Raw genomic sequence first — 115,343 nt, forward strand, 5'->3', positions numbered from 1 at the left:
GCCGTATCCAAAAGGGCATGGTCGCCGATATCGTGGTGTTTGACCCTGAACTGTTCAGGGACAATTCAACCTACGAAAATGGCGCCATCCCTTCAACGGGCATGAAAGCCGTGATCGTCAACGGTCAGGTTACCGTGCGTGACGACAAACTTCTTCCAGTTTTCGCCGGTCAGCCAATCCGGTTTGAACCCGAAGCCAAGCCGCGCTTCGTGCCGATATCAGTAGAGGGGTGGGATGCCGAATTCTCGACCGGGATGCCAGATACCTTCACGGGCGCCTTCCCTAAGGGCGGTGAAAATTGATCGTGATCGCATTCAAGCAAGGAGGCGGGATCATGTGTTTTCTTTGATCTCCGTCTTTTTGGCGGCGCACGCGGCAGTGCTGGGCACCGCCGCCTTCCCACTGCTTTGACAACCCGAAGCAGACACTGAAAACGTTTAGAGAGGATACAGTATGACTGAAAAAACACTTGAAGAAGTAAAAAGTGAACTTGCCCATATCGCGGCGATGCCCGGCAATACGGTAACCGAAAGAACGACTCCCATTTCCAAGACCAAGCAGTCGTTAAGCGCGGAAGAATACTATGCAATCACAAAGCGCTTTAGCTATTGGGGTGTGCAAATGGGCGGTGATGACTCCATTTATTACAACGGCCATATGTCTCAATATATGCACACGCAAATGGTTATGCCAGATGGCCCCGTGGCCGAACTGGAACGTGCCATTGATTCCCGTCTGAAGGATTTGACTTTTAAGAAAAAAGACGGGACATCCACCGAAAAGCTTGGTGATTTTCTGGTTGGTCCGGCGCGCAAACAGGCGATGATGATGGCGCACAAGGGCAAGGTGGTCTTCGAGGATTATCCCGGGATGAAGCCGAACGATTCTCATCTCTGGATGTCAACCGGAAAGACGACCTCCGGGCTGCTTCTCGCTCAGCTCGTGGCCGAAGGCAAGGTGAACCTGGACGACATGACCAGCAAATACGTCCCCGGCCTGCAAGGCTCCGCCTGGGACGAAATCCCGGTCTGGGCCACGGCCACCATGTCGCCCTGTCTCGATGTCGAGGAAACAATGGTTTCTATTATTGCTCCCGGATCGTGGATCAACAATTTCCACCACACCTTCCTTGGTGAATACGACACTCCCTATATCGAGCAGTTGCGGACAGTAAAGCGGCATCCCAGCGGCGAGAAACCAGGTGATCCGAAGTCTTACCGGTATTCCTCGGCGAACCCGCTGGTGCTGCAAATGATCTGCGAAGCCGTCGAAAAGAAACCCTTTGGCACCCTGCTGCAGGAGCGCGTCTGGGAAAAGACGGGGTTCCGCAACCCGATGCAACTCCACCTGGCGCCAGACGGCATGGGTGTTGGCTACGGAATGATGAGCACCACGGCCGAGGATATGCTGCGTTTCGCGATGCTGCACACGCCGAGTTGGAACAAGGTGGCCTCCGAAAGGATCGTCACGGACGAAATGGACAAGATCTATCGCTCTACCGCGAGGGTCCAGACCTATGAGGGTTCGGTTGAGCAGGGCTATAACCTGGACTGGTTCGGTCATGCGCCGAAGTCTCAAGGCGTCATGTGGGACTGTGTCTTCGAGGATGGCGCCATGTTTAAGCACGGCAACCTGGGACAGGGCATCTACGTCGATCCCAAGCGTGACTTCTGCGCCATGGGGTTCGGCATAGCGGACAACAATGCTGGCATCGACTACGCGCCGGGCTTCATGCGGGCAGCCGCGAAGCACTGCGCCGGTGAATAGTCAAATGAGAAAGAATTCAATGAAAAGGAGTCAGAAATGAAGACAGCAGAAGAAAAGCGTGAAGCCTACTACAAGACACCGCAGAGGTTACATAAATATGAGTCCTCGGATAAGGCGAAGGAGATTGTCCAAAAATCAATCGCGATCGACACCTTATTTTCAGGCGTTGTACCTATTCAGTGGAGCTCGCCACAGGTACCCGAGTTCCATGACGAAATGGACAAAGTCAAGGCCGCAGGTTTTACGGCAATCGCAGCATGTACGACTGCAGATGCCCTTGGTGCAAGTTTTGTAGAAACCATGAAAGCCCTCGAGCTCTATTTGGCGAAGTTCCATGAGCGTCCGGACAAATACCAATTGGTGAGAACTGCCGCCGATATCGACAAGGCCATCGCTGAAGATAAGTTGGGCATCTTTTTTACGCATCAAGGTACCGACATCATGGAAGGAGACCCGCAAAGAGTCAGTGTTTTACGACAGTTGGGTTATGGGTATTGCCTGTTGGCTTATAACGCTCGAAACCCGGTTGGTGACGGAGCCTTCGAACCGGATAATGGACATTTGACCATCTATGGTAAATCATTGATTGATGCGTATAACAAATATGGGATGGTGGTAGACGTAAGTCATACGGGTATCAATACATCACTCGGAGCGATTGAACGCAGCACGGACCCTGTCATATCATCCCATTCCGGTTCTCAAGCCATCAATAATTATCCCAGATGTCATACTGACGAAGTCACCAAGGCCTTAGCTCAGAGTGGTGGCGTACATTGTATCAACACGGTGGGTGGTTTTATGGATCCAACCAATCCTGATATCGTGACCACCGACATCATTTTCAAGCATATTGACCATATCGTTAATCTCGTTGGTATCGATCATGTGGGGTATGCGTCTGATTTTATCCCTGATGTCTACGTTACGGCTGAATCGGGGCAGACCCCCTTGGCTGATGCCATATTCCCTGATCCCCGGGGCGGGCATATGTTCCAGGATATGTGTAAAAAGGGAGTGCCTACTCCTGCACCGTATCAGTTCATCGCGGCCCTGGTCGATAAGATGCTCGAGAATGGTTACTCGGAAGAAGACTGCGGCAAGGTCATAGGCGGCAACGTCTATCGGGTGTTCAAGCAGGTCTGGAAGTAGATTTCCGTCGGACGAAATGGACAAGATCTATCGTTCTACCGCCAGAATCCAGACATACGAGGGGTCGGTCGAGCAGGGCTATAACCTGGACTGGTTCGGTCATGCACCGAAGTCTCAGGGCGTCATGTGGGACAGTGTCTTCGAGGATGGCGCCATGTTCAAGCACGGCAACCTGGGACAGGGCATCTACGTCGATCCCAAGCGTGACTTCTGCGCCATGGGGTTCGGCATAGCGGACAACAACGCGGGCATCGACTACGCGCCGGGCTTCATGCGGGCAGCCGCGAAGCACTGCGCCGGCGAATAGTCAAATGAGAAAAAAATTCAATACAGGAGCACAAATCCATGAGCAACAACAAGATCATCGACGACGCGCTGAAAGTGGACGGCGCGAGAGTCACACTACCCGTTAGTGCCGCAATCACCAAAGAGGCTTTTACACCTGAGTATGTCTCCAAGGCACGTAAAAGCTGGAACAATTTTCACTTTCAGATGGGCGGCGATCACGCCCTTTATTACGCCATGCACTTGCAGGAGTTCATGTATTCCTCTGAATCCGCACCCAGCATGGAATACAAATCTCTTGAGCGAAATATCAAACCGGAAATTCGGAATGTAAGGCAGCAAACGAGCAAGGGTGATATTACTCTCGAAGAGTATATGAACGATCCATTGTATCGAGCCCAGGGCATGATGATGGTGCACAAGGGCAAAGTGGTTTATGAAAGCTACCCTGGTATGCGCCCAAGCGACCGTCACTTGACTTCATCGACGGGAAAAATCACATGCGGGCTTGTCGTGGCCCAATTGATCAAGGAAGGCAAGGTCGACGAAACGAAAAACATCGTTGATTACATTCCTGAGTTGAAAGACACGGCCTGGGATGGCGTGACCGTGTACAGCGTGGCGAACATGTGTACCGCACTGGACAACGAAGAAACCATCGAACACATCCTGCAGCCTGACTCGGCGGTTACCCGGTTTCTGGCAGCCTGCGCGGGCAGCCCAAGAGCCACGACTGGAGAAGTGGAAGACTGGATCGACGTGGCGCGAGATCAAACCAAGCTGCCCGGAGATGAAAAGCAGGGAGAGGTGATGCGTTACGCATCCATTAACACGGCGATCCTCACCAAGATGGCGGAGAACGTTGAAAAGAAGCCATGGGGTCTGATTTTTGAAGATCGTGTGTGGTCCAAAGTGCACGCGAGAAGATCCATATTGTTCCCTTTGAGCCCCACAGGATTCGCGCTTCCGCTCGGTTTTGTCGCGGTCACGCTGGAAGACTACACAAGGTTCGGAACGATGTTCACACCAAGTTGGAATGCCGTCTCCTCCGAGCGCATTGTGGATGAGGATCTATTGAAGGTCTTCTACGATAATATCGACAAGGAGCGCTACCTGAAGGGAGCCAAAATTGAAACTTCTAAAGCAGATTTCAATGAGGCCGCCATGGGGAATGCGATCCAGTGGGACTACATTTGGGAAGACGGTGCCATGGCAAAGAGTGGCAACCTCTGCCAGATGATTTACGTCGATCCCAAACGGGATTTTGCCAGCGTATTCTTCTCCACCACCCCATTTGTCGACGGATACGGCGAGTTCAAGGCCGGCGCCTTCCAACGTGCTGCCGCCAAGATGCTGGCCGGGGAATAACGAAGCACCAAACAAACAACATACCTTGGAGAAAATGATGAAGACTCCACCGGGATGCCGGATCCGGATGTCACGGGTGCTTTTCCTGCGAAGGGCGAAAAGTATTCATGACACTTTCAGAAACGGAGGCGTGATATGAGGTTTTGGGTATTCGTTTTTGTGGTGGCGGCCATGCTGGCCGCCACCCAGGCGTCTGCTAAACCTGAAGAGATCGGTTTTTCAGACCTTGCGGACCCTTTAGCCGTCGTTTTCGACGACCCCTACCGAGACATGGGGTTCCGTTTGCTGAATGAGTTGAAGCTTCTGATCGAGTTGGATCAGAAGCTCTCGCAAAATGATCTTTCTGAAGACGACCGGGCCAGGCTCACTGCCCGACGCAGCGCGGCGAAGGACATGCTTGAGATCAACGGTCAAAATGTCGATGCGCTTTTAGCCCAGCGCTGGGACGTCGCCAGAAAGCGGCAGACCGCGCGCATGGCCACGAACCCCGCTCTGGACAAGGTCGAGGTCACGCTGTCGGGCTATCTGATCCCCGCGCCGCAGGCCGCCGATGGCACGTACTTCGGCTATCTGGTCCCCCAGGTGGGAATGTGCAGTCATCTTCCAGCCCCTCCGACGAACCAGCTCGTTCGGGTGAGGTTGATGGACGACCCGCAGGGCCAGTCTCTTTATGTGCCGGTTCAGGTGTCCGGCAAGCTGCGAGTTGAAGCCAGCGATGCCACCATATACATCCTCGATGGAGAGGCGCGCATGCTCAGCGGCTGGACTTTATACGCCAACACTGTCGATCAACGGGAAGATTTGGGCGGGAATGGCGTTGGTGGTGTATCGGAGAAAACTGTCACCAACGGTGCCGAGCGCTGACATATCGGCCGCGTACATGCAAAAAGATGGGCCTATACTGAGAAAAACCTGTAAATGATGGGTTTTCTCAAACTGACTGCAGCTATTGTCACAAAAGGAGCTTACGCAGTGTCATTCAGAATATCCAAAAGAAGCATTTATTGCAGATGGCTGGCGCTATACGCTCTGGCTTCGCTACCCTTTCTCGTCGGCCTCGCCGGCATCGCCTTGGCTGCACCCACTGAAAAGGTGCAGCTAATCACCTGGAAAAATCTTATCCCGCACGTTGAGATATATAACGACCCCTTTCTTAAGCTGACCCCTGATCAGAAGCTCGACCTGGTGGTGGTCTCCAGAACAAGACAGCTACAGTCGGAAGGCGTGGACATTACACCAGAGCAAGCGGAAAGGCTCACTAACGCATTAACGCGGCTTGAAAAGGACCATATTGATATTGATGGTTTGCTCGCTTTGCGCGGAGAGATTGCCGCCAAGCGAAAGCACGCGATGGAAGCGGTCAACGAAACCCTGAACGAACAGCAGGTCCGACTCGCCGGCTATGTCCTGCCACTCGAGATGGATGGACTGAAGATAACGGAATTCCTGCTCGTTCCATACGTCGGTGCCTGCATTCATGAGCCGGTACCTCCAGCCAATCAAATCGTACTGGTGAAATTTGCCCAAGGGATTGAGGTTAATGGGCAATTTACGCCAGTATGGGTACAGGGAAAAATGATTACACAGGATGGCACAACGAAACTTTATTTGATTGATGGCAGCGCAGATATTCCGCGCAGCTACACGCTTGAAGCCGACGCTATTGAACTTTATAAAAAATAGTATGGAGATAGTTTGATGTACGAACAGGCTCAAACCGCACCTGAGCAGGATCTTGAAGGTTCGTCCGCACCACAGACTACGAAGGTCGAAGTTGCACCCCTGTCTGAGTTGCGATTGTCGCCTGTTCTTGCGGTGAAAAATTTGAGTTTTGCCTGGCCATCATCTTCGTTCCAGATCGGAATCACAGATTTGAATGTCAAATCAGATGAGCATTGGCTGCTCGAAGGACCAAGCGGTTCAGGCAAGAGCACCTTGCTGCAATTGCTGGGAGGGGTGCTGCTACCGCAGCGGGGGGAAATCCAAATCCTCGGTCAGAGCTGGGCGGCGCTGACAGCAGCTCAGCGCGATCTGCGCAGGGCTGACCATGTGGGTTTTATTTTTCAGCAGTTCAACCTTGTCCCCTACCTGAGTGCCCTTGAGAACGTCCTTTTGCCGTGTCGATTCTCCAAGTCACGTCGTCAGGCGGCCGAAAGCGGCGGTGGACTCAAGGATGAAGCGCGGCGCCTGCTCGCCGCCCTCGGGCTCGGAGCCAAGGAAATCCAGTCGCGTCGCGCGGCGCGTTTGAGCGTCGGCCAGCAACAGCGGGTTGCCGCCGCGCGGGCGCTGATCGGAAACCCTTCGCTGGTGCTCGCTGATGAACCGACCTCGGCCCTTGATGCCGACAATCGCGCCGCCTTTCTGGAGTTGCTTTTCTCGGAGGCGTGCAGCGCCAAGACCGCGATCGTACTCGTCAGCCACGATACCAGTCTGCGTCCGCATTTCGAACAACACCTGGCGCTGGAGGGGGGCCTATGTTGATGCGCTCTCTGCTAACCCTGGCCTGGAGCAGTCTTGGTTCGCGGCGCTTCGTTGCGTTGTTGACGGTTGCCTGTATAGGTCTGGGCTCTGCCGTGCTGATCGTCGTCGAACAGATCCGGACAGAGGCCCGCGAGGCTTTCACGCGCAGCGTCTCCGGGGTTGACCTGGTTGTGGGACCTCGCGGCGGCTCGGTTGAGTTGCTGATGGGGGTGGTCTTTCGTACTGGCACGCCAGGGCGCGGGATGACTTTCGAGTCCTACCGCCAGATCGCGGCACTTCCCGGGGTGACCTGGGCACTGCCGGTCAGTTTCGGGGATTCGCACCATGGCTACCCGGTGATGGGCACCGAGGCAGACTATTTCAAGCATTTCCGTTATGGACGGTCGCAGCCGCTGGCCTTTGCTGCAGGAAATCCTTTTGCTGATGTTTTCGACGCCGTGATCGGCGCCGAGGTCGCCGAACGGCTCGGCTACCGGCTGAACCAGCAGATCGCTCTTGAGCATGGCCTGGAAGCCGCGATGGATGAGAAGCACAGCCATCAGGACAAACCGTTCCGCATTGTCGGCATCCTGCAGCGCACTGGTACGGCGGTTGATCGTACGATCCATGTCAGCCTGGCTGGCATCGAAGCGATGCACGCCGACTGGGTGGATGGGCGACCCCCTGATGCATTTGACAAACTCAGTGCCGAAGAAGCCCGCCTGTTGGTTAAGGCTCCGGAGCGGATCTCGGCGATGCTGGTAGCCCTCGATCAGCGTGGGGCCGCATTGTTTATGCAGGCACATCTCCAAAAATGGCCAGCGGAGCCGCTCAGCGCTGTCATGCCCGGCCCGGCGCTGCTGGAGCTGTGGGAGATTGTCGGCGTGGCCGAGAAGGTACTGCGTGGCATGTCATGGTGTGTGATCACTGTCGTGCTGGTGGGAATGCTGACCGTTCTCTGGAGTGGACTGGAAGAGCGCCGTCACGAAATGGCCGTGTTGCGCGCTGTCGGCGCGAGGCCCCGGCACATATTTCTGCTGATCATCGGTGAAGCCTTTCTGCTCACCCTCGGCGGCGTGATGGTGGGGATATTTTTTGCGGCGTTAACCTTGTCGGCACTGGAGAGCACGCTGGTCCAGCAGTATGGATTGAGTCTGTCCGCTGCATTCTCCGGGAGCACCATCGTGCCACTGTTTTCGGGGCTGCTCGCGGCTGGTCTGCTGGCTGGACTGTTGCCAGCGATGCGTTGCTACCGTCGTTCACTCTCTGACGGGCTCAGTCCCGAGATGGGAAGTTGATTCAAGACAAGAAATTTTTTGGCGTTACAAAGGGTAACGTTCAAGGGATTCAAATGGCCAGGAAGCTCGACGTGAAGACTACCTTTGGAACAGACCTGATTTTCAACCCTGTTGCTGCAAAAAAACATGGTGACAGCTGCCAATGCAAAATTAGTGAAAATATGCGACTCGCGTCATACGTATCCCGGTACGTCGATCCCAAGCGTGACTTCTGCGCCATGGGGTTCGGCATAGCTGACAACACTGCGGGCATCGACTGCGCGCTGGGCTTCATGCGGGCTGCCGCGAAGCACTGCGCTGGCGAATAGTCAAATGAGAAAAAAATTCAATACAGGAGCACAAAACCATGAGCAACAACAAGATCATCGAAGACGCGCTGAAAGTGGACGGCGCGAGAGTCACACTACCCGTTAGTGCCGCAATTACCAAAGAGGCTTTTACACCTGAGTATGTCTCCAAGGCACGTAAAAGCTGGAACAATTTTCACTTTCAGATGGGCGGCGATCACGCCCTTTATTACGCCATGCACTTGCAGGAGTTCATGTATTCCTCTGAATCCGCACCCAGCATGGAATACAAATCTCTTGAGCGAAATATCAAACCGGAAATTCGGAATGTAAGGCAGCAAACGAGCAAGGGTGATATTACTCTCGAAGAGTATATGAACGATCCATTGTATCGAGCCCAGGGCATGATGATGGTGCACAAGGGCAAAGTGGTTTATGAAAGCTACCCTGGTATGCGCCCAAGCGACCGTCACTTGACTTCATCGACGGGAAAAATCACATGCGGGCTTGTCGTGGCCCAGTTGATCAAGGAAGGCAAGGTCGACGAAACGAAAAACATCGTTGATTACATTCCTGAGTTAAAAGACACGGCCTGGGATGGCGTGACCGTGTACAGCGTGGCGAACATGTGTACCGCACTGGACAACGAAGAAACCATCGAACACATCCTGCAGCCTGACTCGGCGGTTACCCGATTTCTAGCAGCCTGCGCGGGCAGCCCAAGAGCCACGACTGGAGAGGTGGAAGACTGGATCGACGTGGCGCGAGATCAAACCAAGCTGCCCGGAGATGAAAAGCAGGGAGCGGTGATGCGTTACGCATCTATTAACACGGCGATCCTCACCAAGATGGCGGAGAACGTTGAAAAGAAGCCATGGGGTCTGATTTTTGAAGATCGTGTGTGGTCCAAAGTGCACGCGAGAAGATCCATATTGTTCCCTTTGAGCCCCACGGGATTCGCGCTTCCGCTCGGCTTTGTCGCGGTCACCTTGGAAGACTACACAAGGTTCGGAACGATGTTCACACCAAGTTGGAATGCCGTCTCCTCCGAGCGCATTGTGGATGAGGATCTATTGAAGGTCTTCTACGATAATATCGACAAGGAGCGCTACCTGAAGGGAGCCAAAATTGAAACTTCTAAAGCAGATTTCAATGAGGCCGCCATGGGGAATGCGATCCAGTGGGACTACATTTGGGAAGACGGTGCCATGGCAAAGAGTGGCAACCTCTGCCAGATGATTTACGTCGATCCCAAACGGGATTTTGCCAGCGTATTCTTCTCCACCACCCCATTTGTCGACGGATACGGCGAGTTCAAGGCCGGCGCCTTCCAACGTGCTGCCGCTAAAATGCTTCATGGAGAATAGAGAGAGGATTCAAAAGGAGATACTGTTCGTAATGTTTCGAACCCTGTAAGTCTAAGGAGGAATGGAAAGCCTGACAAAAAGATAGTCAGACACTCAAATTAGATAAGTACAGCACTCAAAGAAGAAGGTACATGGAACATAATTTTCAAGATATTTCTGAAAAGCTTGAGAAGCTTTCGCAGGGACTGGTTGGCCGCATCGGTGTGGTTGCACAGGAAATTGGCTCAGGGGAGCGCATCACAGTAAACGGTGATGAAACGTTTGTAATGGCAAGTAAAATCTACAAGAACACGGTTAACTAAGCTGGTCGAGAGCCTTGCTAATGGTTCTCTTCACTAAAAAGGAGAATACAAATGAAATTTAAAAAACTCTTAATCGCTTTACTGGCTGTCATTCTATGTATGCCAGGTTTCGCACAGGCAGCAGAGCCCTCTGCACCGAAACTGACGCTCATCAGCAACGTCAATATCTTCGACGGTAAAACCGAAAAACTTCATCAGAACATGCATGTGCTGGTCAAGGACAATCTGATCGAGACGATATCCAGCGAACCTTTGGCCGTCATTCAGACCGACAATGTAACCATGATCGATGGAGGCGGGCGGACGTTGATGCCTGGTCTGATCGACGTGCATTGGCACACCTACTACGCGAATATTCCGGTAAGCACACTTACGACCGGTGACATGAGCGAAGTAGCCATTAAGGGGTTTGTCGGTGCCGAGAAAACCCTCATGCGAGGTTTTACCACAGTGCGCGACATCGGAGGAAACCCATTTGCCGTTAAAAAACTCACGGATACTGGCGAATATCCTGGACCGCGTATGTATATATCAGGTCCTCCAATGTGCCAGACAGGCGGCCACTTTGATTTCAATGGGAAGAATGATGTTCCTTCAAATTCGGCGGACGCCTTGCCATACTGGGAACGTGTTGGGCTTGTTGCGCTGGCGGATGGTGTTCCTGAAGTGACCAAAGGTGCCCGGGAAATCCTGCGCATGGGCGCCACCCAGATCAAGATTGCTGGCGGTGGCGGCGTTACCTCTCTTTATGACCCCGTGGATGTTCAAGAATATACCTTCGAAGAAATGAAAGCAGTTGTTGATGTGGCGAAAACCTGGAACACCTATGTCGCTGCACACATTTTTACCGATGCGGCCATTCAGACCGCGGTTAAGGCTGGGATCAAATCGATCGAACACGGTAATTTGATTAAAGAAAAAAAGACCTTGCAGATGATGAAGGATAATGGCGTCTGGTTAAGCGCTCAGCCGCTGTTGAACGACGAGGACGCGCTGAAGTTCGATAACCCAATCAGCACGGCAAAATTCATCGAAGTAACCGATGGAACGTCTAGGAATTACAAGATGGCCAAAGAAATGGGTGTAAAAATTGCTTTCGGCACCGATTGTTTATTCGATCCCTCTTCAGCTGCATTACAGGGAAAGTTGTTAGCAAAAATGAAGCTGTGGTTTACTCCGTATGAAGTCCTCAAAATGGCTACTTCCGACAATGCTGAACTGCTGATGCTAAGCGGTCCTCGCAACCCATACCAACAAGGGCCGCTCGGCGTGATTGAAAAAGGTGCCTATGCGGATCTGATATTAATTGATGGTAATCCTCTGGAAAATATCGACCTCGTTGCCGATGCTGAGAAGAACTTTGTCATGATTATGAAGGACGGCAAAATCTACAAGAACACGGTTAAGTAAGCTGTTCGAGAGCCTTGCTGATGGTTCTCTCCACTAAAAAGGGGATTATGATGAAGAATATAGAAGGTATCGATTTGACCCAATATCCAGAGAACTTTCGGAGTATCCACGACGAGATGATCGCAATTGATGCAACTGGTCCGCTCCTTGGCTTCCCTCCACCGGGAAAACTCCTGGTCGATCCTTGGGAGCTCTATAAGAAGGGAGGCGCTGACATTGTTTTTACTACTATAAGCAGCCGCTCGTTAGAAGAAACAATGAACTATCTAACTTATGTCGCCAAGCATATGGCTAAAGATCCCGACACCATGCTGATCAAGAAGGTCGCGGATATCCATGAGGCCAAGAAGACAGGCAAGCTGGGCGTGGTCTACCAAATTCAACCACCCAATCCGTTGTACGGCAATATAGAGTGGGCCTGGTTTTTCAAGCAGGCTGGCATAGGAATCTGCCAAATGACCTACAACCAGAAGAGTGAGTTCGGGTACGGCAGTGGGGAAAAGGAGGACAAAGGATTAACCCAGAAAGGTCGTGAACTGATCAAAGTTCTGGACGAGGCGAAGATCATCGTGGATGTGGCGCACAGCGGCGTAAAAACCGCGCTGGACACGATCGATGCAGGGTCTGGTATCGTAGTCAGCTCCCACGGTAATGCGCGCGCGGTGATCCCGAGCGACCGTAACTTTCCCGATGAGGTGCTTAAAGCCGTCGCTCAAAAAGGCGGCATCTGTGGCGTTGCGGGCTGGCCACCGTTCATTTCCACCAACAAGGATAACCGTCCGAGTATGGAGGATATGATTCGCATGATCGACTATATGGTCGAGCTCATTGGAATTGACCATGTCGGAATCGGTATGGACTACATGCTGGGACAGGCTGGGACAATCCCGAACGAAGATGCCAAGGCCCTCTATAAGTATTTAGTCGATAAAGGGGACTGGAGTCCAGACACCTACCCGCCACCACCTTGGCATTACCCCGAGGGAATCGATCTTCCAGACACGATGTATAACCTGACTGGGGCCCTGCTTGCCCGAGGCTACAAGAAAGAGGATATCTCCAAGATTTGGGGAGGAAATTGGCTGCGGATCCTGGGTCAGGTCTGGGGTTGAGTTAAAGAGACGAGAGGCCGACATTTGGGTAGGCCTCATTCGCCAGACTGGAACACCGTTGAGTAAACATACTCAACTGAACAAAGACTAAGTTTTCGGCCATACTTCATTAATGGAAAATATGCAAAGTTCTGAATCTAAAGCTTCGACAGGTAATTCACCAAAGAGCTTGCTGGGACGCGGAAATGGTCCGGCAGAATTCTCTGAAGGTTCAAAGGTTCCCTTCGAGGAAGCCTGGCAATTCATCGTCAAGGTCGGACTCGCGGCCCATCGATATGGATCCACTGCGGGCAGGCTGGAAACCTTCCTTGTCGACCTTTCGAAGAAGTTTGGCTACCAGGGAGTATTCAGGTCGACCCCGTCAGACATCATGTTTGCTTTACGGAAAAGCCCCGATTCACCACAGCGCGTCGAGTTTATAGCGACACCTGCTCCGGGTGTCGATCTCGACAAATTAGCCCGCCTGGGTGACCTGTTGCAGGAGTTGCAAGCCGGCACGCTGACGCTCGCTGAATCGGTTGCCCGGCTCGACGCCATTGACAAGGCGCCGCCTCCGTGGGGCAGGTTTGCGAGCATGCTGGGTTACGCCTTTACCGGCATGGGGCTGGCACCGCTTCTTGGTGGCGGATGGGCTGACACGCTTTTTGCCACGCTGTTCAGTATCCTTGTTTACGGACTGGTCCTGCTTTCATCACGTCTCGGGCCTGCCGCTTCAGACTGGCTGCCGTTCTCGTCCGCCTTCATCGTCGGCGTTCTGTCAACTGTGGTCAAATTCTGGGTGCCGGAGCTCAATTTGGTTCTCGTAATTCTCTCGGCCGTGGCGATCATCCTTCCAGGGTACACAATCAGCCTCGGTATCGGAGAACTGGTGGCGCAGCACATCGTATCAGGCACCGCAAACCTGATGAGTGGCCTGATCTGCCTGTTCAAGCAGGTCGCGGGCGGATGGCTTGGCGTCATCGCCGCAGGTTTTGTCATCCCATTGGCAGCAATGGGGTCTGCGAATCCGGTTGAGCCGGTTTGGATGTGGCTGCTTGTTCCCACCATCATTGTAGGGTTGTGCCTGGCGTTCCAAACCTCGCACCGGGATCTTCTATGGGCCGCTCTGGTTTGCGGTATTGCTTACCTCGGGATTTTGGCCGGGAGTGCACTCCTCGACAGCAACCTGGGCAATCTGGTCGGCACCATCATTGCGGTGGTCGTCGCCAATCTCTGGGCCAGGAAGACCGGACGACCGAGCTCGATTGTGCTCATTCCCGCCATCGTCCTGCTGGTAAGCGGCAGCATCGGATTTCGTGGCCTGGCCTCCATGGCTGGAGGGGATTTGCTGCTCGGTGCACAGCAGTTTTTGCAGATGTTCGTGGTGGCCATGACCATTTTTGTTGGAATACTGGTCGGTCACACCATTGTTCGTTCGGAGCCTGGCCTATGACCTCGAAGGAGCATCCAGTAGGGATTATAAGAGAAATGTTAATTTTTAAATATCGTTAAGACCATAAGGAGAATGAAAATGAATAAACAAGACAGAATTAACGACATGCTCAATATGGAGACACGCATGTCAAAGTGGAAACAACCGCAATCACTCGACTTTGTATATGGTGCAACCAGTCGTTACAGCTTTGTGAACTGGCAAACGGGTAATGATGATTCGATTTATTACAACTTAAATCTTCCAGCATTTTTCAAAACACAGGTAGTCATGCCACCGGCTGAAACAAGCATACTGGAACGGGACTTACATCCTGAGCTATTGGACATCAGCTTTAATAATCTGGATGGGAGTAAAAACCCAACTCTTGAGGAATATATTAAAGGGCCAAAACAGGTTCAGGCCATGATTATGGCCCATAAAGGAAAAGTAGTATTTGAAACCTCTCCCGGAATGAGAGAAGGCGCTCCCCATGTATGGATGTCAGCCTCCAAAACAACGGTGAGTTTAACAGCTACCATGTTATGGGAAGAAGGTAAATTAGATGTTGAAAAGCCTATCACTGACTATGTTCCGGATCTTAAAGGAACAGCGTGGGATACGGTTTCTGTAAAGAATGCCATGAATATGTCATCCGGGCTCGACGTTGAGGAAACGTTCGAGAGTCTCATCAACCCCAAATCATTTATTGCCGGTTTTATGACAAGATCCTTCGAGAGTGGTCATTCAAGCTGGCGTGAATGGGCCAAATCGGCTCAACCATTACCCAATGAAAAACCGGGTGATAAATTCCGGTATTCCACGTGTATCACGTTGATTTTAGTGGTCATGGTGGAGAACATCACGCAAATGCCCTGGCACGAATACTGGGGTCAACGCGTATGGTCTAAAATAGGGGCAAGATCTCCATTTAGCGTTGCGCTTGCCCCGGATGGTACACCAGGTGCTGCTGGGCTGAATATAACTACAATAGAAGATATGCTTCGCTATGCCCTGTTATATACTCCAAGCTGGAATAAAGTTGCTAAAGAAAAGGTTATTTCTGATAAAATGCTGAAATTCATACAGGATTTTGGCAACCCAGCGGCGTATGTAGGTTCTGGAGAAGAAGCTTACGGACAGCGTTGGTTTGGTGAAACGCCGTATACCAATACCGCCCAGTGGGATCATTCGTTTAAAGATGGTGCCATGTTCAAACACGGGAATATGGGCCAAGGCATCTATGTGGATCCGGCTCGTGATTTCTGTGGATGTTATTTCGGATTGGCAACGAACGATGAATCGATATCCGGCGCTGACCACTCTCCCGGATACCTGCGAACTGCCGCGAAGCTTTTAGCCGGAGAATAAAACAATTTCAGTTGCTCAACACGATGATTGTTTTTTATGTCAAGACTAAATGATAATTACAGTCGCATCTAGCTTGAGTTTTAAAGGTTCACGGGCCTTAAGGTTTCTTCATTTTTCCGGAACCGTCACCCTTTTATTATCCCCCCGCAAAGCCGGGGGACAACAAGAGAAATTATTATTTTTAAGGAGACTGAATGAAATATCCTGAAAAATTTAAGGTTCTTAGTGCGAGTACCATGAGGTGCGTGATGGTGCTTTCTCTCGTCCTGCTTCCGGGATACGCCAGCGCGGAAGATGACATCGTGGCACTCCGTACGCAGCTCGAGGAGCAGCGGGCGTTGAATCAGACCCAGCAACTGCAGTTAAACAAGCAGGCTGAGATGCTCGAGCAAATGAGCAGGCGTCTTGACGAAATGATCGCCCGAAAAGTCGGTTCAGCTCCGGCGCTGGCTGCTGCGCCGCAACCAGCTGAGGTCGCAACCTCCGGGAAAAGCACTCTTCCTGAGGGGTACATCACACGTGACCATGTCGGTGATCTGAACAGAGCGGCGATGGAAGCCGGCGATTTTCCGGGTGCTATTAAAATCCCCGGTAGTAAAGATATATCTCTGGCCATCGGCGGATCAATCAAGGCAGTTGCAATTGCCGATTCAGACGCCGAAGCAATGGGAGCAGACTTTACACCGGCATCCCTTGGAACCAAAAGGAGCGACGAGGATGGAGCCTTCAATATCGACTCAACCCTCGCAAGGATTTTTCTCGATGGCAGGGCTCCCACCGCAAACGACGGCCAGTTGCGCGGCTATATCGAGTGGGATCTGAACGGCGCCAACGATGGAAATCTCTCAGTAAAAATGCGACATGCCTACGGAAGCTGGCAGAACAGCTACGGAACATTACTGGCAGGCCATACCTGGTCAACCATGATGGACTTGAAGATCCTGCCTGAGGGCTTGACGGAGCCAACGGTCAGCGGTCCAATCTTCGTGCGCCAGCCGATCGTCCGCTGGTCTCAATCGCTTGGCTCGGAGTTTATGGTGCATGCCGCTATCGAAGATCCCAGCAGTACCGATGTCTTTGACGACAGTAGTAATCCGGATTTGAACAGGACCTGGATTCCTGACGGTATCCTGGGCCTGGAGTATGAAAAAAGAGGAGCCGGCCATCTTCGTCTTAACGGAATCCTGCGAGATATCGATATCAATCTGCCTTCCGGCGGAAATGACAACGATGTTGCCTGGGGGCTTGCTCTGACCGGTCACCTGGAGGTTTTTGAGCGTGACCGATGGGTGTTCAGCGGGGTTTACGGTCAGGGGCTGGGCCGCTACCTGCTCGGTATCCAGTCAACGGCCGGGGCCATTATTGACCCGCTGAAAGAAGAACTGTACCTACGTGATAACTGGGGGCTGATGACCGCTTACCAGCACCACTGGACAGATTCTCTCCGATCCAATGCAATGGCGGGATATGCCAAGGCCGATCCTCTCAGCTGGCAGGAGGGCGACGTGTTTGAGAGCTCCACCTATGCTGCGGCAAATCTCATGTGGCAGGTTCTCCCCTACATGACCGTAGGGTTTGAGTATGCATATGGACTCAGGGAAAACAACGATGGTTCGAATATTGACAATCATCGGGTGGCTGTCGGGTTTCAATTTTATTGATTGGAGGTTTGGCCTGTGTCCATCAGATCTGGGACGGCTCAGGTGGTATTGGCGGAGAGATAAAACAATCTCGACCTGATTGCCGAGGGTGACCTCAACTTTTGGGTGACAATGTGCTTTATCAAGGGGCCGTCCAAACAAGGGAGCCAAGATGAGTAACTATTTATGCATGGGCCTTGCCTGCCTGTTCATGCTCGTAGTCCTCTGGGGGGGGGGCGGCGCCAATGGCCCAGTCGTCTGAAACAAAAACAAGGGCGGATGCGACCGAAGCGCTGGAAAAGGGTAATGTTTCCATACTGGCAGGCCCGAGCAGTGTAGGCGGGCAGATGGACAAAGACCGGGAAGCCAAGGGTGCTTCCGACCCTGTGCCGCGTCTTTCAGGAAGATATTTTAGTTTCAAGAACCGGCTCGAAGAAGAATACGGATTCAGCTTCGGATTCGACTATAACACACTTTTTCAGACTGCCAGCGATAGCTTGCAAGAAGACAAGGCGACCGGCGGTGTTTTCCGGGCGTACAGTCAATGGACCCTTATGGGAAAAGATACGGAAAATACAGGAACAGTCGTATCAAAGGTGGAAAATCGTCACCGACTGGGAGCAGACATTGCGCCCAAAGAACTGGGAAGCGAGATCGGATACGCTGGGCTGACGGCTGTGACGTTTTCCAACATCGACTGGGCCTTAACAAATCTCTACTGGAACCAGCATCTTTTTGACAATCGCCTGGCCTTTATCGGTGGCATCGTCGATGTCACCGACTACCTGGATGTGTATGGTCTGGTGAATCCATGGACCGATTTTAACAACTATGCGTTTACCACCAACCCGACTATCCCTGCACCCGATCAGGGTCTGGGCGCGGCCGTGCGTTTTTCGACCGTGGAAAACTTCTATATCGTCGTTGGCATTGCTGATGCCAATGGCGACCCCACCAACCCCGAAGACAGCATCAATTCTTTCTTCAGCGAGGGCGAGTTTTTCACCCACGTCGAGGTCGGCTGGGCCAACTCATGGGATAAACGATTTTCCGACAATATACACTTGACCATCTGGCACGCTGATGAACGTCAACAGGCAGAGGTGCCCGATGGTTGGGGTACAGCATTTTCATTCAGTCGCCTGTTTGCAGATACGTGGGAGCCGTTTTTTCGCGCTGGATATGCAGAAGACGGCGGTGCCTTGTGGGAACGTTCGATCAGTGCTGGTTTTGGCTATTATCCCGGCAACAAAAGCAGTGTCTTGGGTGTTGGGTTCAACTGGAGCCGCCCTGCAGAGGACGTCTTCGGACCTGGGATTGACAACCAGTACACGGCTGAAATCTATTACCAGTTCCAGGTGATGAAGGTTTTGACAGTCACCCCGGACGTGCAGCTCATCTTCGACCCGGCCCTCAACCCCTCGGAAAGTTCAATCTGGGTCTTTGGCTTGCGAGCAAGACTGGCCCTTTAAATCAATAGGAAGCTAACTAAGAAATGAAAACAAAGGAGTTACACACAATGAAAAAGAACAAAAAATCAGTAGGGACATTCTTAATGGGTTTGATAATCCTAACTCTGACCCTCGGATCTTCAATTTCAATGGCCGGCAATTCAAGGTTGATTTGTTCTTCAGCTGAAGCTGTTTCATGCACCAAAGATGGGGAATGTCTTCGAGGACCTGTGGATAAGGTGAATCTCCCACTTTTTTTTCAGGTCGACCTAACCGACAAGAAAGTAGTCAGCCTAACGGAGGCAGGGGAATTACGTACCTCTATAATAACAGGGACACAGAGTATGGGGGGATATACCACCGTTCTCGGCAGTGACGTTGACACCGGTTGGAGTATGATAATTAATGAAAAAACCAGATTAATGACATTAACGGTCGCTACTATTGATACTGGCTACACCGTTTTTGGCGCTTGTATTGATGAACCTAAGTAATTAGTCCTGTGAGTGATTGTCCCGATACAACATGAGAATCACGTTCAGAGTATCGGGCTTTTTTGTATTACAAAACACGAGGAGGAAAATTCGTGAAAAAGTTATACTTATTTGATTCGAGAGCTTATCTCGTTATTGCTGTTATGTTGTCCTTTGTTGTATCACAACCCGTCTATGCCAATGAACCTGTGTTGGACAACGCACTTCGTGGTGCTGCCAAAGGGGCAATTATCGGTGGCATTGCAGGTGATGCAGGAAAAGGTGCTGCTGCTGGAGCCATTGGTGGTACGCTCTTTGGCAATATGACAAGAAGGCCAGGCCCGCGAACGACCACCGGTGGAGACCTGTTGACCGGTGCCGCGAAGGGCGCTGTCATCGGCGGTATTGCAGGCAATGCAGGAAAGGGTGCTGCTGCTGGAGCCATCGGCAGTGTCTTGTTCGGAGGTATGCGGCGCCATAACAGATAGAGACAGTTTCGGCCAGATCTTTAATGGTGGTTCTGGGCGGCCCGGCATTGTGTTAATGGTATTACAGAAAAATCATTTAGATGTACGGGCCGTTATCTAGATTGAAAGGATTCATCGCAATTGACGAAGAGATCATATGAGATTTAAACTAAAACGCACATATTTTGTGATCATTGTCTTCGTGGTTGTTTTTTACCTGATTGTACCTGCGCGTAGTCAAACCAGTGGATCTCAGCAACAGAAGGTTTGGGCTCCATCTGAATCGGCGCTCCCATCCATCGCTGCAATTATCCCACTTGTTGGCGAATTGTCAAACGACTTTGCAGTACTTCAGTTTAATCTGGCTAATCAGTCGAATTATTCTGATCTTACAACGACATCTTCAGTCTTGAAGCAGGGGCTTAAGGATGCTGTGCAACAGCTTGAAAGCGTTGAGGGGGAGGAAACTCTCACATGGCGTACCGCCCGGCAGTTGAATTTAAATCTACGTGAAGAACAAAGTCGTTTAAATGAATATACCAAGCCATTGAACAAAGAGATTGATCGCTACTCTCAATGGAAAAAAGAGTGGCGGCATGAAAAACAAAAGTGGAATGGATGGGAGCAACTGCTCACGGAGCATGAGCCACGTCAAATTCAGAAGGCATTCGAAAAGGCCCAGCTAACCATTAGTAAGGCTCTTCGCCTGATTGATTTGCAGCTTGAAAAATTGCTTGAAATCCAGGATATGAGTGTGGAAATCGATCAAAAAATCAACATGCTTAAGTGGCAGACAGCTCCAACCATATCGTCAATACGCCAGAAAAGAATAGTGACAACACTCCCGTCGATGTTCACCACTGCCTATTTTGCTCAGTTTAATCAAAATATGCTGCCGTCTGTATTTCGCGAGTTGCGCAACATAACATTGCCGGACATACGATATCTCAAAGATCATGTCTGGGACTTTTTAGCGCAGCTTATGGTTACAGTAGTTACTCTCATAATAATTTTTTTAAACCGTGGGGAACTGGGAGGTTTAAAGCATTGGAACTTCCTTGCTGCACGACCTGTCTCTGTGGGTGTACTTATGGGTGTATTATTACCTATGACTGTTCCCGGCTATGGCATTGCATTGCCATTCGTGGTATTGATCAACAGTATTATCGGGGGGATTTCATTTTTACGTATAATAGCTAAAATGCTCGATAAATCCAGGTTGAAACAAGCAGTTTCCTGTGTGGTCATCCTGTTTATTTTAACCTTGGTATTTTCTAAGATAAATATTTCATTTCCGTTATATCGTGTCTATGTGCTGTTTGCTTCATTGGTTCTTTTGTATCTATTCTGGAGTTGGTTGAGACTGGGGTTAGAAGCAAAGGGAAAGCTTATCTATCGAGTCCTGTTGCTCAGTGGTATGTTTTTTTTCGGTCTGATTGCACTCTTTCAACTGAGTGGCAAAGCAGATATTGCTAACTATTTGTATGGATCAGCAATATATTCTTTGACAATCATAAGCGCCTTTGGACTGGTTATCTATATCATGCGTGGCCTGCTTGACTGGTTTTTTAGTTTACCGCCGATCTGGAACATAAAGTTGCTCAGAAGTGAGACGACAAGGCTTATACGCTGGTTTTCTTTTTTACTCGAGTTTACCATTCTTGTTTTTATCCTTATACCGCTCAATCTGAAAATCTGGGGATTATTTGATACCCAGGCTGAAGCAATACAACAATTTCTTTTCCTTGGGATCACTCTCGGAAGTGTACGATTTGATATCAAAATGATGGTAATTGTTTTTGCTGTCTTGTATGGTTCTTCTCTACTCTCCTGGCTGCTACCAAAAGTTTTTTTGGACGAATTGTTTTTTGGTAAACAACTTGAGAGGGGGGCTCGGATTGCCATAAGTAAGCTGATAAAATATGTTATAATCCTCTGCGGGACACTTTTTCTTTTTTCAGTTCTTGGACTTGATCTGACCAAACTTACAATTATCCTCAGTGCCCTTGGTGTTGGTGTTGGTCTTGGCCTCCAGGGTATTGTTAATGATTTTTTAAGTGGTCTGATTTTGCTTTTCGAGCAACCCGTAAGGGTCGGTGATACGGTTGAACTTGATGGCCATTGGTGCGAAATTAGACAAATCGGTTTGCGTTCTGTAAGTGTGTTGACTGCAGAGCAGGCCAATATTATTGTTCCCAATTCCGATCTTATAAAAAACCACATCACAAACTGGACCTTGGGTAACCATAAGGTTCGCATTTCGGTCCAGGTTGGTGTCGCCTATGGCTCTGATGTTTCTGTGGTAATGAGTACTTTGATAGAGAGTGCCAAGGTACATGAACAGGTTTTAAGTAAACCGGTTCCTGAAGTTATATTTTCCGATTTTGGAGAGAGCACATTGGACTTTGAACTCCGGGTCTGGACAATGGAGGCAAACTCACGGCTGAGAATTGCGAGTGAGCTTCGCCTGGAAATTAATACAAGATTCCAAGAAGCAAATATTGAAATTGCCTTCCCGCAACGAGACATCCACATTCGCAATCCGGAGGGTGGGCAACTACAGAAGGTTGAACTTGAGAGAGCAGGAGCCGGTGCTGATAGCCCTGGGAGCTAATGGATACCCAAGGAGCAAAACTTCTGAAAAATAATGCCTGAGAAATAGATTTTAATACAGAAAGTCCATCGTAAATATAACTTAACTGAGCATTATAAATGGTAGCAACCGCCGAAATACTTGTTAAAAACTCTTCTGACAATATTTTAAAGTTGGTCCTTTCTGGTCAATGGAATTTGGGTCAGAACTTACCTTCTACAGAAGAAGTGCTGCATCATCTGGAATCTTCTGCGGTAGAGAGAATTATATTTGAATCCCAGGATATAGCAGAGTGGGACTCTGGTTTACTGGCCTTCGTTAAACGATTACGCAAGCAGATAGAAAAAAAAGCAATAGTACTCGATATCAGCGGCCTACCTCAGGGAGCCCAACAACTCCTGGCTCTGGCTGCAGCCGTTCCTGAGAAAAAAGATGCCCGTACTGCTGAAAAACGTCGTCCATTTTTGACCATTTTAGGTGAAGAGACCATCGAGCTCTATCGGTCTACCGCTAAATTACTTGAGTTTGTTGGTGCCTCTTCACTGGCTTTAATGCGGTTTATACGCGGAAAGGCTACGTTTCGTTCCACAGACCTCTGGCTGATGTTGGAAACGTGTGGAGGGCAGGCCCTGCCGATTGTGTCCCTGATCAGTTTTCTGGTCGGCCTGATTCTGGCTTTTGTCGGCGCCATTCAACTCCAGTTATTCGGGGCTGAGCTGTATGTAGCTGATTTAGTCGGGATCGCAATGGTACGACTAATGGCGGCTATTATGACCGGTATTGTTATGGCTGGTCGTACAGGCGGAGCCTTTGCTGCGCAGTTGGGTACCATGCAGGTGAACCAGGAAATTGATGCCCTGAAGACCATGGGCATTTCTCCCATGGAATTTCTCGTATTGCCGCGGATGCTGGCATTGATGATCATGATGCCACTGCTGTGCCTCTACGCCAACATCATGGGAATATTCGGTGGAATGGTGGTCGGCGTTTATATGCTTGATATCGGGTTTATACAGTACTTCACTGAAACAGTAACAGCAGTGAGATTTTGGGATCTTGGCATAGGACTTTTTAGCGGATTCCTTTTTGGAGTCATTGTTGCGTTGGCTGGTTGTATGCGAGGAATGGAATGCGGACGAAGTGCCTCTGCAGTAGGCGATGCCGCTACCTCCGCTGTTGTGACAGCTATAGTCGGGATTATCGTCACAACCGCTATGATTACAGTTATCTGCAATATCTTGGGGATTTGAGGTTTTGATTTCACTATACAGTTTGTTAATCAATTGAAGACGAAAAACATGTCTGAACGTAAGAAACACATATCAGTCCAGGATCTGACTATGGGGTATGGTGATTTTGTCCTGATGCGGGATTTAAATTTCACTATATATCATGGGGATATCTTCATTATCATGGGTGGCAGCGGTTGCGGTAAAAGTACCATGATGACGATCCTCATCGGGCTGAAGAGTCCTGCCACAGGTCGAATTCTTTATGAAGAAACAGATTTCTGGGCAGCGGACCAGCAGTTACGTGACCAGATCATTCGCCGGGGTGGAGTCATGTATCAGAGTGGAGCTTTATGGAGTTCCATGACACTCGGAGAAAATATCGCATTGCCCCTGGAAATATACACAAATTTGAGCGCTGCAGAGGTGGGTGAAGTTGTTGAGCTAAAATTGGAGTTGGTTGGTCTTGCAGGTTTTAAAGATTTTTACCCATCAGAGATAAGCGGCGGCATGCAGAAGCGAGCAGGCATTGCCCGGGCAATGGCTTTGGATCCTGAAATTCTATTCTTTGACGAACCTTCGGCGGGGCTTGATCCGGTAAGTGCACGTCGGCTGGACGATATGATAATTGAGTTGAGCGAAAGCATGGGTACTACCATGGTGGTGGTTACACATGAACTTGCAAGTATCTTTGCGATTGGTACCAATTCAGTATTTCTGGATGTTTCCAAACGAACCATGACAGCAACGGGAAACCCAAAAAAACTATTAGCTGAGAGTCATGATCCAAGCCTGCATATGTTTTTGACTCGCGGCGAAAAGTTGGAGAAGTCATAAGGAGACAGGATGGCAAAACAGGCGAATACAACAATGATCGGCGGTTTTGTGGTCATTGCATTTTTTATACTTGCAGCGAGTGTAGTGATTTTGGGTTCGGGTAAGCTCTTTCAGCGAACCGAAAGCTTTGTCCTCTACTTTGATACTTCCATTAAAGGTTTAAATGTTGGCGCCCCTGTGTTGCTTCAGGGTGTGCAGATTGGCTCAGTTACGGACATTCTCATACGGGCGAATCGTCAAGACCTGACCATGAGTATTCCGGTTTTTATAGAAATAAGACAGGACAAGTTTGAAGTAGACGAAACTATAAGTCCACAGGGAAATTCGAAGAAAACAATAGCACAACTTGCCGATCGTGGGCTGCGTGCGGTATTGAGTACTCAGAGTATGATTACCGGACAGCTGATGATTGAACTCGATTATTTTCCTGGTTCGCCTGTAAACTTAAAGAGCCTCGACCCCGAACTCACCGAAATTCCTACCATTCCATCAACTACTGAGAGGTTGTTCCAGAAATTGCAGAAAATCGATCTCAGCCATATTGAAAATATCATGGCTGGTGTTGATCGCCTTGTAAATAATCCTGACCTATCTGAGGGCATAAAATCTCTGAGGCTAGCTGCCGACGATATGCAGTTGATCATCGGTAAACTCGATAGTTACATTGGTGATGTGACCGATAGCATCGATAACACGCTCAGCGACACCCGTACTCTGGTTAACAATGTCAACACTCAGGTTCAACCGCTTGCAGACCACGTGAGACAGCTGTTAGAGGATTTTGATGCGGTGGCATTAAACATTAATAAACAATTAGATGTTGTGGCTGCCAGCTTGGATGAAAGTTTGGTTGGGGTCAGAGGAGTCGTGTCTGAAGATGCTCCATTGGTTATTCAGTTGGAGGAGACATTGGGAAATGTATCCAGTATGACCGATTCTATAAGGCAACTGGCTGACTATCTGGAACAACATCCTGAAGCCCTTATTCGGGGAAAAGACAATTACTGAGACAACAATTATGGAAAATAAAAAATCTTTTGTTTGTATCGTGATGAATGTGCTCCTTGCTCTACTGATCAGCGGTTGCATGATGAAAAGCCAGCCAACACGATTCTATATGCTTTCACCGACTGTAGAAGGTCCAAATTTTCTGGAAGAGGGCAGCGCCTCAAACAACTTGTCCATAGGTATCGGGCCAATAAAAATGGCGGACTACCTGTCGAAGTCAAGGATTGTCACCCGAATTGACGATAATATGACTGGTCAAGCTGAATTTGATCAGTGGTCCGGCTCGCTTAAAAACAATATAATCAATGTATTGGCCGATAATATCGGCTCTTTGTTGAACACTGAGAAGATTTTTGTCCATCCATGGCGCTCATTTGTTCCTATCGATTACCAGGTAATTGTCGAGATTACCCGTTTTGATGGTGAACTTGGTAAGCAGGTCAACCTTGAGGCACGTTGGAATGTCCTGAAAAGCAATGAAAAATCGTTTATCGATAATAAATGGAGCAGGATCCAGGTAACAACCGATGCTCCTGGTTATACTGGACTGGTTGCTGCGGAAAGCAGAGCATTGGGTAAGCTGAGCAGAGAAGTAGCCGAGTCGATAAACGCTGATTTATAGGCACATATAGTAGGGGGAAGTAACAACTTGCCCTTTTTATTTAACACCATCTGTGAAGGAAACTCTTTCTATGAATAGCAAAAACTCTCGATTGAACAAAATGGACATTGAAATGGTCGTTGGCTCATTGGCGGCAATGATTATGCTGGCTTTTACGCCAGTTAAAATAGATGCAGCCGAATACGTAACAATCGAAGACTGCTATCAGGAAATGTTTCAGGAAGCTTCTCCTGGTACAACAATTGGTGAAATTCGAACGGCCTGTCAAACCAAAATGTCAGGACAACATCAGGTGGCAGTTAAGGAGAAAGCAGATGGCATTGTTGAAGAACGCCTGCATATGGATGACGAAAATGTCCTTAAACCGTTTACAATCATGTCGCATAAACAGAACTACCTTCTTTTGGCAGCGCATAATTTTAATGGCTATGATGCTCGAAATTTTGAAGAATTCTATGACGTTAATGATATCGAATTAGATGATACTGAGGCGCAGTTTCAGCTGAGTATAAAAACACCCTTGGGGATTGATTTGTTCGATTCTGGAGTCGATTTATATGCTGCCTACACGGTGCGCTCGTTTTGGCAGGTTTATAACAGTGACATTTCTGCACCTTTCAGGGAGACCAATCATGAACCAGAGGTATGGCTTCAGATCAAGCCGGATTTTGAACTGTTTGGTTTCCGAAATAGTATTGCTGAACTTGGTGTTGTTCACCAGTCAAATGGCCAGAGTGGCTCACTTTCCAGAAGTTGGAACAGAGTATTTGCATCGTTAGTTTTTGAGCGCGGTAATTTGGCTTTGGCCGTTAAACCGTGGGTTCGTTTTGAAGAAGACAGTGACGATGACGACAATCCCGATATCACCGATTACCTCGGTCATGGTGAGATGTACATGGCATATAAATACAAAGAAAACACCTTCAGCCTCATGAGCCGGAATAATCTGGAATCCGGGTTTTCAAAAGGGGCTGTGCAGCTGGGATGGAGTTTTCCTCTGTTTAATTTTCCATATCTTAAAGGATATGTTCAATATTTTTCGGGATATGGTGAAAGTCTCATAGACTATGATCAGTATGCCAACCGATTAGGTGTTGGTATTTTATTAACAGATTTGCTCTAGAAAACTCGTGTTGGGGGGACATTTTGCCAGCCAATGGGGATGCAGGAGAACAATTGCCCCATGACTGGAAAAGGTTTTTGAAATCTTTCTGGAGAAGCAACGACACTCAACATAATGATTTATAATGAGAGAAAAGAATACCTATCTGAAGCAAAAAGCTGAGAAAAAACTGATTATACGACATCATGTATTCCAGGGATTGATTGCGCTTATGTTTGCCATTGTTTTGTATGATTCATTCATACATCTGACACCTTTTTATTACGTCTGTTTTTTATTTTTGGGTCTGTTCATCGGGAGAATTTTATCCCTTACAGATCGGGTGAAACACTCCAGTGAATCTGAAGCGTTTACCTTGTCCTCAAGCCCCTTTGGTATAGTCATCTCACTGTTACTGCTATCCATTCGTTTTATTTGGGGTAGAACCATATTACAGTTTGCGGATGTATTTTGGACGACTGATGCCTTGTATCTTTTTTTTATTGGAATTTACTGGGCAAAATTAAAAAGCGTGGTGACTCAAATGGATGAATTAATATACGGATGGTTGGGGCGCAATAAAAGGTCTTCGCACTCCGATTAAGTTTTCAAGTTATAATCTATCCTCTCATGCAGGCATTCGTGCTTTCGAAGGAAGAACTTCTCTTGGTACGACTGCATCTAAATTACTTTTTAGTAGTGAATGGAGCATGCAAAAAAATCAAAAACCTCGGCAGAAATATAATCTTTTGGGAGAGGAATTTATACTTGCAAAGAGATGCTTCCTCTTTGTCTGTATATGTATCATCACTATTCTTCTATCAGGTTGCCAGCCAAAGGTTTATCTCATGCCATCACCCGTTGGGATAGTCCCTGATGGTAATTTATTTAAACTCAGTCAGCAGTCGGAATACGACAACCTGCTCACCACTCTCTATGCAACGAACCGACAGCCCTTTGACTTGTCAAACCGAACTGATCGCTACACTATTTTTCCTTATAATACCTTGAGATTCGGTATTGTGGTGGATCGTGTTGGTGAAGAGGATATGACCTGGGAGGAGATGTATCAGGAGTCTCTTCAGCAAAAGCGGAGTAACAAATTGCTCATTTCACGTCAGTGGGTCAGAGAAGTTGCCTCGTACGAATTGGGAGATCATCTGACCAATAATTCCTCCGAAGCAGATGGTTATTTTGATCAAGTTAACAAATTGTTAGACAAGAGTGCCGATGAGGATATCATTGTCTACGTACATGGCGCGAACAGCAATTTCCACCGAGCCACAGCACAGGGAGCACAATTATTTCATTTTACCGGTCATAACTCTGTTATTCTAACATTTTCTTGGCCATCTGCAGAAAGCCTCTTAAAGTATAAAACTGATGTTCTCCATGCGAAAAAGACAATTCCAGCTTTTGCACGACTTATCGAGTTACTCGCCGCAAACACAACGGCAAAAAATATCCATATCCTCGCCTACAGCGCTGGCGCGCGTGTAGTGACGCCTGGTCTCGTTTACTTAATAGATCAGTATCCAGATCTTTCTAAACTACAATTAAAAGAGAAGCTACGAATTGGAGAAGTCTATTTTGCATCACCAGACACAGCCTTTAAACCTTTTGCCGAACGTTATTTGAAATTTAAAGATATCGTTAGGCGAACCACAGTAAACGTAAATAAGAACGATTTGGTTCTTACGCTTTCTTCAATGCAAATGGTATTTCCCGACTCGGCAAGCCTGATGGAAGTGAACTGACTGAGCGAGAGCGAAAAACGCTTATTGCAGAGAGCAAAACAGCACAACTCAATGTCATCGATGTCAGTGGGTCTGAGGACCTCCATATTGGTCGTGCCCACGATTCATGGTACAGTCATCCTTGGGTGAGTAATGATGTCTTGTCGTTATTTCTCTTCAATGCCGACCCCTTAGACCGGGGTCTACAGGCATACTTGTATGAGGGTGGTGCACTGACCTATCGGTTTCCAGAAGATTATGAAAGTCGATTTAGAGCGATTATTGATAAGCACCGGGACGAGTGGCCGGAGAGATTGAAATCAGGGAGCGGTTTATAATGGTTGACTGTGTGTAGTTCAAATGGCGATCTATTACAGACTACTTTGATACGCATGACTGATGATGGGACACTGAGCATTGGGTGTAGCTTCATGATAACGGGGCGGAGTGGTTCAGGAGGTCTTAAATTATTCAGGGATAATACTGTTCGGCGAAGTCGTTTAATGAAGATATTTCCCAAGGAAAGGCTATTTTGTATAATCTAAAAAAAACTACCATTAGTGACACTAAGAGGCCGTGGAGAAGAAGACTCATCCGGGTCACTTTGGCGCTTGTGGTCATTTGTACAGTCAGCCTTGTGAGCTTAGGGGGCATGCTGGTCCGTGGAGTGAATATTCAACAACTGTCTTTTGGAACCGTTTCCATAACAAATTGTTCCCTCATGTGGCAAGATAAACTCAACATAGATGTTGACAATCTAGTGTTAGGAGAGGGACAGCAGGGGGAGAAAAACAAGAAAAAAGAGTTACGACCTGCAGCTATATCAAAAACGGTTCAGCTGTTGTCATATTTTCTGGGAAACGTAAATATACAAAATGTAAAAATTGGTACATGGCAAGGGGTTGTTAGCATAAGCCAGAATGAAGATGGTCGTTACCGCGTAAACCTTGAAAGCGAAGAACTTGAATTACAAGCAAGCCTTGAACTGCAGGGGAAAACCTTCGTAATAGATATCGTAAATTGTAGCAGTAAAAAATATAGATCAACTCTTGCGGGACATATAAACGTCGATCTTGAAAATATGGTGGCTACTGGCAAATTTTCCACCATTATTAATAAAAGTTTTCCGGTGGATCTGAAGTTTAGTGCAGATGACAAAAAACTCTCGTTTGAGGGTAAGGAAGGAGGAGAAATTCGCTCAATTTCTCCTCTGGTGGATCTTTTTGGTCTGGACCATTCCATACAGCGTTGGATTACCGATTATCTTTCGGGCAGTAGATATCATTTGCAATCCTTCAAAGGATCGCTGCCCTGGAACGATCCCAAAGAAATCCTTAATACACTGGAAGCTGAGGTCCGTGTTGATGATACGGAATACACCTTTGCTCCAGGTCTTGAAGCAATTAAGGCCAGGTATACCGATGTTTTTTTTACAAAAGGGGTCCTGATTATACAACCCCATGAAGCGACCTTCTACGGTCAGAGCTGCGGTGAAAGTTGGCTTGATATTAACTTCAACGATCCGAAAAGCATTCTGCTTACCGCCTATATAAAGACTCGTGCGGTTGCCAATGATGATATCCTCACACTCCTGAAGTATTACAACATAACACTGCCATTTAAACAGCTTGGTGGCACAACTAAAACTGATCTTCGCCTGGCCATAGTCCTGAACAAAATTAACGTTCAGGCTGAGGGGATTTTCGAAATTGATGAAGGCACCATTGAGTGGGATGGAAAAAACTATACAGCTGAGGATGCTCGCATTACATTGGTCGATTCTGATGTGACAATAGACCGGTTGAAAATCAGTTATGGAGACTTGCTTACGGCTCAGGTTTCTGGACATATCCAGGCGAAACAGAGATCGGGAGATCTTGATATTAGCCTTCTGAAACTGGACCTTAAGCTTGGAGAGTCTCAGCTGGATGTTGATAGCTCGCGTCCCATGCGTGCAAAGTACCACTTTGATCCTGGCAACCATTACCTTGATGTGAGACCTTCCTCATGGATGCTCGATTCGTTGAAGTTGGAGCTTGAGGCTTTCCGTGCACCTGTTATTCTAGACGATCTTGCCATTGAAATGCCCCCTGTGCAATTAGGTGTGCCGCCTGGGATATTGCTTGAAGTTTCAGGGAAGTTTTCCATTAAGAAAAAGCATGCAGATTTCATCTGCGCTCTCCAGAAGTATCATGTCAATGATCTGGAACTCATGAGTCCACATGTTGCTGTTGACATAGTGTATGATCAAGGCTTTGTTCTTAAGACGACAGAATCAGCCCTGTGGGAATTAAACAAAATGCGTATTGAAGTCTATCCTTCAGATTTCAAATATGGAGATGATATTTTTTCCGTTAAAAAGAGCAGGATACGTTACGGTGACTTTTTTGATAGTTATCTGGCCGGGTACTTCAATACGAAAACCAAGATGGGGTACTATTCTCTCAATAAGAGAGAAGTGATGAGTAAGGACCTTGAAGAAAGACTGAAACTCGGCAAAAATGTTGATATAGAGGTCAGCGGAGCAGGAGGAAAATACCTTGTCTCTTTTCCTCATTTTGATTTAAGGATAACTACAGACGAAGAAAAAAACTGGTCTGCAAATTTTGGTGACCTCTCCAAAATGTACAGTCGCTCAAAAATCCTGCAGAAATATCAGATCAAAGAAGGCAACCTGGCTCTCTCTTCAGTGAACGGCAAGAAGCCTTACAAAATCTCCGCTGACATAATAGTTCCATATCCATTATTGGTTGTAGATGATGTCCCCGTCAATGCACTGCATATAACCGGAATGATAGAAGACAGGGGTGTGCTTGCAACGATTAATAGGGATCTTGACCTGGAGTATATCGATAACACCATCAGTATCAGTTCCAACAAAATCGGCTATAACATTTCCGCCATCCGACAGTTAGCAAAAGACCACTTTCAAAGTGTTTCAAAAACAGATGAGGAACCTGTTAAAAAGTCGGATGCTGGAAAGAGTTTCGTCTTCAATGTAAATGCTAATCAAAGTCAAATATATATAGCTCCTCAAAGTAGGATTCTGGCAGACACCATCAACCTTGAACTTCACGGTGGTAAACTTCAGATGAGGTTGCGTCACGGTTCTGGAAAAATCCTGCTGCACCAGGAAGAAGGTCATTTTATGGTTGATGGCAATGATTTGAATGATGAATTCATGGGAGCACTGATCCAAAACTCCAGATTTCATGGTGGCCGGATGTCAATGGCTGCAGTAGGAACATTTGATGGAGTGACCGCTATTCTTGATATAAAAAACACTGTTTTAAAGAAACTTGCAATTATGAACAATCTGATGGCTTTTATAGATACGGTTCCTGCACTCGCCACTTTTTCCCTGCCTCAATATCACACGAGTGGATTACCAATCGATTCAGCGGCTGTCGGGGTAAAATATAAGAATAATGTGGCCAGTTTTGAGTCAATAGAAGTCATGTCTCCTGAATTCCATGCTAAGGGGAAGGGGGAAATTGATTTTTTAAAAAATCAGATAGATATGAATATTCAGCTGAAAACCCAGGCCAGTAAAAACGTAGGGAAGATTCCTGTCGTCGGTTACATGCTCACGGGAAAGGATGACGACGAATCATTGACCGTAAAACTTGAAGGAAGACTTGATGATCCAGAAGTGAATTACTCTCTGATCAAGGAGATCGTCACCTATCCGGTTGATATTCTCCGACGCACTTTTAAGTTGCCGCTTAATCTTGTGGAAAAAATGGGTCTACAATCTACTAAAACAGCTATTCCAGCTCCAGCACAGTGATGCTCGCATCAGAGAGTCAATTTATAAAAGTATAAGGGGCTTGTATGACAGTTAAGGTAAAAAAACTGAGATTACTCGTTAAAGTTACGGTTGTCCTGGTGCTGATTCTCGCATGGTTATGGGGGGGGACAGCCCTTTGGCTGGCTGGTCCGGGCCCTCATTGGATACAGATTCTGATCGCATTGGCTTTTGGAGCATTTTTACCTGCGGCCTTTTTGTTTACAAATTCCTTTGCTAAGGGATGCATCGTCAGTCTCTGTCTTTTTGTTTTACTGCTTTTCTGGTGGCAAACATTGACACCAACAAATGAGAAAGATTGGGCTCCTGATGTGGCAAAAATCTCACATGGAGAGATCCAGGGAAATATCCTCACGATGTATAACGTGAGACATTTCGACTATAAAAGTGAAACACTCTTTTACCAGCATTGGGAAACAAGAAAATTTAATCTTGAAAATCTCCAGGGGATTGACATCTTCCTCTCCTATTGGGGATCAGAGCATATTGCCCACACAATTCTTAGCTGGGATTTTGGTGAAGATGGTCATCTGCCCATATCCATTGAAACCAGAAAAGATGAAACACAAGAATATTCAACTGTTAAGGGCTTTTTTAAGCAGTTCGAAATTTGTTATATCGCCGCAGACGAAAGAGATATTATCAGGCTGAGGACGAATTATAGAAAAGAGCGGGTGTATCTGTATCGGCTTCAGGCAACGCAGGAGACGGCACAGGCACTTTTAGAAGAGTATCTTGCTAAGATGAATAGTCTTGTTGATAAACCGGAGTTTTATGATGCTCTTTCGCGCAATTGCACGACAACTATTCAGCTCCATGCAAATGCGATCCGGACTGACGCGCCACCTCCGCTTGATTGGCGGCTTATTGCCAGTGGCCATGTTGATGAACTTCTCTATGATCGGGGAGCGATCTCATCTGAAATTCCATTTGCGCAGCTCCGTGAAGCGAGTCGCGTTGATCTGAGGATGCAAAAAGAGGACAAAGATAATTTTTCCACAATAATGCGGCAATATACCAACAAGGGCATCGGTCACAATTGAGTTCTGAAAATATCTTTTTATAGGTTATTGAATTTAGGAGAAGAAATGAGATTTTTACTGTATGCGATTCCCCTGCTTGTGCTGTTCTTAAATGGTTGTGCAACCCTGCCTCCGCAGACACCAGCCTACAGCTTTGAGCCACCGATCAAACAGCTTAAATATCTTGCCGATGTGGAACCGGTACTGGTGAAGAGGTGTGTTGTATGTCATTCCTGCTACAACTCTCCTTGTCAGCTTAAGCTCAGCTCCTGGGATGGGCTAGAGAGGGGGGCAAGTAAAGAAAAGATATATAATGGCGGTCGCCTGAAGACTATGGATCCAAGCCGTCTCTTGATTGATGCACATTCTGTGGATGAGTGGCGGAAAAAGGATTTTTATAGTGTTACAGAGGGGAGCAGTAGCGACAAGTTTGATGACTCGATTATGTATATGTTGCTTGATCATAAACGTACCTCCCCGGCGGTGAAGGGGGAGTATTTTTCAGAGGCCAGTGACCTTACCTGTAGTGAAAACAGTGTAGAGGTAAAAAAATACCTCAAAGAACATCCCAATAATGGTATGCCGTTTGGCTTTCCTCCTCTCTTACAGGATGAATTCAATACAATCGTTGGTTGGTTGAGTCAGGGGGCCCCTGGTCCCACCAAGGAACAACAGGCAGCATTGGTTGCCATCCCAGCTGTTGATCAGAAGATGATAGAGAAGTGGGAGCTGTTTCTCAACAATGATGACCCCAAGCACAGGATGACAGCGCGGTATCTGTACGAGCACCTCTTTCTTGCCCATATCACCTTTAAGACCGGAAGCAATGAGTTTTATGAGTTGGTGAGATCAAAAACTGCGGGTGGAGAGGAGATCGATATTATACCAACGGTTCGACCCTACGATGATCCTGAGGCTGAGCAATTCTTTTATCGTTTTCGAAAAATATACTCCACCATAGTCCATAAAACCCATATGGTTTTTCCGATGGACCAAAAACAGTTAGATAGGGTGGGGGAGTTGTTTATTGACTCAAAATGGTCTGAAAAGCCGCACCTTATGACCTACAATACGAAAGTCAGTGCAAACCCATTTATAACATTTGCGCAGATTCCGGCTAAAACCCGCTATCAATGGTTACTCGACAATAACCACTATATCATCATGACCTTTATACGCGGGCCAGTCTGTAAAGGTCAGGTAGCTCTGAATGTTATCAATGATCAATTCTGGCTGATGTTTGTCGATCCTGATTACGATTTAACAGTAAAGTATCCAGGATTTTTGAAACTTCATTATGATAACCTGAGAATGCCTGGAGAAAAGGGCAGCGATTACAAACTTTTTAAATCACTTTTCAAAAACGAACATTATAGCCTGGCAAACAACTACTATAAAGCGCGACAGCAATTTTACAGTGCCCATTATCCAGAGGGGATGGGACTCAACTCTATCTGGGCTGGCAATAGAACTGACGATAGCCCAATGTTAACGGTCTTTCGACATTTTGACAGTGCCACAGTACTCCGCGGAGTTCACGGGAAGTTACCAAAAACCGCATGGGTTGTAGATTATCCCCTGTTAGAACGTATTTATTATGCTCTGGTTGCGGGGTTTGATATTTATGGAGCAGCCGGGCACCAGCTCGCCACGCGGCTCTATATGGATGCACTTCGAATTGAAGGCGAGAGTTACTTTCTCGACTTCATGCCTGCCGAAAAGAGAAAATCGATGATGGCGGAATGGTATCTCGGTTCCGGAGCCAAAGATCTTACATATTATCCAGCTTCAATTCCTGCAAAAATGAATTTTACGACATCGGAGCCCAAGAGAGAATTATTGGAAGAAGTGGTACAAAATCATCTCAAGGTAGAGGGTATTGCCTTTGACCCAAATTACCTGCCGGCGGGCAACAAATACCCAGAGCTGCCAACTTCATACGATACCATTGATGATATAATGAACGGGTTTATTTCTGTGTCTGCTCCTGGAGTGTCATTTTTCAGGCATGTGGCTGATCATAGTGCGAACGTCGCCTGGGTCAGAATCACCAATATTCCCAAGAAGGAAGATGTGGTTGTTTCAGTGGTGGTAAACAGATGGCATGATAATGTCCGGTTCCTGTTTTTGGAATCATCGTTTCTCGATCCAAGTAAAGATAGTGCTGATTTTGTAGAAGGGTTTGTTGGCTCCTATCCGAATTATTTCTTTGTTGTTAATTATACAGATCTTCCAGATTTCTTTACTATTCTGAACAATTATGACGGTAGTGAGGAATATGTTCTCCGGCTTGAAAAATACGGTATTAATAGAGCGGAAAAAGATTTTTGGGGACACTACGACTGGTTTCAGGCAGCCTTTAATAGGGAGCAGGGACAGAACGGTGGGATAGTAGATTTAAACAGGTATTATTATCGTGCAATTGAGAAATGAGTAACAGCTTTACTCATTGCTTAGGAATTTTATACACTTGTGTAATAGGTAAAGTAATCAGCTCGGTGATGTCCTCGTTTTGAGCCCGTATGCCAGTCGTTTGAGCTGGTTCAACATGTATATTTTCTTATAAGAATTCAAAACCTTAAATTCAACACACTGATTTTTAATGATTCCGATTGAATTTTCATTAGTCCTGCTTCAAACCAATGAGGAAAGTTATGTTCAACCGCAACCCAAAAAAACATTGTATTGTGGCATTATTTATTTTGCTGGCTGGATGTTCTAGTTTGCCCGAGAACACTAAGAAACTGGCTTCTCGAGTAATGCCAAATACCGATACAACATATTTGGGTAAGTTAGTCGATAAACAAATGACAGGCCAAGCGGGCAAAACGGGTGCTATTCTGCTTGCTGACGGGCTTGATGCCTTCGTAGGAAGAGTAGTACTGGCCGAGAAAGCGGAAAAAAGTATTGATGTCCAATATTACATGTTTCACCAGGATACTGCTGGTCAGCTGTTGATTCACCGACTCATAAAGGCGGCCGATCGTGGGGTTCGAGTTCGCCTTTTAATCGACGACATGTATGGTGAGGAGGCCGATGAGGTGTGGACAGCACTGGACTCCCATCCTCATATGGAGGTGCGGCTCTTCAATCCATTTGTGAGGGGAAGCTCAAAAACTCTTCAATTCATCACACGTCTATCTGATGTCAATTACCGGATGCACAGCAAATCATTCACCGTTGACAATCACGTGACCATTATCGGCGGTCGCAATATTGGTGACGAATATTTTGATGATGATAAGGATTTGGCGTTCGCCGATTTGGATATGCTGGCAATGGGGCTCGCTGTACCCGTTGTCTCGGACGCATTCGATCAATACTGGAACAGTGATCACGCTTATCCAGCCTCGACTCTTGCTGGAAAGGCTTTAACGGAGGCATTACCCGCTCTGAAAAAGCGACTCGCCGAGTTTGAAAACAATACGGCTGCAAAACGTTATATTGCCGCCCTGCATAACTCGGAACTTGCCAACGGTCTACTGCATTCTGGCTCGATTCGCCTCAACTGGGGAGAGGCGCACGTTATACATGACTCTTCAGAGAAAAAAGAGCGGAAAGAAAATTGGCGGGAAGACCTGCTTATCTCCCAACTCTGGCCTTACGTGGAGAGTTTGAAAGAGGAGTTGCTCATCATCTCACCCTATTTCGTTCCTGGCCCAAGAGGCGCCGACGCTTTATGCAGGCTCAGCGAAAAAGGCGTGCGGGTACGCATTCTCACCAACTCGCTCGCCTCAAATGATGTGTCAGCCGTCCATGCAGGTTACTCACGCTACCGAAAACAGCTGCTTCGTGCCGGTGTTGAACTTTATGAGCTTGACGAAGAGATCACAAAGTATGTGTTGAAAAGGCTCAGTTGGCTACCGGGACTGAGCAAATCAAGTCTTCACGCCAAGGCAATGGTCCTTGACCGGAAGTCAATGTTTGTCGGATCAATGAACCTTGATCAGCGGTCACTCAACATCAACAATGAAATCGGAATACTTTTTTTCAATAAAGAGATGGCAGACGATAGCGCACGAACATTCATAGAAAACATTGATAAAGTTGCGTTCCGGGTTACGCTTGACAGTAGCGGCTCTCTCCAGTGGAAAGTTAATCGTAATGGAAAAGAGATAGTCTTTGAAGATGAACCTTATGCTGGTTTCTGGACTAATCTGTCAGTATGGTTCGTGCATCTGCTACCCGTTGAGTCGCTCCTGTAAAGCCGTTTTTTTAACCTGGCCGGGATGGAAGCCGTTCATCCTTCAGGTAGTATGAATTAAGAAGGAGCAGTCCATGAAAGTTTTAACAAGTTGGGTCAAATCCACAGTCACAGTATTTCTTTTGGCTCTTAGTGGTTGTGGTGGGAATGGACCGTATTCTGTCAATATGATGCCTTCACCCGAAGTTTATTCAACAGGCATAGTTAATCCCTTTTCTGATGATAATCCTGTTGCGTCGGCCCCTTGGAACGGCCTGCTATACGTTACCAACAGGTTGCCGAGCAGAGAAGGAGACACTAATCTGTTTTATTCTGAGATTCCTTCATCTCTACTCAGGCTTGGAGTGAGCCATATTAAGATATCAGGGAATAGTGATATCAGTTGGGAAGAGTTGCGCAAATTATCGCTTTTAAAGAGCAGAAAAAAAGAATATCCCCTGGTAGTTGACTCAATAGAAGAGTATGGGGTGCTCGACCGGAGTTATTATCGCTTTATGGACCCAGCTGCGGTTGCTGTTGAACCGGAGAAAGTGGGCAGAAAATTCGCCGGGAATATCAATGATAAACTCGCCATCTCAAAACAAAAAGATATTTACATTTATGTTCATGGTTACAACACTAACTTTGAAGATCCGATCCTCGTATCTGCTGAACTCTGGCACTATCTGAATTATGACGGAGTCTTTATTGCCTATTCCTGGCCCGCAACAAATAAAGGCACCGCTTATTTCGGTGACACTGAGAAAGCAAATTGGAGTGGCAGGCACTTACGGATGCTGCTCCAATATCTTTCAGACACTACAGATGCCGAAAATATTCATATTGTAGGGTATAGTATGGGCACCAGGGTCGCGACCCAGGCCCTCCACGACCTGAGCATGATGTATTTCGGTCAGAGCAATGATGTAGTCCGACAGCGTCTTCGGCTTGGTAATGTCATTTTGATCAGTGGTGATTTATCTACTCACCTGATTGGTAATTACTATCTTGATGGAATACTCGATATTGTAAAGAGCCTGTCGATCTATTCATCGGAGAAGGATTCTGTTCTTGGAGCTTCGAACTGGATATTTGATCATAAACGGTTAGGCCAGATGACAATAGAATTCATGAAACAATCACCGGTCATTGGTGAAGCTTTGATTACCGAGGATCGACTGAGACTTGTTGACGCCAGCAGGGCTGTTGGAGTGGATGCAGGAAAAGGACACCAGTATTTCAGAAGTAGTCCCTGGGTGTCAAGTGATGTCCTGATGACTCTTATGTACGACCTGCCACCAGGGAAACGTGGGCTCGTCAGAAATGATGGACCGGTCTGGGGGTTTCCAGAGGATTATATATCCCGTCTTCAGTTCTCATTTCAACAGGCTGAACAGGATATAGCAATCGAAACCTCGCAACCGTAACCGGCAGCTCGAATCCTATTGCTGCCTGGGGTGCTGGTCAGGTTTGTGCGTAAGTATACGCTAAAGGATTTACTGCCTGGATTCTCATATAATACAAAGCTATTCGTCAATTCTTCCGATTAAAGTTTTTCTTTCTAGAGCGATTTTTAGCAGGAATTGCGCGAAAATTGAGCATCTTTAAAATAGAGATAACCAAAGAACGTAATTTCAAAAACTTGTCATTGAAGAAACATTGCCAAATCGAAGGTGAACCGTTCTGTCTTTCCCTTCAGCTTAAGGTGTTTCCAGTTTCTAGAAAATACTAGTGCCCCAAAAGCCTAAGAATTAAAATACAATCTCGCATCATAATCCATGATGAGGTTGCAGGGGCACATGTGTCACGACGAAAGAGCCTCGTTTTGGCAATGTTAACCATTTAAATTTTGCGATTCTTTAGATTTAATCAGTCCTTGTTGTTTCAAATGGGTGAGGACACGTCCCCACCCATTCGAATAAGTTCAGCCATAAAGCGTTTCGATCCAACGTATTGCCTCTGTGTCATTCACTTTCCCAAGGTAGCGTTGAGTCGTTGATAGATTCGCATGCCGCAAAATAACTTTGCTGACAATTTCTATGGGAGTTCCAGACCTTGAGGCATAAGTTGCTGCGTGGCGGCGAAGATCGTGCGGTCTAAGTTTTATGTTAACTATTTTCCCTGACTTCCTCACCATCGACCATGCTGCAACATATGAAATAGGAAAAATCCGCTCATTATCATGGCAATCATGGGCTTTCACGTATTCGTTTAACCTTACCAGGATTTTGCGTGGAACATAAACTGTCTCCTCCGATCTGCCACTTTTCGGATTCTGGATTTTCAGAAAACTCTCCTGTATATCATCTGGAGTGAGGTTTAAAACTTCGCCGATACGCATCGCACCTCTCGCCATTAGCTCCAGCATTAACCTGTTCCTGGTATTTGTAGTTCTGAAAATAATCTCATCGACATTTTCCTTGTCGACAATTTGCCATTGAATAGCTTGTGGCCGCTTGAAGATTTTCTTGGTCACTGGTGCATTGCAGGGATTAGTCAAGGTAGGCAATGTTGTGTTTATGCTGAAATTGTAGAAAGATGAAAGGACGGAGTATCTATTTCTTTTAGTAGCCTGTTTATTATCCTTGGTTAAGGACATCAGAAATTCCAGCACCTCCTCTTGGGATATGCTGGCTAGATTCCGCCTGTAAAAGCGTGATGAAAATTTGGAGAGTACGTACTCACAGGTTTTGATGGTATTTTTTTTTGGAGTTCGCTCTGTGGTACTGAAGATGGAAATCAACCGCCTGAGTAACTTTCATGGTGCACCTCCTGTCGTTGGATTAATGGGAAAATGCTACCCTTGAAGTATACACCAAGAAGAAAAAACCGTAATTATTAGGTTGATAAGGTCTTTGGTAAGCTAATCTTTACTGGAACTCCATTTCAAAGTAATTCCAGTGCGGAGGTACTCCTGTCTCTCAGGTCAATCGATCTCTGTACTATCTTGTGGCTTTGTGGCTCGGCTTTTTCGGATAAGCTGGAATTTGTATCCATGCATAATCAAGTGGATAAGGCGCCATCTTCATTTTCGTGACAGCCAGAGTGAGACCGTCACGAGCTTAAAGCAAATATGTAAATACGGGAAACAAGCGTTTACATTTTCAGTTTATCAATTTTTCCGCCAATAACCACATGGCTGTCTTTGTTTGAAACCACTCCATCAATACGGAGAGATTTAGTATTAGCTACTAATGTAACAGTGTATCCAGAAGCTTCGTGCCAGGTGATCATCTGACGATTATCGTCTAAATCAACATATGCAACCTTCTTTTCAACTGCAAAAGCGCCTTTCTCCTCGCCAGCTAGGCCTTCCCAACGAATAGAATTGTCTTGCAGATCAAGCTTGTATCTTGCACCAGCATAATCCCCTTCGTTCCATGTATATTCTACTGATTTAAAAGGGGCATCTTGTGCCGTTGCTGAAAGAGGGATGGTTAACGCTGCGACTGTAATTGCTAAAGTAATAGATTTTTTCACACTAGTGATCATATTTTTTCCTTTCGTTTTGGTTAACATATTCAGAGAAGATGCAAACACATCTGCACAAATGGTAAGCCTATCCCTTCATAGCATGCTCATGTATCTATTGAGCTGTTGTAGGAAAATAAACGATCGACACTCAAAGTGTATTGAACAAATCGGACAAAGTGAAGGTAGCCCGAATTTATTTGAATTGATTATTGCGTGGGAAGTAGTTGGATGGGGATTTGTGGGTAAAGATTTTGAAGTCACGACAAAAGTGCGCTTGGTCGGCATATCCGCCACCATGAGTTGCATCCTGAAAAGAACCGCCGCTTTTTAAAATGGTAATCGCTTTCTGGAATCGGATGGTTTTCAAAAGCGTTTTAGGTGGGACACCAAATAACTTCAGGGATTTTCTCTGGAGAGTTCGTGCAGTTAAGTTTGCTTCATAAGCCCATTCATGAACAGTAGGTAATTGACCTGAAAAGTTGAATATTGGCAGAATAATCCGTTGGATTTCCTCATCTTTACGTCCAGAAAATGAAGTTAAGATATGCTCGCAGAACTTCTGGCAGAGTATACTTGGCCTTTCCCACCATTGTTCCATGACACTAAAACCGAGTATTTCAATATCAATCACAGAAGAATTGATGAATTCGTTTACGGGTACACCTGTGAGTTTTTCCAGATATCCGGGATACAAACAAAAGCCGAGCATGTTAAGCCGAAAAGGTCGAAAATAAAATGGTTGGTCTGATGGGCCAAATATTATGGTGTTTTTCCCTGACAGTTCAAAAACAATATCTGTGGCACCTTCTGGTACTGCAACAGTGGTCAGGTCTTCTGTATTATCGTATCTCCAGATATATTGAACAATATGTCGAATGGCCTCTGGCGGTCTTATTTGTTGAAATCCGTCCGGTAGACTTATTTGGGTCGACAGATAGTTTATTTGATTCTTTGCTTGCATTCCTTAATTTGCACATAATCTATCTTTGATACATAGTCTGTTCAAATAAATGAGGGCGACCTTTACTTGAATCAATTTCTCAATAGATTTACCGTAATGACGGAGGGCTTAAGTTGTCAAGTGTGGAAAACAAACAAGTTAACTTACCCACCTTCCTGTTCCCTTAGAAAATAAGACCACCAACACCTAACAATAAAAAGTCACTTTCAAATTTAACCTTCTCCATGAAAACTTCGCTGTAAATGGAGCAATATCTGGGATATGAGAGGATCGAAAAGATTCTTTGGTTAGCTATACACTGGAGTACTCCATATATGAGCAATTTCGGAAGAATAGCCAGGTCTACCTTCATAGCCAGGTCTACCTTTACAGCCAGGTCTACCTTTACAGCCAAGTTTAATTGTGAAATTAGTAAAACAACAGTACCCCCGATGTGGTAATATTAACCACACAGCTTGAACAGGAGTCTGTGGCCGTTAGAGGTATCATATAGATGAGAAATGAAAGCAAAGTTCTGTTTTCGCAACTTCAGCCCTACCACATTGTAAGTCGGTTGTAATTGTTTCAAATATGGTTTTCATTTCTAAGACGCATTTTTTTAAGACGTTTGCTCAAGGCAGGTTGAGAAATGCCCAGCAACTTTGAAGCAATTGACTGATTGCCTTCAGTTCGAGCCAAGGCTTCTTCAACCAAAGCCTGTTCTATCATATTCAAGGGAGGAAGAGGCGTGTGAGGATTGAACGGGCTTACTGTTTCTTCGTCGATAGAATTTGTTGCTTGACTGCATCCGGGCAACTGGCTGAAGTCCATGTTTTTTTTGAAGACATCCATAGACAAAATTTTGGTCTGATGCACACCGACAGCATCATAAACCATCGATTTCAGTTCTCTTACGTTACCGGGGAAATGATAACTACCAAGGAGGGTTGACAACTGCTTCGGGGCTGTGGGTTTGTTCTTATTGAAATCTTTTGCCGCTTCTTCAAGAAAATAATCCAAAAGAAAGGGGATGTCGTCCTTACGTTCTCTAAGTGGCGGGATATGAATCAGATGGGCCCTTAGCCGATAATATAAATCTTTTCTGAACTCACCCGACAGCTGTTTCGCCTTGAGATCATGGTTGGTTGCCACAATGATCCGGGCGTTGGTACGTAATGATCGGTCACTTCCCAGAGGGTAATATTCATTTTCCTGTAAAAGACGCAACAGTTTAATCTGCGATGCATGGCTCAGATCACCAATTTCATCGAGAAAAAGTGTCCCGTCTTGTGCACGTTCAACTAAACCTTTTCTATTATCCTCTGCTCCTGTAAATGCCCCTTTTATATGCCCGAAAAGTGTGTCGGCAAAGACATTGTCATCGAGGCCTGCCGCATTGACTGTTACCAACTCCCCGGTGACGCCGGTAGCCTGGTGGAATGCCTTGGCAAATACTTCTTTTCCGACACCACTCTCGCCTGTAATAAGCACAGGCCTGCTTCCCTTTGCTATTGCTTCAATATATTGAAAGATTGAACGCATTATTTTGTTCTGCGTTATAATTTTTTCAAAATGTCCTGGAAACTCAAGTGTATTTGAAAGAAAGCGATTCTTGATTTCCAGATTCTCTCTTTGAAGTTCCAGCATGGTGATGGCATTGCGAAGCCCTTTCACCAACCTTTGTTCATCCACAGTTTTCACAAAAAAATAGAAAGCTCCGGCATCCATGCAGCTAACAGCCGTTTCAACCTGATTCATTCCACTGATTATAACGACAGCCACATCAGGGTACTGTTCAATAATCTGTGGAAGAAGTTTCTCTCCGGAGATGTAGGGCATATTTAAATCGAGAAGGACCAGACCGATATCTTCGCGCCCAAGGATTTCCATTACCTTCCTGCTGTCCTGACAGCGAATGATATTATTGATCCCCCCTGACATTGCGAGGGTGACTTCCATACTGCGCAACCAGGCATCCTCATCATCGACAATGAGAATTTTGAAAGACGGAAAAGGTTTATCGTTCATTTAATTTAACCTCCTGAAACAGGCAAAGAGAGAGTTGCTCGAGTTCCTTTTGAAGGCGATGATTCGAAAACGAGCTGACCGTTATGATCTTTTACAATACCAGCGGAAACGGATAATCCTAGGCCGGTACCACCTTCATTTCTTTTTGTGGTGAAAAATGGATCAAGGATATGGGAAATATGAGCGTCATCAATACCAATTCCCTGATCATCGACAATGACAAGAATCTCTTTACTGCTTGCATCATACTTGGTGGTAACACTGACTCTTTTGTCTCTGTCAGAAAGGGCCTGACAGCCATTCATTATCAGGTTGACAAGGACCTGCTCAAGGCGCTGGACATTTCCACTCGCTAAGGGCAAGTCCGGAGCACAATTCAGAGAAAAGTTATCGGTGAATTTTTTAATAGTGCTGTTTAACAATCTTGTAGAGGTTTCAACCACCCTGTTAATATCTACCTGTTCATTAATATGAGATGTTTCCATCCTGGCAAAATCTTTCAGGTCTGCCACAATACGCTTAATTCTATTGGCACTATCCTGCATTTCATCTAGCATTCTGGGGAGTTGTTTTTTTAGCACAGAATACTTCATACCACCGATCATAAAATCCCCCGATGTTGAGTACTGTTCATCTAAGGAATCCTGAACCACCTGAAATACCTTATTCAGAATGGGAATATTAAGGAGAATAAGTCCAGTTGGATTATTGATTTCGTGGGCTACACCGGAAACAAGAACCCCAAGGGTAGCCATCTTATCAGCCTGAATAAGTTGCTGCTGCTTCGCCTCTGATTCACTGGCAGCCCTCTTGCGCTCGACGATTTCCTTTTGCAGATCTGCCGTTGCAAGAGCTATTTTTTTCTGAAGAACCTTATTCCAGAGAGAAACACCAACTACAATTAACAACAGTGGAATAAAGACCATTGCCCCCAGTTTGAGGATTTTTTTCAGCGGCATTCTGGCAGGTTCTAGAGGGCTCAACCACTTATTTTTAATCTTTTGATAACGCCCGGTATTTTTTAAAACAGCAAGTCCTTCACTGAAAAGTGCGAGAAGTTCTGCATTGCCTTTTTTTACTGCGTAGCCATAAGGCCCTGCCATGGTCGGTTCTGCAACACGAACCAGATTGGATAATTCTAATTCCTGACTAAGATACAAGCCAGGCAAATTGGCAACCACCGCATAGTCGTGTTTCCCAGATGCCAGAAGGCGAAGCGCTTCTGCATGGGTCTCTTTTTCTATCAACACATAGTGGTTACCAAGACTATTGAGATAATCGTGCATAATGCCATTCTTCTGAACGATGAGTTCTTTTCCCTCAAGATCAGAGAGTGAACGCATACCAGGGGAGTCTTTACGGGCAAAAACAGATTGATGTATAACAGAGTGAGGAGGTGAAAAATCAAAATTCTTTGATCTTTCCTCCGAGAAGACCATTCCTTGTAAAGCATCAATATCCCCATTCTCTAGGGCCGTGCGCATCTCACTCCAAGCCCCGAGTTTAATCTCAACGCGGATCCCCATCAGTTCAGCGATAGCCTCAGTTAACTCGACATTAAAACCCGTCGGTTCACCGTCTTTATCCAGGAATTCATAGGGAGGGTAATAGTGATCTCCACCGACAGTGATATGGGTTTTATTTTGAGAAACCTTCGCATTGGCATCAGTTGTCCAGACGAACAAAAAACAGATGAGGATAGTACTGAAAATGTGTATGAAATTGAGGATAGGACGGGTGAGAAAATGCATGAAAATGATCCTCATCAGATTCTTATTAAGGGGATGGTTTGCTGTAAAACGAATCAACCTTATTGCATTGTAAACATTTTACTCACCACTCTGCAAGAGACAGCCGGGTGGAGGATACCCAAGAGCCACACCCGGCTAAATGAGATACTTTAGTTTGCGATACTCAACTGATCTGAATAACTGAAGGCAACGACCGCTTTGGCCAAGATGAGTGTTGGGTCAAAAAACGGAACAGGTGGGGTAATGCTTTTTAGTAAAAGTGGAAACTCAGTACAACCTGCAATCATTGCCTCTGCACCACAATCGGCAATTTTTTCCACCAGCATCTGGAACTTTCCCACCTGATCTTGGATATTTCCGGCCTTTACCCCGTAAATGACCTCCATCATCATCTGTTGATCTTCTTTACTGATGTCGATCAGTTCGATCCCTCCTTTTTCAAATACCCTGTGATATATGCGGGTTCCTATCGTCCCTTCAGTGGCAAATAAGCCGATCTTCTTTACAGTCGGCATCTCATGGGTAATTGCCAGATAGGTCGATTCTATGATCGAGATAAAGGGAACGAGAATTTCTTTTTCGAGGTCTTCCAGAAAATAGTGCGCAGTATTACAAGGCATACAGATTGCTTCCACGCCACCTGCCTGTAATTTCTTAGCAGACGCTACTAATTGTGGAAGAGGATCGGCACCCCCATTTATGAGAAACGCTGTCCGGTCAGGGATCTGAGGATTATTATCTATCAGGATAGGAAGATGTTCCTGATCGTTGTGGGCCGGGGAGTTTGTAATAATTTTCTGGAACAGGTCCAGAGTTGCCTCTGGACCCATTCCACCTATGATGCCAATCCTTCGCATCTTATTTCTCAGCCGCTACTGTTGAAAATGATGGTTCTACAGTCTTTGTAGAATCCCAATAGGACTCATCGAACTGTCCTTCTGATTTTGCGACGACACAGGTCGCAGCGAGATCACCAGTTACATTGAGAGAGGTACGTCCCATATCAAGCAAAGCATCAATGCCTAAGATCATGGCATAAGCCCCAGCCACCGCACTTCCAGGCTCAACTTTCAGCCCAACAGAATCAAGAACCATCAGCAACATTATTGCACCGGCACCAGGAACACCCGCCGTACCAATTGAAGCAAGTACCGCTGTGGTGATAACTGTTAACTGCTGACCAAGTGTCAATGGCAGGCCAATAGCCAGACCAACAAAAATGGCACAAACCCCCTGGTAAATCGCCGTACCATCCATGTTTATGGTGGCACCTAGAGGAAGCGTGAATGAATATACACCTTTGGAGACACCCATTTTTTCCTTGGCAACGTTCATGGTAACCGGCAGTGTGCCACCGCTGGAACGTGTTACAAAGGCAGTGATCATGCTATCTTTTGCTTTAGCAATAAATTGAAAAACATTGATCCTGTTGAAGGCGAGGATCCCCCCGTAAACAACGAATAAGTGGACTAAAAGGGCGCAATAAACAGCAAGAGTAACTATACCAAGAGGCCCGAATGCAGTTGCACCCTGCTTACCAAAAACCACAGCGATGAGAGCAAATACACCAATTGGCGCATATTCAAGTACCCAACGAACCACCATATACATAATCTCAGCACCGCCTTCGAACAGACGAAAGACAGTCTCACCAGCATCTTTAATTCTCTGTTCTTCGCTCTGACGGATATAGGCAAGGCCGATACCAAACAACAGTGAGGCGAAGATAGTGGGAAGAATGTTACCGCCTGAAATGGCTGCAAAGGGGTTTTTAGGAACGATGTTGACAAAAGTTTCTATAAGACTGGGGGTTTTAAGCTCTTTGCCAACTGCTGCGGCATTTGACGCCAATTCCATGCCTGCACCGGGACTAAAGAGATTGCCCATCAGCAAGCCAAGTCCCACTGCAAATGCAGAGGTTGCCATATAGAAGATAAGCGCTTTAACACCGATTTTTCCAAGTTTAGAGGGGTGAATACTTGCCGCTCCGACAACAAGAGTGGAGATGACCACAGGCATTACAATCATTTTAAGTAATCGGACAAAGATATCTCCCAAAGGGCTAACCCAAGCGATAGCAGGGCCAACCACCAGACCTGCACATGCACCGAGAACAAGGCCTGCCAGTATACGTACCAACAGGTTGGTTTGAAAATACCATCCAAATATGCCGCTTTTCTTTTTCATTTTTCTCCTCTTTTGCGTGTGGAATTAATAGTTACGTTATGACGAAACGTTGGTAAATTTCGTGCCCATTTTATTGGGCGATATACTTAGGTCTCATCATGTTTTCAGGAGAGAGAATCTCATCGAGTTTCTCCTTCGCGAGCAACTTATGTTCAAGCACCAAGTCATAGACGGATTTATTGGACTCCAGTGCTTCTCTTGCAATCATTGATGTGTTTTCGTAGCCGATACATGGGTTCAGGGCAGTAACGATGCTAATGCTGTTATCGACAAGCTCCCTGCATCTTTCTTTGTTGGCGGTTATTCCTGCGACACATTTCCGAGCGAGCGTGGTGCATCCCTTGCCGAGCAGGTGAATAGAATTGAAAAGGTTGTACGCTATTACAGGTTCCATGACGTTTAACTGAAGCTGCCCTGCCTCAGATGCCATGGTAATGGTCAAATCAGAACCAATAACCTGATAGGCGATCTGATTCACCACCTCCGGTATTACGGGATTGACCTTACCGGGCATAATTGACGATCCAGGCTGCATCTTTGGCAGGTTAATCTCATTAAATCCGGCCCGGGGACCTGATGACAACAGTCTGAGATCGTTACATATCTTTGAAAGTTTTATTGCAGTTCTTTTTAAAACCCCAGCAATTTGAACATAGGCACCAGTGTCCCACGTTGCCTCTATAAGATTTGGAGAAGTTACCAGATGGATCCCCGTCTGCTTGCGCAGGTATTCGGTGACTATTCTGGTATATTCCGGGGGGGCATTTATTCCTGTACCGATTGCGGTGGCTCCAAGATTTATCTCTGTAATCAGGTTAAACAATTCTTTAACTCTCTGAATATCTTCACCAATGGTTGTGGCGTAGGCGGTGAACTCCTGTCCAAGCGACATAGGTACCGCATCTTGTAGCTGTGTCCGCCCCATTTTCATCACATCTGAAAACTCCTCTCCTTTTTTTGAAAATTCCTGCTGTAAAACAGTCATCCGTCGAATGAGTTTACTGAGCAGAAAATGCAGTGCGATACGAAAGGCTGTTGGATAAACGTCGTTGGTTGATTGAGAGCAATTGACATGATTATTAGGATGACAAAATTGATACTCTCCTTTTTCATGTCCCATTATTTCGAGGGCACGGTTGGCAATAACCTCATTGGCATTCATATTGGTTGAGGTACCTGCCCCACCCTGGAAAACATCAACGATGAACTGATCATGCAATTTACCGACTGCTATTTCATCACAGGCCTGGCAAATGGCTTTATTGATTTTTGCCGGCAAAATGCCAAGTTCCATATTGGCCATTGCCGCAGATTTTTTAACATGTGCCAAAGCCTTTATCATGGAAGGCGTTCCTGAAATTGGAATGCCGGTAATTACAAAGTTTTCTTTTGCTCGAAGTGTCTGAATCCCGTAGTAACACGAATCCGATAATACCTTTTCACCAAGCAGATCATGCTCAACCCTATCCATTACAAAACCTCTTTGCGTAGTGAAACTGATTTTCTTGCTTAACGAATGCTCAAAAGCTTACAGGAGAAAATTGACTTCATTCTGTAGACTTACGTGATAATAAGCAAACAATGTGCCACCGTTTAAAATGTTTACTAATATACTGAAATAAAGGAAAAACAGAGACATGCCATGATAGCAGGGCAATGATAAAGGGGTATAACCTTTCAGAGGACGGAATTGGGTTGAAATTCTAATTAACTACATATTTTCAGACACATAGACTGTTATGGCGAAAGGTTATAACCAAAGCAAAGGTTATAGGGGTATAGAGGCTGGTAGATTCACGAAATATCTTGAAATCCAAAGATCTCCTAAAGATCCTCAATCCGGCAATATTGCAGCAGGTAGAAGTGTCTATTGGCAAGCTTCGGTTAACAGTAGAGCCTGGCGATTAACCTTAGCCTGAGTCCAGAAAAATAAGCTTTCGTCAAAACCTAACAATAGAATTTTTGTGTGGTATTAGAGCTTATCCATGATAATCTTAATCTGGTGGAACTTCGTTTAGATGTAGAATGTCCACTGAACCAGAACCACGACAATTCGATTGGTAACCGGTAATAGGACCCTTTACGTTTTTGGAGTGTGGAAAAGAGGGTCAAATTTACCTAAAAGGGGAGGGGAATGTATTGTTTTCATATCGATCGGTGAATAATTAGAGGACCCCTACGGCTGAAAGGGATCTCAAAACCTTATTATTTATCTAATATAATACAGGGGGAATCGTTTTTTTGTGACTTTCCCTTGAAAGGGGTCCTGAAAAGCTTGTTGCTTCAAGTAATGTGTTGAAAATATATTGCTTTTGTAGCTGATCAGCTGTGAACGATTGTGTGTCAGTCATTACCTGTTTCCCGATTCGTTAATGCAAAATTTCTATTTCGCTCAACTAAATTTCTCAACTTTAATACTCAGGTATCACAAGGTCTGGTTTCCAATATATTGGTCACATGCCGATCGTGAGCCTACAGATCGTTCCCAATAAATATATTCAGGAAGGTAAATTTTCTACCCGCTTATTAAAGTTGTAAACTTTTGTCTCTTCTCCCTCCTCCCACCAGCAAGTTACTTACAGTCCAAGCCGCTTTAGACTTCAGCTCGACGGCATTCTCAAGGATTTTTGACGCATAGTTCTTAGATATTAACTGTGAGGATTTCACGGAGATCTCCCTGGAAGAGTTGATAAATACTCAGAATCTTCCTGGTATATTTCACGATGAGTCTTGGTGCAGATCAGGGTCGTTCATGGCTGTAAACTGCGGAGTCCTCCCTGACAGTCTACTGGAATCTGAACTGTTTGGTTATGAAAAGGGTGCCTTTACAGGAGAAAAGTCTGCAGCGACTTGGTGGCAATTCAGAAATAAATGTCGATTTTCGAGTCATTGGTGCAACAAACACTGACCCAATTGAGATATTGAATACCGGCCGGCTTCGTTCAGATATCTACTACCGGATTTCCGTTTTCCAAGTCCATATTCCCCCGATCAGGGATCGCAATAAGATGAAAATACATGGCCTGAAAAAAGAGCACTTTCACAAATCGGAATAATAGCAGAATATCGGAATTTTTCTACAAACCCTGACTATTTCGTTGTAGCAAATATCCATTGAATAATCCATTGAATATAAAATCAGAATAAATCGGAAATTTCCGGGCGTTTCCAACCCTGCCACACCATACTCCTTTTTTGTTAAATACAACGCAATAACAACCATATGATCTGGTGATGTGTTTTCTGTTCTTCATGGCATATAAATTGGATTAATTCCGTCGAATACCCCTTGGATTATAAACAAGTTGTGGTCCCAAAAACGGGAGCACTCATCTCTATTATTAATGTAGTGTGAGGAAAATATCATGAAAAACAGACTAATTTCTGCTTTGGCTATGGCCTTTATTGTTGCAAGTAGCGTTACCCCGGTTTGGGCATCGACATCAAACGCAGAACTTGAAGAAGAGTGCCAATTAATGGCGTTTGAGCAAAATATTCCGGAAGAAGATATTGAACAATTCATTGCAGATTGCCTGATGTCTGTACCTGTGGTTGAGGATAACGAAAATGGTCAGGAAGAGGTCGAACAAATTGTTACTCTTGATGAGGAGTGCCGGAGTTGGGGGCTTGAGCTGCAAATTCCAGACGATGAGATTGAGCAATTTGTTAAAGATTGTGTAGAAGCTGAAATTGAAGCTCAAGAGCAGGAACCGGAAACAGAGCAACCTGTACAGGAATAACATTGGACTTCGGTGGTCCCCGATATGCATCGGGGATCGATGAAGGAGAAGATTTCCTGACTATCTACGAGCCATCAGCCCAGGTGGGTTCTGAGAAAGAAATCACCTATTCTGTAAATTTCAACCCCTGGGGGCAGAATTGGCCGCACTGCTTGAGATGACCTTTCTCCACCCTATTTTCGCTCCTTAACTATGCTGTCCTGTAATCTTTGACAGATGGGGCGCTGGGCATACGTAAGTAGGAGAAACAGAGACCGTCTTCTGCCATCTTCTGCAATTTTGGCAGGTGATGTAAAGCCTGGAAGTTTCTGTACTCATGGTGATGGTGTAAAGCGGTGTGAATACGTCCCGTTCAATGACAATGTTCATTCTTTTGGAGATGGTAACCTTGGTAAACGGATTGCGATAACTTGCTGACAACCGATAGAGACGCTTTCGACCAGTTCCTGCAACATGTCCTCGCGCTTTTGCTTGCCTCAAATAATGCTTTCTTATCTGGGAAGAAAAGCTGTTCGTACTGATCGCCATATTCCTGCCTGCTACTACTTACAGACGTGTTTTTTTGTTGTTATGACAAAACCATAGTGAATTAACCAGAAAAGGTATCACAAAGGAACGTATTCCGTTTTTCGGGGTTAGTACCTTAGAAATTAATTTTGTGAAGGTGCCTGTCCCACCCCCTTGCAGGGTGTTTGTTAACCTTCTAATCTTTTTTTTCATTCTCCTCGTCTATGGCATTTTCCTTTTTCTCAAATGACCCAAGTCGAATTTTTGCAAGTTTCTCATTACGGGGTTCATTTCCCAAGCCGTCCCAATTTGCAGGTGAATTCTTTGGTTTATTAGTTAGTTGTTCGATGTTGTGCATATCTCCAGCCTCCTTTTTCCGTTTCTTTGTAGTATTTCTGGTTGATGGCATTTGCTCATCAGGTATCAATCTTAATCTCTCCATTTGTGTCACCTGTATGATTGTTGTGTTTACTCATGGTTTTCTCCTGATGGTGAGATTAACTAGAATGATACATGACTAATCAATTAGTATGCCATTTTCGATGCTCCTGATTGTTTTCTGTAATCTGTTGAAAATATGAGTTTTAGCGTTTCTTTTGGCAGGATTAAAAAAGATATTGGAATAGTACAAAAAATTCCGATTATTGAGTGGTTATGAAGACAAGAGCAATTAGAGGGTCTGAGAAAATCGGGCTTCGCATGACTTCTTCCGAATTGATAGGAAAATTCCGATTTTCAGACGATCATAAAAGCATTCAGGTTACAATGAGATGGATAGTTTTCTTATAACAATTGGAAGCTGAGCCTCCTGCTCATTGGGGCGGTTTTAACAACAGGCTCTTTCACAAATCGGAAAAATAGAAGCACATCGGAAATTTTCAAGGTATTTCCCATTCTGCAATATCAACCTCTCTGTCTTGTAAACATCATGGAATAACAGTTACATGTGTGCCTTGTGATGTTTTCTATACTGTATGGCACAAAAATTGGTGATATTTCGATGATAGCCCACACAAAAATAACATAGGAAGATGACATGGCTAAATTTAATAAACACCAGAGTGACAGAGAGCGATTAGGCAAATGTGAAATCTGCCTTGAGTATATTTCTGTGGAATACTACCTCAGTGAAGGTGATCAGATCGCCTGTTATGAGTGCGGCACTGAATATACTTTACTTAGCAAGAGTCCAGTCAAACTGGTAATGATGGATGACTATGGTACAGAGGATTATTTCGGTGAAATGCTTTTTGACGATTAAACAAGGAACATCCTATTTTTGAAGGTCTTGAAAGAAATGAAGTAAACCTGGTTAATAAAATACTCAATGTCGCATAGGTACGATATTTTTCCGACACCCTGCTCGTCGGCAGGCTTTGTACATTCGCGAGAGGGCGACAGTAAAATGGTGAAACCTTGCTTGAGAAGCTGGTCAATGCCAACACCCATGTCCGTAATCTTGAGAGTGCAAACAAATGGATAGAGATTATCAAGGGCAGCTTGCCACTTGGCTTCACCAACCAGGTCAACGAGAAGTGAGCAAGGTCCCAAACACATTCTTCTTAAGACAGTATTCTGGTACCTACGGTATAGCCTGGACTTTCGTGCATCGAAGAACACATGAAAGAGGAGTTGAATCAAGCTATATAGCAAGTTTGCGCCAGATCCATTTGTTGACATAAAGGCAGCAATGGTTGACTTTATAATGAATATTATTTAAATGGCGTTTCTTTTTTTACAGAACCTAAGTGGCCAAGTTAGTAGCCACAGTTGAAAGACGAACATGGCAGCTATGAGGTGGACTTGATGTCACAAGAAATTTCTCGGCAAGAAAAATGGAGTAGTGAGCAGGCTACAGAGTATTACGGCATTGATAAATGGGGTGCTGGTTATTTTTCTATAAACGAGGATGGTGATGTCGTGGTGACGCCCGAAGGATCTGACATTGGCCCTTGCATCAGCCTCAGAAAAGTTGCACAGGAAGTTGAGGCGCGGGGGCTATCAATGCCTGTGCTGCTACGGATAGAAAATATTCTTGGTTCACAAATCAAACTGCTGCATGACACGTTTCGTAAGGTCATTCAGGAAAATGACTATCGGGGAGTATACAAAGGTGTTTTTCCCATAAAAGTGAACCAGCAGGAACAGGTCATTGAGGCTATCAGCGAGTTTGGTCGAGAGTATAATCATGGTCTGGAGGCTGGAAGTAAGTCAGAGTTGATAGCTGCCATCTCCATGTTGCACAACCGTAATGCCTGTCTGATATGCAACGGCTACAAAGATGAAGAATTTATCGACCTTGGACTCCATGCAATCAGGATGGGTTTCAAAGTGTTTTTTGTGATCGAAGTTCCTGGCGAGCTTGATCTCATTATTGAGCGTGCCAAATTTCATGGAGTCGATCCATCATTAGGTTTTAGAATAAAACTATCCACCCAGGCAGAAGGACAGTGGGCTGAATCTGGTGGTGACGCCTCGGTTTTTGGCCTCAGTATGAGTCACATAATCGATGCAATTGATCGATTAAAAGCTGAAAATATGCTCGATTGTTTACAGCTGCTTCACTACCATATTGGTTCGCAAATCCCCAACATTAGTGACATCCGTGCCGGTGCCATGGAAGCCTGTCGCCTCTATGAAGAACTGGTGAAAGAGGGGGCTCCCATGGGTTATCTCGATCTCGGAGGTGGTCTTGCTGTTGACTACGATGGTTCAAATACCAATTCGCACTCTAGCCGGAACTATACAATTGAGGAATATTGTTCAGACATTATCGAGTCCGTCATCACTGTTCTCGATAAAAATGACATTCCTCATCCGACAATTATTACCGAATCCGGTCGTGCCATTGTTGCTTACTATTCGGTGCTGATTTTCAATGTCCTTGATATCAGTTCCTTTGAGCCACCTCCGATTCCAAGTAGTTTACCAGTTGTGGATAATGACCTGCTTGAGAACCTAATGGCCACCTATAACATGGTCTCAGTAAAGAATATCCAGGAGTGTTGCAATGATGCCCTCTATTATCGTAGCCAGGCTCGCCAATTGTTTAAACATGGTCACATTACCATTCGAGAAAGGGCTCTGGCTGAAAATCTGGTTCAGCACACCTTGATGGAGATTTCCAGGATCTCTAAAGAACTAAGCCACATCCCAAAAGATGTCGAGAAAATCAATAAATTGATCTACGACGTTTATTACTGCAACTTCAGCCTGTTTCAGTCGCTTCCTGATGTGTGGGCGATTGATCAGATTTTGCCGATTATGCCAATTCACAGGCTCAGTGAAGAACCCACAAGGCCTGCGATAATTTCTGATATTACCTGTGACTGCGATGGTAAGATCGATAACTTTCCGGATATATCCGAAGAACGGAAAACATTATTGCTGCATCCTTTGAAGAACGGTTCTGAGTATTACCTTGGCGTCTTTCTCGTCGGTGCATATCAGGAAACACTTGGGGACTTGCATAATCTCTTTGGTGACACCAATGTAGTTTCAATCCATGTGAATGAGGACGGTAGTTACAAATTCCTCCGTGAACTGGAAGGGGATTCGGTTGCTGATGTGCTTTCTTACGTGGAATATGATCTTCGCGCAACAAAAACCAGGCTGAAAAACATAGCCGAAGATTCTATAGATAACGGGTATATTACTGCCGGTGAGCGTAAAACGATCCTTGCGAGTTTTGACGAAGGGCTGCGAGGGTATACATACTTTGAAAAAGAATAAAGGACATTGGTCCGCTATAGCAGGAAAGGAGAAAAAATGTCACGCGTACTCATAATAGGAGCCGGCGGGGTCGGCAATGTTGTGGCAAAGAAATGTGCTCAACATAAGGATTTGTTCACAGATCTCTGGCTGGCCAGTCGCACAGTTGCAAAATGTGAGGCAGTAGCCCATGAAGTTAAAAACCTCTACGGTGTTGAGATACAAACTGCAAGTGTTGATGCGGATGATGTACCTGCACTTATAGAGCTTTTTAAGAAAATTCAACCACAGCTGGTGATTAATGTTGCTTTACCGTACCAGGACCTGACCATCATGGATGCCTGTCTGGAATGCGGTGTGCATTATCTCGATACCGCAAACTACGAGCCGGAAGATACTGCTCATTTTGAATATAGCTGGCAGTGGGCTTACCAGAATAAATTCAAGGCCAAAGGTTTGATGGCGGTGTTGGGCTGTGGTTTTGATCCGGGAGTGACCAATATCTTCTGCGCCTATGCTCAAAAACATCATTTTGATTCAATCGAGACTATCGACATTCTCGATTGTAACGCCGGAGACCATGGTCATCCTTTTGCCACCAACTTTAACCCTGAAATTAATATCCGGGAGGTGACCCAGACCGTTCGCCACTGGAAAGAAGGTGAATGGATTGAGACTCCCGCTATCCTGAGTGATGACTGTATACATTTCACCTTTGACTATCCTGTGGCCGGGCCCCGCGAGAGTTACATGCTTTACCATGAAGAGATGGAGTCACTGGTCAAACATATCAAAGGACTGAAAAGAATTCGTTTCTGGATGACCTTTGGTCAGCCCTATATAACCCATCTCAAAGTGCTCGAGAACGTTGGTATGACACGTATTGACGAAGTCGAGTATGAGGGACAGAAAATTGTGCCGATTCGTTTTTTAAAGGCATTGCTCCCAGATCCGGGTTCGCTTGGCAGCAACTATACTGGGAAAACCGTTATCGGTTGTGTGATAAACGGTTATAAAGACGGTAAAGAACAACAGAAGTATATCTATAATGTCTGCGATCATGCAGAGGCATACGATGAAGTGCAGTCCCAGGCGGTTTCTTACACAACCGGTGTACCAGCAATGATTGGTGCAATGATGATGTTGAAAGGCATTTGGAAGGGTGAGGGTGTTTTCAACGTGGAGCAACTTGATCCCGATGTCTTTATGAATGAATTGAACCAGAACGGGCTACCCTGGCAGATTGTTGATTTTGACGGCAAACTTCCTGAGTAAACATTTTATATCCAAGATATGAATCAGATCGATACACAGACCCTGGCTGATTTTCCACCCGATATTATCAGCCAGGTTGAAACGCCTTGCTACCTGATAAGTGAAACCGTAATACGACGTAACTGCCAGGTGCTGGCAAAGGTGCAGGAGCAAACGGGTGTTAAAATTCTGCTGGCTCTGAAGGCCTTTGCCTTACCTGCTCTATTTCCTGTTATTCGCGAGTATTTACAAGGCGTTTGCGCCAGTGGTCCCATTGAGGCGCAGCTTGGTCGTGAAGAGTTCTGCAGGGAAGTGCACACCTATGCACCAGCATATACGACGAGGCAGATGGCTAGAGTGGTGAGCTATTCTGATCATATCCTCTTCAACTCCATAGGCCAGTGGCATTTTCACCAAGATGCCGTAAAAAGAGCTGAGCGAAAGATTGAGATTGGGTTACGGGTGAACCCAGGATATGCAGAAGTTGATTTAGATCTTTATAATCCATGCTTACCGGGGTCGCGGTTTGGTTTAAACCCAGAAGATTTGGATGGTGTTGACCTTACCGGCATTTCAGGACTTCACTTTCATGCTTTATGTGAGCAAAATGCAGATGTGCTTGTACGCGTGCTCGAAGAATTCGAAAAACGATTTGGTCGCTATATTGGTCAGATGCAATGGGTCAATTTCGGTGGAGGACATCACATAACCCGCGATGATTATGACCTCGAACTGCTGTGCAGGACGATTAATGATTTTCGTCACCGCTATAACAACATACCGGTCTATCTTGAACCTGGCGAGGCTGTCGTCCTCAACGCTGGCGTCTTTGTAACACGTGTGATTGATACAATTCACAATGGTATGGATATCGCAATTCTCGACTCGTCAGCTGAAACGCATATGCCTGATGTTCTGGCGATGCCGTACCGGCCACACATTGTTGGTAGTAACAAAGCTGAAAAGTGCCCTTACACCTACAGGCTTGGAGGCATTTCCTGTCTGGCCGGAGATGTGGTTGGAGATTATTCCTTTGACAGACCGCTTACACATGGAAAAAGACTGGTATTGACTGATATGGCTCTCTATTCTTTTGTGAAAAATAACACCTTCAATGGTGTTGAGTTACCCTCGATTTATACCTGCTCCCAACAAGATGAGAAGCCGACATTGATACGAAGTTTTGATTACAAAGATTATAGGAACAGAATTGTATGAGCAGTGAATTATATTTGAACTTTCATGGAGAAGACGTCGCGCCATCTTTACCTGAAAAGTCTCTCTTTCACGTCATCCCCGTGCCGTATGAAGAATCAGTTTCTTATGGTGCGGGTACAATTGAAGGTCCTGGTGCAATTCTTCAAGCGTCAACCCAATTAGAACTCTTAACAACGGGGCATATTCCAGCTGAACATGGCATCTATACTGTTCCACCCGTGGATTGCACCGGCTCTTGCGAAGAGGTGCTGGGGCGAATTACAGATGTGGTCGATACCGTTCTTGAGTTACAAAAAATACCTGTACTTCTTGGTGGAGAACACACTATCACCTGTGGTGTCATTCCAGCACTAAAAAAACAGTTTGACTCCTTTGGGGTTATTCAGTTTGACGCTCATGCTGACCTGCGTGATAGTTACCAGGGCTCACGCTACAGCCATGCCTGCGTTATGCGAAGGATTCATGAGCAAGGTATTCCTATCTATCAATTAGGAACACGCAGCTACTCTTTAGATGAACATGAATATCGAATATCGAACAATATACCTTCCAGGGACAGTGAAAGCATCTGGCGAGACGGTCATGCATTGCAGTTACCTCCTGATTTTCCCGAAAAGGTGTTCATTACCTTTGACGTCGATGCACTTGACAGTGCTGTAATGCCAGCCACTGGCACACCTGTTCCTGGTGGACTTAACTGGTATCAGACCATGTGGCTGCTTGAAGAAATAACGAAGAATCGTATCTGTATCGGCTTTGATGTGGTCGAGCTGGCACCCATTGAATATTTGCATGGTCCGTCTTTTGCCGCGGCTCAACTCGTTTATAATATTATGGGATACATTACGAAAAACGCTCAAAACAGAAGATATCATCACATTGGCAATGAACTCACCCCTAACCAGTAGTGACCTTTGAATTTTACGTTCATATGATCAGTCAAAATTCGCACGTCTAAGGTAATTTTACCATGCTAAAATTGCCAATTCTCAGATGTTGGACTCCTCAACCGCCTGTTATCCTATGAGGGATATACCCCTTCTATGCGTGGTATCTTCTCCAGTAATTTACTTCGTGCAGAGTTGCTCAAAGCAATAAAATATCCCGAAATCAGTTATCGCAAACTCTGCACAGAAGAATAATTCGGTCTTGATCGAAAGCAAAATCGAGTTTTTACCGGCTTGTCTCTCAGGAAAAAAAGATGGTCGATCGTACCCAGTTGATCCAGTTCAGAAAATCACTTACCTTTGAGCAGTTTTTTTCAAATTGATGGCTTTTTATATAAGGTGAATGTGGCACAGCGTGGCACTGCAGCGGCTTGATGTTGTTTTTAAACCATGACAAGATTGTAAGAATTATTATTGGGGCGGGGGATCAGATTGTTTAGGTTCTCTAAAATAGTTTTTTTCATAAATGGAGATATTATGAAGAAGAATTTCATTGGTATGGGGTTACTTGCGGCTCTTGGTTTTGCCATGGTTCTGGGAAGTGCCGCTACTTCTGTTAGTGGTGACAAGGTCATAAGCCGCAACGAACAGTGGGCAGAGAAGTATCCACACCAGTACAAGAGCTGGAGGATGACCTCTGAAAATGATGAAATAGAGGACCTGATTTCAAAGAAACCTCAGCTGGCTATTCTTTGGGCCGGCTATGGTTTTGCCAAAGATTACAACGCTCCTCGGGGGCATTTTTACGGCCTTCAGTCCAATATCAACTCTCTGCGCACAGGTGCACCGGTAAGCCCGGTGACAGGGCCTATGCCAACAGCGTGCTGGTCGTGTAAATCCCCAGATGTACCACGTATCGTCGCTGAGGAAAGTGAGCTGGAATACTTCACCGGAAAATGGGCAAAATACGGTGATGAAATGGTTAATCCTATCGGTTGTGCCAATTGCCACGATTCAGAAACAGGAGATCCTGCTGTCTCTTCTGCCTATCTTGTTCGTGGACTTGAATCCGCTGGCTTAAAGTCCAAGGATTTTACCGGTGAAGATATGCGCACTCTTGGATGTGCCCAATGCCATTCTGAATACTATTTCAAGGCAACTGAGTGGATTGATAAGGAAGGCAATAAAAAAGTTGCTAAGGTTGTCACCTTCCCATGGGGTAAAGGTTTGGCCGCTGAGAATATGGAAGAATACTATGACGAGATCGGTTTTAAAGACTGGACTCATAAGATCAGTAAAGCTCCAATGCTCAAGGCGCAGCACCCAGGTTATGAGATATTCCAATCCGGTATTCACGCCAAAAGCGGGGTAACCTGTGCAGATTGTCATATGCCTTCAATCACCGAAGGGGATGTGACCTATTCCAGCCATCACCTGGTGAGCCCGCTTGATGACATTGAGAATATCTGTATCGGTTGTCATGATCAGGATGCTGAAGATCTCAAAGCGGTGGTTGAAAGAAAGCTTGAACGTAAAGAGCAGCTGATGGAAATCGCCATGAATTCGCTTGCAAAAGCGCATCTGGAAGCTGGAAAAGCATGGGAAGCTGGTGCAACTGAAGAGGAAATGGAAGAGATTCTCACTGATATTCGCCACGCTCAGTGGCGTTGGGACTACTCTATTGCTAGCCATGGTTCCTATTTCCATGCTCCTGAAGAGACCCTGCGTCTTCTGGCTTTAGCTAACGAAACTGCCCAGGAAGCTCGCTTTAAGATTGTAAAGGTATTGGCAAAGCATGGTGCTGCTGACTTCGTTGCTCCAGATTTCTCAACAAAAGAGAAAGCTCAGGCACTGGCAGGTGTAGACCTTAAAAAACTGGTGGCGGATAAGGTAGAGTTTAAGAATACGCTGCTGAAAGAGTGGACCGCGTCCGCTGTTAAGAATGGCAAACTGGATCCTGAGGCGAGAAAAGGAATGTCTGATAAGACCTCCTACTCCAAATAACAGACTCAGTGTGAACAGGTAGTTTGAAATCCCCCTGCACCATCTGCGGTGCAGGGGGAAAATTATTATGGTCTAAAGTGTTGAGAATATACTTTTAAATATTCTATCCTAACTGTATGAACACTTAAAAAAGCATTTTAGAAAAACTAACCAAAATCACAAAGAAAAATCTTTCCAACGCATAGGCAGAGGGCGTAATTTCGCATCAACACTACTCTCAGATAAACCACCCACTCGGTTTCTATTCGTCACCATTCATCAACGAAAAATCAACAATTACTCGATAGTTGGGGTACGGTTTAACCTTTGAGAGGTGTCCTTTAGTAAGGTCAATTTTATTGTCGCTCTATTTTTGTTTACTTCATATAAGCCGAGTTGATTTGGCTGAATTTTTCTTTACACCTTTTTCAGTGCTCTACTTAGATCCGCGATAATGTCGTCTGGGTGTTCCAAGCCCACAGACAGGCGAATGAGACCTTCACCAATTCCTGCCTCTTTGAGTTTCTGAGTCGAATAGGTGGAGTGGGTCATGGAGGCAGGATGCTGGATTAGGGTCTCGCAATCCCCAAGACTGACGGCTAGGGTGCACAATTCAACATTGTTGATTACTGTCTTGCCCGCTTCTATTCCATTTTTCAATTCAAAGGACACAATACCGCTGAAGGCCTTCATCTGTTTCACTGCCGTTTTATAGTTTGGATGTGATGGCAGGCCGGGGTAATAAACCTTTTCAACCTGAGGATGTTTCTCAAGCCAAGAAGCTACAGTGATGGCAGAACTGCTGTGTCGCTCCATTCGAATGGCTAGAGTTTTCAGCCCTCTTAGAATCAACCAGCCATTAAAGGGACTCATGGCTGGGCCAAAATGGTTAAAATACGCCTCCCTTATGGTTGATGTTATTGCCCGGGAAGTGGTTATCACTCCACCAATTACATCTCCATGTCCCCCAAGATATTTGGTTGCTGAATGAAGTACGATATCTGCTCCAAGGCTTATGGGCTTTTGTAAATAAGTCGATGCAAAAGTATTATCCACTGCCAGTGGTACATTATTTTCATGCGCCACAGCTGCCCACAATGAAATGTCTATAATATCAATTGTTGGATTGGCTGGGGTTTCACAAAACAATAATCTGGTTCTGGCGTCTACCAAGGAATCTATTTTATTCCTGTTATTGCTGTCTCTTGGTGAGAGAAACCTTGTCTCTATTTTGAAATCCGCAAGATGCTTTTGAAACAGCGCGAAGGTGCCACCATAAAGGGCGTTGCAAGCTACAATATTGTCTCCCGGCCGGGCAAGAGACATCACTATGGATGCTGCGGCAGCCATACCGGACGAAGTCGCAATGGCATCCTCTGAACCTTCTAAAAAGGCCATTTTTTCCTCTAAAAGCCGTACCGTTGGATTGTTGATACGGGAATAGAGATATGCATCTTCAGAACCACTAAAAACTGCAGCGCCGTGGGCCTGATCTCTAAATTTGAAGGTTGAGGTCATGTGGATCGGAGGCACAAGATCCATGCTTGTGGTGTAACAGGACCGGAGTCCGTGGACGATATTGGTTTGTTCCTGAAGCTCTGAGTATTTTTCCATATCTATCCTCCTTACCTTAATTGTACAGCAAGATAGCTAAAAAAGAAAATTGGAAGGAGTGGATCGTCAGCAAGGAACTTTTAATTTGTTCTTTGATAACCTGAATGCTCATGAGTATGGACCCTTGAGTGTGTAACTGTGAGTAATGGACTGAATTATAATCAAATCATATTACTGTATGTAGGTTTAAGAAGTCGTAGCAGAATTGAGCTAATGTCAGGCAAGTAGGAAAACTTTCTGTATCGTGGCAGTTATGCTGCTCCCAAAGACCGAACAGTAAAAAAGCAATCTGAGATTTGAGCTTGTCCATGACTCAATGTAGGTCCTCTTGTTCCAATAATCAGAGGGAGATTTGTAACTATTTGCAGAATGCTTTCTCTTTCGATTACAGTAGACTTCAATATACTGAAAAATAGCACGATGTGCCTCACGCACATTTCAAAGATGGCGATGATGGATGAGTTGGGTCTTGATTCTTTGGAAAAATGATCCTGCTAGCGCATTATTCGCATAGCCCCCCAAAAAAAAAGACTGTCAATATTGGTCATGGTTTTGACAACTATTAGGCGGTTGACTGATATTGTAGTATTGTTCAAGATATATGGTGCTTTAGTGTGTTAGAAAATGAAGGCGGCAGAGAATTGTTCCTCCCAAAGTTATGCAGGTCCAGTTGTTTGTTATGATCTTACATTAACTCGTTACATTAAAGGTGACGTTACAGTGATTCTCTATTCAAACTATGTATTAATAACAGCAGTATATTTATTATGAAAATACCATGGGGCATATCAATTGGATTCTACTTTCTTCTGATAGGTGTGCTTTCAGAAGGGTTTTGTAGTGAAAGTAAATGGGAGCAAATTGATCTGATCGACGGTGTAGCTCTCTTTCGCTCCCTTGAAGAATCAGGCACGCTTCTACCATTTAAGGCTACTGCAGAACTGAATGTACCCTATCAAAGCATTGTTATGGCGCTTGTGGATGCTGAGCGCAAAAGCAGCTGGGCACCCAAACTTAAATACACAACTATTCACAATGAAATTTCAAACAACCGTTTTGAGTATAGCGAGTACTACACCACCCCATGGCCATTTCATGATCGAGAATTTCTCCTCCTTGGGACAGTCGAATATAAGAGTGATCGTGTTCTCTTTACCGCCGAGAATTCATTAAATAAAGACCGTGCCGATACAACGCACCTGCTTGCTAATGTAAAAATTATGGAAGTTGCGATTATTCCCCTTTCCCTTAATACGACCAGGGTTGAATTCACCTTTTCTGGTGATCTTGGTGGGTGGATCCCCACTTTCGTCAAAAATATCATCCAAAAAAAATGGCCTATTCGATTTATACAGGCAATGAAATCATATATCAAAAATAGCCCTGACCTCGAAACTTCCCGATACCTGTCTTTGCAAAAGGCCGATATAACTATCCCTTAGAGTCCAGAAAGCTGAGGAATAGTTGCAGGTAGTTGTGATTCTAAATGATCTCTTATGGTTCTTATTCCCTGCGCTTATCAACGTACAGACACTGCAAGACCCTTTGATATGATCAAGCTGAGCACAAGGGTCAGGAGTATCAGCAAAGATCCATATGCCATCCCAAGACCAATATTATATTCAAATACGCTATTCACCATGGCGATTGACATGGGTTTATTCGAAGCATTATAGAGAAAAACAGAAACTGTATATTCACCAACTGAGCGGATAAATACTAGAAGAAATGCTGCAATAATCCCAGAGGAAAGTATTGGAATGGCGATGTTTTTATATGTTTGTAGAGACGTTGCCCCAAGGCTTTTTGATGCGTCCAGATAGGTATCGTTAAGATTTTGAAAGGAGACATTAAGGGTTTTGACCAGGATAGGCAGTGATCGAACAAAATAGCCCAAAGGTAGTAACACCGAGGTGCCAACAAGCACTGTGTTAAAGGAAAAGATAGAAGGTTCATTAAAGGCATTAATGATATTAATTGCAATGGCACTTGCGGGGATTGCCCAGGGCAACATGACCAGAAACTCGACCAGCCACTTCATTTTCTGTCTCCCCTTTATAATGATTGCAGAAGATGGAATGCCAATGAGAAGGCCAAAAGCAGCAGCCCCAAGTGCCATAATGCTGCTGTTGAGAAAAGGTTGTATTTTTCGACTATTTGTAAAGATGTCAGTATAATTGTGTAGAGTGAATTGCTTGGGGAAATAGTTGATCATCCATGAACTTGATGGCACCAGTGAAACCAGAATTATTGTAAATATTGGCAGGAGGATCGTGAAAATTATAAACAGGACCCCGGCAATTAATAAAAATCGTAGAGCAGGTTTTTTCAATTGTATAGGCTGAAACTGAACGCCCTTCACCGAGGAGATAAACTGCTTTTTTGCTTCATACATACGAAAGACAGCAAAAAAGAGTAGTGAGATGCAGGTAAGAACTGAAACCTGAGTGGCGGCAATATCCATATAATTATTTGCTTTTGAAAGCAGAATCTGAGTCGTGATGACTTTATAGCTTCCTCCGATAATACTCGGCGCAGTAAATGATCCGGCACCAGAAATAAAGGTCATGGCACATGCCGCAAGAATGGCAGGTTTTAGATATGGCAAAATGATGGAGAAAAACACTTTTGTTCTGCTGGCCCCGAGACTCCTGGCACTTTCAATCACAGAGAGATCAATATGTTTTATGGCAAGAGACACTGTTAAATAGAAATACACATATTGGGTGTAGGCATGTACAAACAGTATCCCCGTCAGACCTGATAAACGAAAGGGTGGTTGGTCCAAATTACACGCCAGCTGGATGGCCTTGGTGACCATACCGCTTTCACCGTAGAGTTGTACAAAGGCATATACGATGATAATTCCCGGCATAACCATTGGCAGGAGCAGTAACTTGTCGAGGAGGTTGCGAAGGGGAAAATCGAAAAAATGTAGAAGAAAGGCGAGGGTAATACCTACAAAACCGCAGACTAGGACAGAGAGGAGGCCAAGGACAACTGAATGTACCAGGGGCGCTCTGAACAGATCAACTGTGAAGAGGTTTGTGTAATGTACAAAAGAGACAGAGCCGTCAATGAGTACACTTGTTTCAACGGTTTTTAAGGCTGGAAAGAGTATATAACCAAATAAGAAGAACAGCAGAGCTGTGAGGCCTGCATAAAATAGAAGGTTATTTTTCGCCAATGAAACCTTCATGTTCATTAATGATGAAGAAGTTGTACGTCAGGTGTTCTGAAATGAAGAAAGACCTGTTGACCAGTGGTGAAATTATCGGTATTTTTCCCATCATTTAACCTGGTCACCTTAAAATCAAGTCCTTCGGCCCGGACAAGAAATTCTGTTGAAACCCCATTGTAACGTTTCTCCTGTATCACGCCATCAAACACATTTGGTTCATCCTTTTTCTCCGTTGAGAGTATCACCTGTTCCGGCCGAATGGATATATACTTCCAGCCTGATCCTGTAATTCCGACAAGTTCCTTGCCATTTTCAAGAAGATATCGGTCTCCCTCTGGATAGATGGAAAATAGGTTGGTCTCTCCAATAAATTGGGCCACAAATGAATCTGTCGGCTGTTGATAGATCTGCTCTGGGGTTCCGACCTGGATACATTGACCCCGGTTAAACACCGCAAGCTTGTCGGACATGGTCAGGGCCTCCGTCTGGTCATGAGTGACAAAGATTGTGGTAATCCCAAGTTTTTTTTGTAACGAGATGAGTTCAGCTCGCATAGTGTCGCGTAATCTGGCATCAAGATTAGAAAGCGGTTCGTCAAGAAGGAGGACCCGGGGTTCAATGGCAAGTGATCGGGCAAAGGCAACACGCTGCTGTTCCCCACCGGAAAGTTCTGAAATCTGTCGGTTGTCATATCCCTTAAGACCAACCATACTCAGGTAATAATCTGTCTTTTGCCTTACCTCACGTGTGGGTTGTTTTTGGATCTTCAATCCATATTCAATGTTTTCCCTTACGCTCAAAAACGGAAAAAGGGCATAGTTTTGAAAAACCATGCCCACATCACGTTGTTCCGGGAGAAGAGAGGTGATATCTCTTCCGTCAATGGTAATTGAACCGTTTTCCGGAGTAATAAATCCGGCAATTAACCTGAGAATGGTTGTCTTTCCACATCCCGAAGGTCCAAGAAATGTGAAAAAATCACCTTTTTGAATATCCAGATTAATGCCAGTGCAGGCAAGCTGCTCCCCATATCGTTTTTCTATATTTCTTAGAACAACAGCGCCCACGTTTTACTCCGGTTTCAGTTACGACTTAAATTATGCAATTCAAGATTGAGGTGGGACCTATTTTTTCTTGTCTTTATTACTGTCTTTGATTTCTGCATCCCATTTCTGAATCCAGCCTGACTGTTTTGCAGAAAGATTTGCCCAGTCAACATCCATAACCTTAAATGTTGTTTCTGTCATCCACTCGGGGGACTGTGAAAGTGCATCGGGATGTGTTGGTAATCGGTTAAACTTTTGTGCGAGCATTGCCTGTATCTTGGCACTACCTGCAAATTCGATAAAGGCCTTTGCAGCATTTGGATGTTTAGCACCTTGAATGAGGGCAATACCATCTGTAATAACCGGGGAACCGCTCTCGGCGTTGATAACTGCAAGGGGCATTTTATTGTTTATTTTATTATCAATAATTGAATTTAACACCATAAAGCTGATGGCGGCCTCCTGCCTTCCTACGGCCTGAAACAGCATGGAACCACTACCAAAATACTGCTTTGTATTGCCATCAAGTTCTGTCATGAACTGCCAGCCACTGTCCAAATCGTTTTTCTTTTCAAACTGCTGGAGCAGTGAGGCGTATGTTGCTCTGGCAGAAGATGAGAGTGCACTCCTGAAAACCATATTATCTTTATATTGTGGTTTTACCAGATCAGACCAGTCTTTAGGGGCATCTTCTGCAGACAACATCTCTGTGTTGTAAAACAACATAACTGGTGTCTGAATAGTTCCATACCATGTGGAATCTTTATCCTTAAACAGAGGACTAATCTTGTCTCCCCAGGAAGGTGTAAAGGACTCAAATAAGCCTTCCGCTTTTAATTCAAGGTAGACTGAGGAGGGAGCTCCATACATAACATCCGACTGGGGATTTGCCTTTTCAGCCCTTACTCTGTCTGCAAGTGCACCTTTTAGATTTATGAAGTCAACTTTGACCCCGGTCTCTTCCTGATACGCATCCGCAACCATTTCGAGCATGGACTCACCATGGGTTGAGTAAACAACAACCTTGTCCTCCAGCGTATTTGCAAATGCACCTGAACTTAATGTAATCGCCAGGCTAACGGCAGAACTAACTATGAATGACTTGATGACCATTTTCTTCATACTCCTCTCCTTTCTCTATTGTATGGGAATGTAAACTCATGCTTCTGGATTAAATGTGAATAGTGACCTGTGGTAATATAAATGGCCGTGCTATGTATCTGGCTCTCAGATAATTACAAGTGGGCTTACATCTGTTCAAAATTATATTGCGAGCGCAAAATTAATTGTCTGCCGACTGCAATCTCTTTTTAGGATTTACTTTACTCCCTAACCGGAATTAGACATACCTCTGTCGGTGAAATGTGTCCAATTGCTAAAACCTATCGGTGAGGGCGTTTGTATCAGGTTTTGCGATAATACGTCTGGTCCTATGTTGGTAATTTCAACTACGCTTAAGTGCATTACAACGTTTACTACTGCCGTTTCACACCAGGCCCTATTTGACAAATGGTTTCTCTGGAGCGTATTCTTTATTTATCTGAAGATAGTTCTCTGAGTAGGCCAGAGCCTCATACGTTACAGGGGTGGAATGGGTTAGGAGAACACGGGCAGCTTATTGTGTTTTCGCTGATGAAGAAAAAAAAGAAAACCACTTATTTTCTTGTTAATAGAGTAGAGGATACATGATTAAAAGACTTCTGGTATCCCCTCTGGCCTTTCAATATTTATCGTCTGGTATTTTTGTGGTGCTGCTTGTTGTATTTGTGACAGTATCTTTTTCAATATCTTACGCCGAGACGGTATCAGAGGAGATTACTCACTTAAACTCTGCAAGTGAACTCGATTATCCTCCATTTGCGATAGTGCACCAAGACGGCACTGCAGGTGGTTTTTCTGTCGATTTACTCGAAGCAGCAGCTCATGCGGTCGGACTTACTGTTGATTTTAAAGTAGGTCCATGGAGTCAAATCAAGGACGAGTTGGCAAAAGGTGAGATTGATGTATTACCGCTGGTCTCTTTTAGTGAAGATAGAGACGAAATATATGATTTTACTGCACCGTACCTGAGAATGAATGGAGCTGTTTTTGTACGGGAAGGGGTAGATGAAATTAGGGCGATTCCGGACCTGAAAGGCAAAGAAGTCCTGGTGATGCAGGGTGACACTGCCCATGAATATGTTGTTCAAAACAAGTTGACTGATCGGATCATTACGACCTCTTCCTTTGAAGAGGCTTTCAAACTGCTGGCCGCAGGAAAACACGATGCCGTTGTCGTACAGTTGATAGTTGGACTCGAGATCATCAAAAAGCTTAATCTAAAAAATATTGTTGCTGTGGAGCAAACACAGGAAACGTCCCTTAAACCGGTTACTATGAAGCTTGAAGGTTTCCAGCAAAAGTTCTGTTTTGCTGTCGCTGAAGGTGATCAACACTTACTCTCTTTGCTAAATGAAGGCCTGGCAGTTCTCTATCTCGATGGCACCTATAATACTCTCTATCAAAAATGGTTTAGCCCTATACTTCCAGAACTAGAGATGCCGACCAGCGAAATTTTTAAGAGACTTTTGCAATTGTTGATCCCCATCCTCTTATTGTTCACACTGGTTGGGCTGTGGTATTTGAAGCGACAGGTGGCGCAGCGGACAAACCATATACTACAGGAAGTTCAGCAACGCAGATTGACGGAGAAGGAACTCGCCACTGCTAATGCCAGGTATGTCAAAGCACAGGAGTTGGGAAAGGTCGGTAGCTGGGAGTATGATGTTGCTACTCAAAAGTTGTCTACATCCTCTGAAACAAAACGAATCTTTGGGTTCGACATCAACCTGTCCTCCATACCAATGGAGATGGTTGAACCATGCGTAGTTGATATAGAGAGAGTGCGTCAGGCTCGGATCGACCTCATAGAAAATAATGCGCCTTACGATCTTGAATATGAAATTGTCACAGCAGACAATGGTGAGCACAAGACTGTCAAGTCACGTGGAGAACTGCTGAGGGACGATGCCGGGAATCCTATGATCATCCAAGGTGTAATACTTGATGTAACAGAAAGACGACAATCTGAAAAAGCCCTGCGCCAAAGCAAGCAGTTGCTTGAAGCCTCCCAGCGTATTGCTCAGGTTGGAGGATGGGAGCTGGACATTAGTTCCAATAATTTATTTTGGACTGATGAGACGTACCGTATCCATGAAACGTCGCCTGCAGAGTTCAACCCGACTGTGGATGAATTTGTGAACTATTTCCTGCCCGAATCCCGTCGCATGATATCTACTGCTCTGGAAGCAGCTGTGAAAAGAGGAGAAGGCTATGATCTTATTCTAGAAACCCTGACTACCAAGGGGCGACGAATTGATGTACGCACAACATGCGAGGTGATACATTACGAAGGTCGACCTGTGAAGTTGACCGGGATTTTTCAGGACATTACAGACCAGAAACAGATCGAGGTAGAAAGGCAGAGACTTCAAAGCCAATTGTTACAGGCTCAAAAAATGGATTCCATCGGTACACTTGCGGGTGGAATAGCTCACGATTTTAATAATATTTTATCATCTGTCATAGGGTTTACAGAGCTGGCCCTTGATGGTGTGGAAAAAGATACACCTGTAGCAGATGATCTTCAGGAAGTCTATACAGCCGGGCTGCGAGCAAAAGATCTCGTCCAGCAAATATTAACCTTTGCCCGTCAATCCGATGAGGAGCTTAAGCCAATTAAGGTTGATGTTATCATCAAAGAAGTACTTAAGTTTTTAAGATCGTCCATTCCAACCACAATCGAAATTAAGCAAGATATTTCGAGTTCCTCTCTCATCATGGGGAGTACAACCCAAATTCACCGGATCATGATGAACCTTTTGACTAATGCCGCTTATGCCATGGAAAATGATGGTGGTATCCTGGAGGTAAGGTTGAATGACATTGTCATAGATAAGGCTACTCAAGGGCGTAATCAGGACTTAAAATCTGGTAGCTATATTGAAATTAAGGTTTCAGACACAGGGAGTGGTATTGCTCCTGAGAATATCGAAAAAATATTCGAACCATATTTCACAACGAAAGGGCAGGGGGAAGGCACAGGTATGGGACTCGCTATGGTTCATGGAATAGTAGAATCATACGGTGGTAAAATTTTCGTGGAGAGCACAGTAAATAAAGGAACAACCATTACCATATATTTGCCGGTAGCAAGAGAAAGTAATGTGCATCAACAATATCAAATAGACGATTTACCAACTGGGCAAGAACGGATTTTGTTTGTAGATGATGAGGTACAGATTGCCAAAATGGCCAACCGGATACTGAGCCAATTGGGGTATGCTGTATCAATAAAAACCTGTAGTCTTGAAGCATTAGAGCTTTTCAGGTCAAAGTCAAACGATTTTGATCTGGTGATAAGTGATGTGACAATGCCTAAAATGACTGGAGATCAGTTAGCCCAAGAGTTGATACAAATCAGAGCTGATATCCCCATTATTTTATGTACAGGTTATAGCAAAAGACTTTCAGAAGAAAGAGCATCAGAAATTGGTATAAATGCATTTGCTTATAAGCCGATTGTCAAAGAAGAATTGGCCAAAACAGTTCGGGATGTTTTGGACCAGGTGAGAGATGAGCGCCTTATTCCTGAAAGCCTGTTATAAAAAAAAGGCAGTGTAGACTCTGAGAAACCTGGAAAACCTTGTAACATTGAAAACTCAAAATTACTTCCGGATAAGTGAACGTGGTGCGACCTTCGAGGTACTTATTCCGTTCATCGGGGTTAGTCACTTGATGAATTGAATATGTTCATTAGCAAAACGGGAACATTCTTATTTGCTTCTTCGCCAGGGGGATGTGCACAGGTCAATTTTTTGCGTCATTTTGTTTGATGGTGAAGTCTATCCATCAATACATCTTTTTCCTGCCACAATTGTGAAACCCATTGTTGGAATTCTTGTCTAAAGGTTTCATCGTTGTGATAGTTGCGATCTAAAAAATCGTCAGGTATCGCTTTTTGTTGTACACGAACAGATAGTTTACTCACTCTACCGCACAAAAAATCAGTAAAAGAAGGTTGCTTGTGTCCGGGGTACACGATGGTAATATCTACGAGTGCATTAATGCTATGGCCCAAAGCACCAACTACAAAAGCAATTCCACCAGCCTTTGGTTTCAATAACCATTGGTAGGGGGATTGTTGTGCCTGATGTTTGGAGGAAGTGAACCTTGTTCCTTCAAGAAAATTGAAAACCGAAACAGGTGTATGTTTGAACTTTTCACAGGCACGGCGGGTGCTGTCCATATCCTGCCCCCGTTTGTGAGGATTTTTGATGAGATACTCCTTGCTGTAGCGTTTCATAAAGGGAAAGTCTAACGCCCACCAGCAGAGCCCTATCACAGGGACCCAAATTAATTGTCGCTTCAGAAAAAATTTGAGCATTGGGATTTTCCGGTTAAGCAGATATTGTAGAATGAAAATATCAGCCCAGGATTGATGATTAGACGTCACCATATACCATTGCTTTTTGTCGAGTTGTTCGATTCCCTCAACATCCCACTGCATGTGCTGAGTCAGTCTCATCCAAAAAGAATTGAAAGATATCCATTGCTCAGCGATCCAAATTGCCACGACAGTACAGCCTGCCTGCCAGCCACTAAACGGGACAATAAAACGCAGTAGTGATACCCCAATTAAAAATGGCGCATGCAGCAAAGTGTTAAGGACCAGTAGGCTTGCAGCAATAATGCCACGTATTGCTGATGGTAAAAACGATAACATATATCAATCTCCCCAGAATACGACAAAGATTATGGAGCAGGTAGTGGTCTGTCTTCGTATCAGTAAATCTGCAAGCAATTGCAATTGTAAGATATTAGCAGAAAATGAAAGCAACTGTCTATACCGAATTATACACCTGCACCCTTTAACTGCTCTCGCTGGTAGTCATCAGAATATGGTGGTTATAATAATTGAGCAGATCATGCATAGATGCTCATCTATGTATTGCTTGTATTGCCTGGCCATTACAGTTGGTGTAATCTGAATGTTTTTATGCTCAGGTTTGCGACATAGATGTAGTTAGGCAAGATTCACTTTGCTATGTTGTCTTTGATGAGTATATTTCTGAAGGTTTGATGGTAGATTAACCTCAAAATTATCCATCTGTTCTCTTGTCGCAGAAGATTGTTTTGTAATGAGTGATCTTGCAGAAATCCTCGTGGAAAGCTTTAGACCCGGACTGGCTGCTTTTAATCTTGAAAATACGATCCTCCACTATTCCTTAAAAATAATTGTGGAACATTGTTGCGTTAAGCAGGTGTTCCAGGGAATGAGAGTACTGAGTGGATTTATATTAATAACGTATATGGAGGCCTGAGTAATGGCATATAACAAAAAGACGATTGAAGATATTGAAGTTAAAAATAAGAAGGTTCTTGTTCGCTGTGATTTTAATGTTCCTTTAAAAGGAGATGTGATTACAGATGAAAACAGGTTAACCGCTGCACTTCCGACAATTCAGTATCTGATCACACATGGGGCTAAGGTAATTCTTTGTTCACATCTAGGAAAGCCAAAGGGTGAAGCTAAACCGGAACTTTCACTGGCACCCGTTGCAAAACGGCTCTCTGAATTACTGGGCAGAGACGTTGTCTTTGCAGCAGATAGTACTGTTGTTGGTGAAAATGCCAAAAAAGCTGTGGCTGCAATGGCCGAAGGTGACGTCGTTCTGCTTGAAAACGTGCGATACCGAGTCGAAGAAACAACAAATGGGGAAGTGTTTTCCAAAGAGTTGGCTTCTCTGGCTGAGATTTTTGTCAATGATGCCTTTGGTACGGCCCATCGCGCTCATTCTTCAACAGTAGGTGTGACACAGTTTGTGGATACCAATGTTTGCGGATATCTTATTCAAAAAGAGCTGAAGTATCTTGGTGAAGCGGTACTGAACCCTGAAAGACCTTTTGTAGCCATTTTGGGTGGCGCTAAGATTTCCGATAAAATTAAGGTTATTAACAATTTACTCGACAAAGTTGATGGTCTTATTATTGGTGGTGGAATGGCCTATACCTTTCTAAAGGCGCAAAACTACGAGATTGGTACATCGCTTTTGGAAGAAGATAAGATCGACTATGCGCTGGAAATGATAGCTAAAGCCAAAGAGAAAGGTGTTAAGCTTCTACTTCCGGTGGATCATGTTTGTGGCGACGGTTTTTCTGCAGATGCCACGTCTGTTGTTACTGAAGATGGAAATATCGATGCTGGATTTATGGGCATGGATATTGGTCCTAAAACCATCGAAATCTTCAAGGCTGAATTGAAAAACGCTAAAACAGTGGTCTGGAACGGCCCAATGGGTGTTTTTGAATTTGAACGGTTTGCAGGAGGTACGCTGGCTGTAGCTAAGGTACTTGCTGAAATTGATGCAACAACAATCATCGGAGGAGGCGATAGTGCTGCTGCGGTGAATCAACTCGGTTTTGGTGAGGAAATGTCCCATATCTCAACCGGTGGCGGAGCGTCTCTTGAATTTCTTGAGGGAAAAGTATTGCCGGGTATTGATGCATCAGATGATAAATAACTGGTTTTTATACGACGTGGATTCCGTCTAAAGATGATGCGTAATGATAAATGGGGAATATTATGAGAAAGCCTATAATTGCAGGAAATTGGAAGATGACAATGAGTATTGCAGAAGCAAGAGATTTCGTTGCTGCAATCAAAGACCAGGTAACAGGAGAGAATGTTGAGGCTGTTATCTGTTCGCCCTTTACCATGCTTAAAGATTTAAAAGAGGTTACTGCCGGGACAGCGATCAAGGTAGGAGCACAAAATATGCACTTTGAAGAAAGTGGTGCCTTTACAGGAGAGATATCTCCTTTAATGTTGAAGGAATTGGCAGTGGACTATGTGATTATTGGTCACTCTGAGAGAAGAGAATATTTCAACGAAACAGATGAAACTGTGAATAAGAAAGTTCTTAAAGCATTAGAGCACGCCATCCTGCCTATCCTGTGCTGTGGTGAAACTTTAGAGCAAAGAGATGCAGACAAAACCAAAGATGTAGTGAAAGGACAGGTTGAAAAAGGTCTTGTTGGTGTGAGCAATGCTGATCTGGTGAACGTTGTTATAGCCTATGAGCCTATCTGGGCAATTGGTACAGGAAAGACGGCCACAAGCAGCCAGGCAAATGAAGTGATCACATACATACGAAAAGTTGTGGCAGAAATGTTTGATGCTGAGCTTGCTGCACAAGTTCGTATTCAATATGGTGGGAGCGTCAAGCCTGCAAATGTTGCTGAAATCATGAATGAATCGGATATAGATGGAGCCCTTGTGGGTGGTGCGAGTTTGAAACCCGAGAGTTATCTGGGGCTTGTAAACTTCTAACATATGCTGGCTATCAGGTTACATAGATTAAATTTGATACTCGCGACTCTACGTTGATATCGATATGTGAGTAGTCTCATCCACGTCTACTGAGGTAAATACAAAGCAACCCGTCGTTTAATGAGCGAGGGTTGTTTTGTTTCTAACCTTCATAGTTATAAACAATTGCTTTCTATATATGTCTGGTCTTACCATCGGTTGATACCATCATCGAAAGATTGGCTCCTCAGCCTTGAACTATTCTTGAACGTCGAAACCTGACCAAACAACCCTTCCCATGACGTACACCGGAAACATCGGTGAATCTGTTTTTGACTGCCCAATCTTTTCGTTTTGTTCAAAATTTTATCCTCGCCATATTAACTATATGCCTGTGGTAAAATGTATCACAAACCTCAATCTTGAACGAAAATCCAACTTTTGGAAAAGGCTTGCATTTTAAATAAAATAGAATATTGGCAATATATGAAATATAATGATGCTCTTAATACCAGTGAAAACAACGATACATAGGGTTTTACAAATGAAGAACATAATAAAGCAACTCACGCTGTTTTTTTCAAGATTACCCATTGGCAATAACAGTTACCAATTTTTCGGTCTCTTACTCCTGGCAATATTCGTTGGCACAACGTCCCAGGCATATGGTGAGACATGCTCTATACCCGAAGAAGCGGGGCTTGAAGATATATCGAGCCCTGATATTGTTGTGGGTAGTGGAACTCCTGAGACCTGTACGTCTGCAGCTTTTGTTCAGGCTGTGGCACAGGGAGGTGTTATCACCTTTGATTGCGGACCTGATCCCATCACCATAATCCTTGATGAAACCGCTAAAGTTGTAAATAACACGGGGCCGGAAATTGTTATAGATGGTGGAGGCTTGGTTACCCTTAGCGGTGGGGGAGTGAGAAGGATCTTATATATGAACACCTGTGATTCTGATCAAGTGTGGACAACCTCCCACTGTCAAAATCAGGATCATCCCCGGTTAACTATCCAAAATCTCACCTTCACAAAAGGCAACAGTACAGGATTAACCTATGATGGTGGAGGTGCTGTCTGGGTCCGTGGGGGACGGTTTAAAATAGTAAATTGTCGTTTCACACAAAACGTTTGTGACTCAACTGGGCCAGATGTCGGTGGTGCTGCAGTTCGCGTGTTCAGTCAATACAACTCTCTTCCTGTTTATGTTGTAAATAGTGTTTTTGGAGGTTCTGAGGAAGATGGAAATAGCTGCTCAAACGGTGGTGGCATATCCAGTATCGGTGTGTCTTGGACCGTTATAAATAGCCTCTTTAGTCATAATAAGGCCATAGGAAATGGTGGAAACCCTGCACAATCTGGTACACTGGGTGGTGGAAGTGGCGCAGCTATCTACAATGATGGAAATATGATGGAACTTAATATCTGTGGAACAGCAATTCATGATAACGAAGCAAACGAATACGGTGGCTCCATCTTCTTTGTCAGCAACGATCATAGTGGCACAATGACCATAAAAGACTCTGGCCTTTGGAATAACGCTGGTGGTTGGAGAGTCCACGATGGTGGGATATCGTGCCACAGTGACACTCCTGTAACATTTATAGGCGGATATAGAAGTAGTGGCGTAATAATCCCCCAAAGGATTGCTATTGATGTCGACTCAGATGAAAAAATTGGTCTGGCGGAAATAATCCACAATCTCGTAACCATTTCTGAGGAACAAACTCCTGAAACATCTCTGTATGGCAGGAAGATGGGAGATATTAATTATGACCATAATCTTGATGTGACAGATGTGATCAAAGGCCTTCGATTGTTGTCAGGTGATAATTAATTACTCTTATATCTTTTGTGCGACAAAGAGAAGTCCCTTGACCTTGTTTCCAGATTCCTTTCGAATATCAGACTCAAGGACTTCTGCGAGTTGTAAGCCATGCTTGTCTAAACATTGTTCTATATAGTTTTGTGAATGGGCGTAACGGCCACTGGGGTAGAGCTTGTAGTTTTCATTGTTTTCGTCCAGCTTTTCCACTGAAAAAGCAACGGTTCCTTTATCGAAGAGGTAGGACCATATGGATTGCATGACGCCATCCAGATTTCCTAAATAGACAAAGACGTCAGAGCTGTAGATGAGATTGAATTTTTCTGCAAAGTCCCACTGCTTGAGAATGTCAAAGATCCTGAGTTCATCATAAATGTTTTTTTCTTCTGCCCTCTCAAGCATCTTCGGTGATACATCGACCCCTGTCAGTCTGTTTGCAAAGGGGCGATAGAACTGCGCACCCAATCCCGTTCCACAGCCAAGATCCAACACATTCAATGTTTCGCCTAGATATGGGCGTACCAGATTAAAAAGAATTTCAGGGGTTTTGTATTCTAAATCTGTTACCAGAATTTTTTCAAATGTACCGGCACATTGATCAAATATTCTCCGCACGTGTTCAGCAGGTGCAGCGTCAGGTGTATCCGACGTCGTTCCTAGACTTTGGAGCATGAATGTTGCTGCTTTATCACCAGGTTGTATCTCAAGTACTCTGTTGTAGTGTGCTTTTGCGTCGTCAAACTGTTTGAGCTTTTGCAGGGAACTTCCAAGATTAAAATGTGCCGAAGTGTAATCAGGGGATAGTTCTATGGCCTTTTTGTAGGAGCTTGTAGATTCCGTTGATCTGTTAAAATCGTCTTGTGCCACTCCAAGATTATTCCACGCCTCTGCCATATCGGGGGCAAATTGAACAGCCTTTTCAAAGCAAGTAATACCTTCATCTCGGTTGCCCATTTCCCGGTGGGCGACACCGAGGTTATTCCATACCTGACCGTTATCCGGTTGCTGTTGCAGGATAGTTTTATATATCGTCAGAGCTCCTGCATGGTCGCCATCTTGTTGCAGTAATCGTGCGAGGTTGTAGCAAGCTGATACGTTTGGTGGTCTGAGGCTGGCTGCCCGTTTAAAAGAACGCTGGGCCTTGTCCCGTATGCCTTGGTCCAGGTAGACTGTTCCAAGTGCGTTTAAAACCTGTCCCCAGCCAGGTTTACTTTTTAATACCCTGAGATAACCCTTCTCCGCCTCAGTTAGCCTGCCTTCATTGTGGGCACGGGACGCTTCCATAAGAATGGTCTGGAAGTCATCTTTTGTCTGTTTTGCCTTAGAAGAACGCTTTTTAAAACGGTTTTTAGTCATAATTGTAATTGCTCTAGTGTGTCGATATAATCTTGGGTCAATGGTAGTTAGATCTGGCACTCTATCATTAATTACTCCTGATTTCTTCCATTGTTTTCAGTGGGGAAATGTGTTGAAACGCCTGCACGTAGTTCCCTTTACAACACCAATCTAGTTGTCGTATAATCGCCTCTTTTTATAAATATAACTGAAAATTGCAATAATGATTGTTAAATGGTAATTTCAACCTGATATCCTTAAAAACCTCCAATGCTTTAGTCTTTGTGTTGGAGCCCTCCTTGGTTGTGCCTGTTTACACTACATTTGGAAAAGGACATTTTTTAAAGGAGAAGGGGCTTTTGCCCGTTCAATCCCTGTAAAAAAAATTAAATGAGTCCCTATAGACGGGGTGTGTGGGGTGATATGGACTGTTGTGATAAGACGGTGCTGGTATTAGGGGCCACTGGATATGTAGGTGGAAGGCTTGTGCCGAGTTTGCTTGAGCAGGGGTGGAAGGTACGAGCAGTTGGGCGATCGGAGCAAAAGATTAAAGGGAGAGATTGGGGAAACCATCCCAATCTTGAAATCGTAGTTGCTGATGCTCTGGACACCGAAGCTCTGACAGCAGCCATGCATGGTTGCCAGGTTGCCTATTATCTGGTTCACTCCATTCGGCCGGGTGAAAATGATTTCGCAACCCTCGATCGGCGTATTGCACACTCTGCAGTGCACGCTGCGCGTAATGCAGGTTTAGACTGGTTTATCTATTTTAGTGGTTTGGGCAATCCTCTACATCTTTCGGCTCAGCTGCGCTCTCGTTATGAGGTTGGTGAGATACTAAGTCTTGGCGGCGCCAAGGTCACTGAACTCCGGGCACCCCTGGTACTTGGATCTGGGGGGGCTTCCTTTGAAATGATCCGCGCTTTTTGCGGGCATTGGCGGGTTATGTTTGCACCCCGGTGGATGGATACCAAATGTCAGCCTATTGCCATCTGTAATGTTGTGGAGTATCTGGCTGGTTGCCTTCACCATCCGGAAACTGGTGGGGAAATATATGAAATCGGTGGCCCGGAAGTATTGTCGTGGCGTGAACTATTTCGAATATATGCTGAAGAGGCAGGGCTTCCACCTCGCTTGGTGGTTGAGTTACCGATGCGTATTCACCGTATCTCAATAACATGGATGAATTTGGTGACTCCTGTATCTGTGGCTCTAATCCGGCCTTTGATCGAACGTATGAGAGAAGAAGTACTCTGTCATGATAACCGTATTGAGGATATTGTTCCTCAAAATCTCTTTTCAGCAAGAGAAGTGATCGCCACAGCCCTCGATGAGGTGAAGCTGGACGAAGTTGCTTCGAGCTGTTTTGATGCTGGCTCCACTCATACGCCTGAGTGGGTAGATGGGCAGGGACAGGAAGGGGACAGAGTCTTTAGGGACACATTTTTTATTACAATGGATGGTACTCCTGAAACAGCCTGGAATGTGGTGAAGCGCATTGGTGGGAATACAGGCTGGTATTTCGGAACATTCCTGTGGAAGATGCGTGGGCTGGTAGATAAACTCCTTGGAGGTCCTGGAATATCCAGGGGACGCCGTCGTTTTGACTCTGTTGAAGTAGGCGATAACCTCGATTTTTGGAGGGTGGTGGCTGTGGAAGAAAATTCACGACTGCTGCTCCGCGCTGAAATGCTTGCCCCCGGTGAGGCCTTCCTGGAGTTTAGAGTACACGTTCTACAAGATGGAACCAATGAACTGCGCATGATACCAAGTTTTGAGCCCCATGGTTTTTGGGGTCGACTCTATTGGTGGCTTATTGCACCTTCCCATTCACTGATGTTTGGTTTCATGCTAAAACAGATGGTAAAAACTTCCGGGGCACGGGTTTTGAGCGGTCCCACATGTATTAAAGAAATTTGACCCTATCCATTTTTACCTGTCTGTAATACCGCGAAAGGTCTTTAGGGCCTTTCGCCTTTTGTGCTGTCTGTTTATCCTGCTGACCGCATTTTGGCATTGTAATTATGCCGCCCCTTCATAAATACCTTTATTATCATAAACCTGAGTGATACGCTTTTACTAGAAGCAATAACTTTCTCACAATTGTCACCCTGCATGGCTTAACGGTGAAGGGGAGTGGAGTCGCCGATGGTTTCTTTTCAATAAAGAGTAGGAGTAAAGAGGTGGTGCAAGAGCCAATGCAAAATTATTTTGATCTTTCAGCTCTTATAGGTCCAGAGAAATTAAAACAATTGTTGCATAGTATCCATGCATTCACAGGATTTGCTGTGGGTTGTATGGATGCGGACGGCAACTTATTGTACAAGGCTGGGTCCACTGAATCGTTTTGTATGGATTTAGTACGTAAGTCTTCCCTTGGCTTAGAGCGGTGTAATCAATTTGCAAGTACCTATACAAAACAGTCAGGTAAGAACTCGTCGAATGTTTATGAATGTCATGCGGGTTTACTTGATGGGAGGATTCCAATTGTAGCTGAAGGAAACCCCATAGGCTTTCTCGTAACCGGACAGGTTATTGAGACCCTTCCGGAAGAAGAGGAGGCAAAACGGTATGCTCAGGAGCTGGGCATCGATTCGGAACTGTATTGGAAAAAATTGCAGAAGGTTAGAGTCGTCAGTCGTGAGGATTTGGAGGCAGCTGCACGCTTGATGGAGTTTATGGCGAGCGAAATTGCCACCCTGGCTGCGGCCAATCTACGATTACAAAATGAAATAGAGGCGAGAAAAAAAATCGATGCAGATCTGCAGGCAAGTGAAAACAAGTTTCGTCTCGTTGTGGAAAACGTTCTTGATGCAATTTTTGTTGCTGATCCAACAGGTCGATTACTCATGGTCAATCGACAGGCGTGTATCTCTACAGGATATAGTGAAGAAGAACTTCTCGCCATGTCCACAAAAGATATAGAGGTTGGACATACTGAAGAGGAAATCGTAGAGATTTTTCATGATCTCAGCCAGGGTAGGCCCCACAGGAGAAAAGGGCGTCACAGAAAAAAAGATGGGACACTGTTTCCAGTAGAGGTCATGCTCTGTAGCTACATGGTCCGCGATGAGATGTTTATGCTTGCGGTTGCACGAAATATGAGTGAGCAGGAAAAGGCTGCGCAGGAACGGGAATCCCTGATTGGTGAGCTACAACTGGCGCTATCTGAAATAAAACAGCTGTCCGGTCTTTTGCCAATCTGCTCTTCTTGTAAGAAGATAAGAGATGATTCTGGCTATTGGAATCAGCTGGAAAGTTACATTAAAACACACTCCAGTGCTGAATTCAGCCATGGTATCTGCCCTGAATGTGTAGCCTCACTTTACGGTAAGGAAGATTGGTTCCATGGTAAGGGTGGTAAGGAGTAATAGTATGGCCCAGAGTTGTGCTCAGGTTTTTTTTTAAAAAATTCTCTGGCTTACATGCGTACATCTTACAACCACGATACACCCTACATAAATGTAGTAAACCTACCTCAGGGAAAGAGTTCCCACTCTCCTCACCTTTACTAAAATCGAAGAGACAGTTTGTATTGATTTTATTGTATGTAATACCAGTAATTTGTCTGATTGGCATACGTGGCATAATAGTTGCTTTTATAAATTGAAATACCTTCAGTTATGACAATTTAATTCAAATCAATGGGAGACTGTTATGTCAAAGAAAAATGTGGAAGATTTACTTGTTGCTGGTGGAGAGAAAGAGGCAATTCGTTTAAAGTATGATGTGTTTAAAACAATGGATGAGTTTGTTGAAGTTGCAGCTACAGACGGGTATGAGTTCACCACCGAAGAACTAGAAGAGGTTCTGCGTGAGTCTGGTGACTCTTTTGAATCCATTGGTAATCCAGCTAAAAAAATGATCTGGTGGTTTTAAGCAGTTCCTTGTTTCTTAGCAGAATACGGAGCCTTCAGATTCAAACAAAGCATTTACGTACCAGTAACGTAGCAGTTAGTATAACTAAAAAAATCCCCTTAACCAGGTGAACGGTTAAGGGGATTTTTTTTGGAATGTAATGTGTCATTCAAATGTGATTCGTTCAGTGACCTGGAATAGGTTGTTCAGGGAACACAACAACGAGGGAGCAACTCCACTGAGTTGCTCCCTCGCTGATACATGGGTTGTAAAGTGTGTGGCTCAACCGCAGCCACCTCCTCCGCCTGAGCATGCACCGGTGGAACATGGGGCCTTGCGTCCGCGAAGTGCGGTGGTCTTTTTATTTTCAAAAATTGTTTTAAGTCCTTCCTCAATAAAGCCTGCTGCTTCTACTGGCTTAATACCGGCTCTATTAAGAATTTCAAACGGGGTTTCACCAATGCCATGTACCAGAACAGCTCTGCAGTCACCTAATATTTTGGCAAGTTGATGCCATCTCTTCATTCCGCCACCTGCAGCGGGAGCCTTACGTTCTTCAATCTTCTTAAACGAATTGCCCTCTTTTGCCCAAATTTCAAATTTTTTGGCTTCACCGAGGTGGTGATTAATGAGTATTCCTTCCCTGGTAGCCACCGCTACAAATTTCCGTTCTGCAACGGGAAGTGGTTTGAGCGTGGAACAAGAGGTGAGGCAACTTCTGAACTCCTCTGTTCTGTCGTCACCGAGCAGGCCTACTGCATCAGCACGGCAACGGGTACAGTGTCTCATTTGAGGAATATATTGCTCTGCTGTGGCTCTGATCTCCTCCATGGTTTTCTTGCTGGGCTGCTCTATCTCACCAAAAGGAGTGTTCACGTTGGGGAACATTGCCATGGCGTTAAAAAGATCGGCGCCAAGCGCCTTCATTTTTATGGCGACATCTTCAATGTGGTGATCATTGATACCAGGAATGACAATACAGTTAATTTTAACTGTTATATCATGTTCCTTGAGTTTCTTTATGGCTTCAAGCTGGCGGGACAGGAGTAGCTCAGCACCTTGTAGACCACGGTAGATTACCTTGCCATCCTGGACCCAGGAGTATATTTTTTCGCCTATTGTAGGATCCACCGCACATACAGTAATTGTGACATGGGAAACTTCAATTTCCGCCAGATCTTCAATAAATGGAGCAATACCCATCCCGTTTGAAGAGACACACAAAATGGTCTCAGGGTGGTTTCTACGAATGTTTCGCATGGTGCCAATTGTTTCCGGCCCATTGGCAAAAGGATCTCCGGGACCTGCTATACCTGCAACTGTAATACGAGGTTCTTTTTCAATCACCTTATCCATGTATACGCCAGCCTGCTCTGGGCTTAAAATGGTGGAGGTAACGCCGGGACGTGATTCGTTGACGCAATCATATTTACGGTCACAGAAATTACATTTGATGTTACATTTTGGAGCTACGGGCAGGTGAACTCGTCCGAATTTTCCTTTAGCGTCGGGGTTAAAGCACGGGTGCTTGCTAAAATCTTTCGTTGTTGTGTCCATGATATTTCCTTTCTTAAAAGAGGTTGGGAACCTGTTACATGTAGGTGTAACCCACCTTCGAATCTGTCTGTTTCTGGTCGATGATTGTGTTGGTTATCTGATCAAATAGAGATTGTGCACCCTGGTAACCAAGATGGAGGATACGCTGGCCACCGACACGATCGTGGATGGGGAAGCCGACACGTATCATCGGTAGGCCTTCTCTGCGGGCAAAGGTGTATCCCTTTGAGTGACCAATGACGATATCAACGCCCAGCTCTTTGGCCATGGCCTCAATGTCGTAAAAATCGACATCTTCTTTAACGAGAGGCGCCTCAATATTCATACCTTCCAGAACAGCATCCACAGACTCCTGGAATTTGCCGCTTTTCCCGCCTGAGGCACAGAGTACTGGATGTATTCCGATTTCGGCTAGAAATGAGGTGATACCTACAACGAGGTCTTCTTCTCCGTAGACAACGGCACGTTTTCCATAGATATATTTATGGCCGTCCACCATGCTGTCCACGAGCCGACCTCTTGCTGCGATGTACTTGTCTGGTGTTTTCTGTCCTGAGATTTCGCTCAGCATATTAAAGAAATTGTCGCTTTGACGTATTCCTATGGGAAGACCGGTTCTGTTGAGCTGGGTGTTAAACTTTGATTCGAGAACTGTCCCTCCGGTTTTTTCTGGCAAGGTCCAACCGAGCTCAATACTGGCTACGGCTCCACCCATGTTTTTGATGGACTCAAGTGTAGTACCACCCTTAGGGATGAGTGGGTAGTCGTTGAGTGCAGGGCCATCAAGCGTATCTGAATAGTCCGGGATGAGTGTGGCTTTGACCTGGAAATCATCACAGGCTTCTTTGAGGTATCTGATATCCGCGGTGGATATAAAGCCACTAAAGAGATTAAGGGTGTCGTTGGGCTCTGATTCTACAGTGAGCTGGTCAATAACTGCGGTTACAGCTGCTGTAAATCCCTCCATATGGGTGCCGGAGTAACTGGGAGTTGAGACACTGACAATAAGTGGTGATTCGTCGGTTCCAAATTCCGCCTTGTATTCCGCAATCAGCATGGGGACATCGTCACCGATGGTTTCGGTCAGGCAGGTGGTTGCTACACCAATTATCTCTGGCTTATATTTCTCGGTAACATTATTCAGGCCCAGTTTTAAGTTTGGCCCACCACCGTAAATCGCATTTTTCTCGCCAAGGGAGGAGGAGGCAATATCAATGGGTTCGTTATAGTGACTGATGATATAACGTCGCATGTAGGTTGCACAGCCCTGGGAGCCATGGAGAAAAGGTACACAGTTCTCAATTCCTCTAAAGGCAAGGGAGGCACCCAAAGGCTTACATAATTTGCAGGCGTTGGTTGTCGCTGTATAGTTGGGCATTTCTGTCATGACTTGTCCTCCTCAGACCTTCGTGGTACAAACTGCCAGATCGGGCTCATGACCGATCCGTACACTTCCCGTGCAAAATTCATCATTCCCTCAAAGCCTGCGAGCATCTCTTTACGTTCATGGTTGTGGTCGCAGAAGGCTACACCAAGCTTATATGCAATGGGCCTCTCTTTAACCCCTCCGACAAAGAGGTCGACGTCTTTTTCTTTCAAGAAATCTGAGAGTTCAAGCGGGTTGGAATCATCTACGATGATGGTGCCGTCATCTGTTATTTCTTCAAGTTCAATGTAGTCTTCCCGGGTTCCTGTCTGGGAACCGACCATAACCACGTCCATGCCGATCAGTCGAAATGCCTTGACAAGCGAAAATGCTTTAAAGGCTCCACCGACATAGATGGCGGCTTTTTTGCCCTGGAGTGCCTCTTTGTATTTGGCAAGTTCTGGCAGGATGGTCGCGAGCTCTTCTTTTACGACTTCCTGGGCTTTACGCTCAAGCTCGGGATCATCAAAATAACTGGCGACGTCATAGAGTGCCTGGGCCATATCCTCGATCCCGAAGTATGAAACCCTGATGGATGGAATGTCGTAGTTTTCTTCCAGCATATTGGCAAGGTCCATGGTGGCACCGGAACACTGCACCACATTAAGTTTGGCGCCATGGCAGCGCTGGATGTCAGCCACCCGGCCATCACCTGTAATGTTGGCAACAACCTCAACACCGATTCGCTCGAAGTATTCTCTGATCAGCCAGATTTCTCCAGCGAGATTAAAGTCGCCCAATATATTGATGGAGTAGTTTGAGATACCACTGGTGTCGCCTGTTCCAACCAGCCGTGACATGGCGCTGCAGGCTGCTTCGTAGCCGGCGCGTTTATTGCCCTTAAAACCTTCAGACTGAACAGGAAGAACCGGGATTCCTGTATCTTTAGCAGCCTTTTTGCAAACGGCTTCCAGGTCATCACCTATAAGGCCTACGATGCAGGTAGAGTAAACAAAGGCGGCCTTTGGTTTATGCAGGTCAATGAGTTCATCGAGGGCCTTTGCTAGTTTTTTCTCTCCCCCGAAAATTACGTCTATCTCCTGGAGATCGGTGGAAAAGGAAAGGCGGTGCAGTTCAGGTCCTGATGAGAGTGCGCCCCGGATATCCCAGGTGTAAACAGCGCACCCAATTGGCCCGTGGACCAGATGGATGGCATCGGCGATTGGGTAAAGTACAACACGGGAGCCGCAGAATACACATGCGCGCTGGCTCACAGCACCCGCGAGACTGTCTTTGTTGCAGTCCAGTTCAAAAGGTGCTGTTCCTTTTCTATGGATCTGTTTGGATCTATCTTTTAGTAGTAATGCTGTGCTCATTGGTTTTATCCTTCTTCAAGGGTTGGCGTTACTTTCTCTTAGAAAAGCAAAGCCTGTGCCAAAGAACATATGTTGGTTAAGTTGTTGGAAATGGGTGCTTAGTGGAGGGCGCTGGTGAGGGGAGGGCTTTTGTTGTTTTGGTAGGATCTTTCAAAACCTACATTATTGAAGGTGTATTGTCTTTTTGTAGGTCTTTTTCGTTTGTTGCAGTAGCACCTTAGATGCCTCAATTATGAAATCAGCAGGCGCGTGATATATTCAGGTGAGGTGGTGGAAGGTAAAAAAAAGAGACGAAACGGATAGTTCCGTAACGTCTCTTTTCATTGATCTGGTTCGCCTCTAGTTACTATGGCTGGATAAATTCAATGTCAATTGTCTCATTTTCATCATTAGGGGTTAGTTTGTAGGTTCCTTGCGGGGTGAAATGAAGCCCAACGTTACGGCCTGCTGCAGTGAGAACCTGCTCAATGCTGTCGCGAGTGCCGGTCTCACAGTCTGTATTGAATACTAAGGAGACATCTTCTCCCTTTTCACCCATTTGTAATAAAAACGCATTGTGTTCTGTGAAGATCAGGTCCTCGTAGTAGTGCGTTATGGGAAATCCTTGGCTCTCGACGAGTTCTTTAATGAGTCCAAAGGGTCTATAGGGTATTTTTTCTTGGGCTGACACAGTATTCACCTTAATTGGATTGAGGGTAATGGCGCCGTTTGGGCTAGTGGGTGGTAAGCGATTTCTCGCCTGTGAGATATGGATGTAAAAGAGTTTGGATGGCCCGACCAATCTCTAAGAATTTTACGACATCTTCCTGGGTTGGAACCGCTATCTTAAATGTCTCCAGATCACAAATTTCTTGAAAGGTATCAAGGTACGTGAGTTGTTCAGCAGTACCAGGAATATCTCCGAGATGACGCTGGAGGGCATACAGCAGGTCCCCCATGGTATGGTTTTCTGCCAGATCCCCATTTTTCATAAGAAATGCCATGACGAGTTTTTCAATCCCCATGCAGGTTACATTATAGAGGGTGTCATAGGAGAATCCCTTGCTCTGTTTGGCAAAGGCTCCGTTCGCTGTTTTTAAAAACTGTTCACCATCTCTGAAATAGTCCTGCCAATTGTCTATCTGTACAATATTCATACTATTTACTCCCAGCGTTATTCTTTGAGGTACTTGCGAAGACATATGAGTTGTGTCTGGGCCCAGTCACATTTTGTATAAAAATTAAGAGCATCTTTGTTGTTTACATCAGCGAGCAACTGCATACGGGTGGCGCCTCTCTCCCTGGCCCAACTACTCAGTGTTTCAAGAAGAGATCGTGCTATATTCTTGTTTCTGTATAGAGCAGAGACAACAAGATCTTCAAGGATCAGAGCCGGGGCTCCCTCGGCGGTGGAGATGAGCAGTTGGCCGGTTACCATGCCAACCACTTCTCCATCTTCTTCTGCTAAGAAAACAGCAGATGAATCTTGTTGTAATAAAAGACCCAGCCCTTTTTCCTGCTTTTCAGCATCGAAGGTGAAATCTTCTTCGATGCTAAAGAGTAAAAGCAGCAGCGGGATAAGGCTTGGAATATCTTCAACTGCTGCAGGACGGATCATCACATGTTCCACTATTGTTTGATGAGGTATTCCTCAGGTGGTTCACCATCTTCAAGGCCATCGAGTACAGCATCAATGGCATCTTCACTGCTCATATTCTTAAACCAGAGATTGTCCGGCTGAATAACCATGATAGGTCCGGACTCACACTGCTTGAGGCAGCCAGTGGCGATAACCTGCATGTCAAGACCACGATCAAGGATTTCTTCTTCAATGTACTGCAGAAAACCATCGGTTTGTTTGTGGCAGATGCCTTTAGGGTCACCTTTGAGCCTGAAGCTCTGGCAGACGAGGATCTGTTTTTCCGGTAATGCCATTGTCTACTCCTTTTTTAGTAGTTCGTTGTTAATATGATATTTGAATACTTATTATTTAGATTTACATTTACCTTTCTTGCCGCCGCTATACAGTGTATCCACTATCCCTTCAATGGCGTCATCGGTTATGAGGATACTCAGTCCCGTTTCAGCAAGAGTTGTTCTGGGAGTTTCCCCTGCACTGGCAACGAGGAGCACAAAGCAGTCTTTAAGTATTTCTCCTACCTGATTCCACCGGCTCTTACCACTTCCAGGGGCAGGTGCATCACGGGATTCTAAAAGGCAGTTAAGGCCGTCTTCACGGGGCCCGTATATGAGAAACCGACCAGCGTGGCCTAAGTGAACATCAACCTCCATTCCACTGGAGCTGACTACGGCAACATTCGGTCTTTCCTTGGTGGGCTTCGGATACAGAGAGAGAGCATTCTTTTCTACGTCCTCTTGGTCACTCTCATCCGTGCTAAAGAGTGATGTGACGAGTGGAAGATATTCTTTGGCGTCGTCTTTTGCCTTTTGTATTTCAAGTTCAGTGGGACTTTCAAGCAGGATTTCTGTTTCAGGTGGTGTCGTATGGGGGGTAAGAGAAATAGCATCCGCCCCTAATTCACCCATGTCTCGTGCGATTTTTCCTATGGTATCAAGATTGTAGCCTGGATAGAGGGTTGTGCTGATACAGACCTTGATTTCGTTGAATTTAAGTGCCGGTACTCCATTGCGCTGCTCTTCTATGAGAAGGGGAGCTGCATCTGAAATCCTCAGTGTTTTTTTGCCAGGCCTGATCCACGAGTATAGTTTTTCAACCATTTCTGCTCGCATAGCATCCACTAGTATTTCCACATAGTCGAGACCTGCTGTGGATAGTTGCGAGGCGATTTTCTGGCTGCCTATTCCATAGGTTTTAATACCAACTTTGAGCTCTGGATAACGCTCCTTGATCTTTTCAATTATATGTAGAGTGATGTCAGGGGTGGCAAGAGGATCTCCTGCCCCACCGATTGCAACCATGGTGATAGGCTTATGGGCATCTTCAATTGCTCTTTCCAGGAGTGAGAGTGCCTCTGGAACCGTGGTGGTCTGGATGTTGGTAGAAGTAAGTGGTGCAAATCGGCTGCGACCGACTACCTGGGGGGCTACCGGAAGGTAGATGATGTTCTCCACGGTGCAGTTTGCAAACAGGGCGGGTAGCGGTTTTTTGTCGGCTAGTGATATTACACTCATGAGAAGTTCCTGAAATGGTCTGGGAAGTAGAGATGGAGGAAGGAAAACCCTCCATCTCTACAACTATTTATAGTACAAGTTCAAATTTTTCTTCAGGATCGTCACGGTCTTTACGGTCAAGAAGTACACCAAGGATTTGTTCAAGCAGTCGTAAACCACCCTTGTAGCCTACAGTTGGGAAGTGCTGATGTCCCTGACGGTCAAGAATTGGGAAGCCCCATCTGACAAACGGAAGGTCCTCATCCCTTGCAATGTATTTGCAGTAGGTGTTGCCAAGGAGTAGGTCAACAGGCTCATTTTTGATCCACTGGTGCAGGAGGTACATATCGCCTTTTGCCTTCACCTTGACTTCAAAATCGCAATCCGCAGTTATTTCCTTGATACGCTTTTCAAACTTCTTGCCAGGTGTGCCTGTGATGACGTAAACCGGGCACATATCGATGGAGACGAGGAACTCTGTCATGGCGATAAGCTGATCAGGATCACCAACGATAGCGACTCTTTTGCCATAGAAATACTGATGCATGTCAGAAATCATATCAACGAGTTTACCACGTTCTACTGCTATCTCGTCTGGTACTGATGTGCCTGCAACTGTACGCAGGGCGTCGATAAAACGGTCTGTAGCCTTGAGGCCAAAAGGCATGTCCAGGATGGAGCATGGTACTTTGCATTTAGTGTCGAGTAGTCGTGCTGCATCTGCTGAACACCATTCGCCAAGGGCAAGTGTTCCTGTGGCGCTTCCGGAATCCTTGATGTCTTCTATGTCTGTTCCGCCATCGGGGTACATGTTGTACTTACCGGTGAGAGGACCGTCCAGAACGCCCGATGTATCAGGGAACATGTTGATCTTTGCTCCAACAAGGGCGGATAACCTTTTGATTTCTTCCATGTCAGAAGGCTCTACCCAACCTGGAATGACATTGATCTTACCGTTCTTTGTCTTAGAGGGTGCAGCAAGGGCAGCCATTGCCTTACACATGTTGGAAAAACCGGTGACATGGGATCCAACATAACTTGGTGTTGGTGCACCCAGTACAGTTTTGCCTTCAGGTACTTTTTTCTCTTTTATTGCCTTGCTGAAAATCTGGGGTAAATCATCACCAATGGTCTCAGAGAGGCAGGTGGTGTGAACTGCAATTACTTCGGGCTCATAGACGGTGAAAATGTTGTTTATGGCCTGTAAGAGGTTAGCCTGGCCGCCGAAAACCGATGCACCCTCAGTAAAAGAGCTGGTGGAAGCTGAAACTGGCTCTTTGTAGTGCCTGGTCAAGGCTGATCTGTGATATGAACAACATCCCTGGGAACCGTGGCTATGTGGTAGGCATCCTTTGATTCCCAGAGAGGCGTACATAGCCCCAATTGGCTGGCATGTTTTTGCCGGGTTTATTGTCAGAGCCTTACGCTCTTTTATTTCTGTTGATGTATGTCTCAGTAGCATTGTCTTACCTTTCATTTGGCAGCCCTGAAAGAAGGGGACTTAAAGGGCTGCCCTATAGTTTACGGAGCGTGGGTTTTTAGTACGTGTTACTCCCAAGCGTAGGTTGCAGAAAGTTCAGGGTTTTCCTGCCATGGAGCCTTCATGAAACTCCATACCTTGCTGTTGACCAGTCTATCGATTTCTTTGTAGAAGTTGACGGCACCCTCAAATCCGGCGTATGGTCCGCCTGAATCGTAACTGTGCAGCTGCTTCATCGGTACACCAAGTTTTTGGATGGAATACTTCTCTTTAATACCAGCGCAGAAGAGATCCGGTTTCATCAGCTCTACAAGTTTTTCGGCCTCATACTGGTTAAGGTCATCCACAACGATGCTTCCTTCGTCCATCACTGGGTTCAGTCCGCCGTATTCCTTGAATTCAAGACCATCTTTTTCAAGGGCTGCGATCTCTTCCGGAGTTTTTCTTGGGTTGTACAGTTCAGGGTCCGCGGTAACTTCAATCTCTTCAATATTTCTACTATCCGCATCTACCTTCAGATTAGGGATGACGTGACGTCCTTCATAATCATCCCTGTGGCCAAATTCGTAACCGGCTGAGAGTGTCTTCATGCCAAGCTCAACGAAAAGCTCCTGGTAGTGGTGAGCACGGGAGCCACCAACAAAGAGCATTGCCGTTTTTCCAGTGGTTCTTGGGAATACGTCGGCAATAGCCTCTTTTACAACCAGCATTTCTTCCGCGATCACTTCTTCCACACGGTCGATCAGTTCCTGATCTCCAAAGTATTGTGCTATTTTTCGTAAGGATTTAGCGGTGGCTTCAGCTCCGATGAAGTTGATCTTAATCCACGGAATGCCGTACTTTGTCTCAAGCATGTCCGCTACGTAGTTAATGGACCTGTGACACATAACGCAGCTCAAATCTGCCTGGCCTGCTACAGCAAACTTGTCGTAGGTTGCATTTCCTGAAAATGTTGAAATGTTTTTGATTCCACATTTATTAAGGATTCGGTCGATCTCAAAACCATCTCCACCAATGTTATACTCACCAAGCAGGTTGATCTTATATTTCTCAGTGTGAACGGTTGTTGTATCACCATCCACATGGGTGAATATCTGGTTGTTAGCAATATGGTGACCAGCTGACTGTGAAACACCCTTATACCCTTCACAACTAAAGGCAAAGACATTACAGTCACCAAATTTTTCCTTCATCTTACGGGCAACAGCGTGGATATCATCACCGATCAGACCTACAGGACAGGTTGCAAAAACCGCAATGGCCCTTGGTTTGAATTCGTCATACGCTTCCTGGATTGCAGCTTCGAGCTTTTTCTCTCCACCAAAGATGATGTCTGAGTCCTGCATATCTGTGGACATACAGTAAGGAATATAGTTTGCGTTCCCTTCATTGATACCATCACTCTGGTTACGTCTGGTGAGCCAGGCGTAAAAACTACAACCAATTGGACCGTGGACCAGGTTGACAACATCACTGGTAGGTCCCATGATAACACCCTTACAACCGGCGTAGGTACAACCGCGCATGGTTATAATTCCAGGGATGGTTCGAACGTTTGCTACTATCTCAGGCGTGGTGTTTTCCAACGCCTCGTTGATCATTATTTGTTTGGCACGCTTGCGGGCAACCTTAGGAGGATATTTCTCCAGTAACTTCTCTTTGATGTTATGCGGGTCCCACTGCACCAATTTCTGTGCTTTTCCCATGACTTACTTCTCCTCTGGAGGGTTATGCTATTGATTCTTCGCCCGTTTCTCCGGTGCGTATACGAACTCCATCACCTACAGGTATGACAAATATTTTTCCATCACCTGGTTTACCTGTCTGGTTTGTGGAGATAATGGTTTCAACAATATCGTCAACCGCATCATCTTCAGCGACGATGGTTAGCATTCTTTTCGGGTACAGTTTTCCTTTTTCACCAAGGAGTGCCGCTGCTTCTTCGTAGCCTTTTTCGGCTCCCTCAATGAGGCTCTTGTTTACAAAACCAAGTCCTCGGCCCTGGGCTTCGTGGGCAAAGAAAGCATCAACACCTGCTGCGGTGAGTGCGAGTTTGGTTTTGTTCATCATATTCATGCGAACAACCGCGATTACCTCTTTCATGCTGCCACCTCTGCGTCTTCTTTTACGCCAGAGCTGATGGTGTATACGTCTTCAACGTCGGTTACGAAAATCTTACCGTCACCAAAAGCACCCTTGACTCCTGAGCGTGCTGCATCGGTAATTGTGTTGATGACAAAGTCCTTATCTTCAGCTTTTACGACACTGATCAACATGGTTTTTGGGATTTCGTCATAGGTTACTTCGCCGATTTTAATGCCGCGCTGTTTACCTCGACCAGTAACCGAGTACTTGGTTACCGCCGGAAATCCAGCATCCATAAGTGCTGCAAGTACGTCGTCGGCTTTTTCTGGTCGAACAATGGCTCTGATCATGATCATCATTTTCTGGGTCTCCTTAAATATATGTAAAATTCTTATGCTTCTTCTAGCAGGCCAAAGTCGAGCAGCAGTTGTTCAAGTTCTTCGATCTCAAGCGGTGTAGGAATTACAAACATTTCATTTTCGTCAATTGCCTTGGCGAGACCTCTGTATTCATCTGCCTGAGGGCATTCGCCATTCCATTCAATAACAGTCTTTCTGTTGATCTCTGCACGCTGTACGTCGTTGTCACGGGGGACAAAATAGATCATCTGGGTTCCGATTTTTTTAGCAAGTTCCTCAATCATCTCCTTTTCATTATCAACGTTTCTGGAGTTACAGATGAGGCCACCAAGGCGAACACCACCGGACTGTGCATACTTCATGATACCCTTACAGATGTTGTTGGCCGCATACATCGCCATCATTTCACCGGAACAGACGATGTAGATTTCTTCAGCTTTTCCATCACGAATCGGCATTGCAAAACCACCACAAACAACATCACCAAGAACGTCATAGAAAGCGTAATCAAGCCCTTCACTCTCTTCATATGCACCTAAAGACTCAAGCATGTTAATAGAGGTGATGATTCCTCGACCTGCACAGCCAACACCTGGCTCAGGACCACCGGACTCAACAGCCCAACTTCCACCGTATGCTTCTTTTCTGATGTCACTGAGTTCAACGTCTTCACCTTCTTCACGGAGAGTATCCAGTACTGATTTCTGGGCAAGACCACCAAGGAGGAGTCTTGTTGAATCCGCCTTAGGATCGCAGCCAACCACCATTACTTTACGGCCCATTTCAGCAAGACCAGCTACTGTGTTTTGGGTTGTAGTAGATTTACCAATTCCGCCTTTTCCATAGATTGCTACCTTACGCATAATGTTCTCCTTATTGTGCTTGGTTGTTGTGTTTTATTTTGTGTGACAGGATCAGGTTGGATAATTGACTTCCTACTCATGCCACCATCGTGTTTCTGCTTTCCTTTAAGGCAAGGCCCGTGCCATAGCAAAAAATACAATTTAAATAACGTGTAAACAGTGGGATAGAGTGTGTTTGTGTGGTTTTGTCGTCAAATGTACCTTCCTACACAAGGCGTCGTTTCTGTCGTAAAACTACAAAAATGTCACGTAATGCGAATTGTGCGATCTATGTGTGGGTGGTACGTTGTAGTACAACAAAATTGTAAACTGGCTCTTTTTTAATAGTACAATTATGTGGGTATATTTGTGGGAGGTTGGGTCGGTTCCAGGTGAGTAACTGGTCTGAGGCCCCGGTTCTGCAGGGTTTGGTCAGGCTGGTACGTCTTTTGCGTAAGGAAACCTAGTTGTCGGAATCTTACAAAGAGTATCAATTGCCCGCGATCATATTGGTTTTTAGCTACGATGGGGCTTGAAAGCATGTATAGAAGGAGTCGGAGAACACTATGGAGCATCATAACCAAGATGTATTAGGGAATACTGCCCAGACCCAGGGAATTGAGCTGCTCGCCCTGCACAGGATCACAGAATTAATTGGTACAGCGGTGGATCTAGGGGGCACCTTATCGCGCATCTTTGATGTGCTTAATGATACCCTCAGGATGGAACGGGCGACTCTTTTGATCTATGATAAAATTAGTCATAAGCTCACTATAGAAGCCTCATGCGGTCTATCCGATGCCGAAATTACCCGTGGAGTGTACCGGCCAGATGAAGGTGTTTGCGGACAGATATTCCAGACCTGTTCCCCCTTCGTGGCTCCGGATATCAATAGTGAACCACTGTTTCTTAATCGCACGGGAGCCAGGACTAAGGTGAGAAAAAATAAGATCTCCTTTCTGGGCGTGCCTGTAATGGTACAGGGGCAGCCAGAAGGGGTTCTTACTGTGGATCGACTTTTTGGGGACGAGGTGTCATTTGAGGAGGATATCCGCTTTCTCACTATCCTAGCCACACTCATCTCACAGTTTATTACCCTGCACCGTGAGATTGAGAAAAAAGAGGCCAAGCTCATTGAGGAAAATGCATCTCTCAAGGCAAAGCTGCACGAGCAGCACGGAGGGCATTTTATTATTGGTCACTCCAAACCCATGCAGGAGGTGTTTAGTATCATAGATAAAATTTCTTCAAGTGATGTGACAGCACTGTTGCTAGGGGAGTCGGGGACCGGAAAAGAGTTGGTGGCAAAGGCTATTCATGAAGGTGGTAGCAGAAAGGATAACTCCTTTATAAAAATTAACTGTGCCGCCCTGCCTGAGACCCTTCTTGAGAGTGAACTCTTTGGTCATGAAAAGGGAGCGTTTACCGGAGCACATATGTCTCGGCCCGGACGTTTTGAGCTTGCCCACGGAGGTACGATCTTTCTTGATGAGATAGGGGAGATGCCCCTGGCGCTTCAGGCGAAAATGTTACGGGTCCTCCAGGAAAAACAGTTTGAACGGATTGGTGGCACGAAGACATTTGCAGTTGATGTCAGGATAGTTGCAGCCACCAACGTAAGCCTTGAAAAAGCGGTTGTGGAAGGCAACTTTAGAGCTGATCTCTACTATCGTCTCAATGTGGTTCCTATTATTCTACCTCCCCTTCGCAGTCGACAGGAGGATATTCCACTGTTATTTAATCACTTCCTGGCAAAGAGTAATGAGCGTAATGCTAAGGAGATAAAGCTTACATCAGAGTTGCTTGATTTTTTAACGAGTTATGACTGGCCCGGTAACGTGCGAGAGATGCAAAATCTCGTGGAACGAATGGTTATTCTTGCCGAAGGTGACCGTCTTACCATAGCTGATCTGCCCACAAGTATTTTTGGCCATGATCAGTTAAAGCCGGTAGCCCCCACTGAAGAACCTGTACAGCAACCCTCTGTTGTGGCGCCGACTGCAAATAGCAGGAGATCCCTGCAGGATATTGAGCGCGCCGAAATTGAAATGGCCCTCCGTCGTAACGGTTGGGTTCAGGTTAGGGCGGCCAGAGAACTCGGTCTCACCGAACGGCAGATTGGTTACAGGATAAAAAAATACGGACTTAATCGTTATGAGTCTTTTCAGTAAGAGTGTCGGCTGGGCTCCGTACATTAGGTGGTGAGGAGCTGACGAAGTTCCTCGTCATTGAGCGGTCTGCGAAGTTTTTCCGCTGTTTGGCGAACTCGTCGAACCATTGATGCGCCAAGATCATCGACCCTCGTTGAGCTGAGTTGATTGCAGCGAAAGAGCAGGGCATTTTTACCAGATTTGCTTCCATATAATAGCTTCCTCTTAGCCTGTACCCTTTCTGGATTAAACGGCTCGTAGCTCTCAGGGTTACGTTGTAGCCCCTGTATATGCAGACCTGTCTCACATGTGAAAATACCTTCTCCAATCACCGGTCGCGTGGGACTGATTGATCGTTTTGCAACTCCCGCAACATAGGTGGCCAGGGGTTTGAGGTGTTCGGGGTGAAAGTCTGTATTGTTTCGTGCAAGGGCGAGGTAGCCCACCACTTCTTCAAGTCTCGCGCAGCCAGTCCGTTCACCGAGGCCCAGGGCAACAACATCAACAGAGGATGCACCCGCATCTATCGCGGCGATATTGTTTGCTGTTGCCATGCCAAAGTCATTGTGGGCATGGATTCCAATAGAGCAGCTGTTAAGGTTTTTTTTCAACTTTTTGATAAGCTTTGTGATGACTCCCGGAGATGCTATACCAACGGTATCTGCTATTCGTATTCTGGTGGCCCCATGTTGTTCTGCTGCCTGTGCCATGGAGATTAGAAAGGCTGTGTCAGCGCGCGTTGCATCTTCAAACCCTACCGAGACTGCCATGTTACGCTTTCTGGCATATTTTATACTGTCAATCATGGTAGCTTTGGCCCATTTCCTACTTTTTTGTAATCTATCGCTTAGATGTATGTCAGAAAGGGGTATGGAAAGGGAAATGATATCAGGCTTACATTCTGCCGCGAAGGCGATGTCTTCTTTTTTACATCTCGACCAGAGGGAGAGTTGCAATTGGGGGTGGTTTGTCCTGCAGTAGTTGATGACAGGGGTTGGATCTGCCTGGAGTTCCGATGCAATTCCAACCTCCACCTCGGTAATCCCAATTTTGGCAAGTCCATCCACGATGCTTTTCTTTTCATTGATTGAAAACAGCAGCCCAGGGCTCTGTTCCCCTTCCCGTAGTGTTGCATCTATAATATTTATGTTTTGGTCCATCGTATTCTCCGTATGATTTATAATGATCTAGCAACAAATAGGCCAGCAACAGACTAAATGGCATTTTAGTTGGTTAGTGAATGGGTTGTATAATATGACTATACAAATGTAGCTGTTTCTGAAGCTGGAAATGTGTATGGATATGCCTATTGTGTTGATGTTTTGCTGTTTATCCGTTGGGCGATGACGTTGTTGGGATATATTTACTTGTATATACAAATTGTCAGTGGTAGATTTGGAGGAAGTGGAAAAACACGGTACAATATCTCAAGACCTTACTCTTTCAGGAGCCAGCGATGATAACCAATGAGCAGGTATGCGGGGCAATGAAGTTACGAGTAACCGATGTGCTGCCCCGGAAAAAAACCTTTCAACAAGATATACGTAGAGCGCCAGACCGAGGTTTTAGACTGTCCAGGTCTCAGACCAAGATCGCTTTACAAAATGCGTTGCGCTATGTTCCGGCGGAGCACCACGAAGAACTCATTCCGGAGTTTTTGGAAGAACTGAGCGAGCGTGGGAGGATTTATGGATATCGTTATCGTCCAGAAGGGTGGCTTAAGGCAAAAAAAATAGATGATTATAAAGGCAATTGCCTTGAGGGTAAGGCTTTTCAATTAATGATCGATAACAACCTCGATTTTGATGTGGCCCTCTACCCGTATGAACTTGTCACCTATGGGGAGACGGGATCAGTGTGTCAAAACTGGATGCAGTACAATCTCATTAAAAAATATCTTGAAGAGATGACAGATCATCAGACACTCGTTATGCAGTCGGGGCACCCCTTAGGGCTTTTTACATCAAGCCCAGACCAGCCCAGGGTGATCATTACAAATGGTCTCATGGTTGGTTTGTATGACAATCCTACGGATTGGGAGATTGCGGCCCAGATGGGCGTTTCTTCCTATGGGCAGATGACTGCGGGGGGGTGGATGTATATTGGCCCCCAGGGAATTGTACATGGCACCTACAATACACTTCTCAATGCAGGAAGACTTAAATGTGGAGTTGGACCGGGTGAGGATTTAGCGGGACTACTGTTTGTTTCATCAGGTCTTGGTGGTATGAGCGGGGCCCAGCCAAAGGCTGCTAAAATTTCGGGGGCTGTATCGATCACAGCCGAGGTCGATTATTCACGGGTGGTTACCCGCCATGGGCAGGGGTGGGTGGATGTTGTCTCTTCAGACCTCAGAGAAGTTTGTACCTTGGCAGAAGAGGCGGTTCAAAAGAAAAGTAATACCTCTATTGCCTATCATGGGAATGTGGTTGATCTGCTTGAGTATCTTGGGAGCAGGAAGATTAAAGTTGATCTTCTCTCAGATCAAACCTCCTGCCATGTGGTCTATGATGGTGGTTATTGTCCACAGGGAATGAGCTTTGATGAGCGGACCCGAATGCTTGCTGAAGATCGGGACAGGTTTATAGAGCTGACTGATCAGAGTTTGAAACGACATATTGAAGCAGTGGATAGTCTTGTACAGCAAGGCACCTTCTTTTTTGACTATGGTAATGCCTTTTTAAAAGCGGTGTTTGATGCAGGAGTTACTTCGGTCTCAAAAAATGGAGTGGATGCTAAGGATGGTTTTATATTCCCATCGTACTTTGAAGATATTATGGGACCCATCTTTGATTATGGTTACGGACCGTTTCGCTGGGTCTGTTTAAGTTGTAAGCCTGACGATCTTGATAAGACCGATGAGGCGGCCATGTCATGCATTGATCCTGAGCGTCGGGCTGAAGATCGGGACAATTATATCTGGATACGCGATGCCAAAAAGAACAAACTAGTGGTGGGGAGTCAGGCACGGATTCTCTATTCAGATGCTAAGGGTCGTAGGAATATTGCCTTAAAATTCAATGAAATGGTCCGGAATGGCGAGGTCGGCCCTATAATGCTCGGGCGCGATCATCACGATCCGGGTGGTACTGACTCTCCCTTTCGTGAGACGGCAAATATAAAAGATGGCAGCAATGTCTGTGCGGATATGGCTACCCACTGTTTTGCAGGGAATGCTGCACGAGGTATGTCTCTGGTTGCCCTGCATAATGGGGGAGGCACCGGAATTGGCAAGGCTATAAATGGAGGTTTTGGCCTGGTACTTGACGGCAGCAGCCGGGTGGATGAGATCATAAATTCAGCCATGACCTGGGATGTGATGGGTGGGGTGGCCAGGAGAAACTGGAGCAGGAATCCAAACGCCATGGAGGTCGCAATGGAATACAATGAAGAAAATGGCAACGGCGATCAGATTACCGTTCCCTATATTGCAGGTGATGCCATGGTTGATCATGCGGTTGATGGTCTCTTTAATACTAAAAAATAAGAGGATCTATCGTGTCAGTTGAGCTCTATACGAATACCAAAATATTTACTCCCGTAGATAGCGGTAAAGCCTGCGGAGGAAGTGCCCAGGGAGCACTTGCTCATTATATTAATGGTGCCCTCTTGGTGCGGGAAGGTGCAATCGAAAGAGTCGGTGATGCCAGCGAGGTAATGGCGGGATTAGCCACCTCTGTTATTGATACGGCTGTAGATTGCGGCGGAAAATGCATGATTCCAGGCTTTGTAGATCCTCATACCCACTGTTGTTTTGCACGACTTCGGGAGGAGGAATTTGAGCTTCGCGTTGCGGGGACACCATACCTTGAGATACTCAAAAAAGGCGGTGGTATTCTTTCCTCAGTAGATGCGGTTCGAGGGGCGAGTGTGGATGAACTGTATAAAAATACTCTTTGCCATGTGGAAAAAGCGATGTCTCTTGGTACCACAACCATTGAGATTAAAAGCGGTTACGGCCTTGAGACTGATCTCGAATTGAAAATGCTTGAGGCCATTGGTCGGGTGGCAAAGGTTAGCTCCCTTGATGTGGTTGCCACCTATCTTGGAGCCCACGCAATTCCATTTGTTTATAAAGAAAATCCTGATGATTTTATATCTCTTCTGATTGAAGAAAGTTTGCCTGCCGTAAAGGAACAAAATATTGCGAAATTTTGTGATATTTTTTGTGAAGAAGGGGTGTTCTCAATCGAGCAGGGAAGACGTCTGCTTCAGGCAGCAAAGGAGATGGGTTTTGGAATTAAAATACACGCCGATGAAGTCCATGACCTTGGAGGGGCTGGTCTTGCCGCAGATTTAGGGGCAATTTCAGCAGATCATTTGTTGGCTGCAAATGATACGAATCTACAAGCCATGGCCGGAAGTGGTGTTGTCGCAAACCTGTTACCGGGTACTGCCTATAGTCTCAGGAAAAATTATGCCCGTGCAAGGGACATGATAACAATGGGCCTGCCAGTGGCGCTTGCAACAGATTGTAATCCTGGCTCATGTTTTACGGAGTCTATGCCCTTTATCTTTGGCCTGGCTGTTTTAAATATGAACATGACTCCGGCTGAAGCCTTGACAGGAGTTACCCTTAATCCTGCATATTCTCTTGGAGTGGCAGAGAAGGTGGGTAGTCTTGAGGCAGGAAAACAGGCGGATTTTCTTCTGTTAGAAGGGGAGTCCCCGGCAATTCTCGCCTACCATGCTGGGGTTTCAGCTGTTATGGCAGTCGTCAAAAAAGGTGAGCTAGTCAGCGGAGCAATTGAGCAATGAAGAAAATCATAGAATGTGTACCGAACTTTTCAGAAGGTAGAAATCAGAAAACCATCGATGCAATCTCTGAGGCGATTGAAGCTGTGGAGGGGTGTATCCTGCTTGATGTAGATCCCGGGTATTCAACCAATCGGACTGTTTATACCTTTGTGGGTGGCCCTGTTGCAATTATTGAAGGGGCTCTTGCGGGGGCGAGGGTTGCCAGAAAACTGATTGATATGACCAGGCACAGTGGTGAGCATCCCCGGTTTGGAGCCATGGATGTTTGTCCTTTTATCCCTGTGGCCAATGTTACCATGGAAGAGTGTGTTGAAATATCAAAGGAATTTGGCAGGCGAGCAGCAGAAGAACTCGGGGTTCCCTTTTTTCTCTATGAAGAGGCTTCTGAGAGGGGATACAGAAAAAAACTACCCGATGTGAGACAGGGCGAATACGAAGAACTGCAGCAGCGGTTAAAAGATCCTGCCTGGGCACCTGATTTTGGTCCCTTAGATTTTGTACCTTCATGGGGGGCCACTGCCACAGGGGCAAGGATGTTTCTCATAGCCTATAACGTCAATATTCTCGGCACACCGAATCAGGCCCACCGTATCGCCCTTGATCTGCGAGAGGCGGGGCGTAGTGATGATGAACCGGGTGAATTAAAGGATGTTAAGGGGATGGGTTGGTTCGTGGATGAATACAACATGGCCCAGGTTACAGTCAATTTAAACAACTACAAGGTCACTCCGATCCATGTCCTCTTTGAAGAGGTTAAAGCGAAGGCTGCTGAGCTTAATCTTGCCGTAACAGGTTCTGAAATAGTAGGCATTGTACCCTTGGAGTCGCTATTGATGGCAGCTGACTACTATATCGAAAAAGAAGGACTGTTTATCTACCTCGAAGAGCAGAAACTCCGTCTTGCCATTGAGCGGCTGGGCCTGAACTCAGTTGCTCCATTTTTGGCCAAGAAGCGTATCATAGAATATATCGTGGCAGAACCACTTGATGAACCTCTTGCGAGTCTCAGTGTGCGCGGTTTTGTAGAAGAAGTTGCGGCGAGAAGTTCCGCCCCTGGTGGGGGCTCAGCATCAGCTGCCATGGCAGCGATTGGAGCCGGACTTGGTGCTATGGTGGCAAAGCTTACCCAGGGTGTGAGAAAGTTTGAGGGAAAAGAAAAAGATATGCAAGCGGTTATCCCTGTTCTCCATGATATTACCCAGTCTCTGATTCCCATGATTGACAAGGATACTTCAGCATTTAATGAGTATATGGAAGGTCTGCGAATGCCTCAGGGAACCGACGCAGAAAAGAGAAGCCGCAGGGAAAAGATGCAGGCAGGTTTGAAAACTGCGATACATGTCCCCCTCACTACTATGCGCATTGGTGATGGTGCCTGGGACGCTCTCATTACAACAGCCATGCATGGCAACCCAGCTTCAAAGTCCGATGTTCAGGTTGGAGCTCGAGCCCTTGAGACAGGCATCTGGGGGGCGTATCAAAATGTCCTCATTAATATGGTCGATATTGAAGATGATGCGTTTAGGGCAGAGATTATGGCAGAAGCTGATTTGCTTGAACAGCGATCGAGGGTTAAGTGTGCAGAGGTCCTTGGTATCTTAGAGGCCATATGATATTTTGTACGTATAAATAGGTGATTAAGGTGTTTGCTTGTCTGGGCTGCATTGCGCAATTAGAATGAGCCTGTTGCTGTATCAAATCTGTTATTGGTAAGAGGTTGTGTCAGTGCTGTCGCTTTTGAAAAATCACGCCGAGCAGATATGCAGAAAATTTACCATAGAAAATGCGAGCCATAATTCTTTGCTTACATTGTCTGTGAATGTTCAATAGCTTCAGAGGGACAAGACATAATACAGCTTCCGCACTCGTCGCAACGCTCACTGTTCACTGTATAAGGTTCCCCTTCAACAATAGCACCAAAGGTACACACCTCAAAACACTCTCCGCATGCGACACATTTATCCGGATCAATACGAACTCCGGCCTGTTGAACAGATTCACCACCAAAAGCAAAGCGGGTGCGGAGGAGCTTGTGATCACGATTTTCTAATTCAAAATCATAATCAAAAATTTCGCCTTTTCCTTTGAAGATGCAAAACAGCTTCATTGAAGGGTAACGGGCTGCCTCTTCCAGGGTATATTGAAAGAGTTCATTACCGGACGCAGCTTTTTCTTTTATCTCTTCATTTGTTATTTCGCGCGCTTCCCCGGTAACGCGTACAGTAAATCCTGGGGGCCAGTATGGCTGGCCATCTGTATTTTTGCCCTCTTTTCTCCCTGATGGGTAAATGCCGCACAAAGAGACATGCGGATTACTTTTTAGTTGGCGATAAAATGGTTTTACGTCCATTGTCAGAAAGTAAATGCCATCATCATCGCAGCCGCAGATGCTGATTATCCGGCTGTGCATAGTGGGACCATCAAGAGTTGTGATGGATAAACTGCCAACCTTTGTTAAGGCTGATTTTAATTCTTCTGAAGTCATTTTGGGGCCTTTTCGATTTGATGTTGTGTATTTGTAAATTTCTAAATAAGTCTATTGTGCCGATTCCATCTGTGACATCAACAATTGAACCTGTTCAACTAAATCCGGGTCTATCTGTTTATTTAAGCCTGCAACGAGGAGAATAAGTAAAAGCAGAGACATGATCATGGCAAAAACAAGCACACCCCTATTTTTCAGATAGTTCTTGATGGGCTTGAAATTGAGATAGGCGTGAAGCGCGCCAGCAACAACCATTATGACTCCAAATATCTTATGCACGGGGTGCATTTGTAGCTGGAAGGTCAAGCTGTTTAAGAAAATCATCAAGATTCCCGATACTCCAAGCGCAACCAAAGATAACACCAGCGTAATTGATACACATTGTCTGAGCATTTTTACTATCCTCCCTTTGTTTAAAATTCTATTGCTGGCTAAAAAAGATAGGTAATTCCTACTGTGATCTCATGGGCGCTGAGATCAAAATCAACCATGTCTCCATTGATATCGACACCTGTGGAAATATCACCCATATCAATGTATTGATATTCAAGACCGACCAGAATGTTGTCTGTTATTTGGTAATCAACACCAGCACCAATTGACCAGGCAAAATTTGTTTCATCATTATCCGGAAAGTCCCAGCGATCGGTGATACCATACATGGAAAAAGTAGGTTGAAGATCAAAGTCTGCACTGGCATCTGAGTAGGCAACACCTAAGCCACCTTTGACATAAGGGATAAATTTACTGGTGTTATCAAACTCGTAGATAGCGTTAGCCATAAGTGTGGTGGTATCCACCTCACCACCTAGATTGAAGGTCTCATTGGAACGTGAGTTGAGGCCTGCGAGTGTACCATCTTCAGTTTCCTGGTTTCTAAAACGTGCCTCAGCCTCTACCCTGAATGCATCATTGAAGAAATATCCTACTGCAAGACCTGCCACGACACTTTCATCAAAATCATAACTTGGGGTGTCGTGTTCATTGGTACCTGCATGACTTGCTTCACCACCCGGAATCTGGACTCCCAGGTCAGCGGACATGTACCAGTTGTTTGCAGCCATAGCTGAAGAGGCTGTAAAAATAAGAGCAGTAGTAAGTAGAGCTTTTTTCATTATCATCTCGTTTCTCCATTATTTGAGTGTAAATGTTGCCTTGATTGATGCCATTATGTGATTTTAATTGCATCTAAACAACAGGTAGGTTCTCATATAACACATGAAGAAAATCGATTGGTTGTCGCTGGACGGAAAAAGCTTATCTGTATTTCTCGCCGTTATGGAAGTTGGAACTATCACGGGAGCCGCTGATAAACTCGGTATTACGCAATCCGCTGTGAGTCATACCGTAGAAAAACTGCGAGAAGTTGTCGGGGACCCTCTTTTTATCCGTGCCGGAAGAACTATAACCCCCACGACCTATGCCCAGCAGATGGCTGTAAAGGTGGAGAAGATTCTGGGTGAGTTGCAAGACCTTGTTCAAACCTCTTCCTTTTTGCCAGGGGAGAGTGAAATCGATCTGGTTATTGCTGCCAACGATTTCCAGTCCAGTCTGCTTATGCCACGTTTTTATGAACAGGTTAAAGGAAAACTGAAACGTTTTTCCCTTCAGGTAATCTCGCCTCAAATCCCCACAGTAGAACTCCTGCGTGAAAACAAATGTGATCTGGCAATTTCAGGGTTTAGGCCCGATGGCGCCGATATTATGCAAAAGCCTCTTTTCGATATGAACACCGTTGTTTTTTATGATCCAACCATGAGGGATGCCCCTAAAGATATGGAGGATTATTTAGAATCAGGCCATGTCGGGCTCTCATTTTTAAGGCATTTTAAGGGAGGGGTGGATGATATTTTGACCCGGCAGGGACGACCGCGCAAGGTAGATATCTCTGTCCCAAATTTTTCCAGTGCGGGAACATATTTAAGAGGAACAGAAATGCTGGCAACCTTACCGGTTTTAATGCGACATACAGAGATGAAGGATTTCTCTTATGCGCCGCTTCCTTTTGATTTCTCGGCAGGAAAGATGAATATGATCTGGCACCGATCCTATCAGGAAGATGAACAGCATAAGTGGCTGAGAAAAGAGATGCTTGAAGTCGTCAATTCACTTCCTGAGAGGTAAGAAAATCCAATGGAAAAAATCACTGAGCAGATTGAATTGTGGATGGATGATCTTTCCAATAATGCTATAGAACCAGGTTCAGAACTGAAAGCATTCTCTCAACCGCTGGTTGGTTTTGCGTCTGCGAAAGATGAACTGTCTCACTTCATAAAAAATGATATTTTTAGAGCGAATTGCAGCAACGGTAAGAGTGCAAGTTGTCATGTATATTGTTTTCGACAGACAGAGTAGGCGACATATTCAACCAGTGAGTTTATGTCGTATACTGGTACCTGTGTTGTCTTTTGAATTTGATGGGCAAAAGCTGAGAGGTCTGTACATTCCAATAAGAGAGCATCAAGGTTGTTGTTGCTGACAAGCTCATCTGCTGAATGGCAGATTTCTTCTTCCAGTTTTACCATGTCAAAGTCATTACGTTTACCTTCAATGATGGTTTCCCAAAACTCAGGATATCCCTCCATTCCACCAATTACATAGTCGTTAATATCACTTGCCGCATTGTTGAAATGATCTACGGTGAGTGCCTTTGCACTGGCTGTGAGAATTCCAATCTGAGCAGAGGTGCCGTGGATGAGGCGCAAAAATGGGAGTTGAACCAGACTTGATACAAAGATCGGAATGTCCACCGCCTCTGCAAGCTCTGTCTGGAATCGTGCCAGAAAGCCACAGCTACCAGTAATTGCAGCCACCCCATCTCGTTCAAGTTGTTGTGCCGCATCAATAAATGGTTGTAACAGCTCAGGTTGTGGATCAAACAGGAGTTTTGGGATATCAACTCCCTTTACAACTGAACAGATGGTCGGAAAATCATAAGTTCTGGGGTTTCTTACATGTCCTCGAGGTTTAGGAAACATACTCTCAAGGCAGAGGACGCCAATGGGGGTGTCGTAATGGAGAAAACCACCTTTTAATATATTTGTATTATTGGACATTTCATTTCACCTAAGAAAAAAAAAGGCAGCTGCAAAATGCAGCTGCCTTGAAAAAAATACCTTACAATCAGTACGTCTATTCTTATTTTTTCTTCATTTTAGCAGCGGCCTCACCCATGATACCATAGGTAACCTTGAGGTCTTTAACCCAATCTTCACCGTAGCGAAAATCTACTACTGCACCCATGTTTTCAAATGCCTTGAGAACCTTGGGGTCTTTCATCACTTTTTTACTTGCTTCAACGAGGGTGGTCACAACTTCTTCAGGAACACCTTTAGGAGCGAAGATTCCAGACCATCCTTCAAAACTACCTTTGATACCGTAGTCTGCAAAAGTAGGAACGCCAGGGTATGCATCCATTTTAGAGTTCATGACCAGCGCTCTTGCGCGACCTGATTTAATGTGAGGACCAAATGCTGGTGGGAAAGAGACTGCAGAGTCAATGTGTCCACCAATAACTGAAACCATGGACTCAGCGGTTGTGTTGGCATGAACAAACCTAGGTTTGTATCCAGCCTGGTCAGCTATGATGTTTGCAAGGATAGTACCTGAAGAAGCCGCACCCCAGGAGCCCTGAGTAACACTTTTTTCTTTTGCAGCGGCGATAAAGTCATCGAAAGTTTTGTACGGACTGTCTGTAGCAACAAGTATTCCTAGTGGAACAGCTGTAAATTTAACTATAGGAACAAAACTGTCGAAATCATATGGAGTTTTACTGAAATTTGGAGTGACAAGTACATTACTAAGACCTGCGTTAATGAGGGTGTAACCGTCCTTTTTCGCATTAGCAACAAAGGTCGTTCCAATAACGCCACCACCACCAGTTTTGTTGATTACAACAACAGGAGTGCCAAGCTCTTTTTCCATCGCATCTGCCCATACGCGACTGGTGAGGTCAGAGTCTCCACCTGCTCCCCACGGAACGATGACGTTGATAGGTTTTTTTGGGTATTCAGCCTGTGCGGAGACAGATACCAGTGAGATTGCCAGTGCTGCTGCAATAGAGACGAGTTTTTTGTTCCAGTTCATAATAGCTAGCTCCTTACAAGTGGAGTATTTGTTACTCCGGTCATGGTTGCGATCACAGTTTTAGCGATCGTTCTTTTACAAAATCTCAAGCCGTTTTTATTTTGTGGTTGAGAGAATACTCTCCGCTTTTTTTGCAAGTTTCTTTCTCTGCCGTGTAGTGGAATAAATAAATATTGCCGCCAAGGCTGTGAAGATCCATGCAAACGGAGTGGTAAAAAAGAGGTGATATTCAGTTCCTACAATGGCTACAGCCTGATCAAGGTTTTGTTCAAGCATCGGTGTTAAAATAAACCCGATAAGATAGGCGGCAGGGTTCAAACCGATGAGCCGCATACCAAAACCAAACATAGTGAAGAGAATAAGAATCATCACGTCATTGATGTTTTGGTTTGCGGTGAATGCGCCGGCAAAGGCAAAAATAGTAACACAGGGAAAAATGAAATATCGTGGTACTGAAGCCACTTTAGTCCAGAACTTAAAGCCGATTCGCGCAAGTACCAGTAAAACCAGATCTGTGAGTAGAAAACCGGCGAATATTCCATAAATGACCTGGGTATGTTCAAAGAAAATAGTAGGCCCTGGAGTAATACCCTGGATAAGAAACGCACCGAACAACAGTGCGGTTACATCATCGCCAGGGATGCTGAGGGTCAGCATAGGGATCATTGCAGCAGCACAAACTGCATTGTTGGCGGATTCTGCTGCTGCAATACCACGAATTGAACCTTTCCCAAATGTATCAGGATTCTTTGATGTTCGCTTTGCTTCACCGTAGGCGAGGAACGCAGCTGGTGTTGAACCGAGCCCTGGAAGTGAGCCAAGCAGAGTGCCAATGCCTGACGATTTAATGATAGTTCCGAGGACTGATTTATACTCTTTCCAGCTGATCCGGTTGTCGTCCGGATTTGGAGAAATAGTGAGTGCCATACTGGCCTGGGCATCATTGCGTCTGCGTATTGCCATGATCACCTCAGGCATTACGAGAACTCCAATAAGCATCGGAGTAAAGGTGAAACCACTCATGAGCTCAGGGACGCCAAAGGTAAAACGGGTGGCACCGGTGATTGAGGACATACCGACAGTGGCAAAGAGCATTCCAAGGCAGGTGGAGAGCAAACCTCTTGAAATCGATTCTCCGGTTACAGATCCAATTACTGTAAAGGCAAAGAGGAGAAGGTAAACTTTCTCAATTGGGCCAGCCTTCAGTGATAAAAGGGAGATTGGTGCTGCAACAAAAATGAGGACCAGAGTACTCAACATTTCACCAGTTACAGAGGCATAGAGAGCCATGCACAGTGCTTTTCCTGACTTGCCCGCTCTCGTTAGGGCATGTCCATCTTGGGCTGTAAGAAATGCAGCAGCAGCACCTGGCGTATTTATAAGGATGGCCGAGATCGAACCTCCATAAATTCCTGCCTTGTACACAGCAAGAAGCATGGTGATACCGACAACCGGGTCAACATAAAAGGTCAGTGGTAACATGATAGCGATAGCCATGATCCCAGAAACTCCCGGTATGGCACCAAAAATAATACCAACGATGACACCAATGATGATACCGAGGATGGGGCCGACGGCAAATACAGTACCAAAGCCTTGAAGGATATTTTCTAACATTGTCTTCCTCTCTTATGATAAGGACCAGGTTGGTAGAAATACACGTAGGTATTGGCTGCAACCGTAATAGATTAAAATTGGAGTGACGATGGAGAGAATGCTAATAGGAATCCAGCTACGCCCACCTAGAAGACAAGCTACCGAAAAAATTGTAAATGGAGTGGCAACAATGAATCCTACATAGGGAACTGCAAGCCAGTATAGGATGAAGATGCCAAAATATATAGCCACGCCACCAAAACCTTTGGTGTCAATATTTTCAACAATATCCAGCTCTTGATGATTTTTCATCTTAGTCAGTGCCTGAAAACCTATGGTACCTGAAAAGATGAGGATAAAAGTAGCGATTATCCTGGGTACAAACATTGAGCCAAGCTCCGTCTCCATCCCACCTTCAACGAGGTTGTCATTGAGTAGAATTATGAGCGATACGGTCATCAGTACCGCTGATAGGACAACATCTATTTTCCTTCTGTTCATCATTTCACCCTTAAGATGAGGATTAACCGGGAGTGCGTGTGTTATTCTCCAGTTGTGAGATCGCAATAATTTTCGAGTGATACTGGTCTAAATGGCTGTCTAACCTGCAGGCTGCCGACCTTATGAGGTGAGGTCGAAAGGGTAGATGCCGTGATTTCCGCAAGGGCAGGCCCGCACATTCTTCCCTGGCAGGGTCCCATACCACATCTACTGTAGAGCTTGACCTCATTTACATCGCTATTGCCTTCCAGCACAACTTTTCTGATGTCTCCTGCAGTGACAGACTCGCACCTACACACCTTGGTGCTGTCAGGGACATCAAAAATATTTGGATTAGGGGCGAAGACATAACGCAAAAATCCTCTGGCAAATCGGGTCAATCTCAGTTTTCTCAGAGACTCTTTTGAGCGAAAGGCAGCCTCGCTTGGGTCAATCACTCCAAGGCGTTTGGCTGCATCAATGCCTGCAAGGGTGCCTTTTATGATACTTGCATCTCCACCATGCACATAGCCTGCATCACCTGCGAGATATACTCCATCAATGCTGGTTGCTCCAGACTCACTGACGTCAGGGTACCAGTAACGTTGTACTGGGTCCCACAGGTGTTTTGCACCCATTGAGTTGAGGATATGGGTGCGTGGAATGACGCCTTCATGGCGTAGAAGACATTTTGTTTCAATCTCTCGTACCTTGCCCCGTACCTCAAAGGATACTTTTTCAATTCGTGTATCACCTATGGCCTGGATATTTTTTACACCCAGGATGAATGGGATTTTCGCCTTGGCAATCTTCAGAGCCATGGATAGGCCCTTACCAAGGTACGCAGAGTCAAAAAATGATACAGACATTGGGACGCCTGAGATGACTCTTTTACTCCAGTACCCCGTATCAAGCCACGCAGCAATATTAACACCTCTGTCAATTAAGTGGCATGCAAGCAGGAGCATGAGGGGGCCGTTGCCGGCAAGTACTATTGGCTCTGATGGATCTTCTAGAAGTGATCCGCCAGCCCTGAGAAGTATGTCCGCTCCTCCTGCCCCCATAACGCCAGGGAGTGTCCAGCCGGGAAAAGGCACAGGTCGCTCCATGGCACCTGGTGCCACGATTACTGACTGGGTTTGAAAAATTTTAGTTTTTCCTTGAGCTGTGCCGGATACCCTTCGTGATTCTAAGCCCCAGACAATGGTCTCAGGATGGTACTGTACTCCTGATTCTCTGAACTCTTTTGCAAGTGCCACTCCGGCTGCACGTTCTTTAGCGTCAAGGGATGCCTGACCTAAGGGTGACTCGATATTTCTAAACAGTTGACCACCAGGTGTTGCCTGTTCATCAACAAGGCTCACCTCAAGACCGCAGTTACTCGCTGAACATGCTGCCGCAAGCCCTGCAGGACCTGCTCCAACTACTACAAGATCTGTCTGTCGCTCCATCATTTTGCCTCTGCTGTTTCGACCTGTCTTTTTACTCTCAAGCCTTCTTCTACAGTAACAAGACAGGACTGTACATTAGGCTCTCCATTTATCTCCATCATACATTCAAAGCAAACTCCCATGAGGCAATAGGGGGCTCGGGGGCTCCCATCGACAGGGTGTGTGTAGGTTTCGTCTGCATGGTGGTGTCCAAGAACTGCAGCGGCGACTGAAATACCGGCGGGAACGGTGACATCATTACCATCCACTACGATAGTAACAGTCTCATGTATTACGTTTTTCTCCATTGTATCTTCCTTAATTAACCGCAATGCCGAAGCGTTCTAGAGTCATGTCTCGAGCAAGGTCTGGTAAATTGCCACCGAGTATAAAGTCCGGCAGGTGGCGGGTATGTGCTGCTGCGAGGGTAACTGCGCTATGTGTGTTTATGAGAGTTACTTTTGGATGGTCAGGTAGTCTGCTGTAAATCGCCTGTTTATCCTCAGGCATAACACGTAGTCCACTCCATGCTCGTATGAGTCGTTTTTTTGCAAGCTCTGGCCAAATTTTAATAGCAGAGCGACCTTCAGTGGAAACATCTTCAGGGACGATTCGTGTATCGTGGCCAATAAATTCATGGCGGAAACCAATAATCACAGTGCCGCCAAAGGTCTGGGTTACACCGAGTAGAGGAATTGGCATAACAGGAGGCATCCGCTCAACAAGAAGAACCTGGCCCTTGTCTGCGCTGACAGGTAGATGGGGAAGGGCGAATCTTGAAAACCGTCTGTTGGAAAGACCCGCAGCTAAAACAAGGCGGCCACAGTTCATCAGCCCTTTGTCTGTATGTACACTGTATCCTCCATCTTTAGGTTGCACATCGTGGATAAGAGTTTCTACAAAATTGCCGCCTAGTTTTTGGAAAGCGGCTTTGTAGGCGCGCATTAATGCAAGTGGTTCTACAACGCCATCAGCCTCACACCAGGCCGCGCCAACGACATCTGGTCCAAAACCGATTAGAGGTAATTTTTTTTCCAGTTCACTTCTGGAAAGCATTCCTCCTGGATAGTCCCCCAGGGCAACTTTTAATTTTTCTATGTACTCGCCTTTTGCTTCAAACTCCTTTTCACTGGTGCAGGCTATGAGTCCGCCGGTGTAGTGCACAGGAATTTCTATGCCTGAGACTTCTTCCAGCTCTTTTGTCAGAGCAGGAAAGAGGCTTGAAGAGTGGAAACCCCATTTGGCATAATTGGGAAGATGAAGAAATTTGGATTGGCACCAGATAAGGCCAACGTTTGTGCGGGAGGCTTTGTTTGTTTCTGTTGGTGCGTCAAGTAATGTAACTTTGGCACCTCCAGCAACTAGCCCATATGCCAGTGCTAATCCGCTGATGCCACCTCCAGCGATAATTATATCATGATCGGAACTTTGTTGATTGAACTTTCCCATTGTTAGGCTCGATAGCTCTCTATGCTGCAAATTAAATTACGATTGTTTATATGCGATACAGTCAACTTCAACGCGTAGGTCGCTCATCATCATCGCCTGAACTGTGACTCTTGCCGGAGCGTGTTCTGCAACAAAGTATTCCGCGTAGACCTTGTTGAACTCCGCAAAATCTCTTGGGTCATCTATCCAAACACCCACTCGGACAACATCGTTTAAACTGTATCCGGCAAGCTCAAGAACAGATTTGAGGTTATCTAAGGTAACTCTTGCCTGGGTAGCCATATTTCCATACACAATTTGTCCTTCGCTATCTCTTGGAACCTGACCGCTGACGTACAGCCAGCCATCTGCTCCGGCGGCCTTGGCAAATGGTAAACCACCACTTTTTGGGGTGCCGTATCGATCAATTGACATGTTAATCTCCTTTTTGTATCATAACGTTACAGCAACCCGGTCTTTGCCAGGCAACTGCGTACACTTTCATTGATGGGGTTTTTCCTGCATTTTGTGTGCCACAATGTGTACACGTGTTTAAGTCACAGTAAAACAGTAGCTTAACTGTGTTGTGTGGTTTTGTAGGTTTTTGGGTGATTGTAAAGAAACGTTACAATAAATGGTCTCTAGTTGAGCTGAGGTCTGGCTAAGAACCTCTGCGAACAAGAGAAAAATGGTTTTTGTAAACGGTTTGTAACGGTACGATACATTGTAACGATACGATACAGTGAGGTGAGATGGAAACTGAATTGCAGGGAATGCCAAACCTTAAGAAAATTATTGCAAGGTCCCATGAACGATCAGCCAGTTATGGGGTTGATCCCAATGCTCTTGCGGCGCCGGAAGAGAGTCGATTGAGTTCGGATGGTCTCAAAAAGAGAATAGCGGCTCAACAAGAATTTTATGTGATAGCAAAGGAACAGCTCGAAAGCCTCTATCGCCTCTTAAAAGATACTGGTTTTTGCATGGCTTTGGCCGATAGTCAGGGCTATGTCCTGTATGTAGTTGGAGATTCAGATCTTGTTGAGCATTTCAAGCGAAGAAGGTGTCTGCCTGGTTACCGGTGGACTGAGCGGGATATTGGAACCTGTGCAATTGGTCTGGCTCTGGAAGAGCGAATTCCGGTGTTTCTCCCGGGTGATCACATGTTTGCGGCCCTTGCAAAAAGTATAAGCAACTCTGGAGCCCCCGTTTATTCACCTGACGGAAAGGATGTTTTAGGAGTTGTGAGTCTCAGTGGGTATTCTGAGAATATGCATGTTCACACACTGGGCCTTGTTCGTCAGGCTGCTGAAACTGTGACAGCTCACCTGCGTGAAAGTGTCCGTCTTCGTGAACTGGATATACAGAAAAAATATATGGATGCTCTTTTGGAGTCCAGCTCAAGGGGAATGGTCACTGTTGATCAACAGGGACGAATTGTACGAGCCAATCGAAGAGCGAATTTACTCCTTGATCTTCCCCCTGATGCCATTACCAGACCTTTTGGTGAATGTGTTGGAGAACGATTTGATATCTTGTCATATCTTGCAGAAGGTAAGGGGTTTATTTCAAGGGAACTCCTCACTAAAAAAGGTGGAGCAACTCATTTTGCCTCACTTGATCCCATCAGAAAAAATAAAGGTGGTTTGGTGGGAGGACTTATTACCATAACCGAAAAAAAAGAGGTCATCCGTGTGGCTGCGGAAATGTCAGGGTCACATGCTCATTTTACCTTTGATACCATAATAGGGCGTAGTCAAAAACTCCACGATGCGCTCAGAGTTGCGCGTATTGCAGCTAATAGTTCGACCACAGTTATGCTCGCAGGTGAGACCGGTACAGGGAAAGAACTGTTTGCCCAGGCAATTCACAATGAAAGTGACAGGAGAAATGAACCGTTCGTGGCCATAAACTGTGGCGCTATTCCAAAAGAACTTATTGAAAGTGAACTCTTCGGGTATGAAGAAGGCTCATTTACCGGAGCGCAAAAAGGTGGTAGGCCAGGTAAGTTTGAGCTGGCGGATAACGGTACCCTTTTTCTCGATGAGATTGGCGATATGCCTTTTGATATGCAGGTAAAACTTTTACGTGTTCTGCAAACTGG

Annotated in this window: 99 protein-coding genes and 2 pseudogenes (2 of these 101 only partly in view); 57 read left to right on the forward strand and 44 right to left on the reverse strand. The window is 45.5% G+C overall.

Translation table 11 applies throughout. From position 1 onward, the window contains the following. The 17 genes from ACX6CI_RS22275 to ACX6CI_RS22355 form a co-directional block, all read left to right on the forward strand. A protein-coding gene (locus ACX6CI_RS22275) for an amidohydrolase family protein (RefSeq protein ID WP_458775849.1) crosses the window boundary here: on the forward strand, positions 1-302 show its final stretch. The gene continues 1,333 nt to the left of window position 1, outside the view; 302 of the gene's 1,635 nt are visible here — the last part of the coding sequence; its start codon lies beyond the left edge, outside the window; it ends in the stop codon at positions 300-302. Positions 303-453: 151 nt separating this feature from the next. After that, positions 454-1,767, forward strand: coding sequence for a serine hydrolase domain-containing protein (locus tag ACX6CI_RS22280; protein ID WP_458775850.1), 1,314 nt, complete (start codon positions 454-456; stop codon positions 1,765-1,767). Positions 1,768-1,803: 36 nt separating this feature from the next. Then, positions 1,804-2,919 carry a dipeptidase gene (locus tag ACX6CI_RS22285; protein WP_458775851.1) on the forward strand — a complete coding sequence of 372 codons (1,116 nt, stop codon included), beginning with the start codon at positions 1,804-1,806 and terminating at the stop codon, positions 2,917-2,919. Positions 2,920-2,935: 16 nt separating this feature from the next. Further along, the gene (locus ACX6CI_RS22290; protein ID WP_458775853.1) at positions 2,936-3,226 is read left to right on the forward strand and encodes a hypothetical protein; all 291 of its coding nucleotides are present in this window, start codon (positions 2,936-2,938) and stop codon (positions 3,224-3,226) included. 38 nt (positions 3,227-3,264) lie between these two features. Further along, positions 3,265-4,572, forward strand: coding sequence for a serine hydrolase domain-containing protein (locus ACX6CI_RS22295; RefSeq protein ID WP_458775854.1), 1,308 nt, complete (start codon positions 3,265-3,267; stop codon positions 4,570-4,572). A gap of 135 nt (positions 4,573-4,707) precedes the next feature. Continuing rightward, a complete protein-coding gene (locus ACX6CI_RS22300) occupies positions 4,708-5,436 on the forward strand; it encodes a DUF3299 domain-containing protein (protein ID WP_458775855.1) in 729 nt (242 codons plus the stop codon). Between the two features lie 54 nt (positions 5,437-5,490). After that, on the forward strand, positions 5,491-6,255 hold the full coding sequence (locus ACX6CI_RS22305) for a DUF3299 domain-containing protein (protein WP_458775856.1): 765 nt from the start codon (positions 5,491-5,493) through the stop codon (positions 6,253-6,255). 15 nt (positions 6,256-6,270) lie between these two features. Further along, a complete protein-coding gene (locus ACX6CI_RS22310; protein WP_458775857.1) occupies positions 6,271-7,053 on the forward strand; it encodes an ATP-binding cassette domain-containing protein in 783 nt (260 codons plus the stop codon). Then, positions 7,047-8,330, forward strand: a complete 1,284-nt coding sequence (locus tag ACX6CI_RS22315) for an ABC transporter permease (RefSeq protein WP_458775858.1) — start codon at positions 7,047-7,049, stop codon at positions 8,328-8,330. Before ACX6CI_RS22310 ends, ACX6CI_RS22315 begins: the two co-directional genes overlap by 7 nt. Beyond that, entirely contained in the window at positions 8,327-8,638 is a 312-nt protein-coding gene (locus ACX6CI_RS22320) for a hypothetical protein (protein WP_458775859.1), read from the forward strand. Before ACX6CI_RS22315 ends, ACX6CI_RS22320 begins: the two co-directional genes overlap by 4 nt. A 38-nt stretch (positions 8,639-8,676) precedes the next feature. After that, entirely contained in the window at positions 8,677-9,984 is a 1,308-nt protein-coding gene (locus ACX6CI_RS22325; RefSeq protein ID WP_458775860.1) for a serine hydrolase domain-containing protein, read from the forward strand. A 131-nt stretch (positions 9,985-10,115) separates the two neighbouring features. Beyond that, positions 10,116-10,286: a hypothetical protein gene (locus ACX6CI_RS22330; protein WP_458775861.1), complete on the forward strand. Its 171-nt coding sequence runs from the start codon at positions 10,116-10,118 to the stop codon at positions 10,284-10,286. A 51-nt stretch (positions 10,287-10,337) separates the two neighbouring features. Beyond that, a complete protein-coding gene (locus ACX6CI_RS22335; RefSeq protein ID WP_458775862.1) occupies positions 10,338-11,696 on the forward strand; it encodes a metal-dependent hydrolase family protein in 1,359 nt (452 codons plus the stop codon). Positions 11,697-11,743: 47 nt separating this feature from the next. Further along, entirely contained in the window at positions 11,744-12,808 is a 1,065-nt protein-coding gene (locus ACX6CI_RS22340) for a dipeptidase (protein ID WP_458775863.1), read from the forward strand. 121 nt (positions 12,809-12,929) lie between these two features. Further along, positions 12,930-14,240 carry a threonine/serine exporter family protein gene (locus ACX6CI_RS22345; RefSeq protein ID WP_458775864.1) on the forward strand — a complete coding sequence of 437 codons (1,311 nt, stop codon included), beginning with the start codon at positions 12,930-12,932 and terminating at the stop codon, positions 14,238-14,240. Between the two features lie 78 nt (positions 14,241-14,318). Next, positions 14,319-15,590, forward strand: coding sequence for a serine hydrolase domain-containing protein (locus ACX6CI_RS22350; protein ID WP_458775865.1), 1,272 nt, complete (start codon positions 14,319-14,321; stop codon positions 15,588-15,590). Between the two features lie 194 nt (positions 15,591-15,784). Further along, on the forward strand, positions 15,785-17,251 hold the full coding sequence (locus ACX6CI_RS22355; protein WP_458775866.1) for a DcaP family trimeric outer membrane transporter: 1,467 nt from the start codon (positions 15,785-15,787) through the stop codon (positions 17,249-17,251). A gap of 163 nt (positions 17,252-17,414) precedes the next feature. Here the strand turns inward: ACX6CI_RS22355 and ACX6CI_RS22360 are convergent, their stop codons facing one another. Further along, the gene (locus ACX6CI_RS22360; RefSeq protein WP_458775867.1) at positions 17,415-17,546 is read right to left on the reverse strand and encodes a hypothetical protein; all 132 of its coding nucleotides are present in this window, start codon (positions 17,544-17,546) and stop codon (positions 17,415-17,417) included. 31 nt (positions 17,547-17,577) lie between these two features. Here ACX6CI_RS22360 and ACX6CI_RS22365 point away from each other — a divergent pair, with 31 nt between their 5' ends. The 16 genes from ACX6CI_RS22365 (at position 17,578) to ACX6CI_RS22440 (ending at position 39,188) form a co-directional block, all read left to right on the forward strand. Next, positions 17,578-18,702, forward strand: coding sequence for a carbohydrate porin (locus ACX6CI_RS22365; protein ID WP_458775868.1), 1,125 nt, complete (start codon positions 17,578-17,580; stop codon positions 18,700-18,702). 47 nt (positions 18,703-18,749) lie between these two features. Then, on the forward strand, positions 18,750-19,175 hold the full coding sequence (locus ACX6CI_RS22370) for a hypothetical protein (RefSeq protein ID WP_458775869.1): 426 nt from the start codon (positions 18,750-18,752) through the stop codon (positions 19,173-19,175). 92 nt (positions 19,176-19,267) lie between these two features. Further along, positions 19,268-19,642, forward strand: a complete 375-nt coding sequence (locus ACX6CI_RS22375) for a glycine zipper family protein (protein WP_458775870.1) — start codon at positions 19,268-19,270, stop codon at positions 19,640-19,642. Between the two features lie 136 nt (positions 19,643-19,778). Continuing rightward, positions 19,779-22,235, forward strand: a complete 2,457-nt coding sequence (locus ACX6CI_RS22380; protein WP_458775871.1) for a mechanosensitive ion channel family protein — start codon at positions 19,779-19,781, stop codon at positions 22,233-22,235. A gap of 98 nt (positions 22,236-22,333) precedes the next feature. Beyond that, positions 22,334-23,464, forward strand: a complete 1,131-nt coding sequence (locus ACX6CI_RS22385; protein WP_458775872.1) for an MlaE family ABC transporter permease — start codon at positions 22,334-22,336, stop codon at positions 23,462-23,464. A gap of 48 nt (positions 23,465-23,512) precedes the next feature. After that, the gene (locus ACX6CI_RS22390) at positions 23,513-24,280 is read left to right on the forward strand and encodes an ABC transporter ATP-binding protein (protein WP_458775873.1); all 768 of its coding nucleotides are present in this window, start codon (positions 23,513-23,515) and stop codon (positions 24,278-24,280) included. Positions 24,281-24,289: 9 nt separating this feature from the next. After that, entirely contained in the window at positions 24,290-25,288 is a 999-nt protein-coding gene (locus ACX6CI_RS22395; protein ID WP_458775874.1) for an MlaD family protein, read from the forward strand. A gap of 10 nt (positions 25,289-25,298) precedes the next feature. Next, positions 25,299-25,910 (forward strand): PqiC family protein, encoded by a 612-nt coding sequence (locus ACX6CI_RS22400; RefSeq protein WP_458775875.1) that lies wholly within the window; start codon positions 25,299-25,301, stop codon positions 25,908-25,910. Positions 25,911-25,980: 70 nt separating this feature from the next. Next, complete coding sequence (locus ACX6CI_RS22405; protein WP_458775876.1) at positions 25,981-27,033, forward strand: phospholipase A; 1,053 nt, start codon at positions 25,981-25,983, stop codon at positions 27,031-27,033. 124 nt (positions 27,034-27,157) lie between these two features. Beyond that, positions 27,158-27,616, forward strand: coding sequence for a hypothetical protein (locus ACX6CI_RS22410; RefSeq protein WP_458775877.1), 459 nt, complete (start codon positions 27,158-27,160; stop codon positions 27,614-27,616). 106 nt (positions 27,617-27,722) lie between these two features. Beyond that, the gene (locus tag ACX6CI_RS22415; protein WP_458775878.1) at positions 27,723-28,769 is read left to right on the forward strand and encodes an alpha/beta hydrolase; all 1,047 of its coding nucleotides are present in this window, start codon (positions 27,723-27,725) and stop codon (positions 28,767-28,769) included. A gap of 511 nt (positions 28,770-29,280) precedes the next feature. Then, positions 29,281-32,538 carry a hypothetical protein gene (locus tag ACX6CI_RS22420; protein WP_458775879.1) on the forward strand — a complete coding sequence of 1,086 codons (3,258 nt, stop codon included), beginning with the start codon at positions 29,281-29,283 and terminating at the stop codon, positions 32,536-32,538. A 44-nt stretch (positions 32,539-32,582) separates the two neighbouring features. After that, complete coding sequence (locus ACX6CI_RS22425; protein WP_458775880.1) at positions 32,583-33,599, forward strand: Lnb N-terminal periplasmic domain-containing protein; 1,017 nt, start codon at positions 32,583-32,585, stop codon at positions 33,597-33,599. A 45-nt stretch (positions 33,600-33,644) separates the two neighbouring features. Then, the gene (locus tag ACX6CI_RS22430; RefSeq protein WP_458775881.1) at positions 33,645-36,011 is read left to right on the forward strand and encodes a fatty acid cis/trans isomerase; all 2,367 of its coding nucleotides are present in this window, start codon (positions 33,645-33,647) and stop codon (positions 36,009-36,011) included. Positions 36,012-36,385: 374 nt separating this feature from the next. Next, positions 36,386-37,783 (forward strand): phospholipase D family protein, encoded by a 1,398-nt coding sequence (locus ACX6CI_RS22435; protein ID WP_458775882.1) that lies wholly within the window; start codon positions 36,386-36,388, stop codon positions 37,781-37,783. A gap of 73 nt (positions 37,784-37,856) precedes the next feature. Continuing rightward, complete coding sequence (locus ACX6CI_RS22440; RefSeq protein ID WP_458775883.1) at positions 37,857-39,188, forward strand: alpha/beta hydrolase; 1,332 nt, start codon at positions 37,857-37,859, stop codon at positions 39,186-39,188. A 497-nt stretch (positions 39,189-39,685) separates the two neighbouring features. On the opposite strand, the gene ACX6CI_RS22445 is transcribed toward ACX6CI_RS22440, so the two are convergent. From ACX6CI_RS22445 to aspA, 8 genes are all read right to left on the reverse strand, one after another. Beyond that, positions 39,686-40,237 (reverse strand): tyrosine-type recombinase/integrase, encoded by a 552-nt coding sequence (locus ACX6CI_RS22445; protein WP_458775884.1) that lies wholly within the window; start codon positions 40,235-40,237, stop codon positions 39,686-39,688. Positions 40,238-40,857: 620 nt separating this feature from the next. Continuing rightward, positions 40,858-41,253, reverse strand: a complete 396-nt coding sequence (locus ACX6CI_RS22450) for a MoaF-related domain-containing protein (RefSeq protein WP_458775885.1) — start codon at positions 41,251-41,253, stop codon at positions 40,858-40,860. A gap of 175 nt (positions 41,254-41,428) precedes the next feature. Beyond that, positions 41,429-42,196: a helix-turn-helix domain-containing protein gene (locus ACX6CI_RS22455; RefSeq protein WP_458775886.1), complete on the reverse strand. Its 768-nt coding sequence runs from the start codon at positions 42,194-42,196 to the stop codon at positions 41,429-41,431. Positions 42,197-42,760: 564 nt separating this feature from the next. Continuing rightward, positions 42,761-44,203 carry a sigma-54-dependent transcriptional regulator gene (locus tag ACX6CI_RS22460; protein WP_458775887.1) on the reverse strand — a complete coding sequence of 481 codons (1,443 nt, stop codon included), beginning with the start codon at positions 44,201-44,203 and terminating at the stop codon, positions 42,761-42,763. Between the two features lie 5 nt (positions 44,204-44,208). Continuing rightward, positions 44,209-45,954, reverse strand: a complete 1,746-nt coding sequence (locus ACX6CI_RS22465; RefSeq protein ID WP_458775888.1) for a transporter substrate-binding domain-containing protein — start codon at positions 45,952-45,954, stop codon at positions 44,209-44,211. Positions 45,955-46,103: 149 nt separating this feature from the next. Next, complete coding sequence (gene cuyB, locus ACX6CI_RS22470) at positions 46,104-46,811, reverse strand: cysteate racemase (protein WP_458775889.1); 708 nt, start codon at positions 46,809-46,811, stop codon at positions 46,104-46,106. Between the two features lies 1 nt (position 46,812). After that, on the reverse strand, positions 46,813-48,141 hold the full coding sequence (locus tag ACX6CI_RS22475; protein ID WP_458775890.1) for a dicarboxylate/amino acid:cation symporter: 1,329 nt from the start codon (positions 48,139-48,141) through the stop codon (positions 46,813-46,815). A 70-nt stretch (positions 48,142-48,211) separates the two neighbouring features. Next, positions 48,212-49,612: an aspartate ammonia-lyase gene (aspA, locus tag ACX6CI_RS22480; RefSeq protein WP_458775891.1), complete on the reverse strand. Its 1,401-nt coding sequence runs from the start codon at positions 49,610-49,612 to the stop codon at positions 48,212-48,214. A gap of 1,281 nt (positions 49,613-50,893) precedes the next feature. On the opposite strand from aspA, the pseudogene ACX6CI_RS22485 reads away from it, so the two are divergent. Together ACX6CI_RS22485 and ACX6CI_RS22490 are read left to right on the forward strand one after the other, a co-directional pair. Continuing rightward, positions 50,894-51,197, forward strand: a pseudogene (locus ACX6CI_RS22485) (sigma 54-interacting transcriptional regulator). 309 nt (positions 51,198-51,506) lie between these two features. Then, positions 51,507-51,881 (forward strand): hypothetical protein, encoded by a 375-nt coding sequence (locus ACX6CI_RS22490; RefSeq protein ID WP_458775892.1) that lies wholly within the window; start codon positions 51,507-51,509, stop codon positions 51,879-51,881. 186 nt (positions 51,882-52,067) lie between these two features. Here the strand turns inward: ACX6CI_RS22490 and ACX6CI_RS22495 are convergent, their stop codons facing one another. Further along, positions 52,068-52,409 carry a hypothetical protein gene (locus ACX6CI_RS22495; RefSeq protein ID WP_458775893.1) on the reverse strand — a complete coding sequence of 114 codons (342 nt, stop codon included), beginning with the start codon at positions 52,407-52,409 and terminating at the stop codon, positions 52,068-52,070. 175 nt (positions 52,410-52,584) lie between these two features. Next, on the reverse strand, positions 52,585-52,830 hold the full coding sequence (locus ACX6CI_RS22500; protein WP_458775894.1) for a hypothetical protein: 246 nt from the start codon (positions 52,828-52,830) through the stop codon (positions 52,585-52,587). A gap of 594 nt (positions 52,831-53,424) precedes the next feature. On the opposite strand from ACX6CI_RS22500, the gene ACX6CI_RS22505 reads away from it, so the two are divergent. Further along, a complete protein-coding gene (locus ACX6CI_RS22505) occupies positions 53,425-53,649 on the forward strand; it encodes a hypothetical protein (protein WP_458775895.1) in 225 nt (74 codons plus the stop codon). On the opposite strand, the gene ACX6CI_RS22510 is transcribed toward ACX6CI_RS22505, so the two are convergent. Continuing rightward, entirely contained in the window at positions 53,646-53,939 is a 294-nt protein-coding gene (locus ACX6CI_RS22510; RefSeq protein WP_458775896.1) for a hypothetical protein, read from the reverse strand. The genes ACX6CI_RS22505 and ACX6CI_RS22510 overlap by 4 nt on opposite strands. A gap of 255 nt (positions 53,940-54,194) precedes the next feature. On the opposite strand from ACX6CI_RS22510, the gene speA reads away from it, so the two are divergent. From speA to nrfA, 5 genes are all read left to right on the forward strand, one after another. Further along, on the forward strand, positions 54,195-56,120 hold the full coding sequence (gene speA, locus ACX6CI_RS22515; RefSeq protein WP_458775897.1) for a biosynthetic arginine decarboxylase: 1,926 nt from the start codon (positions 54,195-54,197) through the stop codon (positions 56,118-56,120). A gap of 36 nt (positions 56,121-56,156) precedes the next feature. Beyond that, entirely contained in the window at positions 56,157-57,374 is a 1,218-nt protein-coding gene (locus tag ACX6CI_RS22520) for a saccharopine dehydrogenase family protein (protein ID WP_458775898.1), read from the forward strand. A gap of 18 nt (positions 57,375-57,392) precedes the next feature. After that, a complete protein-coding gene (nspC, locus tag ACX6CI_RS22525) occupies positions 57,393-58,571 on the forward strand; it encodes a carboxynorspermidine decarboxylase (RefSeq protein ID WP_458775899.1) in 1,179 nt (392 codons plus the stop codon). Next, positions 58,568-59,479 carry an agmatinase gene (gene speB, locus ACX6CI_RS22530; RefSeq protein WP_458775900.1) on the forward strand — a complete coding sequence of 304 codons (912 nt, stop codon included), beginning with the start codon at positions 58,568-58,570 and terminating at the stop codon, positions 59,477-59,479. The genes nspC and speB overlap by 4 nt, the downstream gene beginning before the upstream one ends. A 516-nt stretch (positions 59,480-59,995) precedes the next feature. Then, complete coding sequence (gene nrfA / locus ACX6CI_RS22535; protein WP_458775901.1) at positions 59,996-61,462, forward strand: ammonia-forming cytochrome c nitrite reductase; 1,467 nt, start codon at positions 59,996-59,998, stop codon at positions 61,460-61,462. A gap of 396 nt (positions 61,463-61,858) precedes the next feature. On the opposite strand, the gene ACX6CI_RS22540 is transcribed toward nrfA, so the two are convergent. Both ACX6CI_RS22540 and ACX6CI_RS22545 read right to left on the reverse strand, forming a co-directional pair. After that, on the reverse strand, positions 61,859-63,055 hold the full coding sequence (locus ACX6CI_RS22540) for a trans-sulfuration enzyme family protein (protein ID WP_458775902.1): 1,197 nt from the start codon (positions 63,053-63,055) through the stop codon (positions 61,859-61,861). A gap of 216 nt (positions 63,056-63,271) precedes the next feature. Beyond that, the gene (locus ACX6CI_RS22545) at positions 63,272-63,490 is read right to left on the reverse strand and encodes a hypothetical protein (RefSeq protein ID WP_458775903.1); all 219 of its coding nucleotides are present in this window, start codon (positions 63,488-63,490) and stop codon (positions 63,272-63,274) included. Positions 63,491-63,822: 332 nt separating this feature from the next. Between ACX6CI_RS22545 and ACX6CI_RS22550 the strand changes: the two genes are divergently transcribed. Then, the gene (locus ACX6CI_RS22550) at positions 63,823-64,497 is read left to right on the forward strand and encodes an SRPBCC family protein (RefSeq protein ID WP_458775904.1); all 675 of its coding nucleotides are present in this window, start codon (positions 63,823-63,825) and stop codon (positions 64,495-64,497) included. Between the two features lie 77 nt (positions 64,498-64,574). On the opposite strand, the gene ACX6CI_RS22555 is transcribed toward ACX6CI_RS22550, so the two are convergent. The 3 genes from ACX6CI_RS22555 to ACX6CI_RS22565 are packed head-to-tail and all read right to left on the reverse strand — an operon-like array spanning position 64,575 to position 68,404. Then, positions 64,575-66,242: an ABC transporter permease gene (locus ACX6CI_RS22555; protein ID WP_458775905.1), complete on the reverse strand. Its 1,668-nt coding sequence runs from the start codon at positions 66,240-66,242 to the stop codon at positions 64,575-64,577. 17 nt (positions 66,243-66,259) lie between these two features. Then, a complete protein-coding gene (locus ACX6CI_RS22560) occupies positions 66,260-67,303 on the reverse strand; it encodes an ABC transporter ATP-binding protein (protein ID WP_458775906.1) in 1,044 nt (347 codons plus the stop codon). A gap of 57 nt (positions 67,304-67,360) precedes the next feature. After that, a complete protein-coding gene (locus ACX6CI_RS22565; protein WP_458775907.1) occupies positions 67,361-68,404 on the reverse strand; it encodes an extracellular solute-binding protein in 1,044 nt (347 codons plus the stop codon). Positions 68,405-68,967: 563 nt separating this feature from the next. Between ACX6CI_RS22565 and ACX6CI_RS22570 the strand changes: the two genes are divergently transcribed. Further along, positions 68,968-71,928, forward strand: a complete 2,961-nt coding sequence (locus ACX6CI_RS22570; RefSeq protein WP_458775908.1) for a transporter substrate-binding domain-containing protein — start codon at positions 68,968-68,970, stop codon at positions 71,926-71,928. 215 nt (positions 71,929-72,143) lie between these two features. On the opposite strand, the gene ACX6CI_RS22575 is transcribed toward ACX6CI_RS22570, so the two are convergent. Continuing rightward, positions 72,144-73,046 carry an acyltransferase gene (locus ACX6CI_RS22575; protein WP_458775909.1) on the reverse strand — a complete coding sequence of 301 codons (903 nt, stop codon included), beginning with the start codon at positions 73,044-73,046 and terminating at the stop codon, positions 72,144-72,146. A 415-nt stretch (positions 73,047-73,461) separates the two neighbouring features. On the opposite strand from ACX6CI_RS22575, the gene ACX6CI_RS22580 reads away from it, so the two are divergent. The 4 genes and pseudogenes from ACX6CI_RS22580 to ACX6CI_RS22595 form a co-directional block, all read left to right on the forward strand. Beyond that, entirely contained in the window at positions 73,462-73,644 is a 183-nt protein-coding gene (locus tag ACX6CI_RS22580) for a hypothetical protein (protein ID WP_458775910.1), read from the forward strand. A 3-nt stretch (positions 73,645-73,647) separates the two neighbouring features. Further along, complete coding sequence (locus ACX6CI_RS22585; protein ID WP_458775911.1) at positions 73,648-74,844, forward strand: phosphoglycerate kinase; 1,197 nt, start codon at positions 73,648-73,650, stop codon at positions 74,842-74,844. Between the two features lie 62 nt (positions 74,845-74,906). Further along, positions 74,907-75,653: a triose-phosphate isomerase gene (gene tpiA / locus ACX6CI_RS22590; protein ID WP_458775912.1), complete on the forward strand. Its 747-nt coding sequence runs from the start codon at positions 74,907-74,909 to the stop codon at positions 75,651-75,653. 610 nt (positions 75,654-76,263) lie between these two features. Continuing rightward, positions 76,264-77,232: pseudogene (locus ACX6CI_RS22595) on the forward strand (hypothetical protein); the annotation flags it as partial. A 246-nt stretch (positions 77,233-77,478) separates the two neighbouring features. Here ACX6CI_RS22595 and ACX6CI_RS22600 read toward each other — a convergent pair. After that, positions 77,479-78,816 carry a tetratricopeptide repeat protein gene (locus ACX6CI_RS22600; RefSeq protein WP_458775913.1) on the reverse strand — a complete coding sequence of 446 codons (1,338 nt, stop codon included), beginning with the start codon at positions 78,814-78,816 and terminating at the stop codon, positions 77,479-77,481. A gap of 369 nt (positions 78,817-79,185) precedes the next feature. Between ACX6CI_RS22600 and ACX6CI_RS22605 the strand changes: the two genes are divergently transcribed. From ACX6CI_RS22605 to ACX6CI_RS22615, 3 genes are all read left to right on the forward strand, one after another. Beyond that, positions 79,186-80,715, forward strand: a complete 1,530-nt coding sequence (locus tag ACX6CI_RS22605) for an SDR family oxidoreductase (RefSeq protein ID WP_458775914.1) — start codon at positions 79,186-79,188, stop codon at positions 80,713-80,715. Positions 80,716-80,993: 278 nt separating this feature from the next. Then, positions 80,994-82,166 carry a PocR ligand-binding domain-containing protein gene (locus tag ACX6CI_RS22610; RefSeq protein WP_458775915.1) on the forward strand — a complete coding sequence of 391 codons (1,173 nt, stop codon included), beginning with the start codon at positions 80,994-80,996 and terminating at the stop codon, positions 82,164-82,166. A gap of 286 nt (positions 82,167-82,452) precedes the next feature. Next, positions 82,453-82,674 carry a Nif11-like leader peptide family natural product precursor gene (locus ACX6CI_RS22615; protein WP_458775916.1) on the forward strand — a complete coding sequence of 74 codons (222 nt, stop codon included), beginning with the start codon at positions 82,453-82,455 and terminating at the stop codon, positions 82,672-82,674. Positions 82,675-82,935: 261 nt separating this feature from the next. Here the strand turns inward: ACX6CI_RS22615 and ACX6CI_RS22620 are convergent, their stop codons facing one another. From ACX6CI_RS22620 to nifH, 13 genes are all read right to left on the reverse strand, one after another. Continuing rightward, the gene (locus ACX6CI_RS22620; protein ID WP_458775917.1) at positions 82,936-84,210 is read right to left on the reverse strand and encodes a NifB/NifX family molybdenum-iron cluster-binding protein; all 1,275 of its coding nucleotides are present in this window, start codon (positions 84,208-84,210) and stop codon (positions 82,936-82,938) included. Between the two features lie 34 nt (positions 84,211-84,244). Further along, the gene (locus ACX6CI_RS22625; protein ID WP_458775918.1) at positions 84,245-85,597 is read right to left on the reverse strand and encodes a nitrogenase component 1; all 1,353 of its coding nucleotides are present in this window, start codon (positions 85,595-85,597) and stop codon (positions 84,245-84,247) included. Next, entirely contained in the window at positions 85,594-86,952 is a 1,359-nt protein-coding gene (gene nifE / locus ACX6CI_RS22630) for a nitrogenase iron-molybdenum cofactor biosynthesis protein NifE (RefSeq protein WP_458775919.1), read from the reverse strand. Before nifE ends, ACX6CI_RS22625 begins: the two co-directional genes overlap by 4 nt. A 346-nt stretch (positions 86,953-87,298) precedes the next feature. Further along, entirely contained in the window at positions 87,299-87,622 is a 324-nt protein-coding gene (locus ACX6CI_RS22635; protein ID WP_458775920.1) for a hypothetical protein, read from the reverse strand. A 43-nt stretch (positions 87,623-87,665) separates the two neighbouring features. After that, entirely contained in the window at positions 87,666-88,088 is a 423-nt protein-coding gene (locus tag ACX6CI_RS22640; protein WP_458775921.1) for a hypothetical protein, read from the reverse strand. Between the two features lie 17 nt (positions 88,089-88,105). Then, a complete protein-coding gene (locus tag ACX6CI_RS22645) occupies positions 88,106-88,549 on the reverse strand; it encodes a GNAT family N-acetyltransferase (protein ID WP_458775922.1) in 444 nt (147 codons plus the stop codon). Between the two features lie 11 nt (positions 88,550-88,560). Next, a complete protein-coding gene (locus ACX6CI_RS22650) occupies positions 88,561-88,866 on the reverse strand; it encodes a (2Fe-2S) ferredoxin domain-containing protein (RefSeq protein ID WP_458775923.1) in 306 nt (101 codons plus the stop codon). 51 nt (positions 88,867-88,917) lie between these two features. Further along, on the reverse strand, positions 88,918-90,084 hold the full coding sequence (locus ACX6CI_RS22655) for a NifB/NifX family molybdenum-iron cluster-binding protein (RefSeq protein WP_458775924.1): 1,167 nt from the start codon (positions 90,082-90,084) through the stop codon (positions 88,918-88,920). 67 nt (positions 90,085-90,151) lie between these two features. Then, entirely contained in the window at positions 90,152-91,525 is a 1,374-nt protein-coding gene (gene nifK / locus ACX6CI_RS22660; protein WP_458778506.1) for a nitrogenase molybdenum-iron protein subunit beta, read from the reverse strand. 86 nt (positions 91,526-91,611) lie between these two features. Then, on the reverse strand, positions 91,612-93,249 hold the full coding sequence (locus ACX6CI_RS22665) for a nitrogenase component I subunit alpha (protein WP_458775925.1): 1,638 nt from the start codon (positions 93,247-93,249) through the stop codon (positions 91,612-91,614). A 22-nt stretch (positions 93,250-93,271) separates the two neighbouring features. Beyond that, positions 93,272-93,646, reverse strand: coding sequence for a P-II family nitrogen regulator (locus ACX6CI_RS22670; protein WP_458775926.1), 375 nt, complete (start codon positions 93,644-93,646; stop codon positions 93,272-93,274). Continuing rightward, entirely contained in the window at positions 93,643-93,987 is a 345-nt protein-coding gene (locus tag ACX6CI_RS22675; protein ID WP_458775927.1) for a P-II family nitrogen regulator, read from the reverse strand. The genes ACX6CI_RS22670 and ACX6CI_RS22675 overlap by 4 nt, the downstream gene beginning before the upstream one ends. A 32-nt stretch (positions 93,988-94,019) precedes the next feature. After that, complete coding sequence (gene nifH / locus ACX6CI_RS22680; protein ID WP_458775928.1) at positions 94,020-94,850, reverse strand: nitrogenase iron protein; 831 nt, start codon at positions 94,848-94,850, stop codon at positions 94,020-94,022. A 545-nt stretch (positions 94,851-95,395) separates the two neighbouring features. Here nifH and nifA point away from each other — a divergent pair. Next, a complete protein-coding gene (gene nifA / locus ACX6CI_RS22685; RefSeq protein ID WP_458775929.1) occupies positions 95,396-97,000 on the forward strand; it encodes a nif-specific transcriptional activator NifA in 1,605 nt (534 codons plus the stop codon). Between the two features lie 23 nt (positions 97,001-97,023). Here the strand turns inward: nifA and ACX6CI_RS22690 are convergent, their stop codons facing one another. After that, complete coding sequence (locus tag ACX6CI_RS22690) at positions 97,024-98,139, reverse strand: homocitrate synthase/isopropylmalate synthase family protein (RefSeq protein WP_458775930.1); 1,116 nt, start codon at positions 98,137-98,139, stop codon at positions 97,024-97,026. Between the two features lie 296 nt (positions 98,140-98,435). Here ACX6CI_RS22690 and ACX6CI_RS22695 point away from each other — a divergent pair, with 296 nt between their 5' ends. From ACX6CI_RS22695 to ftcD, 3 genes are read left to right on the forward strand one after another with little or no spacing between them, the layout of a single operon-like run. Then, positions 98,436-100,466: a urocanate hydratase gene (locus ACX6CI_RS22695; RefSeq protein WP_458775931.1), complete on the forward strand. Its 2,031-nt coding sequence runs from the start codon at positions 98,436-98,438 to the stop codon at positions 100,464-100,466. 11 nt (positions 100,467-100,477) lie between these two features. Further along, positions 100,478-101,737, forward strand: coding sequence for an imidazolonepropionase (hutI, locus tag ACX6CI_RS22700; RefSeq protein ID WP_458775932.1), 1,260 nt, complete (start codon positions 100,478-100,480; stop codon positions 101,735-101,737). Continuing rightward, the gene (ftcD, locus tag ACX6CI_RS22705) at positions 101,734-103,350 is read left to right on the forward strand and encodes a glutamate formimidoyltransferase (protein ID WP_458775933.1); all 1,617 of its coding nucleotides are present in this window, start codon (positions 101,734-101,736) and stop codon (positions 103,348-103,350) included. Before hutI ends, ftcD begins: the two co-directional genes overlap by 4 nt. Positions 103,351-103,541: 191 nt before the next feature. On the opposite strand, the gene ACX6CI_RS22710 is transcribed toward ftcD, so the two are convergent. Genes ACX6CI_RS22710 through ACX6CI_RS22720 form a run of 3 tightly spaced genes read right to left on the reverse strand, consistent with a single transcriptional unit; the run spans position 103,542 to position 105,343 of the window. Beyond that, entirely contained in the window at positions 103,542-104,222 is a 681-nt protein-coding gene (locus ACX6CI_RS22710) for a 4Fe-4S binding protein (protein ID WP_458775934.1), read from the reverse strand. A gap of 51 nt (positions 104,223-104,273) precedes the next feature. Continuing rightward, the gene (locus ACX6CI_RS22715; protein WP_458775935.1) at positions 104,274-104,615 is read right to left on the reverse strand and encodes a DUF4405 domain-containing protein; all 342 of its coding nucleotides are present in this window, start codon (positions 104,613-104,615) and stop codon (positions 104,274-104,276) included. A gap of 38 nt (positions 104,616-104,653) precedes the next feature. Beyond that, complete coding sequence (locus ACX6CI_RS22720; RefSeq protein ID WP_458775936.1) at positions 104,654-105,343, reverse strand: outer membrane protein; 690 nt, start codon at positions 105,341-105,343, stop codon at positions 104,654-104,656. 97 nt (positions 105,344-105,440) lie between these two features. On the opposite strand from ACX6CI_RS22720, the gene ACX6CI_RS22725 reads away from it, so the two are divergent. Together ACX6CI_RS22725 and ACX6CI_RS22730 are read left to right on the forward strand one after the other, a co-directional pair. Further along, positions 105,441-106,346 carry a LysR family transcriptional regulator gene (locus ACX6CI_RS22725; RefSeq protein WP_458775937.1) on the forward strand — a complete coding sequence of 302 codons (906 nt, stop codon included), beginning with the start codon at positions 105,441-105,443 and terminating at the stop codon, positions 106,344-106,346. Between the two features lie 9 nt (positions 106,347-106,355). Further along, positions 106,356-106,577 carry a hypothetical protein gene (locus ACX6CI_RS22730; RefSeq protein ID WP_458775938.1) on the forward strand — a complete coding sequence of 74 codons (222 nt, stop codon included), beginning with the start codon at positions 106,356-106,358 and terminating at the stop codon, positions 106,575-106,577. Here ACX6CI_RS22730 and ACX6CI_RS22735 read toward each other — a convergent pair. From ACX6CI_RS22735 to ACX6CI_RS22770, 8 genes are all read right to left on the reverse strand, one after another. Then, complete coding sequence (locus ACX6CI_RS22735; RefSeq protein WP_458775939.1) at positions 106,547-107,278, reverse strand: aspartate/glutamate racemase family protein; 732 nt, start codon at positions 107,276-107,278, stop codon at positions 106,547-106,549. The genes ACX6CI_RS22730 and ACX6CI_RS22735 overlap by 31 nt on opposite strands. Positions 107,279-107,360: 82 nt before the next feature. Then, complete coding sequence (locus tag ACX6CI_RS22740; RefSeq protein WP_458775940.1) at positions 107,361-108,308, reverse strand: Bug family tripartite tricarboxylate transporter substrate binding protein; 948 nt, start codon at positions 108,306-108,308, stop codon at positions 107,361-107,363. Positions 108,309-108,404: 96 nt separating this feature from the next. Further along, entirely contained in the window at positions 108,405-109,925 is a 1,521-nt protein-coding gene (locus tag ACX6CI_RS22745) for a tripartite tricarboxylate transporter permease (protein ID WP_458775941.1), read from the reverse strand. A 12-nt stretch (positions 109,926-109,937) separates the two neighbouring features. Continuing rightward, the gene (locus tag ACX6CI_RS22750) at positions 109,938-110,408 is read right to left on the reverse strand and encodes a tripartite tricarboxylate transporter TctB family protein (protein ID WP_458775942.1); all 471 of its coding nucleotides are present in this window, start codon (positions 110,406-110,408) and stop codon (positions 109,938-109,940) included. A 38-nt stretch (positions 110,409-110,446) separates the two neighbouring features. Continuing rightward, on the reverse strand, positions 110,447-111,838 hold the full coding sequence (locus ACX6CI_RS22755; RefSeq protein WP_458775943.1) for an FAD/NAD(P)-dependent oxidoreductase: 1,392 nt from the start codon (positions 111,836-111,838) through the stop codon (positions 110,447-110,449). After that, complete coding sequence (locus ACX6CI_RS22760) at positions 111,835-112,122, reverse strand: (2Fe-2S)-binding protein (RefSeq protein ID WP_458775944.1); 288 nt, start codon at positions 112,120-112,122, stop codon at positions 111,835-111,837. The genes ACX6CI_RS22755 and ACX6CI_RS22760 overlap by 4 nt, the downstream gene beginning before the upstream one ends. Before the next feature lie 10 nt (positions 112,123-112,132). Then, positions 112,133-113,263, reverse strand: coding sequence for an NAD(P)/FAD-dependent oxidoreductase (locus ACX6CI_RS22765; protein ID WP_458775945.1), 1,131 nt, complete (start codon positions 113,261-113,263; stop codon positions 112,133-112,135). Positions 113,264-113,299: 36 nt separating this feature from the next. Continuing rightward, complete coding sequence (locus ACX6CI_RS22770) at positions 113,300-113,677, reverse strand: RidA family protein (RefSeq protein ID WP_458775946.1); 378 nt, start codon at positions 113,675-113,677, stop codon at positions 113,300-113,302. Between the two features lie 317 nt (positions 113,678-113,994). Between ACX6CI_RS22770 and ACX6CI_RS22775 the strand changes: the two genes are divergently transcribed. Next, positions 113,995-115,343, forward strand: the 5' portion of a protein-coding gene (locus ACX6CI_RS22775; RefSeq protein WP_458775947.1) for a sigma-54-dependent Fis family transcriptional regulator. Its footprint extends 583 nt past the window's final position; only the first 1,349 of its 1,932 coding nucleotides appear in the window; it begins with the start codon at positions 113,995-113,997; the stop codon falls past the right edge of the window.

It is taken from the genome of Desulforhopalus glucosivorans, assembly GCF_054397165.1.

Coding starts and splice junctions, on each gene's coding strand:
- ACX6CI_RS22280 (WP_458775850.1), top strand. CDS start 454: ATGACTGAAAAAACACTTGAAGAAGTAAAAAGTGAACTTGCCCATATC.
- ACX6CI_RS22285 (WP_458775851.1), top strand. CDS start 1,804: ATGAAGACAGCAGAAGAAAAGCGTGAAGCCTACTACAAGACACCGCAG.
- ACX6CI_RS22290 (WP_458775853.1), top strand. CDS start 2,936: ATGGACAAGATCTATCGTTCTACCGCCAGAATCCAGACATACGAGGGG.
- ACX6CI_RS22295 (WP_458775854.1), top strand. CDS start 3,265: ATGAGCAACAACAAGATCATCGACGACGCGCTGAAAGTGGACGGCGCG.
- ACX6CI_RS22300 (WP_458775855.1), top strand. CDS start 4,708: ATGAGGTTTTGGGTATTCGTTTTTGTGGTGGCGGCCATGCTGGCCGCC.
- ACX6CI_RS22305 (WP_458775856.1), top strand. CDS start 5,491: ATGATGGGTTTTCTCAAACTGACTGCAGCTATTGTCACAAAAGGAGCT.
- ACX6CI_RS22310 (WP_458775857.1), top strand. CDS start 6,271: ATGTACGAACAGGCTCAAACCGCACCTGAGCAGGATCTTGAAGGTTCG.
- ACX6CI_RS22315 (WP_458775858.1), top strand. CDS start 7,047: ATGTTGATGCGCTCTCTGCTAACCCTGGCCTGGAGCAGTCTTGGTTCG.
- ACX6CI_RS22325 (WP_458775860.1), top strand. CDS start 8,677: ATGAGCAACAACAAGATCATCGAAGACGCGCTGAAAGTGGACGGCGCG.
- ACX6CI_RS22330 (WP_458775861.1), top strand. CDS start 10,116: ATGGAACATAATTTTCAAGATATTTCTGAAAAGCTTGAGAAGCTTTCG.
- ACX6CI_RS22335 (WP_458775862.1), top strand. CDS start 10,338: ATGAAATTTAAAAAACTCTTAATCGCTTTACTGGCTGTCATTCTATGT.
- ACX6CI_RS22340 (WP_458775863.1), top strand. CDS start 11,744: ATGATGAAGAATATAGAAGGTATCGATTTGACCCAATATCCAGAGAAC.
- ACX6CI_RS22345 (WP_458775864.1), top strand. CDS start 12,930: ATGCAAAGTTCTGAATCTAAAGCTTCGACAGGTAATTCACCAAAGAGC.
- ACX6CI_RS22350 (WP_458775865.1), top strand. CDS start 14,319: ATGAATAAACAAGACAGAATTAACGACATGCTCAATATGGAGACACGC.
- ACX6CI_RS22355 (WP_458775866.1), top strand. CDS start 15,785: ATGAAATATCCTGAAAAATTTAAGGTTCTTAGTGCGAGTACCATGAGG.
- ACX6CI_RS22360 (WP_458775867.1), bottom strand. CDS start 17,546: ATGGAAACATTACCCTTTTCCAGCGCTTCGGTCGCATCCGCCCTTGTT.
- ACX6CI_RS22365 (WP_458775868.1), top strand. CDS start 17,578: ATGGACAAAGACCGGGAAGCCAAGGGTGCTTCCGACCCTGTGCCGCGT.
- ACX6CI_RS22370 (WP_458775869.1), top strand. CDS start 18,750: ATGAAAAAGAACAAAAAATCAGTAGGGACATTCTTAATGGGTTTGATA.
- ACX6CI_RS22380 (WP_458775871.1), top strand. CDS start 19,779: ATGAGATTTAAACTAAAACGCACATATTTTGTGATCATTGTCTTCGTG.
- ACX6CI_RS22385 (WP_458775872.1), top strand. CDS start 22,334: ATGGTAGCAACCGCCGAAATACTTGTTAAAAACTCTTCTGACAATATT.
- ACX6CI_RS22390 (WP_458775873.1), top strand. CDS start 23,513: ATGTCTGAACGTAAGAAACACATATCAGTCCAGGATCTGACTATGGGG.
- ACX6CI_RS22395 (WP_458775874.1), top strand. CDS start 24,290: ATGGCAAAACAGGCGAATACAACAATGATCGGCGGTTTTGTGGTCATT.
- ACX6CI_RS22400 (WP_458775875.1), top strand. CDS start 25,299: ATGGAAAATAAAAAATCTTTTGTTTGTATCGTGATGAATGTGCTCCTT.
- ACX6CI_RS22405 (WP_458775876.1), top strand. CDS start 25,981: ATGAATAGCAAAAACTCTCGATTGAACAAAATGGACATTGAAATGGTC.
- ACX6CI_RS22410 (WP_458775877.1), top strand. CDS start 27,158: ATGAGAGAAAAGAATACCTATCTGAAGCAAAAAGCTGAGAAAAAACTG.
- ACX6CI_RS22415 (WP_458775878.1), top strand. CDS start 27,723: ATGCAAAAAAATCAAAAACCTCGGCAGAAATATAATCTTTTGGGAGAG.
- ACX6CI_RS22425 (WP_458775880.1), top strand. CDS start 32,583: ATGACAGTTAAGGTAAAAAAACTGAGATTACTCGTTAAAGTTACGGTT.
- ACX6CI_RS22430 (WP_458775881.1), top strand. CDS start 33,645: ATGAGATTTTTACTGTATGCGATTCCCCTGCTTGTGCTGTTCTTAAAT.
- ACX6CI_RS22435 (WP_458775882.1), top strand. CDS start 36,386: ATGACAGGCCAAGCGGGCAAAACGGGTGCTATTCTGCTTGCTGACGGG.
- ACX6CI_RS22440 (WP_458775883.1), top strand. CDS start 37,857: ATGAAAGTTTTAACAAGTTGGGTCAAATCCACAGTCACAGTATTTCTT.
- ACX6CI_RS22450 (WP_458775885.1), bottom strand. CDS start 41,253: ATGATCACTAGTGTGAAAAAATCTATTACTTTAGCAATTACAGTCGCA.
- ACX6CI_RS22455 (WP_458775886.1), bottom strand. CDS start 42,196: ATGCAAGCAAAGAATCAAATAAACTATCTGTCGACCCAAATAAGTCTA.
- ACX6CI_RS22460 (WP_458775887.1), bottom strand. CDS start 44,203: ATGAACGATAAACCTTTTCCGTCTTTCAAAATTCTCATTGTCGATGAT.
- ACX6CI_RS22465 (WP_458775888.1), bottom strand. CDS start 45,954: ATGCATTTTCTCACCCGTCCTATCCTCAATTTCATACACATTTTCAGT.
- cuyB (WP_458775889.1), bottom strand. CDS start 46,811: ATGCGAAGGATTGGCATCATAGGTGGAATGGGTCCAGAGGCAACTCTG.
- ACX6CI_RS22475 (WP_458775890.1), bottom strand. CDS start 48,141: ATGAAAAAGAAAAGCGGCATATTTGGATGGTATTTTCAAACCAACCTG.
- aspA (WP_458775891.1), bottom strand. CDS start 49,612: ATGGATAGGGTTGAGCATGATCTGCTTGGTGAAAAGGTATTATCGGAT.
- ACX6CI_RS22490 (WP_458775892.1), top strand. CDS start 51,507: ATGAAAAACAGACTAATTTCTGCTTTGGCTATGGCCTTTATTGTTGCA.
- ACX6CI_RS22495 (WP_458775893.1), bottom strand. CDS start 52,409: ATGGCGATCAGTACGAACAGCTTTTCTTCCCAGATAAGAAAGCATTAT.
- ACX6CI_RS22500 (WP_458775894.1), bottom strand. CDS start 52,830: ATGGAGAGATTAAGATTGATACCTGATGAGCAAATGCCATCAACCAGA.
- ACX6CI_RS22505 (WP_458775895.1), top strand. CDS start 53,425: ATGGCTAAATTTAATAAACACCAGAGTGACAGAGAGCGATTAGGCAAA.
- speA (WP_458775897.1), top strand. CDS start 54,195: ATGTCACAAGAAATTTCTCGGCAAGAAAAATGGAGTAGTGAGCAGGCT.
- ACX6CI_RS22520 (WP_458775898.1), top strand. CDS start 56,157: ATGTCACGCGTACTCATAATAGGAGCCGGCGGGGTCGGCAATGTTGTG.
- nspC (WP_458775899.1), top strand. CDS start 57,393: ATGAATCAGATCGATACACAGACCCTGGCTGATTTTCCACCCGATATT.
- speB (WP_458775900.1), top strand. CDS start 58,568: ATGAGCAGTGAATTATATTTGAACTTTCATGGAGAAGACGTCGCGCCA.
- nrfA (WP_458775901.1), top strand. CDS start 59,996: ATGAAGAAGAATTTCATTGGTATGGGGTTACTTGCGGCTCTTGGTTTT.
- ACX6CI_RS22540 (WP_458775902.1), bottom strand. CDS start 63,055: ATGGAAAAATACTCAGAGCTTCAGGAACAAACCAATATCGTCCACGGA.
- ACX6CI_RS22550 (WP_458775904.1), top strand. CDS start 63,823: ATGAAAATACCATGGGGCATATCAATTGGATTCTACTTTCTTCTGATA.
- ACX6CI_RS22565 (WP_458775907.1), bottom strand. CDS start 68,404: ATGAAGAAAATGGTCATCAAGTCATTCATAGTTAGTTCTGCCGTTAGC.
- ACX6CI_RS22570 (WP_458775908.1), top strand. CDS start 68,968: ATGATTAAAAGACTTCTGGTATCCCCTCTGGCCTTTCAATATTTATCG.
- ACX6CI_RS22575 (WP_458775909.1), bottom strand. CDS start 73,046: ATGTTATCGTTTTTACCATCAGCAATACGTGGCATTATTGCTGCAAGC.
- ACX6CI_RS22580 (WP_458775910.1), top strand. CDS start 73,462: ATGAGTGATCTTGCAGAAATCCTCGTGGAAAGCTTTAGACCCGGACTG.
- ACX6CI_RS22585 (WP_458775911.1), top strand. CDS start 73,648: ATGGCATATAACAAAAAGACGATTGAAGATATTGAAGTTAAAAATAAG.
- tpiA (WP_458775912.1), top strand. CDS start 74,907: ATGAGAAAGCCTATAATTGCAGGAAATTGGAAGATGACAATGAGTATT.
- ACX6CI_RS22600 (WP_458775913.1), bottom strand. CDS start 78,816: ATGACTAAAAACCGTTTTAAAAAGCGTTCTTCTAAGGCAAAACAGACA.
- ACX6CI_RS22605 (WP_458775914.1), top strand. CDS start 79,186: ATGAGTCCCTATAGACGGGGTGTGTGGGGTGATATGGACTGTTGTGAT.
- ACX6CI_RS22610 (WP_458775915.1), top strand. CDS start 80,994: ATGCAAAATTATTTTGATCTTTCAGCTCTTATAGGTCCAGAGAAATTA.
- ACX6CI_RS22615 (WP_458775916.1), top strand. CDS start 82,453: ATGTCAAAGAAAAATGTGGAAGATTTACTTGTTGCTGGTGGAGAGAAA.
- ACX6CI_RS22620 (WP_458775917.1), bottom strand. CDS start 84,210: ATGGACACAACAACGAAAGATTTTAGCAAGCACCCGTGCTTTAACCCC.
- ACX6CI_RS22625 (WP_458775918.1), bottom strand. CDS start 85,597: ATGACAGAAATGCCCAACTATACAGCGACAACCAACGCCTGCAAATTA.
- nifE (WP_458775919.1), bottom strand. CDS start 86,952: ATGAGCACAGCATTACTACTAAAAGATAGATCCAAACAGATCCATAGA.
- ACX6CI_RS22640 (WP_458775921.1), bottom strand. CDS start 88,088: ATGAATATTGTACAGATAGACAATTGGCAGGACTATTTCAGAGATGGT.
- ACX6CI_RS22645 (WP_458775922.1), bottom strand. CDS start 88,549: ATGATCCGTCCTGCAGCAGTTGAAGATATTCCAAGCCTTATCCCGCTG.
- ACX6CI_RS22650 (WP_458775923.1), bottom strand. CDS start 88,866: ATGGCATTACCGGAAAAACAGATCCTCGTCTGCCAGAGCTTCAGGCTC.
- ACX6CI_RS22655 (WP_458775924.1), bottom strand. CDS start 90,084: ATGAGTGTAATATCACTAGCCGACAAAAAACCGCTACCCGCCCTGTTT.
- nifK (WP_458778506.1), bottom strand. CDS start 91,525: ATGCTACTGAGACATACATCAACAGAAATAAAAGAGCGTAAGGCTCTG.
- ACX6CI_RS22665 (WP_458775925.1), bottom strand. CDS start 93,249: ATGGGAAAAGCACAGAAATTGGTGCAGTGGGACCCGCATAACATCAAA.
- ACX6CI_RS22670 (WP_458775926.1), bottom strand. CDS start 93,646: ATGAAAGAGGTAATCGCGGTTGTTCGCATGAATATGATGAACAAAACC.
- ACX6CI_RS22675 (WP_458775927.1), bottom strand. CDS start 93,987: ATGATGATCATGATCAGAGCCATTGTTCGACCAGAAAAAGCCGACGAC.
- nifH (WP_458775928.1), bottom strand. CDS start 94,850: ATGCGTAAGGTAGCAATCTATGGAAAAGGCGGAATTGGTAAATCTACT.
- nifA (WP_458775929.1), top strand. CDS start 95,396: ATGGAGCATCATAACCAAGATGTATTAGGGAATACTGCCCAGACCCAG.
- ACX6CI_RS22690 (WP_458775930.1), bottom strand. CDS start 98,139: ATGGACCAAAACATAAATATTATAGATGCAACACTACGGGAAGGGGAA.
- ACX6CI_RS22695 (WP_458775931.1), top strand. CDS start 98,436: ATGATAACCAATGAGCAGGTATGCGGGGCAATGAAGTTACGAGTAACC.
- ftcD (WP_458775933.1), top strand. CDS start 101,734: ATGAAGAAAATCATAGAATGTGTACCGAACTTTTCAGAAGGTAGAAAT.
- ACX6CI_RS22710 (WP_458775934.1), bottom strand. CDS start 104,222: ATGACTTCAGAAGAATTAAAATCAGCCTTAACAAAGGTTGGCAGTTTA.
- ACX6CI_RS22715 (WP_458775935.1), bottom strand. CDS start 104,615: ATGCTCAGACAATGTGTATCAATTACGCTGGTGTTATCTTTGGTTGCG.
- ACX6CI_RS22720 (WP_458775936.1), bottom strand. CDS start 105,343: ATGATAATGAAAAAAGCTCTACTTACTACTGCTCTTATTTTTACAGCC.
- ACX6CI_RS22725 (WP_458775937.1), top strand. CDS start 105,441: ATGAAGAAAATCGATTGGTTGTCGCTGGACGGAAAAAGCTTATCTGTA.
- ACX6CI_RS22730 (WP_458775938.1), top strand. CDS start 106,356: ATGGAAAAAATCACTGAGCAGATTGAATTGTGGATGGATGATCTTTCC.
- ACX6CI_RS22735 (WP_458775939.1), bottom strand. CDS start 107,278: ATGTCCAATAATACAAATATATTAAAAGGTGGTTTTCTCCATTACGAC.
- ACX6CI_RS22740 (WP_458775940.1), bottom strand. CDS start 108,308: ATGAACTGGAACAAAAAACTCGTCTCTATTGCAGCAGCACTGGCAATC.
- ACX6CI_RS22745 (WP_458775941.1), bottom strand. CDS start 109,925: ATGTTAGAAAATATCCTTCAAGGCTTTGGTACTGTATTTGCCGTCGGC.
- ACX6CI_RS22750 (WP_458775942.1), bottom strand. CDS start 110,408: ATGATGAACAGAAGGAAAATAGATGTTGTCCTATCAGCGGTACTGATG.
- ACX6CI_RS22755 (WP_458775943.1), bottom strand. CDS start 111,838: ATGATGGAGCGACAGACAGATCTTGTAGTAGTTGGAGCAGGTCCTGCA.
- ACX6CI_RS22760 (WP_458775944.1), bottom strand. CDS start 112,122: ATGGAGAAAAACGTAATACATGAGACTGTTACTATCGTAGTGGATGGT.
- ACX6CI_RS22765 (WP_458775945.1), bottom strand. CDS start 113,263: ATGGGAAAGTTCAATCAACAAAGTTCCGATCATGATATAATTATCGCT.
- ACX6CI_RS22770 (WP_458775946.1), bottom strand. CDS start 113,677: ATGTCAATTGATCGATACGGCACCCCAAAAAGTGGTGGTTTACCATTT.